The organism is Chryseobacterium tructae (assembly GCF_030409875.1).
GTDB lineage: Bacteria > Bacteroidota > Bacteroidia > Flavobacteriales > Weeksellaceae > Chryseobacterium > Chryseobacterium tructae.
On the sequence record NZ_JAUFQR010000001.1, the window covers coordinates 173,015 to 288,357 of the forward strand.

The following is a 115,343-nucleotide window of genomic DNA, read 5'->3' on the forward strand; positions in this document are numbered from 1 at the left end:
TAGAAATATCTCCTTCACCAGCAATAAAAGTAACTACTTTGATTTCTTCAGCCACTTCAGGAAGTTTTGTGAAGAATTCAGCCTGTGCATAGCTTTCTAGAATTTCTTTAGCAATTGCATTTCCGCTGTTGTATGCCTCTTTTAAACGGTTAGTGTCCGCTTCATAAAGGAAAACCTGAGTTTTAAGAACGTCTGCAGCTTGTTGAGCAATAGCAGCATCGTTACCTAAAGCTAAGTCTAATAATACTTCGATAGATTTACCTCCTTTCATGTGAGATAATAATTCGAAAGCGAAAGTCTGAGAAATTTCTTCTACTACGGATTCACCTAGAATGATTTCTTTTAAAAATTTAGCTTTTACACCTGCTGCACTTGTTGTTCCCGGTAGGGTGTTATAGATGAAAAATTTAAGAGAGTCCGTTCGATCTGCATTACCCAAATCTTTGATTTGTGCGATGATTTCGCTTAGTAATTCAGCACCATCAATTGGCTTTGGATGAAGCCCCTGGTCTTTTCTTTCTTCAATCTCTTTGATGTAATCCTTATAAATATTCATAATAGAAGGTCTTTCAATATTAAAGGTAGAGTATTTCGCTGCTTCTTTACTGGTCTGTATAAAATACAATTAATGACATTCTGAGATCTCGCATGTGATGCAACATTAACCAAAGAAGGTCAGCATAATCTACATTTTTTTAAAAGTTTTTTAAATTATTAAACAATTCAAAATGTTCCCCAAAATTACGAAATTTTACGATTTTATAAGAATGAAATTATTTAGATTCTTTATAAATATGAATTTGATAATTTCTATTTTTGGCCGTAATTTTGCAGACAAATGGTGAATATGAAAAATATCCTGAAAGTTTTGTGCGTTTTTATTTCGATTTCTGTTTTCTCACAGACTCAATTTGTGAAGAAGCCGACAACAAAAAACGTTACAAAAACTGCTGTGAAAAAAGAGAAAAATGTCGTAACCAGGCATAATTCCGATTTGATAGTTATCAATAAAGATCTTCCACTTCTTATTCCTAAAAAGAAGGGTGATAGCTTTGGGTACGTTAATCAAAATGGAAAATATATTATTCAGCCGGAATATCATATTGCCGTATTTTTTTATGAAGACTGTAATCTTTTGAATTCTCCTAATGAAAAAGTGAGAAAATTTGGATCAAAAGAGTATGCAACTGTAGAAAAGAATATGATTTCCTACCGTGTCAATCATTCAGGAAAAAGAGTATATCAGTTTAAAGATTCCGATCTTGGAAAATGTAAGTTTGGAGAATACAAACAACAGCTTTTCCAGGCATATGTTCTTAATGGTTTCTACGGAATTATTGAAAAATCAAAATTCGTTAATGCTGCAGATTACCGTCAGTATCAAATCTATCCGCAATATCAATATCTCTACATTATGGAGGGAGATGATGTTGCAGATCCGATGATTGTTGCTTCAAACAATGATAAATTCGGAGTTATTGACGTGAATAATAAGGTGATCATTCCTTTCGAATATTCAAATATTAAAAGAAATTTCAGCTGGAAACTGGGAAAAATGTTTGAAGTGACAAAAGATGGCAAAAACTATTATTACATCGATGCCAATAACAAAACATACTAGAATATAAGTGATGAATGATCATTTATAAACCATGATGTTCATGACTAATGAAGATTTTTATAACTCTACTTTTTTCATATAACAGATCCTCTTATCATTATACTTCTTATCATCTCGTAACCAAATACCTCGTATCCCAGAACCTGCAGATAATATCTCATATATTTTTGTAATTTTGCGGCTGAAATAAAGGGGTGCTTTAACAGGCTGAGATTATACCCACTGAACCTGGAACAGGTAATGCTGTTTAGGGACATCAACTCCATTGAGGGTTGAATTTGTATAATATCTTATCGATCCCCTTTTATTCATTAAATGTCAAAGATTTATAGAATGAAAGGATTATTTTTTTTAGGGCTTAGTGTAGGCTCTGTAGCCTTTATCCAGGCTCAAAACACGGATTCTCTGAAGATCAGAGAAATAGAAGCGGTTAGTTTTACCAAAAGACTTCCTGTTGCTAAGGAAATCATCAATGTTCAGAAAGATTTGGATGGGAAAAACCTGGGACAAGATCTCCCTATTCTTTTAAAAAATCAAACTTCAATTATTTCTACTTCGGATGCCGGAAACGGTGTGGGATATACAGGTTTTAGGATTCGTGGTGTTTCCGGAACAGCCATCAATGTGATGATGAACGGAGTTCCTTATAATGATTCTGAAAGTCAGGGTACCTTTTTTGTGAATGTTCCGGATTTAACGAGTTCCGCATCACAAATTGTTATTCAAAGAGGAGTAGGGACATCCAATAATGGAGTTTCTGCTTTTGGAGCAAGTATCAATGTGATTTCAAAAGATCCGGAAGAAAAGTTTTATTTTAAAACGGATGATAGCTATGGCTCTTTTAACACCTATAAATATTCAGCAGAGCTAGGTTCCGGAAAATTCTGGAAAAACCGTCTTTCTGTAATGGGAAGATACAGCAATATTCATTCAGATGGATATATAGACAGGGCTTCTTCTGATCTGCATTCTTACAATTTTACAGCCTTGTTTGAGGAAGGGAAAACCAAATTGCGTTTAATGGCTTTTGGGGGGAAAGAAAAGACGTATCAGGCATGGAACGGGATCAGCAGAGAAATGTGGGAAACCAATCCAAGATTCAACAATTCGGGTAAAATTGTGGATGCTAATGGTAATATTACTGGATTCTATGATAATGAAACAGATAACTACAGACAGAATCATTATCAGTTACTTTGGGAACAGAAATTCAATGACCGTTGGAACCTTGAGACAACTTTTCACTATACGAAAGGAAAGGGATATTACGAAAACTATAAGCAAGCAAGCTCTTTCTCTAAATATCAACTGCCTAATATTATTGAGAATGGGGTAACGATTACCAAATCAGATTTTATCAGAAAAAAATGGTTAAATAATGATTTCTACGGGGTTGTTTCTACCCTTTATGGGAAGTTTGAAAATCTGGATCTGAACTTTGGAGCAGTGGCCAATCAATACTATGGAAGACACTACGGAAACGTTACCGGAGTCTTTTATCCGCAGATTGATGAGAGTGAATATTATAGAAACCGTTCTGTAAAAAATGAAGTCTCTGGTTTTGCAAAAGCTTTATACAGATTGAATGATTTTGAATTCTTTGGAGACTTGCAACTTAGAAGTATCAACTATAATACTAAAGTCATCATGGCTGGCGACGATGATGGTGCTGATCTGGATAAAAACTGGCTGTTCTTTAATCCAAAAGCAGGGGTGAACTATAAAATAGACGGCGGAAAGGTATTCTTGTCTTATGCTCATGCTCATAGAGAACCCAACAGAGCAGATATCATGGCCAATAATGATGTAAAGCCTGAGAAGCTTCATGATTTTGAAGCTGGTTTGGAAAAACAGTTCGGATTTTTATCTTTAACCGCGAACGTTTATTACATGTATTATGTAAATCAATTGGTGTTGAATGGCCAATTGAATAGTGTTGGGGCATTTATTAGAACAAACTCAGGAAAAAGCTACAGACGTGGAGTAGAAATTGGAGCCTTGGCTAAACTTTCAAAACAATGGGAAGTTTCCGGTAACTTTACTTTAAGCCAGAACAGAAATCAGGATTTTAATATAGAAGTTGGGAAAGTGCCTGTAAGTCTTGGGAATACACAAATTTCATTTTCCCCGAATATGATTGCCAATTTGGGAGTGAAATTCAATCCAAATAAAAATTTCCAGTTTGCTTTAATGAACCAATATGTTGGAAAACAGTATCTGGATAATACGGAAGATAAAAATCTGGAGCTTAAAGATTATTTATTGACCGACTTTAATGCACAGTACCAGTTTAAAATAGGAAACAATGATATTGCATTAAAACTATTGGTGAACAATCTGTTTAACAAAAAATATGTGAATAATGGCTCCGTAACTGAAGAAGGCAGTCCACTTTATTTTGCTCAGGCAGGAACCAACTTTATGTTTGGTATCAGTTGGAAGATTCAATAGATTGAAAGAAAGTAATGACTGTAAATAAGGGGATTGCAAATTTATCCTTAAAGAGATCGTAGATCATGAATGGTGAACCTGTTTTAATATGAAATACTCAAAAGGCTGCTTCGGCAGTCTTTTTTTATATCCGTTAAATATCTTCAAAAAGTCATGAAAAAGTTATAAATTTGCTGCCAAATGAATATTTCAGCATACATTTTAGAATATTTAAAACAATTTGGAACTGTCACGGTTCCAGGCTTTGGGGTGTTTTCTCTGAAAAATTCTAAGGCGATTATCAATTCCGAAAACGGAAGTATACTGCCTCCTGCCAGTCAGATTGAATTTACAATTGACTATGAAGTACAGGCAGATGATCTTACTGCTTTTATTGCCAGAGAAAAACAAATGTCCAAAGAAGCTTCCAGAAGTGATCTGAAGATACAAACTGATTTTTGGAAGAAAAAGCTTCAGGCAGAACAGGTTCTTGACATTCAAAACTTGGGAACTATCTTTATTGAAGAAGGACACACTCATTTCAAAGGGAAAAGAGTGGAAGCGGGACGCCCGGATTTTTTCGGATTAGAAGAGATCAGGTTCTCAGATATTAATAACGGCGAGAAAGTAAACACCTCGGAAAACCGCGAAAAGGATTATAAATTCAAGAAAACCATTCTTTGGTTCTTCCTGTTGATTATTCCGATTCTGGGTATTGCCTACTTTGCATTTACCCAAAAGGAGCTTCTCTTTGGAAAGAAATCCTTTAATAAAGTGTCTGTACAGACCTCTACCCACAGAATTGTAAAAGATACGGTAAAGGTAATGGTACATGCTCCCGAAACTCCGGTTGCAGATTCCCTGAAGAAAGATTCATTGGTAAAACCTGTCGGAAAAGCTACAAAAACAGTTCCGGCTGCTCCAAAAAACACTAAGAATAAATGGCAAAAATAAAAACTGCGTCAGAATCCCTGACGATTATGACAAATATCGTTCTTCCGAACGAGACCAACTCTCTAAGAAATCTTTTTGGTGGTGAACTTTTAGCAAAAATGGATAGATGTGCTTCCATTTCTGCGGCTAGACACTGTGAAAGAAGAGTGGTAACTGCATCTGTGAATCACGTTTCGTTTAATCATCCAATTCCTGAAGGAGGAGTAGTTGTGTTGGAATCTAAAGTTTCCAGAGCATTCTCTACTTCTATGGAGGTGTATGTAGATGTTTGGTCTGATGATCCTATTAATCAGAAAAAAATCCATACCAATTCAGGTATTTATACTTTTGTTGCGGTAGATGAATTCAACCGCCCGATCCCAATTCCTGATATGGTGCCGGAAACAGAAGATGAAAAAGAAAGATATGCTGCTGCATTCCGTAGAAAAGAACTTTCATTGATTCTTTCCGGAAGAATGAAGCCTTTGGAATCTGTAGAACTTAAGAAATTATTCCAGGAACCTCAAGAAGAGCCTCAATCTTCTAAAAAGGATAAGAAATAAAACTTTGAAATGCTTTTAATACGGAATACCCAAATTAAAAGCATTTTGTTTTTTTATCCCTTGTAGTAAATCTATAAGCACCTTTATTTGAAATGATAATGGTGTTATTTGTGAAATAAATTAGTGTCATTTGTGTTTAAATTATGAAAATTCTCCTTTTAGATAAAAATCACCCGCTTATTACAGAACAGCTTTTAGCTAAAAACTTCATCTTAGAAGAAGATTTTACTTCCACTTACGATGAGGTTTGTGATAAAATCAAAAATTATGATGGAATCATCATCAGAAGCCGTATTCCTTTAGATAAAAACTTCCTTGAGCAGGCGCAGAATTTAAAGTTTATTGCAAGAGTAGGTGCCGGGATGGAAAATATTGATATTCCTGTGGCTGAAAAACTAGGTATTCAATTAATCAACTCTCCGGAAGGAAACAGAGATTCTGTAGCGGAGCATGTTGTTGGAATGTTATTGGTGTTAATGAACAGGCTTTTCATTGCTTCCCAGGAAGTGAAGAACGGGATCTGGAAGCGTGAAGAAAACAGAGGGGATGAATTATTGGGGAAAACCGTAGGATTAATAGGATACGGAAATATGGGAAAAGCTACGGCTAAAAGACTTTCAGGTTTTGGTTGTAAAGTGATCTTCCACGATATTCTTCCTGGACTTTCCGATGATTTTGCCACTCAGGTTACACTGGATGAGTTGAAGCAGTCTGCAGAAGTATTGAGTTTACATATTCCTCTGACTTCAGACACTCATTATCTTATTGATGAAACGTTTATTTCTGAGATGAAAAATGACTTCTATTTCGTCAATACTGCAAGAGGGAAAAATGTAAAAACTAAAAGTTTAGTAGAAGCCTTGAAGTCGGGCAAAGTAAAAGGAGCGTGTTTAGATGTATTGGAATACGAAAAGTCCTCTTTTGAACATCTTGAAACAGAAAATGAAGATCTAAAGTATCTGTTGGAATCCGAAAAAGCAATGGTAACGCCACACATTGCAGGCTGGACGCACCAGAGCAAAGAGAAATTAGCTCAGTTTATTGTAGATAAGATTGTTGCTTCACATTGTTGTTAAGTAATACATAAACGACATCAATAAGGCTGATAAAGTAAAAGATATCATAAGAACTTTCTCAGCCTTATCTGTTTTTACCCGTTTTATGGTTTTCCTTTTTGTTCTTTCCCTCTTTTATGTTAAATTATTCATAATATACCCTTCATATTTATTATTTACTTTCGACTTTTATTAAATTGCCGCTCATTTTTGAATCTTATGAAGATGCGTAATTTAGTACTTGCTACGGCTGTTGTTTTATCCTTATTTTCTTGTAAAAATAAATCTGAAACCAAAGAGGCTTCAGCAGAAAATACGACCAACCTTCCGAACTATGGGAATGTGGATTTAGGAAATGTCTTTACAAAAGCAGATGGACAGCTTTCCAATAAGGAATCGCTGACAGGCTATATAGACCAATATTATAAAAAAGTGTGGGAAGGCGGAGATCTTAGCGGCGGAATTTTAGTTGCTAAAGGTGATGAGATCCTATATGAAAATTACAGGGGTTTTGGTAGAGAAGGCAACCAGATGCCCATCGATAAAAATACACCATTACACGTAGCATCGGTTTCAAAAACATTAACGGCAATGGCCATGATGAAGTTAATAGAAGCTGGGAAAATAAAATTTACTGATCACCTTACCCAATTCTTTCCTGGATTTCCTTATCCCAATGTAACCGTTCAGACTTTATTGGATCAAAGAAGTGGGCTACCCAAATACGAATACTTTATTACTCAAATAAAACCAGCACCAGCAGAACTCTCCAAACAGTTTATTACTAATGAAGATGTATTGAATATGCTTATCAAATACAAACCGGATCTGGCGAGAGATACTGATACCGGGTTTATGTATTGCAATACAAACTTTGCCTTATTAGCTTTACTGGTCGAAAAAGTAACCAAAACTCCTTTTCCGCAGGCGATGAAAGAAATGATTTTCACACCGTTGAAAATGAACAATACTTACATTTTCCAGGAAAAAGATATTCCAACAGCTTCACAGTCTTTCTACTATGGTGCTAATAAATTATATCCTTTAGATCGTTTGGATCTTATATACGGAGATAAAAATGTATACACTACCCCAAGAGATTTATATAATTTTTCAAAAGCTATGTTCTCAAAAGACTTCTTGAAACCGGAACTGATGCAAATGGTATTCACTCCTTATAGCAATGAAAAAGCAGGGATGAATAATTATGGTCTTGGTTTTAGAATGAAAATATTTGATAACGGTGAAAAGCTGACCTATCATAACGGTTGGTGGCACGGAACGAACTCTGTATTTGCTCACCTTTTAAAATCTAAAGTTACTATTGTTGCTATTGGAAACAAATATTCAGGTAAAGTGTATACAGCACTTGCATTGTCAGGATTATTTGAAAACTTTCCCTTACAGCAGGAGAAACTTCAAACTGTAATGAACGACAGCAAAGATAGTTTGAATAGCGGACACGAAGTTTTTGGAGAATAATGTTTACTTTTGCTTAAACATTTTCATGAGAAGATTTCTTTTATTATTTGTTATCTGCTTTCTTGTGCATTCTTGTGCAAGGGTAGGATCTCCTGTTGGAGGCCCTAAAGATACGCTGGCTCCAAAATTTTTAAGTTCAAATATTGATACAACAAGGATTAATGTAAAAAGAGATATCCACGAACTTCGCCTGGATTTTGACGAGTATGTTACCTTGAAGGATATCAACAAGAATCTTATCATTTCTCCGCCGATTAAAAATATCAAGCGAATTCTTCCATCGAATATTGCCAATAAATTTGTCCTTATTCAATGGACTGATACTCTTCAGGCGAATACTACTTATAATTTCAACTTTGGAAATTCCATTGTAGACAATAATGAGTCTAATGTCCTTCGATATTTTAATTTTGCTTTCTCTACAGGGGATAAACTGGATGATTTGTATATCAGTGGTGAGGTGAAAGATGCGATGCAGATTAAGAAGAAATCAGGCAGTAATGAAAATAAATTAGTGGTTGGGTTGTACCAGGTAAAAGATACCATGAACTACAAACAAAAGCCATATTATATCACCAAAGTAGATGACGACGGATATTACGAGTTAAATTACCTTTCACCAGGAAAATATAAAATCATCGCTTTCGAAGATGAAAATGGAAATTCGGTATATGATCCGGGAAAAGAAAAAATTGGATTCAAGAAAGAGTCGATTGATTTTGATAAATCTATTTCAGGATTGAATTTAAGCGTTTATCCATCGAAGAAAGCATTGAAGTATTCAGAGATGAAAGAGGCTCCCGGAGGAGTTCTTATGACCTTTGAAGGACATCCGAATGAAGTGAAAGTTACCTCACTCAATGACAAACTTAAAGATATCAAAGTAACACATACCCCCAAATCGGATTCCGTTAGAATTTGGTTTGATGCCGTGAAGAATAATGTAGGGCAGGAAACTAATGAAAAGTTGGTATTCAGTCATAATATTGGCCCTAAAAAAGATAGTATTTATTCAGTTTCTTTGTTTTATAAGTACAATAAGAAAAATGCAATGGATGTTTTCAGTGATAATGGCGGTGGTTCATTAGCTCCAAAATCTGATTTTAAAATCTCATCCAATTTCTTCATTGATAAAATTGATCCTTCAAAATGGAAACTGGCTGTTAAAGGAGATTCCTTGACTAGTTTGCCGTTTACTGCTAAAGTTTCAGAAACGAATCCTTATCAGATACAGGTGCAATCAGACTTTGTTAATGGAAAAGAATACCAGCTTACCATTCCTAAAGAAACGGTTTCCTCTTTCTATGCAAAAAATACTCAATCCAAACGATTTGATTTTACAGTTGATAAAGTAGAGCAGTTCGGAAGCTTGGAATTCACACTTTCCAATGCTCCTTCTTCTAATTATTGGATCCAGTTGTTGGATTCTTCAGATAAAGTAGTATATCAAAAGTATACCAAGGGAGACAGGGTGAAATTTGATATTTTAAAACCCGCAGAATATGTAGTCAGGATATTGGTAGATAACAATAATGATAAGTACTGGGATGAGGCCGATTTTTCTACTGAGACCTTTTCAGAAGATGCTTATGTTTTCTATAAAAAGGCATTGGTAAGAGCATTGTGGGAAACAAGGGAAGAATGGGATCTTAAAGATACCAGAACACTTGATAATCCTAAAGGAACACCAGCTCCAACAGTGCCAGTTCCTCCTCCTGCTCCTGAGCAAAAAGAAAAAACGGTGATAGAGGATGCCAAGAAAGAAGTGAAATCCGGTAATGCAGTTTTAACTCCGGTAAAATAAATGTATGAAGACAGCAAAGAAAGTAATCTTTTGGACTCTGGTAGCTTTTGCTCTTATTCAGTTTTTTCCAATTGATACAGTAAACCAACCAGTTGATTCTAAAGTGAATTTTGTTCAAATGAAGCAGGCTCCGGAAAAAGTAAGTACACTTCTTAAGAATGCTTGTTATGACTGTCATTCTAACGAAACAGTATATCCTAAGTATGCTTATATAGCACCTATTTCATGGTCTGTAAAAAGCCACGTAAATGACGGGCGTCAACATCTTAATTTTTCTATTTGGGGAACTTATAATAAAGAATTGAAAGAGAATATGCTCGATAGGTCTATGGAAGCTCTTAAGCATAAGACAATGCCCCTGCCGGGTTATGTTGTTTATCATAAGGAAGCTAACCTATCAGAAGCCGAAAGAACCTTACTTATTCAGTATTTTGACGAAATGCTGAAATCAAAGACATATTAATTAATAATATATTTCCCACACACTTCACCCATGATACAGCTATCGTTTAATTCTGTAGCAGTTGGTAAAGTCTGTGGGAAAATTGTTTTTAGCCCATAAAAAACTCCCGCAGATTTCACAAAATAAAGCAGTTGGTAAAGCCAATGATCTGCTGTATCTGTAAAATCTGCGAGAGTATATATTGCAAAAATTATTTCTTCAGATAACCCTCAAAAAATATCTTCTGAGAATCAAATGCGATCTCATTAAGCTTAAGTTCCTGTAAAGGAATCCATACCGCTTCTGAGATCTCTGAAAGCTCAAGATTTACCTCGAATTTCTCTGAAACATTATACTCATAAAAAAGGTCAATTGTATTGTAATCAATTTCTTTATACTGATAGATGTTTGGAAGACTGGTAAGGTATTTCAGGTTAGAAATATCAATATCAAGCTGAAGTTCTTCAAAAAGTTCTCTTTTACAGGTTTCTTCTGCACTTTCTTTAGGGTCAACAAAACCTCCTGCCAAATCCAGTTTTCCTTTTTTAGGATCTCTGTTTCTTCGGGTAAGATAAATTTCGTCGCCACATCTGATGACTACCGCTACAGCGCCAGCTACATTGTTGTACAGGGTAAAACCACATTCGGGACAGCTCCATTTTTTTTCACCATCCCAATATAAAGTCTTTTTGCCACAGCTTGGGCAATATTTCAATACTTTCATCCTCTATAATTATTTTTCAAAGGTCAGCTAGACCCTAGTTTCACTGAGCAATATTAATATTTCTCGGGTGATAATTTAAGATAACATCTCTCAACTCTTCTGTTTTCAGATGGGTGTAGATCTCTGTAGTAGTAATGCTGGAATGTCCCAACATTTCCTGAATATAACGAAGATCTGCTCCATTCTGCAATAAATGGGTCGCAAAAGAGTGTCTGAAGGTGTGTGGAGAAATCTTTTTATTAACTCCTGCTTTGTCCGTAAGTTCTTTAATAATAAGAAATACGATAACTCTTGACATGGATGTTCCACGGCTGTTTAAAAACAGCGTATCTTCATATTTCTTATTGATTTTTCCTTTAGAACGTACTTCTTTGATGTAGCTTTCCAGTAATTCAGCAGTGTAATCTGCTAAAGGGACGAAACGGGTTTTATTTCCCTTTCCGTGTACTTTAATGTATTGCTCCTTGAAGTTAATATTGGAGATTTTCAAATCAATCAGTTCAGAAACACGGAGTCCACAACCGTAAAGTACCTCAATGATACACTGGTTTCTTTTTCCGAGATCTGTATTGACCTCAATGGCAGCAATAATTTTATTGATATCCGGCAGGCTTAAGGTGTCCGGCAGGTATAGTCCCAATTTTGGGCCTTCAAGTAACGCTGCTGGATTGTCTTCACGATATTCATCTTCCAATAGAAATTTAAAGAAGGCTTTAATGGAAGATATCCATCTAGCCTGTGATCTCTCACTGAATTTCTGTTTGGAAAGATTGAAATGTATTCCTGCAGGTTTTCGTAGCCGATAGAATCTGGACCGACGTTTGCCAGATCTTCTTCTGCGTAATCTTTTAGTTTTTTAATGTCTCGAACATAGGCGTCGAGCGTATTGTCTGAAAAATTTCTTTCGAAACGAAGAAATATTTCAAAATCTTTGATCTTTTCATCCCAAGTCATTTGTGCTTATTTTTTTAGTTCACAGTCCGATATTTGTTCTATTTCAATGTTATGGCCTCGCAGAAACGATATTCCATCGTCGTCCGAATACTCATTAATATACACCAGTCTTGTAATACCTGCTTGCAGGATGAGCTTACTACATTCCTTGCAGGGTGACAATGTTAAATATAACGTTGCTCCTTTTGCAGATTGTGTAGATGCCGCCAACTTCAAAATAGCGTTGGCCTCTGCATGCAATACATACCAGTGCGTCTTTCCCTCTCCATCTTCACAGCAGTTTTCGAATCCCATGGGAGTTCCGTTGTAACCATCTGAAATAATCATCCTATCTTTTACGATAAGAGCCCCTACCTGTTTTCTCTTACAGTAGGAGAGTTGTGCCCATTCCTGGGCCATTTTTAGATAAGCTTTGTCAAACTTATTCATACCGCAGCATTAGTTTTTTCGAAATAATTTGGATTAAAATCTTCTGAAAGATTAGAAGTTCGGCTTTCTTTTCTCAAGGAAAGCAGCCACTCCTTCTTTCTTATCTGCCATTTCAAAAAGCTCCCCGAAATATTTGATCTCAGTTTCAAAACCTTTATCTGTGTCAGATAGATTGACGGCGTTAATAGCCTTAGATATTGCCATTGGTGAATTATAGGCAATCGTATTCGCTAATTCTTTCGTTTTGGTTAATAATTCTTCAATAGGGTATACTTCATTCACCAGTCCGATCTCTTTTGCTTTTTGAGCAGGGATCATTTTGGCAGAGAAGATCATTTCGTTGGCAATACCTTTTCCGACAAGCTTAGGAAGCCTTTGAGTTCCTCCGTATCCTGGAATTAATCCCAGTGTTACTTCAGGAAGCCCGAGTCTGGCGTTTTCCGATGCATATCTGATATGGCATGCCATAGCAAGCTCTAAACCTCCTCCTAGTGCAAAACCGTTTACGGCTGCAATAACAGGCTTAGATAGATTTTCAATTTTGTTGAACAATGTATTTTGTCCGTTTCTTGCAAGTTCTTCAGCTTTTTCCTGTCCAAACTCGCTGAATTCCTTGATGTCAGCTCCAGCTACAAAGGACTTTTCTCCGCTACCTGTAAGGATAATTACCCTGCAGGAGGTGTCAGAATTAAGCTCATCCAATGCAGTACTGATCTCCTGAATCGTTTTTGCATTTAATGCATTTAAACTTTCAGGTCTGTTTATTGTAATGATAGATAATTTATCTTCCTTTTTTAATAATATATTTTCGTAACTCATTTTTCCACTTTGAAATATCATCCTCTGCAAATTATGAATTTTTTACAAAAAAAAAGGAAAAAAATATTATTTTTTTTTCCTTTTTTTTAATTTATTGTTCAATATGATTATTTGGAGTGATTCATCATATTTGCATCAATATTGATATTTAGTTGTGAAGCCACTTTCATGCCAAGCTCAATGTTGGCGCGGAAAAAGTGACATAATTGTCTATTGATAATTTCCTCTCTTTTAGGGCCTGTAATTCCCTGCATGCTTCCTACAATATTTTGGATCAGATTATTTCTATCCTCAGAATTCATCGCTTTTGAATATAAAAGGCCAGGTTGGGTATAGTGATCACTGTCATTATCATTTCTATTATAGTTAGCTACATGAGCGCTATCTAATTCATACTCAAAGTTTTTATAGGACGAATCTGGCTTGATATCATCAAAGCTGTTCGGGTGATAGTTCGGCTTGTCCTGATATTCACTGGAGTCTGCCATATAGCCATCTCTCTGATAGTTATTGACTGCAAAAGGGCATCTGTTTACTTCCAGTTGGTGAGCATTCACACCTACTCTGTATCTGTGAGCATCCGGATAAGAGAATAATCTTCCCTGAAGCATTTTGTCCGGTGAGAAGCTGATTCCATTAATCAGGCTGCTAGGTGAGAATGTAGACTGTTCTACGTGTGCAAAATAGTTAACAGGAACTTCGTTAAGCTCCATTTCTCCTACTTCAATCAATGGGAAATCATCATGAAACCATACTTTAGTAACATCAAAAGGATTCCATCTGAAATCTTTTGCCTGTTCTTCAGTCATCACCTGAATATACATTGTCCACTTCGGAAAGTCTCCATTTTCAATAGCATTACAAAGATCTTCCTGTGCAAAGTCAGGATTTTGTCCTGCCATTTTTACAGCTTCTTCATCCGTGAAGTTTTTTACTCCTTGTTTTGTTTTGAAGTGAAATTTCACCCATATTCTTTCATTTTTGTCATTGATCATAGAGAAAGTATGAGATCCAAAGCCATGCATATGCCTGTAGCCATAAGGAGTTCCTCTGTCTGACATTAATATAAGAACCTGATGAAGTGATTCCGGGTTTAAGCTCCAAAAATCCCACATCATGGTGGCGCTTTTCAAATTCGTTCTTGGAAGCCTTTTTTGAGTATGAATAAAATCTGGGAATTTTTTAGCATCTTTAATAAAGAATACCGGAGTATTATTTCCTACCAGATCCCAGTTTCCATCTTCAGTATAAAATTTGAGGGCAAATCCTCTAGGATCTCTTGCGGTATCTGCACTTCCTTTTTCTCCGCCTACCGTAGAAAAGCGGGCAAACATTCTGCAGGAGTTTCCTACTTTTGAAAATAATGTAGCCTTAGTGTACTGGCTGATGTCATGCGTTACGGTAAACGTTCCGTATGCTCCACTCCCTTTGGCGTGTACAATTCTTTCAGGAATCCTTTCCCTAACGAAATGCGCAAGATTTCCTGAAGGACAAAGTCTTGCAGCAATACCGGGCCTCTTGGTCCTACCGTCTGGGAATCCTGATGCTCAAAATAAGGTGCTCCGTTGCTTAACGTTAATTTTTTAGAATCCATATATTGATGATTTGAATAATTATTCTCGTGTTTTTCTAAAACGAACTGTAAAGGTACTAATTATCAAATTTACTTGAATTTTTAATTGCTAATAACAAAAACGTTATATCTTTGTAATAGATAATATTAATCAAATGAACATTCAACAATTGGAGTATCTTATCGCGGTTGATAAGTATAAACATTTTGGAAAAGCGGCTCAGGCGTGCTTCATTACCCAGCCTACCTTAAGTGCCATGATACAGAAATTTGAGGATGAATTGGATGTAAAGGTTTTCGACAGAACTACACACCCGATTCGTACTACAGATGTAGGACTTCAGATCATCGATCAGGCAAAGGTGATTATAGAATCTGTCAATGAGCTGAAAAACAAAGCCAACCTGTTGAATAACATTTTAGGAGGAACCATTAATCTGGGAATTATTCCAACCGTTTCTTCATTTATTTTGCCTACGGAGATCTTCAAATTCCTTGAAGCCAACCCGAAGATCCAAATGAATGTAAAGGAGATGACTACGGATAATATTATTAAAGCGTTGAAAGCAGGAGAATTGGATGCCGGAATTATCTCTACTCCTTATGATACTGCTGATGAGTTTTACCAGGATTTCTTATTCAATGAAGAATTAATGATCTACAGTTCCAATACTGAAGCAAACAAAAAGAATTCTTATATTATCCCTGAAGAACTGAATGTAGAAAAAGTATGGCTACTTGAAGAAGGAAACTGTCTTAGAAATCAGTTCGAAAATATTTGTCATCTGAAAGAAAATACGCTGAAACCTAAGAACTTAGATTTTTTAGCTTCCAATATTCAGACTTTGGTACACATGGTAGACAAAGTAGGAGGGATCAGTATTCTTCCGGAATTAGCATTGAGTCAGCTTTCTGATGAACAGAAAAAGAATGTATTTAGATTCAAGAAGCCATTCCCTTACAGAGAGATCAGTATTATTTACTATAAGCCAACCTTTAAGCAAAAGATTATTGATGAATTGTCACATTCTATCAAAAATTCGTTGGAGCTTAAGTTGAATTACCACGAAAGTCCGAAAGAATTTGTAAGCATTAAGCCTCAGTAATCAAGAGGCTTTACAATGATATAAATCATTAATTTAAAGAAAATTATAATTAATAAACAAAAATTTTGAGTATTACGAAAATAGTGCTTAAATTTGCTGACGTTTATTAACGAGGAAAAATTTGACCTGATTGCAACCTCTATAAAAATATGCTAAAACAGTATTCTTTTTTCTGGGCAATTGTTATTCTTATTTTTCTTCAACACAATTTTTTTAATCTAAAAAACAAAGAATAATATGTCTTATTTATTTACATCTGAATCAGTTTCAGAAGGACATCCGGATAAAATTGCCGACCAAATCTCCGATGCATTAATCGATCATTTCTTAGCATACGATAAAAGTTCAAAAGTAGCATGTGAAACACTTGTAACTACAGGACAGGTAGTATTGGCAGGAGAGGTAAAATCTGATGCTTACCTTGATGTACAGACCATTGCCAGAGAAGTAATCAATGGAATTGGGTATACAAAAGGTGAATACATGTTTAATGGTGATTCTTGTGGAGTAATTTCTGCAATTCATGAGCAGTCTCCAGATATCAATCAGGGTGTTGACAGAGCTGTAAATGATGAGTCATTCGAAGCTAAAGCAAACGCTCAGGGAGCTGGTGACCAGGGAATGATGTTCGGATATGCTACTAACGAGACGGCTAACTATATGCCACTTGCTTTAGATTAGCACACACTATCCTTAAAGAACTTTCTGCGATCAGAAGAGAGAATAAAGAGATTGCTTATCTACGTCCTGATGCAAAAAGTCAGGTGACGATTGAGTATTCTGATGATCATAAGCCAATTAGAATTGATTCTATTGTGGTATCTACTCAGCACGATGACTTCGGAACAGAAGAAGAAATGTTGAATAAGATCCGTGAAGATATCAAGAGTATTCTTGTTCCTAGAGTTGTTGCTCAACAGACTGAGGAAATCAAAGCTTTATTCAACGATCAGATCAAATATCATATCAATCCTACAGGTAAATTTGTAATCGGTGGTCCTCACGGAGATACAGGTCTTACAGGTAGAAAGATTATTGTAGATACTTACGGAGGAAAAGGAGCTCACGGTGGTGGAGCCTTTTCTGGAAAAGATCCATCTAAAGTAGACAGAAGTGCTGCATATGCAACAAGACACATTGCTAAAAACCTTGTAGCAGCAGGTGTTGCTGACGAAGTTTTGGTACAGGTATCTTATGCAATTGGTGTTGCTGAACCTTGTGGTTTATATATCAATACTTACGGAACTGCCAAAGTTGATCTTCACGATGGTGATATCGCTAAAGAAGTTCTAAAATCTTTGATTTGAGACCATATGCTATTGAGCAGAATTTAAAATTAAGAAACCCTATCTATCAGGAAACAGCTTCTTACGGTCACATGGGGAAAGAGCACTACATAGCTGATAAAACTTTCAACAAAGGGCATAAAAATGAGCTTACATTAGAAGGTCTTGAATTCTTTACTTGGGAAAAATTAGACAAAGTAGATGAGATTAAAGCCGCTTTCGGAATTTAATTTTTTCTTTAAACTAAAATATTATGAGCTGCTTTACCTTCTGGTAAGGCAGTTTTTTTTAATTTTACACCTTAATAAATTGAGAAATGATGAATTTTCGAACTGTAATTACCATTCTATCCCTATTTTTACTAAGTACATTGGTAAAAGCACAATATACCATGCATAAAATGATCAGTGTGGGATATACTTACCAGAATCAAAGTTTTGGGGAAGTAGGAGGGAAATTGCTTTTTCTTAAAAATGATGATGTAATTTATAGATTGGGAGGTTCTGCCATGATGGGAGTAGCAGATTCAAAATTTGCTATTATGCCGAAGCTGCAGGCCGATGTTTTACTTAATTTTGAAAAGAACGTAGATTTTTATCACTCTTATTACTTTTTAGTGGGAGCAGAAGGAACGAACAAATATATTGCTCCAAAAATAGGAGTTACCTTATTTGGGATGCTTGACCTTACCGGAGGGTATGCTTTTCCTATTGGAGATACCCGATTAAACGGAAAAGAAATGAAAGGTCTAAATATTAATTTTACATTAAATATCCCTACTGTATTCATTCATGACATGTTTAAATGATTTTTTTTAAATTTTTATGATGAAAATTTAATAATTGCTTAACAGTTATTAAAAAATTATTATATTTACGCCATAATATAATTGTACCACCTATCGAAGAGACTCTACTCTGAAGAACTGTTTTGTATATACAGCGCGAACTAGATAATTTATCTGGGCGATGGCTGGGCTGCAAATATTATATTGAGAAGAGTTATGAAATCAAAATCGGATAGTTTACTAATTTCGCTTTACCAGAAAGGTGACGAGGGTGCATTATCAACCCTTATTCATCGTCATCAGAGAGAACTGTTTACATTCATTTTTTACAAAATAAATGATGAAGACTTAGCCAACGATATTTTTCAGGATACATTCATGAAAATTATTGTGATGCTAAAAGAAGGACGTTACAACGAAGAGGGTAAATTTATCCTTTGGGCCAAAAGAATTTCCCACAACCTTATTATCGATCATTTCAGATCAAAATCCAAGAATATTAAAGTTTCAGAAACTACTTTTGAAACCGATGAGTATTCTATTTTTGACCTGATCCGGGAGCCCTCTGAGAATATTGAAGACCAGCTGGTAACCAATCAGATTCAGGAAGACCTGCTGAGAATGCTACAATTTCTTCCATTGAATCAACAGGAAGTGATTAAATTAAGATTTTTCGACGGATTAAGTTTTAAGGAAATCGCCGATCATACTGATATGAGTATTAATACCACATTAGGGAGAGTAAGATATGCACTGATAAACCTGAGAAAAATCATGGATGAAAATAACATAATATTAACCAGATAGATAATATTTTGTAAAATCTCACGTTTTTAAGGAAAACATACTTCGCTTATGAAAAAAAATGACTCCTTAAAAGTGAAAACTTTGAAACCTAAAAAACAAACCATCGATTTTCTGCTCAATTTTTCTAAAAGCATTGAAATTGTGAAAAGCAAGAGCAAGAATTATCCTGTTACCAAAAATTAAAATTATTAACTTTGTGCTGTATGAAAATGCAGCACGTTTTTTTTGACCTGGACAATACGCTCTGGGATCATCGCAGAAATGCCTACCTAACGATCAAAGATCTTTTCGAAAAGCAGGAGATTACTTCTAAGTATACTATAGACTTTGAAGCGTTTCATGCTGTTTACCATGATATCAACGAAGATTTATGGGAGAAGATAAGAGATGGGCTTATAGGCAAAGAGTATTTGAGAGAACACCGTTTTTATGACACCTTCATGCATTTTGGAGTAGACAATAGAGAACTTTCCCTTTATTTTGAAGAGAACTTTCTTGATAATATTGTAAGTCATAATGAACTGGTGGAAGGGGCTGAAGATGTTCTTGAATATCTTAAGTCGAAGAATTATAAACTTCATATTATTTCCAATGGTTTTCAGGAAGTAACGGAAAGAAAATGTACCCTATCCGGAATTGCACCGTATTTTGAAACGATTACGAGTGCGGATGCAGTAGGGGTAAGAAAACCAAATCCTAAGATTTTTGAATATTCCCTAGGACTTTCTGAAGCTAAGAAAGAAGAAAGTATTATGATTGGTGATGATTGGATCGCTGATGCTTTGGGAGGAAGAGATTTCGGAATGGAGGCCATCTTCTTTGATGTGTATAAAGAAGATAAAAAGAAGCCGGATTAAAGGCGATTACCCATCTTCAACAGATCAAGGAATACTTATAAAGTTTAAGACTTTTCATCTGATATGAAAGCCATTAAGTTCATCTTAATGGCTTTCTTGTTTTTAATAGCAGAGTCTGATGCCAAAATTGAAAATTAGTACGGAATCTAAACAGTCTTTTGTTGAATGAAATAAGCTATTTTCTAAAACACAAAGAAAGGTAATTCGGATGTGTTATTGTTAAGGGAGTTAAGAAGAAAAGCGACAAAGTTGCTGAAGAAGCTCATGGATATGCATCTGCTTAGAAAGAATCAATAAAATTGATTCCACTCTTTGCTCTCTTATAATATTCATTCTAAAAAATGGAGTTTTGCGTTTCAAAAGAATCGATTCATGTTATATTTAAATGCTATTCATTCTTGACTTTATCCATAGACTATTTGAGCTCTTAGGTTGACAATCATTATATAGAAATCTTACTTAATATTCTTAACAGCTTAATTTTGTCTTAATGGTTTTTATTTTGCCTGAATTATTTCCTTTTTAATTTTCTTATTTCAGTTTTTCCCAATTCTTTCCTAATTTGATTCCCAACTTTGCTTCATAATAATAACAGAAAAACTTAGTGTTATGAAAAATGTAAAGAAAATCACAGGAGTATTTGTTTTAATCTTCTTATTGATCGGTGGTTTGATCTCTGCACAGGACAGGGTTATTAGTTCCAACCAACTCCCTAAGACTGCTAAAACTTTTCTTATAGGGTATTTTAAAGGAATTCCGATATCATCTGCTATCGAAGACAGAGAGATCTATGGAGTTGATGAATATAAGGTATATCTGAACAATGGAATGAAAATGGAATTTGATAGTAAAGGAAATTGGAAAGAAGTAGATGGGAATCATCAGAAGATTCCTTATGGTTTTATTCCTGCATCAATTAAAAATTATAGCAGCAGAAATTTCCCAAATACATATATCGTTAAGATAGAAAGAAAAAGATGGTCTTACAAAGCAGAGCTTTCCAACGGGCTGGAACTTGAATTCGACAGGAATGGAAATTTTAAAAAAATTGATGACTAGACTTATTTAAGATTAACAATAAAATTTTATGATTATGGTAAACTGGAGTTTAATAAACAGTAATGGAAGAAAAAGGTCTTCCGCTAAGATTAGAAAGAGTATTGTGTCTTTTATGACCAAGCACCATCCGTGCAGTGTGATTCAGTCTATTGAAAAAAAATATAACGCTTACAAGATTCAACTGATGAATGGCTTGTGCCTCGTCTTTGATGCGGATGGTTACCACGTAAAAACGAATTAATTTTTAAAGAAGGGAAGCTGGAAGTGGAAGAGAGAAGTTGTCTATAACACCATTGAAATTATCTGTTGATCTAAAACAGGCAGTTGTATAAGGTAGAAAGAAACTTCAAGTCTCTCTCTTCCGGCTTCCCACCTTATAATTTCTTATATTTGATTAAGTTACCCAAGCAGAAGAGCCTATGAAGATTTTAATAGTTGAAGATGAACCGGATTTAAGGGACACTGTGCAGAAATTTCTGGAAGCAGAGCATTTTATTGTAGAGTATGCCGATAATTTTAGCTCCGGATTGGAAAAAATTATTTCCTATGAATATGACTGTATTTTATTGGATATTATGCTTCCTGATGGTAATGGAATAGATCTTTTGCGCGAAATTAAAAAAATGCACAAAAAAGATCCGGTGATTATCCTTTCTGCTAAAGATTCTGTAGATGATAAGGTGACAGGATTGGAAATAGGAGCTGATGATTATCTTGCAAAACCTTTTCATCTGGCTGAATTAATGGCGAGAATCCGATCGGTGATAAGAAGAAAGAATCAGGATGGAGAGAATATCATCAGATATAAAAACATAAGCATTGATCCGGAAAGTAGAAATGTTAAGGTAGGAAATGAAGAACTGGTGCTTAACCGTAAGGAATATGATCTTCTGTATTACTTTGTCATTCATCCGGAAAAAACGCTGCAGAAAACGACTCTTGCAGAAGCCATCTGGGGAGATTATATTGATCAGGCAGACAGTCTTGATTTTATTTATTCACAAATTAAAAATCTTCGTAAAAAACTGAAAGCACTCAATGCAGAAGCCGATTTTCAGGCTGTATACGGTATAGGATATAAATTCGTCTGATGAAAGTATCTTTAAAATATTACACCATACAATATCTTATTATGATCCTGCTGGTAATTATTGCCGTTTGGGCAGGATTATTCTATGCTTATATTCTGGATGAGGTACATGATAATGTAGATGATGGGCTTAAGGATAGAAAGATACAGATCATCAAGGCAGTATATCTTAATCCGCAGTTGCTCAAAAATAACGATTTTGGATTTAATGAGTTTAAAGTCATGCCGATTACTGCTGCAGAATATAAAAACAAAAGCAGGCTCTATAATAAGATGTATTATATGGAGTATGATGATAAAGATCAGCCTTATCGAGTATTGGAAGCTGATTTTATTGATCAGTATAAAAGCCATCAGAGGCTCGTTATCAGAACTTCCACAGTGGAAGAAGATGAGCTGATCTATGACCTTACAACGGCCTTAATCGTTCTTTATATTCTGTTGGTTATAAGTATTGTGGTAGTTAATGGCTATCTGTTGAATAAAGCAATGCGGCCGTTCTACATGATTCTGGATAAATTGAAGAAATATCAGTTTGGAATTCCTTTCTCTCAGGAAGATCAAAATTATTCCATTAAAGAATTTGAGGAATTGAATGTTGAAATCAATGAAATGATCGATCGTAATGAGCTTGTTTTCTATCAACAGAAACAGTTTATTGAGAATGCTTCTCATGAGCTTCAAACGCCGCTTGCAATTGTTATTAATAAAATAGATCTGCTTATTCAGAATGAGAATCTTGATAAAAAGAATCTAACCTTTCTTACGGAAGTTAAAAATGATCTGAGAAGAATGGTGGGATTGAATAAATCTCTGTTAATGCTTTCCAAGATTGAGAATAGTCAGTTTAATGCCATATCAGAAGTTGATTTTAATACTTTGATTAATAGTCTTGTACAGAATTATGAAGACTTTATTACTTTTAAAAATGTAGAGGTTAATATTATTGAAAAAGGAATTTTTAAAGCTGATTTCAATCAGGATCTTGCAGATATTCTTTTATCTAATCTTCTTAAAAATGCTGTTAAATACAATAACGAAGAAGGAACTTTAAACATTTTTATTGAGAACAACAGAATTGTCTTTCAAAACAGCGGATTGCAGGAGTCGCTGGATAAATCCAGGATTTTTAACCGTTTTTATAAACAAAGTTCAGATCATACTTCTACAGGTTTAGGATTATCTATTATTAAAACGATCATCAAACAATATCCAGGTTGGGATATTACCTATGAATTTGAAGATAATATGCATTACTTTATTCTTATGAAAAATAAAAAGTAAATCAAATAAAAAGCCCTTCAACTGAAGGGCTTCTGCATATTTTAAAAATCAGGATTAAAATCCTAAACTTGTTCTTACTCTTTTAAGAGTTGCCATTGCAACAGGTCTTGTTTTTTCTGCTCCCTGCTGAAGTTTTGCCTCCAACTCATCAAGATTATTCATATAATAATTGAACGTTTCTCTTTCCTTCTCAAAACGAACTAAAATAAGATCTAAAAGCTCTTTTTTAGCATGTCCATATCCGAAGTTACCTGCAAGATATTTTGCTCTTAATTCCTCAGTCTGTTCAGGAGTTGCGATCAGTTCATAAATTTGGAACGTTTTATCTGTTGCAGGATCTTTAGCCTCTTCTAAAGACTTAGAATCGGATTCAATACTCATCACCTGTTTTTTCAATTCTTTCTCAGGTAAGAAGATATTGATAATATTTCCCATAGATTTGGACATTTTACGGCCATCAGTTCCGGGAACATATTTCGTGTCTTCCTGAAGTTCAGATTGTGGCAATACGAAAACTTCACCCATCTGATTGTTGAATCTTGAAGCGACATCTCTTGCAATTTCCAAATGCTGAAGCTGATCTTTTCCTACAGGAACAATCTCTGCATCGTATAATAAAATATCAGCAGCCATTAAAATAGGGTAGGTAAACAAACCAGCATTCACATCCTGAAGACGGTCAGCTTTATCCTTAAATGAATGGGCTAATGTTAATCTTTGATAAGGAAAAAAACATGATAAATGCCAAGATAGTTCACAGGTTTCAGCGATATCACTTTGTCTGTAGAAAAATGTTTTTTCGGTATCTAATCCACAAGCAAGCCAAGCCGCAGCAATCTCGTAGGTATTCTGTCTTAAAATTTGCGCATCTTTAATCTGGGTAAGCGTATGAAGATTCGCAATAAATAAAAATGATTCGTTTCCTTCCTGCTTAGAAAGTTCGATCGCAGGAATAATAGCCCCTAATAAATTTCCAAGATGGGGTGTTCCGGTGGCTTGAATGCCGGTAAGAATTCTTGACATTTGTTTAAAATTTATATTTAAAAATTAATGAATTGCAAATTTACGCAAAATTACTTTCTAATTGTGTTATAGTATTCGATTCCTACTCTTTTCTTTAATGAAGAATTCTACATCAATAAACCTATTTCTTTAATTCAATTTTATACATAAAAGTAAGAACTTTGAAATGCCACAGGGTTAAAGTTTGTTCTGCTGATATTATATCATTTTCGGAACCAATAATGAGACGATCACGGAAAGAACGTATAAATTGCGACCAATATTCGCCTTTAGAATCTTTAAGTAAAAAATAAAAACCAGCATCCCCAAAATTTTTTCCTGAAGAATCTAAAATCAGTTCCCCATTTTTTCCTACGCTAGGAATCATCAACACGGTTGCATTCCCATTGGGCAAAGGAAATACAGCCTTTACGCAAGTTTTTCCTGACGGCAAATTACTGATACCATACACTCCGGAATAGATCACTTGCCCGGTAGATTCATTAGAACGAAACCAAAACGTATATTTTATTTCATTGGTCTTGGGGTCGGTGAGGTTGATGATTTCACTTTTTAGAGATTCTGAACCGTCGATGTTTTTGGTAGGAATATTCAGTTGGTTAATTCTATTACTGAATAATTTATTAACTAAAATTCCAAAAAACTTGAAAAATGGATTCCATTTTATAGAAAAATTTAAGGTATGATTTGAGGTGTTTTCATAGAAGTCAATCACATTTTTGGATAAATTTGAGAATTCAGTTTCAGATAAGTTAAGCTTTAGCATTGAAGGAATAATACCTTTTACTTTTGAATCTTTTTCTACAATTAAATTTTCTTTTTCTGCAAATTGATGGATAAAATCCTCACTCATTGCATTCAAGCTTCCAAAAGGTCCCATCAACCAGAGAGAATTTTCAGGCTTAATTTTTCTTCCACGCAGAATTACCCATTGTTGAGTAAACCAATCCTGGAACTTCTGTATCGGATAAGCCAATCTCATTTTAGTTGTTTTTTAGATGGGGAATAATATTGCGTTGCCCATTCCATTCCCCAAATTCTGAAATAGGTTTAAAGCGCAACGTTGTAAATTCGAAATGAAAATCTTTTCGATCTCTTTCTTTCATGGCGTTGGCGTGCCTTTCTGGTTGGGGAACTTTGCTATGTCCATGAACCATATCAGTCATTTCTTTTTGATTTTTCCAAATTGAAAAAGTGGAAACGGTATTAGGAAATTTGATGGAGGCCAAAGACAAAGTCGTTGCCGGATGGTCTCGAACCAATTTTTCAACCGGCCTTCCCCAATGAATGAATCTGGGGATTTGCAAAAATTTCATTCTGGCAATGGTGACTGCAACGACTGGCGAATTCGGATTTTCAAATTCTATGGTTTCATCAGGAATTTCAAACTTGTTGAATTTCCCCCATTTTCTCATAAAAATTAATCTTGTGTGCCAACCTTCAGATAAAATTTTGCCTAAACTGTCTTTAGCTAAAAAGGTTTCGATATCACTTTCATTTTCCCATTGTGCAAATACAGCAATTTGTCTTATCAACATTCGGGAGGGTGAAAAAATAGGAGAGCCTAACGTCATCGCCGTCATAATTTCTGTGTGAATTAACCCAGAAATATTTCTTGACTTCGGTGAAGAAAAAAGAATTCTGAGTGCAGAAAGGGAATCTGTTTTTACTAAATGATACGTGAAGACACTCATTTTTTATGATTGTATTTGTTTTTAATACTAAGGAATCAAAATCTTTTCTCCTCCAAACTTTGGTTGTACACCAAGGATAAGGTCCCAATATACTTTAGCCTTTGCCAGATACTCTCTCAAATTCGTCTTTAAACCTGCATATTTATTCACATCTTCTGCATTATACCCAAAAGCCTGTATTCCGTTTTTCTGAGCCAGAAAGACGGCTCTTTCGTTGTGGAATTTCTGAGAGATAATAGTAAGTTTGGTTTGTCCAAAAATATCCTTAGCTCTTACCACAGAATCCAAGGTACGAAATCCTGCGTGATCCAGAATAATTTTATCCTGTGGAATTCCCTGCTGAACCAATGCAGCCTGCATATCTTCCGGTTCATTATAGTCTTTGCTGCTGTTGTCACCACTCACAATGATGTATTGAATCTTTCCGCTTTTAAAAAGATCTGTAGCTGCTTTAATCCTATTATAGAAATAAGCATTGGGCATCCCGTTGCTTAAGGTTTTTCCGGTACCCAGCAATAAAGCTGTTTTTGCTTCCGGTACATCAGCGATATTGTAAGATACAAAAGCTGCACTTTCCTCTTTAATGCTGTAATTTGCCCAGGCTATAAAAATAATTCCTGCGACTAAAAGAAGCAGGAAAAATTTAAAAATATTTTTGATTGTTTTTCTCATTCGAAATACATCTGTTAGAATTCCAGTCCGTTCGGGAATGCTTTTTTTCTAAAGATTAATAAGAAAGCAGCACCTACAGTAATGGCTGAATCGGCAACATTGAAAATATATTTAAAGAATTCAATATGTTTTCCGCCAATGATAGGCCAGCTGTCCGGAACATACCAGTCTACTACCGGGAAGTGAAGCATATCTACTACACATCCTTTCATAAAGGTAGAGTAACCTTGTCCAAAAGGAACAAATTTTGAAATGCCACCATAACCAATCCATCGGTCGGTACTGGCATCATAAACCGTTCCGCTATCGAAGATCATTCCGTAGAACATCCCATCAATAAGGTTTCCGATGGCTCCTGCAAAAATGATGGCCATAGGAATTAAAAGATAGTTGGAGGCTCCTTCTTTGATCCATTTTTTAAACATATAAACCATTCCTCCAATCAGGAAAACTCTTAGAATAACAAGGAAATATTTCCCGAGAATCCCTCCAAAATGAAATCCGTAAGCCATTCCTGGATTTTCAACAAAAGTTTTATTAAAGAAACCTTCTACAACGGGAATGCTCTCATTGAGTTCAAAATGGGTTTTAATATAAATTTTTGAAGCCTGGTCTATCAATAATACCAAAAAGGTAATAGCTAAGATCTTTTTCATTACTCTCCTTTAGGTTTTGAAGGTTTCGAAGCAGGTCTTACATTTTTATTATCGCTTGCTTTCTTAACCACTTTTTGTCCGTTATATGAACTTTTCACATGAGCTTTCTCAAATTTAATGTTCATTTCTTTTAAAACACCTTTCAGTGCGCTAAGCTCCATTGCATTTTTAGGATGTACTATGATTGATTCCATTTCTTAGTATTTAAATTTTTACATTTTGGACAACTCATCCAGTCTTTTCCGGTCTTTCGCGGAAAGATCATTGATTCCGTTTTTGCCCATCTTACTCAATAGTCTGTCTATTTCTTTCTCCCTGTCACGTTTGTCGGAATTAAACTGGTCATCAATAGTGTAGTTGGTGTGTTTTCTAGGGAAAAACCTGTTTCTGATCCACTCCCTGTTGAAAAAAGCCAATACTGCAGCCACAATGATTACCAATATTAATATTTCGCTCATGGGTATACATTAAAAATTAGGTTTATAAAGTACCCGGAGATACCATATAAACCCAATATTATTTTACAAACCTTACGGCTATTTTTGCATGTTTTTCGCTTCGATGCTTAGTGTAGCATGAGGAACGGCTAAAAGTCTTTCCTTAGGAATTAGTTTTCCTGTTACTCTACAAACACCGTAAGTCTTGTTTTCGATTCTGATTAAGGCATTCTTAAGATCACGAACGAATTTTTCCTGTCTTCCTGCAAGAATAGAGTTCTGCTCTTTGCTCAAAGTTTCTGCACCTTCTTCAAATGCTTTGAAAGTAGGTGAAGTATCATCCGTCCCATTATTCTGGTCATTGATGAAACTTTCTCTGATTAGCTGAAGATCTTTTTCTGCTTTTTCTATTTTCTCTTTTATGATCGCTCTAAATTCCTGTAAATCAGCATCGCTGTATCTAACTCTTTCGTCTGACATATTCTTTCTCTTTTTAATAAAATTATGAAATGGAATTTGAAATACAATAACTACATGTTAATTTTTTTCGACATTTATCTTAAAATTAACTTCATCTATTTCGATTTCGTTAAAATTTGAAAGTGAAGATACAATTTCTATTTTATTTGACAAGACTTCAGAAGAAATATATTCTTCATTTTTCTTAATATCTTCAATGAATGGTGAGTTTTCTTCAATGGAGATATTAATTCTGTCTGTAAGCTCGAAATCTTTCTCTTTTCGCAGGTTCTGAATTCTGTTGATGAATTCTCTTGCGATTCCTTCAGATTTTAATTCATCGGTTAACGTCAAATCTAGTGCCACAGTAGTTTTACCGTCGGAAGTTACCGTCCATCCAGGGATGTCTTTCGTTGAGATTTCCACATCATCAAGTGTGATCTCATAGCCCTGAACATCTAGTTTTCCTTCTTTTTCCAGAGCAGCAATCTGTTCTGTGGTAAGATTGCTAATCTCAGCACCAACTACCTTCATGTCTTTCCTAATTTAGGACCTAGCGCTTTGAAGTTGGGTTTTATCTGTTTTACAATTAAGTGTGATGCTTCTTCAGCATTGATTAACTGTAGTTCTTTTACGTTTACTTCCTGTTTGATCAGATCTGCAACAGCAAGAATTTGCTCTTCTGTTTTAGCATCCAATACAGGAACCAATACTTTTTGTAATGGCTGACGAACTTTTACATTCTCCTTCTTTCTTAAAGAGAATACCATACTCGTAATGTTCTGAGCTAGGTGTGTTTTCTCAACCAGATCCTGATCGATTAAACTTTCATCAGCAACAGGGAAGTCTGTTAAGTGTACAGATTCACAGTTTTCTTTACCTGTTACTTTATTCAGATCCTGATATAACTGATCCATAAAGAATGGAGCAATAGGAGCTGATAATTTAGCAACGACTTCAAGACAAGTATATAAAGTCTGGTAAGCAGAGATCTTATCATCAGAATAATCTCCTTTCCAGAAACGTCTTCTGCATAATCTTACATACCAGTTACTCAAGTTATCATTTACAAATGTACTGATGGCTCTTGCTACTCTTGTTGGTTCGTAATCTTCATAAAAAGCTTTTACGTCTTTGATCAATAAGTTCAGCTCAGAAAGGATCCATCTGTCGATTTCAGGACGGTTTTCCACTTCTTTTTCTGAATAATTGAATCCATCAACATTCGCATATAAAGAGAAGAATGAATAGGTGTTGTACAGAGTTCCAAAGAATTTTCTTCTTACCTCGTCAATTCCTTCAATATCAAACTTCAGGTTTTCCCAAGGGTTTGCATTAGAAATCATATACCAACGGGTAGCATCCGGTCCGTACACAGAAAGTGTTTCAAACGGATCTACTGCATTTCCTAAACGTTTTGACATTTTTTGTCCGTTTTTATCCAAAACAAGACCGTTACTCATTACATTTTTATAAGCAACAGAGTCAAAAACAGCAGTTCCAATCGCGTGAAGCGTATAGAACCATCCACGAGTCTGGTCAACACCTTCTGCGATGAAGTCAGCAGGGAATGCCTTGTTGTTGTCAATCATTTCCTTATTCTCGAAAGGATAGTGCAGCTGTGCATAAGGCATAGAACCTGAATCAAACCAAACATCGATCAAGTCGCTTTCGCGCTTCATTGCTTTCCCTGAATCGGAAACCAATACTACTTTATCCACTACATTTTTGTGAAGATCAACCAATTCATAGTTGGATTCGGACATATTGCCTATTTCAAAACCTTTGAATGGGTTTTCAGTCATTACTCCTGCAGCAATCGATTTTTCGATTTCATTGTAAAGTTCTTCTACAGAACCGATGATCTTTTCTTCTTTCAGGTCATCTGTTCTCCAGATTGGCAATGGAATACCCCAATATCTTGAACGGGATAAGTTCCAGTCGTTTACATTTTCCAACCAGTTGGCAAAACGTCCTTCTCCGGTAGCTTTTGGTTTCCAGTTGATTTCTTTGTTCAGATTAACCAATCTGTCTTTTACAGCAGTCATCTTTACAAACCATGAATCCAACGGATAGTATAATACCGGCTTGTCAGTTCTCCAGCAGTGTGGATAGGAGTGAACATATTTCTCTACTTTGAAGGCTTTGTTCTCTGTTTTCAACAAGATCGCAAGCTCTACATCCCAAGACTTCTCAGGTGCAGTTCCCTCATCGTAATATTCATTTTTGATATATTTTCCTGAGAATACTTCAGGGACATTTTCTCCCTGAAGGAATTTACCTTGCAGATCTACCAATGGAATAAGATTGTCATTTTCATCCTTTATCAACATCGGTGGAATCTCGGGCTGAGCCATTTTAGCAACTCTCGCATCATCAGCACCAAAAGTAGGAGCTGTGTGTACGATACCTGTACCATCCTCTGTCGTTACGAAATCTCCTAAGATCACTCTAAAAGCATTTTCAGGGTTATCGTTTGGCGTAAACCAAGGAACTAATTGCTCATATCTTGTATCAACAAGTTTTTCTCCAGTAAATTCTTTTAAAATTCTGAACGGAATTACCTTCGTTTCCTGCGTATAGTTGGCAAAATCCTCATCTGTACCTTCAGCATATTTTTTACCGAATACTTTAGGTAAAAGAACGCTGGCTAATACAACCGTTACCGGCTCAAATGTATATTGGTTAAATGTTTTAACAACAACATACTCAATGTCTCTACCAACTGTCAATGCTGTGTTGGAAGGCAACGTCCAAGGAGTTGTCGTCCATGCAAGGATATGTACATCTCCATCAACATCGTTGAATAAAGCAGATGAATCTTTTTTTACTTTAAATTGAGCGACAACCGTTGTATCTGACACATCACGATACGTTCCAGGCTGGTTCAATTCGTGAGAAGAAAGCCCTGTTCCTGCTTTTGGAGAGTAAGGTTGGATCGTATATCCTTTATACAACAAGCTTTTGTCGTATAATTGTTTCAACAACCACCAAACAGTTTCCATATATTTTGACTTGTACGTAATGTACGGATCATCAAGGTCTACCCAATATCCGATTTTCTCTGTAAGGTTATTCCATACATCGGTATAACGCATTACAGCTTCACGACAAGCTTTATTATAATCTTCAATAGAGATTTTTTTGCCAATATCTTCCTTTGTAATTCCTAATTCTTTTTCTACACCTAGTTCCACAGGAAGACCATGCGTATCCCAGCCTGCTTTACGGAAAACCTGTTTCCCGTTTTGAGTCTGGTAACGGCAGAAAATATCCTTCAATGCTCTTGCCATTACGTGGTGAATTCCAGGCATACCATTTGCTGAAGGCGGACCTTCATAAAAAACAAACTCAGGATTTCCCTGACGAATCTCAACACTCTTATTGAAAGTTTTATTTTGTTTCCAAAACTCCGCTACATTCTCTGCTACGTCAATAAGGTTGAGGTTTTTGTATTCTTTAAATTGGCTCATTGTAAATATCTCAATTCGTTGATTAATTAAGTCTGCAAATTTACTAAAATTTGTCGGTTTATAATATATGTTTTATGTAGGTAATTTCTATTAAAAACTTCAATCTCAGAAATATAAATAAAAAGTGGAATGAAAAGTGAATAAAGAAGGGTGGAAGAGTGGATTTAATTCATGGTTTTGATGTGAATTTATGAAAAAAAATAAGCCACCCGGAGGTGGCTGTGAATTATTCAAAGTCGCTAAGGCTTGGTATATCCGGCCATCTTCCTGCTTCGTATTCTTGAACATAGTAGTCAATGGATCTATTTGTTCCAAACACTATAATTTTACCAGTTTTACTTTCTACTAAGAATGGAGAGCAGCCTATTAGCTTGGCTTTTTCAATTTTATCTTCTACAAATTTTTTTGAATTAAAATAAAATATCATGCCATATTCTTTTTGAATTGAGCGTTCCTCTGCAATAGTAAGTTCTATTTCCCATTTTTGACTTAATTTTTTTATATAGTCTTTTGCGGTTTCTATTACTTTTTGCTCCGTCAACATGTAGGTTTTTATTTTAATACAAGATTGGGTTTGATATTAATTCTGGTTAGGATCCCAAACTCCATGAATGCTAGGTTTCCATGTGCCATCTTCATATCCATTTAAATAATACTCTACATCGTCTGATGTTCCAAACTGAATGACTATACCGGTGTCATTTCTTACAAGAAATGGGCCATTGCCTGCTAAGCGATGTTTTGTAGAGTCCTTCGCAACATAATCATAAACATTGCCATAGCTTTTGTTAATGAATTCGTGAGGAATTTCAAGTTCAATATTTATTCTTTGCCCTATTTGCTTTATATACTTATTGGCTATTTCTAGCATTTTGTTGTCTGTTAACATATTATTTTATTTTACTTTTAAATATTCTACAAAATCTGCCTTCTCAAATGTTTGCATAAGTCCTTTTTGTCCATTAAGAAGCATTAGTCTCTCATTTTTTTTAATAACATTGAAAACGTGGCCATGTTTAAATCCTTTTTTATAAATATACATTATACCGATTTCACCTTCGGCCATATCAATACTCCTAATATCTTCAATTTTAACAGGTGAAGAAAAACTATTCTCAAATATTTGTTCTAAAACTTCAACATCTTGTCCATCGGAATGTAATGCTTGTGATATATTACCTGTTTCTAAATATTCTATTACTTTTTGAACAACATTAACACAATTGGAATCAGAAACCATAACCACTTTATTGTTAAGTATATAGTGGTTAAAATATGGTAATACATCATATATGTAATCAATTGCGTTTTCAGCATTGATTTCAGTTTCTTCAAGGACTTTTAATCCTGCTTTAAACTCCTCAACAGTAAGACTAATGCGAGGTGTGAGATTCTCTGCCATCCCCGCAAGTCTGCTAAACTCTTCTTCAAGTTTACCTACCTTGCCTCCTGCTTTTCTATAGATATAATCTAAAAAAATATCAGTCCTTGCGGGTGACTTTCCTTGGAAAAGTAATTTTCCTTTATGAAGTACACCTATTTCTTTCGCAGCGTTCTCCACAAAAAGGACTCTCAGCTTCTCAAAATCAGAAGAATGCGTGATAGTCTTTTCAACACTGGCTTTTGAAAGAACTTTTAATCCATTTTTGGAATAATTCCTTAAAGGAAACGAATATAATGTATTTTCAATTAATTTCTCTAAACTTCTCTGCTGTGATGGAAATCGGGAATGGTATAGTATTTCTACGGTTGCATCTAAGGCTTTTTGTGCTTTTGGAAGCATACTTACCATGGCACTTGCTGTACCCTGAACCATATAAATATCATCCCATAACTCTAAAAGTTTCCTTCCCTGGGTGGTCATTGTAAGCTCATCTCTCAATTGGGCTTCGATGTAAAAATCTGAAAGAGCCAATCCAATATCTGCATAGGCTGCATATAAAGGTAATCCCGATACTCCCGATTCTATAGTTGCAAGACTGGCGGATATAACGATGAGATCTGCAACCACACGAAGGCACCTTAATGCATCTTCAACGGCTTTCTTTTGGGCAATGTGATAAAGAAATAACGCGGGAACTTCAGTATCCGTTTCAATGGTTTGAATTTTACCGGAAGGGGTTTTTGCCCTTTCATAGACTTTGAGATGCAGCATATCCAGTGGTCTGAATTCTCCATTTTCAATTTCATTTTCAGCTTCAATCTTCTTGGTTTTTAGATTCCAGACTTTTACATTGTTGATCAGCGTGACATTGTTGTCCCGATCTCCTTCCATAAAATATCCTGTAAGCTCACAATGCCTTTCTATGGTATCAGAATCTCTGCTTACTCCCAATGCGAAAAGAGAACCCCGTTGCTGGGGCTGATGAGCATCATCCATTGCATGTTGTGCCTGCATGAATGCCGTTACGTAAATGACAAAGAGCTCTTTGTTTTCAAACATTTGCCCATGAGCAACCTGGTTGGTATCGGAAATAATACCTTTTCCCATGTAAACACTTTCACCATCTAAAGAATGATAAATGTGAAGAATGAGCTTGGGATCATTTTTAATCTTTTTATAAACAAACTCTCCGGAAATTGCTGTAAGAATACGAATGGCATATCGGCTTTTGTCTCTGAAAGGTTCTGCTGCCAAAGCTGCAGCTTTACCTATGGAGTCTACATCACGAAGCAATTGAGAATCATAATTGAGAAACTGTATAAAATGATCCCATAATAACTGATCTGAAAGTTTTTTTGCTTTTCCTTTATAATCTACACCGGTTAAAGCAAAATTGGGGAGCTGGTTATAGAAAAACATCAGATCATCAATGGAGGTAAGTCCTTTTCCTGCTTCTTCAAAACGTGAAATGAGAGCCACCTGTGCAACCTCTCTATGATATGGAAAAAGATAGGTGATGGCATCCATATAATCTTCAACATCACTAAGTCTGATTTGTATCGCATCAGGTGATTTAGATAAGTAACTTATGGTAGCTTCTACTTCATTTACATCGGTTTGGGTAGCTTCTCTATTATAGTCGCGATAAGGGATATTGATTGTGCAGGCTATTTTTCTTTCCGAAATTCCTATTTCAGTATGATGGGTATATTTTTTAGGATCAATATAGCCAGGGCTTACATTTACCCATACCTTATTATCCATGCGCTCTAAAAAAGAATTCTGAAATTGTTTTTCATCTATTTTAGGCTCTTGAATGATTAATTTCTCAATCATTTTAGTCTTCACTCTTACATTGTCAATTCTCGCAGGAGGAATTTCCTTCAGGTTTACCTTTTCTACTTCTTGAGAATAGTCTATAAAGTTTTTTCTTGCATCAAATAGATAGGAGTTGAAATCTGTTGAAGAAGCAAGTAATCTGAAAAGTTTTCCCTCATCTACCCAAAGATTTGTAAAAAAAGGTTCTATGGAGTTGGTGGCTATTTTTTCGCCTTTCATATCTGCCCATATTTTCCTACTTATGGCATCAAAGTCGTCCATTTTCTTTAAAGGGTCTTTAAAATTCATCTTTAATTTTTTTCATTAATACTACTTTTATGTTTTGGTTCTTGCTTGGCAGAGAAAAGGGGTTTATCTAAACTTCCCCTTTGATCTATAATGCAAATATCATTGTGGGAAGCGACAAAACTTGGCGTGTAATAAATAAATGATGGCTTGATGAATGGAAAAGGATTAAGAAATGGGTTGGGAAAATCTACACGATTTGTGGGTGAAAATAAAATCTGTAAAAGCAAAATAGCATGATCATTGCTTGAAATCCCGTATATTTAAGTAGAACTAAACCCAAATGCTGTATGAAAGTATTCTCTAAACTGATGGTTATTGTTTTTTTCATCAATATCTTCATCGCCCAAGCCCAAAATAACTATCCCCAAAACTATTTCAGAAATCCCCTGAATATTCCTATGCAACTTGCAGCCAATTTTGGAGCAGTAAGAACCAATCATTTTCACATGGGATTGGATCTGAGGACGAACAGTCAGGAAAATTTATCGGTTGTAGCAGCAGCAGACGGTTATGTAAGCAGAATAAAAGTAGAACGTTATGGCTTTGGAAATGCAGTATATATTACTCATCCAAATGGTTTTACAACAGTATATGCTCATTTGAATAAGTATTTTGATAAGCTTGATGAATATGTAAAAGAGAAGCAATACAAAGATGAAAAATGGGAACAAGATATTGCTTTCCAACCGGGACAGTTTCCTGTAGCCAAAGGTCAGCTCATTGCATTGAGTGGAAATACAGGCGGTTCGGCAGGTCCTCACTTGCATTTTGAGATAAGAGATACCAAGACAGAAGAATGTCTTAATCCTTTGTTGTTTGGATTTAATATTCCGGATTCTGTGGCTCCTATCATCAGTGGATTGTATTGGTATGATCGCAGATTCAGTACCTATGAGCCCGGAGCGAATGGAATTGCAGTTAAAAAAGCAGGAAATACTTATACGGCCGACGTTGTGAAAGTCAATTCTCCCAAGATAAGTTTGGGAATTAAAGCGGTAGATAAGGCCAATCAAGGATTTAATTTAGGGATTTATAAAGCCGAATTATTGATGGATGGAAAGCTGATCTACGGATTTAGCATTGATAAAGTGAGTTATGATGATACCCGTTATCTGAATGGTTGTATAGATTACACCAAATTTATAAGAGATAAAGTGGGTATTCAGCATCTGTCTACGCTACCGGGAATGAAGTTATCTGATTACAGCAGTCCTAATCTTTCCGGCGTTATTAATCTACAAGATGAGGAAGTCCACACTATTGAAATTATTTTAAAAGATGTAAAAGGAAATACCAGCCGATTAACTACAAAAGTGCAGCTTGCTAAAACAGATAATGGCGTTTCTCCTTCTGCAAAAACTGTTTTGCCTAATCAGGGAAAAGTAATGACAACCGATAATGCAGAAATCATTTTTAGTAAAAATGCGATGTATGATGCTGTGAATTTTAATATGTATGAAAAAAATAGCGGAGACGGAAATGCTGTATCCAATACCATTGTTTTACAGAATCCATACATACCGGTGCAGGATTATTATACTTTAAAGATAAAGCCGAACAGAAAACTCTCCAAAGAAGAGAAGGATAGAGTAGTTGTTTTATTTAATTATGGAAGTGATAAAGATGCCATAAAAGCAAAATGGAATGGTGATCAGGCAGAAGCACAGTTCAACAGATTAGGAAGTGCAGAACTTATATTAGATAATAGCCTGCCGTCTGTTTCTCCAGGTTGGAAGGAAGGAGCTGTTGTAGGCGGTAATACTTTACGTTTGAAAGGCAGTACGAAAATTGGTGATATTGTTTCATTTCGTGCAGAATTGGATGGGACATGGCTGCGATTTGCTCGTATAAAAAATGATTTTGTCTATACTTTTGACGAGAAATGTCCAAAAGGTTCCGGTTCTCATACTTTGAAAGTGGCCACAGTCAATTCTGCGGGAAATACCAATACACAGACGTTTACCTTTCAGAGATAAATAAGTGTAGAGGTATAATCTTTTGCTATTTTACTGTTTCAATCCTTTAATTTTAAATAAATTTGTCCTTTAAAAATTATAATCATTGGAATTTCATCCGTTCATCGAAAAATCGAATACACAGGAAATAAAGGCTTTTCAGGAAGAAAAACTTCATCAGCTTCTGGTTTATCTTGAAGGAAATTCACCTTTTTATCAAAGACTTTTTAAAGAGAAAAATATCAAGGTAGAAGAAATCCGGACATTGGAAGATTTGCAGAAGATTCCTACTACAACAAAGAATGATCTGCAGCAGCACAATCATGATTTTTTCTGTATTACATCGGATAAGATTGTAGATTACAGCACGACTTCCGGAACATTAGGAGATCCGGTAACTTTTGGGTTGTCTGATAATGATCTTGAAAGATTGGCCTATAATGAAGCGATATCCTTTGCTTGTGCCGGAATTCAGAAAGGAGATGTGGTACAGATGATTACTACGATTGATAAACGTTTATGGCAGGTCTTGCTTATTTTTTAGGACTAAGAAAGATGGGAGCCAGTGTGGTCAGAATGGGGCCGGGAATTCCTGAACTGCAATGGGACTCTATTTTCAGATATAAACCGAAATACCTGATTACTGTTCCGTCATTTTTATTGAAAATGATCGATTATGCTGAAAAACGCGGTTTGGATTATAAAAATTCAAGTGTTTATGGTGCGGTATGTATTGGTGAAAGTATCAAAAATCAGGACTTTACAGATAATATTCTTTCCCAGAAGATCAAAGAGAAATGGAATATAAAACTTTTTTCTACCTATGCTTCTACAGAAATGAGTACCGCTTTTACAGAGTGTGAGTTTCAGGTAGGAGGTCATCACCACCCTGAATTGATTATTACAGAGATTCTGGATGATGAAGGAAATATTGTAAAAGAAGGTGAAAGTGGCGAGCTTACCATTACTACATTGGGAGTAGAAGCCATTCCTTTGTTGAGGTTTAAAACCGGAGATATTGTAAAAGCGCATTACGAGCCTTGTCAATGCGGCAGGAATACAATGCGGCTAGGCCCTGTGATCGGACGAAAACAACAGATGATCAAATATAAAGGAACAACACTGTATCCACCTGCGATGAACGATATTCTGAACGATTTTAATAATATTCTGTGTTATCAGATTGTTATTCAGTCTAATGAAATAGGCTTAGATGAAATTATTATCAAGCTGAGTACTGAACAGGAAAATGAGAACTTTGTGAACGAAGTAAGGGATCATTTCCGTGCGAAGTTGAGGGTAAGCCCGAAGATTGAAATCATTGATTTTGATGTTTTATCTAAAACTGTTTTTAATCCAAATAGCAGAAAACCAATTACATTCATTGATTTAAGATAAATCTGGTCATTTTAGAATGAACGATATAAAAAAAGACTGCAATGAGCAGTCTTTTGTTTTTATGATTGTTGTTGCTTTTCCAGTTTGATGAGGTTGGCGAGATTCTTAATTACCGTATCGTGTTTTTTCACAAAAGGATTATCCTTGTTCCATACATATCCGGCCAATACAGCGCAAATCTTTTTCTTTACATCCGGGTTTTCCGGTTGATGGAAGAATAGCTCCTGAAGATTTCCGGTATACCATTCCTTTACATAAGTGGTAAAAACATCTACACCATATAAGATATAATCTGTGTATTCTGTTTGCCAGTCAATTTTCTCACCATTCAGTTGTCGTAATGCCAGTTTAGCTGCTAGCATTCCTGATTCTGTAGCAAAGGCCATTCCTGAAGAAAATACAGGATCAAGGAACTCAGATGCATTTCCGGTGAGAGCAAAACCATCCCCGAATAATTTTTTTACAGAACATGAATAATCTTTCAGATGTCTTGGCTCAAAAAGAAAATCTAGATCCCCAAAACGTTTCATATAATAATCAGAAAGAGAAATTGCTTTTCTTAAAGCTTCAGCAGTATCTCTATTTTCAGATAGTTTTTCAATATATTCGGTAGGTCCTACAATTCCTAAACTTGTATTTCCGTTAGAAAAAGGAATGACCCAAAGCCAAACCTCAGTTTCAATGATATCAAAGGAAATTAAAGTTCCTTCCTCACCTTCCTCTCTGTTTAGATCTTTTACATGAGAGAAAATAGCTGAATGAGGAGATAATTTAGAAGGCTTTTCAAGGTCAAGTAAACGAGGTAAAACTCTTCCATAACCACTTGAGTCAATAACGAACTTTGCATGGATCTCCTTGGTTTCTCCATCTTTGGTTTTTACTGTTGTGATAGAATCTGTTCCCTCGAATTTGATATCAATAACTTCAGTTTCAAATTCAAGATCTACTCCTTTATTAATTACCTCCTGAGCAAGTGTATTATCAAAGTCTGCTCTTGGAACCTGCCAGGTCCAATCCCAGCCTTCTCCAAATTTATTACTAAAATCAAAGATACAAACCTCATCACCACGAAGAAAACGTGCTCCCAACTTCTTCTCAAAGCCCATTTTATCCAATGCAGGAAAAAGTCCGGCTTCATCAAAGTGATCCATTACTCTTGGAATTAAGCTTTCACCAACGACCAGTCTTGGGAATTTTGTCTTTTCAACAACTTTTACGCTGACATTATTCTTCTTTAAGTATGAAGAAGATACGCATCCGGAAGGTCCAGCTCCGATTACAAGAACGTCAACAAATTCTTTGCTCATCTTTGATTTTTTATTTTAATAATAACTTTTATCTTTGCCGCAAAATTAGTGACAAATAATTAATATTTTACAAAATTATCAACTATTACTTTTAATTGATGAAAATAAATAACTTTTTAGAACTGAAAGACTTTCAAAAAATTATCATTGAGAATGAAAAAATAGAACTGGATGAATCACTTTTATCAAGAGTGAATACAAGTTTTCAGTTTTTAAAGGAATTTTCAAAAAATAAAGTAATATATGGGGTGAATACCGGTTTTGGTCCGATGGCTCAATTTAAGATCAGTGATGAGGATAAGCATCAGCTTCAGTATAATCTGATAAGAAGTCACTCTTCCGGTATCGGAAATCCTTTACCTGCCCAGGAAGTAAAAGCTTGTATGCTGGCAAGAATGAATACCCTATCATTAGGGAATTCAGGCGTGCATGAATCGGTTATTTATCTTCTTCAGGAGCTTATCAACAGAGATATTACTCCATTGATCTTTGAACATGGAGGAGTAGGAGCGAGTGGAGACCTGGTTCAGCTGGCTCACCTTGCTTTAGTACTGATCGGAGAAGGGGAAGTATTCTATAAAGGAGAAAGAAAATCTACCAAAGAAGTTTTTGAAATTGAAGAATTAAAACCAATACAAGTAGAGATCCGTGAAGGACTTGCCTTAATGAACGGAACTTCGGTAATGTCAGGTATTGGTATTGTAAATGCTTATAAAGCGAATCAACTCACAGATATTTCCATTAAGCTTTCCTGTGCCATCAATGAAATTGTTCAGGCTTATGATGATCATTTATCAGAAGCATTAAACGGAACAAAAAGACATTATGGGCAGCAGAAAGTAGCAGAAAGAATGCGTGCTCATCTTGCAGATAGTAAGCTGATCAGAAAGAGAGCCGATCATTTGTATACCCACTTTGAAGAACAGGAAAAAGTATTCAAAGAAAAAGTACAGGAATATTATTCTTTAAGATGTGTTCCTCAGATTTTAGGCCCGGTATTGGATACTTTGGAATACACGGAGAAAGTTCTTGAAAATGAGATCAATTCTGCTAATGATAACCCAATCATCAATGTTGAGGATCAACATGTTTACCATGGTGGAAATTTTCACGGGGATTATATTTCTTTGGAAATGGACAAGTTGAAAATTGTGGTAACGAAGCTTACTATGCTTGCAGAAAGACAGTTGAACTATCTTTTAAATGCTAAAATCAACGAAATTTTGCCTCCTTTTGTAAATTTAGGTAAATTAGGTTTCAATTTCGGGATGCAAGGTGTACAATTTACGGCAACTTCTACTACAGCAGAAAGCCAGATGTTGTCGAATCCGATGTATGTTCATAGTATTCCGAATAATAATGATAATCAAGACATCGTTAGTATGGGAACCAACGCTGCTGTGATCTGCAGAAAAGTAATTGAAAATGCTTTTGAAGTATTGGCAATTGAAGCCATTACAATCATTCAGGCTATTGAATATCTTGGTTTCCAGAATGAGGTTTCATCATCTACAAAAGAATTGTATGATGATATCAGAAAGATAATTCCTGCATTCTCAGATGATATGGTGATGTATCCGTATTTGGAGGAAGTAAAGAAATATTTAAAAGCAATGTAATTATTAGCGATCATAAATTGTCTTTACTAAAAACAAGGTAACTTAAAAAAACTAAAACAAAATAAACACTAACGCATGAAATGTGCAATTGTAACAGGAGGCTCCAGAGGAATCGGGAGGGCTATCTGTATAAAACTGGCCGAAGAGAAGAACTATCACATATTGATTAACTATACTTCCAACGAAACTGCAGCAAAGGAAACTTTGGCTAAAGTAGAAGAATTGGGAGCTACAGGAGAAATTCTGAAGTTTGATGTAGGAAATTCTGAAGAAGTAAATCATGTATTGACAGCATGGCAGGAAAATAATACCAATGCCATCGTAGAAGTGATCGTTAATAATGCCGGAATTACAAGAGATGGTCTGTTTATGTGGATGCAAAAAGAAGATTGGAATAGCGTAATCAATACCAGTCTAGATGGTTTTTTTAACGTAACCAATTTCTTTATCCAAAAGCTGCTTCGCAACAAATATGGAAGAATCATCAATATGGTTTCGGTATCCGGAGTAAAAGGAACAGCTGGACAAACGAACTATTCAGCAGCTAAAGGAGCTTTGGTGGGAGCTACAAAAGCTCTTGCTCAGGAAGTTGCTAAAAGAAATGTTACCGTAAATGCAGTGGCTCCAGGGTTTATTAAGACAGATATGACTCAGGAGTTCAATGAGGACGAGTTAAAAGCAATGATTCCTGCTAATAGATTTGGAGAAGCAGAAGAAGTTGCAGATCTCGTGGCATTTTTAGCCTCTAGAAAATCTTCATACATTACAGGAGAAGTGATTAATATTAACGGCGGAATTTACTCATAAAATAATCTAACAATATACCAATGTGCCAGGTGTACCAATGCTGATTGAATCTCAATGAAAATATTGTTACATTGCTAGACTGATACATTGTTAAATTCAATATATACAAATGGAAAATAGGGTTGTAATTACCGGAATGGGAATTTATTCCTGCATCGGGACGTCTTTAGAAGAGGTCAGGGAATCCCTATATCAAGGAAAATCCGGTATTGTCTTAGATCAGGATAGAAAAGAATTTGGTTTCAGGTCAGGTCTTACGGGAGTCGTTCCAAAACCTGATTTAAAGAATCTTCTGAACAGACGTCAGCGTGTCAGCATGGGAGAAGAAAGCGAATATGCTTATCTCGCTACCCTTGATGCCCTGAAGCAGGCCGATCTTGATGAAACCTTTTTAGATACCCATGAAGTGGGGATCTTATACGGAAATGACAGTGTTTCTCAGGCAGTCGTAGAATCCATCGATATTGCAAGAGAAAAGAAAGATACTACATTGATGGGATCGGGTGCGATCTTTAAATCAATGAACTCAACAGTAACCATGAACCTTTCGACTATTTTTAAATTGAAAGGCATTAATCTTACCATCAGTGCAGCCTGTGCAAGCGGGTCACATTCTTTGGGACTCGCTTATATGATGATTAAGAATGGTTTTCAGGATATGATCATCTGTGGAGGAGCTCAGGAAACCAATAAGTATTCTATGGCAAGTTTTGATGGATTAGGAGTGTTCTCTGCAAGAGAAGATGAACCTACAAAAGCTTCAAGACCTTTTGATGCAGAAAGAGATGGTTTAATTCCAAGTGGAGGAGCTGCTTCTTTAATTGTTGAAAGTTTAGAGTCTGCCCAAAGAAGAGGCGCTCCTATTATTGCTGAAATCATAGGATATGGTTTCTCATCAAACGGGGGGCATATTTCCACTCCGAATGTGGATGGTCCAGCTTTGGCAATGGACAGAGCCTTGAAACAATCAGGATTGAAAGCTTCAGATATTGATTATATTAATGCTCATGCTACTTCTACACCTCTTGGAGATGCCAATGAAGCTAAAGCAATCTATGAGATCTTTGGAGGCGAAGTTCCGGTAAGTTCTACAAAATCCATGACCGGACACGAATGTTGGATGGCTGGTGCAAGTGAAGTTATTTACTCAATTCTGATGATGCAGAACGATTTTGTTGCTCCCAATATCAACTTGGAAAATCCTGATAATGAAGCGCAAAGGATAAATTTAGTCTCTAAAACAAAAAATCAAAAAATTGATGTATTTTTGTCGAATTCTTTTGGGTTCGGGGGAACCAATTCTGCACTAATAGTTAAAAAATTTGATTAAAAACATGGAAAGGGAAAAAATTGTTGCTATTGTTAATGATTTTCTGGTTAACGAATTTGAAGTTGACGGAGATGAGATCAGTAATGATGCCAACCTTAAAAATACACTGGGCTTAGACAGCCTTGATTATATTGATATGGTCGTAGTGATCGAATCCAATTTCGGAGTGAAATTAGGAGAAGCAGATTTCAAAAAAATGGTAACATTTGATGATTTCTATACAACGATTGAACATAAGATCGCGGAGAAAAACGCGTAGTTATAAGTAATTTATATTCCTTACAATATACCAATGTAATAATAGAAAAGAGGGAACTCAAAGATATTGTTACATTGGTATCTTTTATATTGGTAAATTGTATTTATGGACAACAAGTGGAAAGGTAAATCTAAAGGGACAGTTCTGGGGTACAGAATATTCGTCTGGTGCATTAGAAATATCGGAATCAGAAGTTCATATTTTGTATTGTACTTTGTGGCCGCTTATTATGTCTTATTCCAGAAAAAAAGCAACCAATACATTCTCTATTATTTCCAGAAAAGACTGAATTACAGGTATTGGAAATCCAAACGCTCTATTTTTAAAAGCTATTTCACCTTTGGACAGGTTCTGATCGACAAAACAGCGATCTCAGCTGGATTGAGAGAGAAGTATACCTATGAATTTGACGGTATTGAAAACCTTAGAGACCTTTTGGCAGCTAAAAAAGGTGGGGTTCTTATCAGTGCTCATATGGGTAATTTTGAAGTGGCTGAACATTTCTTTGCGGATATTGATTTTGATTGCCAGATCAACCTGGTAACTACAGATCAGGAAGTCACTGTTATTAAAGAATATCTGGAGAGTGTGTCTGTGAAAAAGAGCAATATCAAATTCATTTATGTCAAAGAAGATATGTCGCACATCTTTGAGATCAATCAGGCTTTATCCAATAATGAATTGATCTGTTTTACAGGAGATCGCTATTTTGAGGGTTCAAAATTTCTGGAAGCAGATTTACTCGGAAAAAGTGCCAAATTTCCGGCAGGGCCATTTCTCATCGCATCCCGATTGGGAGTACCTGTGGTATATGTTTATGTAATGAAAGAAAGCAATCTTCATTATCACCTGTATGCAAGAGTTGCCCAGAATATCAAAAACAGAGATTCTCAGGGACTTTTACAGTCTTATGTTCAGAATCTTGAAACCATGATCAGGAAATATCCCTTTCAATGGTTTAATTATTTTGACTTTTGGGATGATATAGATTAATTTTTCTATTTTTATCCCCTAAAAAACTAATAAAAACTCAAAACCGTTAAGAAATATCGAGGAACTGAAATTCAAAAATGATATTGTCTAAATAGGATTTTCCTGTAGGATGATCACAAAATAATAACTGAAATTCTTAATTTCCCAGTCTCTTAATTTAAAAAGCATCCCCTCTTTTGAAAAAAGAATATGACATACTTGTAATCGGCAGTGGATTGGGAGGTCTTGTTTCGGCTCTTATTATGGCGAAAGAAGGCTTGAAAGTTTGCGTGTTGGAAAAAAACAATCAGTATGGCGGCAATCTACAGACTTTTTCAAGGGATAAACTCATTTTTGACACGGGAGTTCATTATTTGGGTGGGCTTTCAAAAGGGCAGAATCTGAATCGTTTTTTTTCCTATCTGGAGATTATGGATGATCTTGAACTTCAGAAAATGGATGAGGATGGTTATGATAGAATTTCTTTTGGAGATGATGCGGTTAAATATCCCCACGCTCAGGGCTATCAGAACTTTGTAGAACAGCTCTCTGTTTATTTTCCCGAAGAAAAAGAAAACCTTGAAAACTACTGTGAGGAGATTCAGTATATCTGCAGCCAGTTTCCAAGATATAATGTCATAGGGAAAGATAATTACAATGAAGAGATTCTGCATTTAAATACCAAAAGATTCATAGAATCCGTAACGCAAAATAAAACTCTTCAGGCTGTTTTATTAGGCTCTAATTTCCTGTATGCCGGAGATTCGGAGAATGTTCCATTTTATGTGCATGCATTAACCGTGAATTCCTACATCCAAAGTGCCTATAAATGTGTAAAAGGAGGCAGCCAGATTTCTAAATTGCTGATCCGTAAACTTCGCCAATATGGAGCTGAGGTTCATAAACATTCGGAAGTTTCAGAATTTATTTTTAATGAAAATAATACATTGGCTTCCGTAAAAACAAAGTCAGGGAAAGAATATGCTGCGAAACAGTTTATATCTAATATTGAGATTCGATCTACCATTAAACTGATTGGGGAAGAGAAGATTAAAAAATCTTTTCTGAACAGAGTTTTAAGCTGGCAGCCAGTTTCATCGTGTTTTAGTATTTATATTGTTTTAAAGCCTCATTGTTTACCGAATTTCAATTATAATATTTATCATTATTCCTCAGAAGATAGGGTTTGGAATGCATTCCGTTACAATAAACAAACGTGGCCGGAGACCTATATGCTTTCATCTATACCTTCTAAGCAACATCCTGAATTTGCAGAAAGTCTTACTGCTATTTCTTATATGGATTTCGATGAGGTGAAACAATGGGAAAATACAATCAATACTGTAGCAGATGAACATGAGAGGGGAGAGCCATATGAAAAGTTCAAGCTGGAAAAAACTGAAAAAATGATTGATGCTCTTGAAAAGAGAATTCCTAATCTTAGGCATGCCATTAAGCAGATATATACCTCTTCGCCCCTATCGTATCGTGACTATATAGGCAGTTTTGAAGGAAATATGTACGGATATATGAAAAACTCAGAGAACCCTCTTAAAACAATGGTATCTCCCCGGACAAAAATTGATAATCTGTTTCTGACAGGCCAGTCTGTGAATATGCACGGAATCCTGGGAGTTACAATAGGCGCATTCAATACCTGTGCTGAAATGTTAGGGAAAGAAACTATTGACAGCCGCTTGGAGCGTATGACCTAATATAACGAACCGTGAAAAAAACTGATCTCCAATACCTGTCGTATAAAAGGCTCCTCATATGCATCCTTTTTTCCTTGCTCCTCAACTCTTGTGGGGTATCAAAATCTGTTCATCATCTTCCGGATGTAAAACAATATACTCTCGATATTCCAAAGGTCAACAGAATTAATGACAGTACATTTAGCTATAAACAGAATTATCTCACTAAAAATAAACAGCAGCTCTGGGAGCTTTATATTAAAGGGAATCCTTTACAGCTTGGGTATAACAACGGTGCATTAACTCAGGGTTTGATGCAAAAGCAGGAGGGAATTTTTTTCTCTAAAGTAGAAGGCTTTGTTCCTTCAAAATTTAAGCAGAAACTTTTAAATACATTCTTAAAGTGGTATAACCGTAAAATGTATCTGAATGTAAGAGAAGATTATCAGGCCGAATTGTATGGTCTGTCACAATATTCATCTGATCAGTACGATTTTATTGCGCCAAGATATCTGAGAAATCTATATTTACATGGAGCTCATGACATTGGACATGCTATGCAGGATCTGGCGATGGTAGGTTGCACTTCTCTGGCGGTCTGGAACGAAAATACAGAAGACGGAGATCTGCTGATCGGAAGAAATTTTGATTTCTATGTAGGTGATGAATTTGCCCAAAATAAGCTGGTTGAATTCGTAGAACCGGAAGAAGGAATTCCTTATATGTCTGTGAGCTGGCCGGGTATGATTGGAGTAGTTTCCGGAATGAATAAAGAAGGAATAACCGTAACAATCAATGCCGGGAAATCAAGGATTCCTATGACTGCAAAAACACCAATTTCTTTGGTTACAAGAGAAGTTCTGCAATATGCTAAAAACATTGAAGAGGCTATTGTTATTGCCCAAAAAAGGAATGTTTTTGTCTCAGAATCTATCTTGGTAGGAAGTGCTCATGATAAAAATGCCGTCATTATAGAAGTTTCACCTAAAAACTTCGGTGTATACAGGGTTCAGAATACAAGCAAGGTGCTTTGTACCAATCATTTTCAGTCTGAAGCATATAAAGATGATGTAAAGAATCAGAAACAGATTGAAGAAAGTCATTCTGTTTACCGTTATGAAAAACTTCAGGAACTTTTAGAAAAAGATAAAAAACTCAATCCAGAGAAAATAGCTGCTATTTTGAGAAATCGGTCTGGGTTGAATGATAAAGATATAGGTTATGGAAACGAGAAAGCATTAAATCAGCTTTTAGCCCATCATGCTGTTATATTTTCACCCCAAAAACAATTGGTGTGGGTATCTTCTAACCCTTATCAACTGGGCGAATTTGTATGTTATGATCTTAATGAAATATTTTCTGAGAAAGGATTACAGCCCAATAACTTCTCAAAATCATTACTGAATATTGCCAAAGATCCTTTTGTCAATTCAGAGGAATTTAAAAACTATGAAGAATACAGACATTTAAGTTTCAAAATCAATGATGCCATTCGCTATAAAGAAGAGCTTACTGATGCTTTTTTAGCCCATTATCAATCTCTAAATTCTAATTTCTGGAAAGGGTATTTTTTGGTGGGAAAATATTATTATCGCCAAAAAGAATATTTGAAAGCAAAAGCTGAGTTTGAGCAGGCTCTTACTAAAGAAATAACGACCATTCCGGATCAGAGATTGGTTGAGAAATATCTTCATAGAATCAATAAAAAGCTCAATAAATAATCGGGATATTGTTTAAACAACTGCTTGATTTTCGTTATCTTAAAGCTTGTCTTCTAAAAATGGAAGTGTAAAAAAAACAGATTTATTATTTATTTTAACGAAAAAAATAAACATTCTGTACTTCTTTAAATCTTTTATCTATCAATTATTTAAATGTATTACTGTTTTCTTGTGTTTTTTTATATGAATGTATAAGTTCGTCATAATAAAAAACATAGAATATGATAAAAACCAAACTATCTATTAAATTTCTGCTTCTATCTTCTCTTCTTAGTACAGGAATTATATCTGCTCAACATCAGGAGCAGGTTATAAAAGAGTATATGAGCTCTTCTAAAGGACAGTTTCAAAGGATGGATTCTGATCTGAAATCTTTTAAAATTGTCAATATTGATCATTCAGAAAGTTTAAAAGGAGATGTTGTAGGGATACAGCAAACAATTAATGGAATCCCGATATTTGGAAGCTCTGCCAATGTTCTGATGAGAGATGATAAAGTATTAAGTTTTGCCGATACTTTTATAAAAACGTTTCCAAGTTCTATTAAAGGTAAAGAAGGAGCCAATAAAGAGACTCTTATTGCTATTGCTACTAAAAAACTCAATGGAAATGCTGCTTCAAAAAGTATGGATGGAAAAGATGAGCCTATTAAAGCTACTACTGTTTATTTTGTGAAAAATGGGAGCTTAATATTAGGATATGAATTTACTATTGAAGAAAAAGACTCCAACAATAGTTGGATGGTGATTATCAGCGCTGAAGATGGCTCAGTTTTGTACAAAGAAAATCTGACGCTTTCCTGTAATTTCCATTCAGAGGCTTATGAGCATTCCTCTACTGAGATTAGAATGCCTGTTTTATTCCCTCAGCTGCAACAAAAAACGAAACAGAATGTAAACTTCGTTTTGGCTCCGGACAATGCCTCCTATAATATATTTCCTCTTCCTGTTGAAGCTCCTTCATTTGGGAATAGATCATTGATTACGAATCCTTGGGATCTGATAGCTTCCCCTGAGGGATGGCATTCTGACGGGACCAATCATTATACCAATACCAGAGGAAATAATGTTTATGCATATACAGACGAAAACGCAACTAATATCCCTCAATTTTCTCCGGACGGAGGGGTAACAAGAGCTTTTGATTTCCCATTGGATATAACCCTGCCACCACAAAATTATACGTCTGCATCTGTGACCAATTTATTTTATTTGAATAATAAGATTCACGATGTATTTTATAAGTTTGGATTTACTGAGTCTGCTAAAAACTTTCAAACTAACAATTTTGGAAAAGGAGGTTCCGATAGTGATGCGGTCTTAGCTGAGGCCAGAGATGGTAAGGGCTATAATAATGCTAATTTTGCAACACCCAATGATGGTTTTGCACCAAGAATGCAGATGTATTTGTATGAACCTAAAAATATGCAGAATCTTTTTTATAACTCACCTGCGTCATTGGTATCACGAACTCCTACTACCAGAACAGCCATATTTGGCCCCGCATTGACATCAACAGGAGTTACTGCTGATATTGCCACTACTACACCTATTGATGGCTGTACTGCCATTACTGAAGACCTTACAGGGAAAATAGCTTTGATACAGCGAGGTGGGGCTAATAATTGTGGTTTTGTCCTAAAAGTTAAAAATGCCCAGTTAAAAGGAGCTGTAGGAGCGATTATCTATAATGCACCAACATCTGTAATTCTTACTGGCCAAATGGGAGGAACAGATACTACGATTACAATTCCATCGGTTAACATAGAAAATCCTGAAGGGGTTGTTATCATCAATCAACTTGCATCTGCAACGGTTAACGCAACATTGAAGTATGATAAACTCAATTATATCTATAAGGACGGAAGTCTGGACAACGGTATTGTTACCCATGAATATGGACATGGAATTTCCAATCGTCTTACCGGAACAAGTGTCAGTTGTTTAAATTATACAAATGATAATGAACAAATGGGCGAGGGATGGTCGGATTTCTTTGCTTTAATGTTAACTAACAGACCTGGTGATAATGCTTCTGTACCGAGAGGGATGGGAACTTTTGCTGGTGGAGATCCTACAGATGCTGTTGGAATAAGACCTAAGAGATATTCTCCGGACTTTGCCATCAATGATTATACGTATGGGAAAACCAACGGAATGAAATATAATGATACTGAAACTAATGGAACTCAGATTACCCGGGTTAATTCTCATAGTATGGGATTTGTATGGGCTACTATGCTTTGGGATCTTCATTGGAATTATGTTGAAAAATATGGGTATAGCAGTAACGTTTTGGATAATCCTGACAGTGGCAGTGCAAGGGTATTGCAGCTTGTTGTAGATGCTTTGAAATTGCAGCCATGCCTACCTACTTTTATAACAGGAAGAAAAGCAATATTAGATGCTGAACTAGCAAAAACAAACGGAGCGGATAAATGTATGATCTGGAAAACATTTGCAAAACGAGGATTGGGAGTCAATGCAGCCTCTGGTGGTTTGAAAGGAAGATGGGTTGGATTTGATCAGGCAGCCCCGGATTTAAGTGATCAGGTAGAAGACTTTACAATTCCTGCTGAATGTGCAACATTAGCTGTACATGAAGTTTCAGAAAATTCAAAAGGGATTTCTATCTATCCGAATCCTGTAAAAAATGAGTTCACTATAAAGACTCCTTCAGGAATGAATCTATCAGGAATTACAACCGTTTCCATTTATGATTTTACCGGAAAACTTATTTCTCAGGAAAATATCAATCTTAATAGACAAACAACGGTTAATGCAAGTAATCTGATTAACGGAGCTTATATTGTAAAGATTAAAAACAATTCTTCAATCGATTACACTCAGAAAATTATTGTTTCGAAATAGAAATGATCAGCTTATTGACTGTAAGGCTCCGAAATACATTTCGGGGCTTTTTTAATTTTATTTGCTTTTGTATTAAATAATTGCTTTGTTTTGGCGGTTTTTGTTTTAAATATTTAATTTTTTTATAAAATTTTATAATTAAATATGTAACAAATTTATTTATTTCCCTACTAACTGAAAATTGGATATTAATATTTGTTAAAAGAAAACTTATGAAAAAAATTCGACTTAGTGTTAAGCTATTGTTGTTTTGTTCTCTTTTCAGTGCAGGGGTTGTCTCTGCCCAAAAGTATGAACAGACAATTAAAGAGTATGTAAATTCTACAGGATCATTTCAAAAAGCGAATCCGGAGTTAAAAAGCTTTAAAATCATCAATATAGACCCTTCAACAAGCTTAAGGGGAGATGTTGTGGGAATCCAGCAAACAGTTAATGGTATACCAGTTTTTGGTAGTTCTGCCAATGTTTTGATCAGAGATGGAAAGGTGTTGAGCTTTGCGGATACATTTATTAAAAAATATCCCACTTCAATTAAAGGGAAGGAAAGTGGCAGAAAAGAAGCTTTGATTACGCAGACTATAAAAAAATTGAACGGGTTATCGGTTACCAAAAATATAGATGGTCAGGAAGAGCCGATAAAACCTAACACAGTTTATTTTGCAAAAGAAGATCAATTAACTCTTGGGTATCAATTTTATGTTGAAGAGAAAGGGACAAGTAATGTGTGGAATACGATTGTGAGCACAGAAGATGGTTCCATTTTATATCAGGAAAATACAACGCTTTCTTGTGATTTTCATCCTGAAGCTTATGAACGACCTGCCGGAGAATTTTTAACAGGTCTTAATATTGAACCTTCTGCTCTTCCTAATAATTTAGAAGTAGCAAACTTACAAAAGAATACTCCTCTTATTCTATCTCCTGATAACGCTTCTTATAATGTATTTGCATTTCCTGTAGAAGCACCCTCATTTGGAAGCAGAACATTACTTACTAATCCTTGGGATCTGGCAGCTTCTCCTGAAGGCTGGCACTCAGATGGTACTACTAGCTATACAATAACAAGAGGAAATAATGCCTTTGCATATACGGATGAAGCTAATACTAATGTAGCACAATTCTCTCCTGATGGTGGGGCAAACAGAGTTTGATTTTCCTTTGGATATTACACAAATGCAGCAAACCTATACTTCGGCAGCGGTAACCAATTTATTTTATACAACCAATAAAATGCATGATGTATTTTATAAATTCGGATTTACAGAGTCGGCGAGAAACTATCAGAAAAATAATTTTGGAAACGGGGGAGCAGGTAATGACCCTGTTCTTGCTGAATCAAGAGACGGAAGCGGGCTTAATAATGCTAATTTTAATCCTGGTGCTGACGGAACAAGCGGTAGAATGCAAATGTTTCTTTTCGTGCCTAATAACGCAAGATATCTTTATTATAATTCGCCGTCAAACTATGTAACAAGAACCCCAGCTGCTGCTACGGCTAATTTTGGTCCGCAACTTATTGGAGGAACTCCTGTTACCGGAGATCTGGCACTTCCAACACCTGCTGATGCTTGTACTGCAGTTGCAGCTGGAAGTCTTACTGGAAAAATCGCGGTATTAAATGCGGCAGGGCCAACAGGATGTGGTTTTGCTGTTAAAACCAAAAACCTTCAGAATGCAGGAGCAGTAGGGGTTATACAATATCATCCAAATAGTGATACACCAATAGGGTTGGGAGGAGCAGATGCTACCATTACCATTCCTACCATTATGATAGGTAAAACAGAAGGTCTTTTCCTGGTTAATGAATTAACAAATGGGGTTGTTGGAAATGCTACATTAAAAACGGATGCTGTTTATAGAGATGCCAGTTTAGATAATGGAATTATAAGTCATGAATATGGACATGGAATTTCCAATCGTCTTACCGGAACTGGAAGTTCTTGTTTATCCTATTTTTCATCTAATGAGCAGATGGGAGAAGGGTGGTCTGATTTCTTTGCCTTAATGATGACTACGAGACCAGGAGATGATGCCTCTATTGCTAGAGGAATAGGTACCTTTACTTCAGGAGAAGAAACAAACGGACTAGGAATAAGACCTGCAAAATACTCGCCTGATTTTACAGTAAATAATTTCACCTATGGAAGAACAAATGGAATGAAAGTGAATGCAAGCATATCCGGAATTGCGATTACGGTTCCTGATGTTCATAGTATTGGTTTTATATGGGCTTCAATGCTTTGGGATCTTAACTGGAAATATGTAGAAAAATATGGGTATAGCAGCAATGTTTTAGATAATCCTAATAGTGGGAGTGCAAAAATTTTGCAATTGGTAATGGATGCCCTTAAATTACAGCCATGTAACCCAACATTTGCACAAGGTAGAGACGCTATTTTAGCAGCAGACCAGGCTACAACAAACGGGGAAAATAAATGTATGATCTGGAAAACATTTGCCAAAAGAGGACTTGGAGTAAACGCATCAGCCGGACAACTTAATGGTTTGGCAATTGGAGCCAATCAACCTTTACCTGAAATAAGTGATCAGGTAGAAGATTTTACAATTCCTGCTGAATGTGGATCATTGGCAGTGAGTGAAGCGGAAGAAAATTCTAAGGGAATTTCTATCTATCCGAACCCGGTGAAAAATGAGTTTACGATAAAAACGCCTTCAGGAATGAATCTATCTGGAATTACAACTGTTTCTATTTATGATTTTACAGGAAAGCTTATTTCTCAGGAAAACATCAATCTTAACAGACAAACAACAGTTAATGCAAGCAATCTGATTAATGGAACTTATATTGTAAAGATTAAAAACAATTCTTCAATCGATTATAGTCAGAAAATCATCGTTTCAAAATAGAAACTTTAAAAATGAATAAGTGTAAAGCCTCGGAAAAGTTCCGGGGTTTTACTTTTTATTTTCAACTCTAATTATTCTCCGGGTTCAGTTTATTCAGAAAAAGAAAAGTACTTATCCCGGCAATAGCTGATAATGTGGTGCTCAGAATAAAGCTTCCGATCACATATTGAAGCAGATTATTTTTAATCAAATCAAAATTAAGATCCTGACTAAGGAAATTACTGTCTCCATCCACAAATGGTGCTCCCAGAAATAATGATGCAGCAATGATAAAAGGAATGAAAGGAGGCAAACTGACATTGGAAGCTACAAAAGCAAGTACCTTATTCAGTTTAAAAAGAACCGATAAACTGATCACGAGTAGGGTCTGAAATCCCCAAAAAGGAGAAAGACCTATAAAGACCCCGAGTGCAATGGAAAACGCCTTGGTACGGTTAGTTCCGTCACTTTCCAGCACATCCTCTTTTATAAACCTTTTAAAGCTTTTTTTTTTGAAATTATTCACGAAGTTCCTCGGAATAATATAGAAAAGGGTAATGGTGACCAAAATCGTATTCAGAATGCTGATCCTGGTAAAGTCTTTGAATGGTCTGAAGTGAGAAACCCGTTCCGCCGGATCGTACAAAACCTTGATGGGAACGTTCTTTACAGGAATGTGTCTCCAGGCTGTTCTTACAATAATTTCAATTTCAAATTCAAACTTAGGCGTGAAATATTTCTTTGGAATTTTATGTAAAGGATAAAGTCTGTAGCCAGATTGAGTATCTTCCAGCTTGATTCCTGTTTCAAACCAAAACCAGAAATTGGAAAATCGGTTTCCAAAGCTGCTCTTTTTGGGAATTCCGTCCTGAGACATATTTCTGTTTCCGATCAAAAGAATATCTTCATCTTCCTGAAGAAGCGCTTCTACGAATACAGGAAGATCATCAGGATAATGCTGTCCGTCGGAATCTATGGTGATCGCATGATCATATCCCAGTTCTTTTGCTTTTCTGAAGCCTATTTTAAGCCCATTTCCCTTTCCTTTATTCTCTGGTAAGGAAATGATTGTAATCTGGGAATATTGGCGAAGAATTTGAGACGTGGAATCGGTGGAGCCATCATTAACCACAATAATACTTCCGGTGTATTCTAAAACACCGTCAATGACCCTTTTCAGCGTCTTTTCATTATTGTAGGTAGGTATTAAAACACAGATTTTCCTTTCAGAAATTGCATTTTGTACTTCAGCAAGGGACATGTTTTTATTTTAAAGTGGCTCTTTCCGCCTCGGTAATCGTTTTAGACTGCATGGCGAACCTTTTGATATAGTTTTTTAAAGCAGTATTCTGTTTGCTATAGTTGGTAAGAAGAAATGCCTTATCATCTTTTAAGCTTCCTCTGTACCCTACAATTTTAGGAATGTTCTCCTGCACACTTATCCTGATCAGACGAAGCTCTGCATTATTCGGATTGCTTTTAATAATACCTTCAAGATTGGTTGCCCCCGTTTTTACAAGAGCTTTTCGGTTTCCTTTAGATACTTTAGCTTCCATAATTTTGGCCGCTGCTTTATACCCTAAAGTGATCGGATCAGAACCTGATTGTTTTTCTGCGGTCTCAATAAAGGCTGAGGTGTTGGTATTGGATTCGCTGGCTTTGGCATAGCTGTTTCTCAGGGCTTCAAGATCAGACTGGAAGAAAAATAAAAATGCTGCTACGAAGGATAAAATAAGTTTCATGACATTAATTTTTTATAGCTTACAGACAATTTCAATGCAATAGTCTCGCCAAAAGAGGTTGTGTTTTTTACTTTAACATCCTCGCCATTTTCAGTAATATCCAGCTGAAGTTTCAGATCAGGAGTCTCAAAAGGGTTGATAATTGCCATAAACTTTACATTCGAAGCCGTTTTTAAAAATAATTTTGACCCTGTAAATTCTTCTGTCAGCTCTTTAATGATCTGCATCATACAAACTCCGGGAGTTACCGGATTTCCAGGGAAATGTCCTTTGAAAATATCGTGGTCTTTATTTAAATGGATGTAAGCAATAAAACCTCCGTTTTCTGCCTTTTCGTATGATGTTAACGTATAAAAGTCTGTAAGAATGGTCTGCATGATCTTAATTTTTAAGATTTAATGTATGATAAACTTCAATCTGAATCGATATTATTCGGTTTCCCTATTGGAAATCATTCGGTTTCGGTTATTTGAAATAGTTTTATATTGATCTTAAAATCTTTATGTTGTAAGTTTAAGCTGTCTGCGAAGATATGCTTTTTTGCATCAAAAGTAAAATCGATCTTCTCTTTGTTGTTTTTCGTATAAATGATCTGTTTCAGCAGATTATTTTCTTTGTTGAAGAATAAATAATAGCTTTTATTGTCAATCTTGGAGAGATAGATTTTAGCGTTTTCATTCTCAAAGCTTTCACTCACCGGATATTCTCTTTTTAGCAGCTGTTGAAAATCATTTTTCAGGAAATTAATGACAATTTTCTTATCCAGATCTGGAAGTACATAATTGAGTTTAAAATCATTGCCTGAAATTTCAAAATCAATCAATTTATTCCCGAAATCAGAAGTGAGTGCTACGCGGTGTGTTGTTTCACTTATCTTTTTGATGATCAGAATTCCGCTTACATGATTTTTATAAATATCCATCTGACATTTATAGACATAATCTTCAGCAGAGGAAAAATAAAGATTTTCAACTGTTTTTTCCTTTGTTGGTACAGGTTTCACATCCGTAAGCTGATAGGTCTTACAGGAAACAGCCAATACCAGGATCAGGCTATAGAGTAAATTCTGACGCAGGAATCGAAGCATTGATCTTTGTATTTTTGAAAACAATATTGGTAGTATCTCCGGAAGATTCAGTCATATTCACTTGGGAAACAGTAGATTGGGTTTTAGGGAAATAAAGTTCAATCTGCTTAATATATTTCAGGAGCTGGGAAGTCTTCGGAATAAATTTCGCTATATTATAATTTCCGTTTTTGAAGTAAGTTACTGTAAACTCCGGATCATTGAACATGGTTCCGTTGGAACTTCCTACAATCAGCTTATTGATCTTCTCAAAAGTTTTACTTTTAGCATCTACAGACGATTTTTTGCCTTGATCATTGATGTAGATCTTGTTACTTTTAAAAACAATACTGTATTGATAAGGTTTAGTGTACTTCCAGCTCAGCATATTGGGAGTCTGCAATGACATTTTTCCGTAGGTAACAATACTTTTATCCAGGAAATCCATTTTCTTGGTCTGGGTAAAATCACTTTGCAGGGTTTTGATTTCTTTGGTATCTGCAGAAACTTTTGTTACAAATGCTTTAGCTTCTGCTCCTGACATTGTTGTATTTTGAGCAAAAAAGAATCCGGATATCAATAGAAATGCTCCGAAAGCAATATTTTTAATCATTTTTTCTTTGAATTTGTAATGGAATCAACCGTAAAGGTTGAGTACTTTTTATCCGCCAAAAATACTAATAAATCTGCCAGCACACGATACGTTTTTTCTGAAGTATCGTGAAGGAGAATAATGCTTCCTTTTCTTAGGCCTTTAGTTATTCTTTGGTAGATTTTTTTCTCATCATCAATGATGGTATCCAGTGAACGGACATTCCAACCGATGCTTGTTTTATGAGTCCGTTGTATTGCTTTGGCAATATTTGGATTGGTAACTCCAAAAGGGGGTCTGTATAAATCTGTTTGTATATTCCCAACATTCTGCATGACTTCATCACAGTTTTCAATCTCTGCAATCATTTTTGAAGTTGATAAAAAGCCTGTTGAATTGGAATGGGATAAAGTGTGATTTCCGATCGTATGCCCTTCAGCAATAATCCTTTGAAAGGTTTCAGGATATTTTTCAATCTGCTTTCCAATACAGAAAAAGGTAGCTTTGATTTCATGTTCTTTCAGTAAGTCTAAAAACTTCGGGGTGAATTCAGTAGGCCCATCATCAAAAGTAAGCGCTACTTCCTTAATTTTTGTTCTTTTATGAGTAATACTATTGACGAAATATCCCAGTTCAATAGCAAATGATCCCCAGACTACTATCGCAGAAAAAGCAAAGAAACAAAACAGATACACCCAAAAGCTTCCATGGAACGCATAGATAAAAACATTACAGAAGAGATAAAATAGAATGAATGAATAATGTTTCATAATTGAGTGTTTTTGAATTCTTGAATGACTATTTCCTTCCTTTATAGCCATAAAATGAATCCGAAATCTAAAGGTACAGATTCTTCTTTCACCAAAATGATAATCACGGCAGTTTTATCTGTTTATCTTTAAACGTTTTATGCTCTTTCCAGTAATACCAAGCTATGATCATCGCCTCCCAGATGATTATAAAGAAGTATATTTTTTATTTCTTCTTTTTTTTCTGTATTAATCATCATGACTTCCGGGATTTGCTGCTCCTTGAGAATGTGACAAGCTATGAATGTGGAAAAGCCACTTGCCGTATTGAATTCTCCACTCAGATGTTTGTAATACAACAATGCTGAATCAGGAAACATATCCATAGTTTTTGTATAGTAGACATCAGAGTTTACATCACCGCTGAAACCTAAAACTAGGGCATCAATATGTTTTGTGGAAAGCTTATTCTTAGTTAAAAACTCTTGAATAAAATCTGAAGTCTCGTTCAATTCTAATCTGTTACTGATTTTAATGTCTGTAAGCTTTGCGTAGGTGGTTTCTGTTTTATCTTTTCCAACCACGAAAAAGCTGGCTCCTTCCCCCCAAATAACGCCGTTGGTAGTGGAATGCAGATAATTCGCAGGAAGATCTGATTCTTTTTTAATGGTATTATTCAGGCAATAGAGTTCCATCGTTCTGTCGGTCTGTTCATCAGTAGATCCCACCAGGACGTTGTCAGCTTCGCCATCTTTAATCTGAAGCTGAGCATCCAACAATGAAAACTCCAGCGATGAAGAAGTATTTACATAGGTAAAGTTGTAGGCGTGACATTGCAACCCCAGCGCAATTTGCCCTGCAACGGTGTTATGAGTAGACTGAATAAAAAATGTTGGAGTTAAAAACTCCTCATGGTTATCAATCACGTTTTTTAGAAACTTTTCAGAATCCTGAGAACATCCCATTCCGGTTCCTACAATAATGGCCTCCGGTTTTTCTATTCCAGCTTCTTTTAAAGCAAAATGTGAAGCTACAGAACTCATTTTTACCGTTTTAGACATCCTTCTGCTCATTGCTGGAGGGATGAATTCTTTGTAATTGGGTTCTATGGCTTTGATGATCCTCACCGAATATTCCGGCTGAAGATTATGAAGAATATTTTCGTTTAAAGTGTCCTGAACAGAGATACAGGATGCGCTGTTAATGTATACTGCACTCATGATTTTGAGAAGATTAAGGTTGAACAATTTCCACCAAACCCAAATGAATTGGAAAGAACATGATTGATATTTTTCTCCTTTAGTTCAGTAACCGGAGTCAGATCAAATTCTTCCATTTTCGTTTTGAAGTTCAGGTTTGGGAAAATAAGACTATGTTGCATCGCTAGAATTGAAAATACAGCTTCAATTCCGGCCGCAGCAGCCAATGTATGTCCTGTAAATGCTTTTGTAGAGCTGAATTCAGGAACACTATTTTCTCCAAAAATCCTGATCATGGCAATTCCTTCAGATAAATCATTATTAGGAGTTGCTGTTCCATGAACATTGATGTAATCGATATCTTCTTTTTTCAATCCTGAAATTTTCAGGGCTTGCTGCATCGCTAAAAAAGCTCCTTGCCCGTTTTCAGAAGACGCAGTTTGGTGGTGCGCATCATTGGCATTTCCGTATCCTGAAAGATAAGCCAGCACTTGTTTGTTTTCCTTTTTAACAACTTCATCAGATTCAAGCACTAAAAAAGCGGCTGCTTCTCCAAGGTTTAATCCTTTTCTGTCATTATCAAAAGGAGTGTTGTAAGAATCTGTAAGGATCATCAGGGTATTGAAACCGTTCAGGGTAAACTTTGAAAGAGAATCTGTTCCGCCAACGATCACACGATCCAATACTCCGTTTTTAATAAGTTTAGCACCCATCATGATGGCATTTGCTGCAGATGAACAAGCTGTACTGATGGTGGAAACCATACCTTTTAATCCCAAATGATCGGCAATAGCCAATGAGGAATTTCCGGCATCATGAGCATCAATATATTTTTGCTTTTCAGGAAAGTCTTCGTAAGAATAAAAATATTTTTCGGTAATATCCATTCCTCCAACGCTGGTAGAGGAGATCAGCCCGGTTTTGTAACCGTTGATATGTGATATTCCGGCACTTTTTACAGCTTCTTTAGCAGCGATCATCCCTAATAAGGATGTTCTTGTAACGTTATTATCTTCATTAAGCTGAAGTTGCTGCACAAGTTCCTCATTGGATAATTTTATTTCACCTGTTTTAATCGCTCCGGCATGACGGGTTTCAAACATTTGGATATCTGAGATACCGTGTTTTCCGGATTGTAATGAAATAAAATTTTCCTCCACATTGTTTCCGATAGAGGAAATGATGCCCATTCCTGTTATGGCAATTTTTTGACTCATGTTATTAAATAATGTAACAATGTATCAATGTAACAGTTTACCAATTCTTAATACATTGATACACCGTTAGACTATTTTATTAATTTATTTTGTTCTGTTATCTTCGATGAATTGAGCCATCGTATCGATAGATTGGAAAATTTCCTTTCCTTTTTTAGGATCGGCTAATTTTATTCCATAATCTTTATCCAGAAGAACGATGAGTTCCAAAGCATCAATAGAGTCTAGCCCTAATCCACCTCCAAATAACGGATCTGTATCTTTAATTTCCTCTACAGAAACGTCTTCAAGGTTAAGTACTTCGATAATTTTGTGCTTCAATTCAGTTTTTAAGTTTTCCATAATTTAATTAATTTACCAATGTATCCATGTACCAGTTTACCAATATTTAAAATTGTTACATTTCTACATTGTTATAATGTTGCATTTTTACAAGGTTAGCAAATATACAAAAGCTTTATAATTTTCCTGAAATAATTCAACCCAGCCACACAATACTTTATCAGCTTTTCCGGATTGGAGGATTTGTTCGGAATAATCATTTAAAAATTTTTCATCAAATTCATCCAAAACGAAAAATGCATTCTCAGTCTGCATTTTGTGTTTGATACTAATTTCACCTACACAAATGTTAGGTAAGGTGTATACAAAGACAGCAGGACTTGGAAAATAGTTTTCCTGGGAATTGATGCTTTCCTGATATTTGTAATCGGTATCCAGACTGGATGATTTGTTGGCAAAAACCAGCGCTGTTTTGCTGTGGTCTTCTTCTTTTAAAAGCATTTCGGCAGCGAGAAAAGCCAGCTTACTCAAGCTATCCATTTTATGAAATTTCGGATAACTGAGTTCTAAGTTTTTATAAGCTTCTTTGGCAAACTCCGGAAATGTATTGGTTTTGGTTTCAAAAATAAGGTTTCCATCAACGGTTATTTTTGAATGTTCTATGGTGCAGGTTTTTGTTTTCCTCATTAATGGTAGTTCCATTTTTTACAAATATAAAATAATTTGAAATGATAGCGAGTTGTTATGAGTGGCATTCAAACTTTCAACTATTTTTACCATTTTTATCTCTGAATAGTGAAAAAATAGTATATTCGGAATCTAAAAAAACAACAAATGTCTATGAGAAAAAAATCGATTCTCCGGTTGGCTCTGCTTGCAGTGCTGACTCTTACTCTAAATTCCTGCCGAACGGAAGATGAAGTGCTTCCCAAAGAGGAACAAACCCAATTCAGGGCTCCTATTGAAATGTTCTTGAAGTTTGAAGAAAAAGCTCAATCTGACCCGGAATTCAGAGCGCAGAACAGACAGGAAACCGGACAGGCTGCCCAAAAGAATGGCACTTACAATACTACTGTCAATATTCCTTTATCCCCGGTGAGCTATAAAACACCATTCAGAGAAACCATAGAAGCGTTTTTTAAAAACAATGGTGCTTTAGGGCAGGACTTTTATCGTGATTTTGGAAGACCTTTTTATAACGTATCTACCTATACCTATGGAAATAATTCTAAGGCGATTGCTTTTCCTATTCTACAGGGTGATCAGGTAACAGCATTTATTCATGGTATTGTCTCTCCCAACAGAGATTATGTGCAGTTTACTGTTGTACAGAATAATGATCCTGTAACACTGGGCGTATTAGCAAGGCTTCAGGATGCGGTAGATAATCTCTATCCCAAAAATCCTACGCCCATGGGGAAGTTTGCTAAAGAGCAATATATCCGGGTGAACGATATAGAGGAAATCACCATTATTAAGTTCAATGTCTTCTCCGGCGGCGGTGGTGGTTTTGGCTATCTATTTCCTGGACGAGACTGGTGGAAAGATGCCCAATGGAAAGAACCTGGAAACATGCATTTTGGTGGTGGCGGAAATGCAATGTCCGGAGATGGTTCTAAACACAAGTTTCCGGATTATCTGGATCCGAAGGATGATCCTTGTAAGAAAGCAAAGAAGCTTTTGGATGATATTGCTGTTCAGCTTAAAGTAAAGGATTTGAAAGAGCATGTAGAGAAAGGAGCGAAGGGAGAAAAAGGCTGGAAGTTTAATAAAGATGGAAGTGCACCTACAGAAACCACCGAAAATGGAGAGCATAGTGTAAATTTTGGAGATCCTTCTACCATAAATGGAGGTTATCATAATCATACAAAAACAGGAGTACATATATTTTCTTCAGATGATATTTCTACTTTAATAGAAATTGCAAGATACCAGAGTATAGGAAATACGGGTGATGCCTATATGGGAGTGGTAGCTCCTGGTGGCATACATTATGTAATGTATTTTGATGGAAGTCATGGGGATTTACCTATCCCGAATTCTTATTCTGAATTACAAAGAGATACATGGAATGTTAACCAAAAAATTCAATCCTTTAAATTATTGAAAGTAGAAAGTTTTATAAGTGTTGTTAATGGGAATAAAGAATTGAATAGTAGAGGCTTGGAGCAAATTTTTTTCTCAACATTAAAAAGTATGGGATTAGAAAATAAAATAAATCTTCAAAAAATAGACTACACTACTAATAATGTTTCAACAATTAAATTAAATTCAGATGGAAGTACAAGTTCAACTGTTTGTCCAAACCAAAAATAATATAGTATAGATTATGGAGTTAAAATTTTTTTTAAAAAAGCAAGTGTATATTTTTCTAGTTTTGTGCTTAGGTTTAATTAGTTGTAAGGCACAGCAGGTATTAACATTAAATACCTCTGATTACAGTTCACCAACAAACTCATATTTTAAAGACCTAGATAATGAATTGAGCCCATACATAGGTACTTGGAAATCAATTTTTCAAAATAAAACAATTATATTAAATATTACAAAAGAAGTAAAAAGACCTTATTCTGAGTGGGGAAAAAGTTTTTTTTCAGATGTTCTTATTGTAAAATATGAAATAAAAGATTCAAATGGGAATATTTTACAAACTACTTTAAATAATACATATCATCCTAATGCAGCCATTAAAAATCTAATATTAAGTTTAGGTACAAAAGCTGATGGACAAATTGATTTACTATATGCTGGTGGAAATTGTAGTGTAGGAATTGGAAATATTATTTTCAAGAAACTAAGTTCTACACAATTTTCCTGGGGATATTATCCTGGAACAACAACAAGAAATGACATTACTTGTCCTCCTGATAAAGACTACACAATCTATCTTCCGGAGACAGAGAATCTGATCTTTACAAAGCAGTAATGAGAAGTGGATGGTTTATATTGGTATTATTTACTGTGCTTTTTGTAAGGCACAGCAGGTATTACCTTTGAATAATTCTGCATCTAAATCTCCAACAAATTCATATTTTAAAGATCTAAATAATGAATTAGATTATTATACTGGAACTTGGGTGGGACATTTCAATAGTAAAACTATAAAGCTTGTTATTACTAAAGACATAAAAATTCCGTTTGAAATGTGGAAAAAGAATTTTTATACAGATCGATTATTTGTAAAATATGAAGTAAAGAGAGATAATGTAGTTTTAGAAAGTTCACTCAATAAAGATTTTACAAATGATGTTGGACTTTCTATTGAAGGTTCAAAAACTAAAGATAATGAAGGTGGAATTACTTTAGTTTTTGCTGGCGGAAATTGTAGTGTAGGAATAGGAACTATTGTATTAAAGAAAATAAGTTCTGCACAGTTTTCCTGGGGGTATTATCCTGGGACAACTACCAGAAATGATAAAGATTGCCCACCTACCCAGGATTATACAATCTATCTTCCAGAGACAGAGAATCTGATCTTTACAAAACAGTAATGAGAAGTAAATTGGTAATATTTGGTTTGTTGGTTGTGTTTTCTTGTAAGGCACAAGAAATACATCCATTAAATACTTCGGCACTAGATGTTCCAGCAGGTTCATATTTTAAAGATTCAAATAACGAATTAGATTCTTTTATAGGAAGATGGCAAGGCAATTTTCAAGAAAAAAATATTACGTTACAAATATTTAAGCAAGTAAAAGTTCCAATAGAAAGATTTGGAAAACCGTTTTATAGAGATCAAATTTTTGTAAAATATGAGGTGAAAAAAGGTAATACTGTATTGGAAAGCTCAATGAATAAAGACTTCACAAATAATATTGGACTTTCCATAAAAGGTTCGAAAATTCAAGATAATAGCATTACCCTGGTATTTTCAGGAGGTAATTGTAGCGTGGGAATAGGAATTATAGCCCTAAAGAAAATTAATACTACCCAATTTTCTTGGGGGTATTATCCTGGGACAACAACAACAAATGATAAAGATTGCCCTCCGAATAGAGATTATACAATCTATCTTCCAGAGACAGAGAATCTGATCTTTACAAAGCAGTAATGAGAAGTGGTATTATTTACTGTGTTTTCTTGTAAAGCACAGCAGGTATTATCTTTGAATATTTCTGCTTTTGGAGCAGTTGCAAATTCATATTTTAAAGATCTAAATAATGAAATATGAAACACTTATTATTTATTTTATCCTTTCTATCGACTTATTTTAATTCCCAAATTATAAAAGACACAGTTTTGGGTAAACCCAAATTTGTAAAAGAATATGTAGTCTTTCTAAATGAATCTAGTCCTTTTACTTTTATGACAAATGATAGTGAGTATGGGCATGCTGTAATCATGACTCCGGATAATTTAAGAAAAAGGATGCGGGATACATGGTTTGAAACAGATTTCTGCAGAGATATCAATAATGAAACTTATTATGATAAAAAACGAAATATTATAAACGAAATATGGTATTACAGATCAGGAAAAATTGTAGACGATTACAATTATACTTATGATAGATTAAATAGGTTAACGTCTCAAAGTAGTAAAGGGTACTCAGAAAGAACATATCTTTATTTTTACGATGGAAATAACAAAACCGCCAAATTTTCAGAATTGTATTATAAAGGAAAAGATGAGCCTATGGAAAAATATACAAATAATCTTGAAAGCTTTAAGCCTTTATATACTACGAAGTTTGATAGCATTACAAAAACGGACAGCATTTTTGCAATAACTAATGATATTTGGAAAAAAGTGGAAAAGGGATATACTATGGTTAAAGACTCTGTTTATCGTAAAAAATTAAGCCAGGTGAAGATTTATAATAATCAATATAAAGTAATTGAATCAAAGGCCTTTAATTATACAACTGATTTTGAAAATAAAGAAGTCTATTTATCAGAACATTTTAAATATGATTATGATGAATTGGGAAATCTAATAAAAAGAACGAATATTGAACATGGAAAGTACCATAATTATGGTAGAACTTACTATACTGTTTATACTTATACTAAAGATCAAAAGCTAGAAAAGGAAACCATATATCGTAATGATAAAGTGTGGTTTGAAACGAGATTTGAATATAATGGTAATTATATAACAAAACTTTACTATTTAGATAAATTCGGAGTGGAAGATAAAGAAGTAGAACCTGTAACAATCACCTTCAAATATACTTTTGATAAAGATAAAAACTGGATAAAGATCATCAAAAATGTGGACGGAAAAGATCTATATAAATGGATAAGAAAAATTGAATATTATTAAAATAAAAACCACCAAGTTCTGGTGGTTTTAGTATTTATCCGATAAATAGAATTAGCATTTTTCCAGCACAATCGCTGCATTACAACCCCCAAAACCCGAAGCTGTTTTCAGAATATACTTTACTGTTGCCGGTTGGTTTTCTGTAATAATATTCAACGGTTGGGAAACTCCCATTTCTTCAAAATTCTTAGAAGGAAGTAAAGTGTTTTGAAGGGCACTTTCCATAGAAATAATGCTTTCTAACAATCCGGAAGCCCCTAAGCAATGTCCATAGAATCCTTTCATGCTGTTGAGCGGAGCATTTTGCAGTTCCATTCTGCTGAAGGCAATGCTTTCCATTTCATCGTTGTATAATGTTGCTGTTCCGTGGGCAGAAATAAAATCGATCTGTTCTGCGGATACGTTGGCTTCTATCATGGCATTTCTGATGCTTCCATATAAACCGTCTCCGGTTCTGGATGGGCCTGAAATATGATTGGCATCGTTGATCGCAGAATCTCCTAATACTTTAAATCTATATTTTTCATTCTCAGAAGGCTCTGAGGTAATATAAATCGCTGCTGCAGCTTCGCCAATATTGATTCCGTTGCGATTTTTATCATAAGGTTTGCAAGGTTCTGATCCAATGGCTTGAAATGAGTTGAATCCTGAGATCACAAATTCTGTGATTTCATCCCCAGCGATCACGAAGGCATCTTTATATTTTCCGGCCTGAATCATATTCTTGGCCACAGCAATAGCCATAACCCCCGAAACGCAAGCATTAGAAACTATAATAGGGCTTGTTTTAAATTCAAAAAAGTCAGCAATCTTCTGAGCTAATTGTGATAGGTAAACACCTGTAGGCAGTTCGGTCTGATTTTTTAAAAGACTGATATTCCCTTTTGTTGTAGAGAGGATAAAAGCAGTTTCTTTTGTGATTTCATGCTTTTCTACCAAAGGTTGTATGCTTAAAAGCAGCATTTTTTCCAGCCTTGTGAATTCCTGATGAGTGTTTTGAGCGAAAACTCTGTCGAATTCTTCATTCAAAGCTTCAGAATTGATTCCGGATGCATAAAAAGCATCCTGGTTTTCTATAATTTTATGTAAAGCAACTCCTGATTTCCCAGCGAGAAGTGCATTCCAATTAGAATCCACATTGAAGCCAAGCGGAGTTACGCAGTTATAGTCTGTGATATAAATTTCCTTCCTCATGATAATCCCATTTTATCTTTCCAGGCTTGAAAAAACTCCGGATTGTATAAACACAAACTTCCGTTACTGTCCAGAAATACCTGTATGGTTTCTCCACTGCACACTAATTGATCTTCATTATTGAAAAGCTCGTATGTATAGATAAGCTTAGCGGAAACAGAATTGACGAAAGTGGTGACAATTCTGAATGTTTCTCCATATTTTAAAGGAAGAAAATGCTCGCAGGTGCTTTTTACAATAGGTGTTACATAGCCTGCCTTCTGAATATCAAGATAAGTAAGACCATGCTGACGGCCGAAAGCTTCTCTTCCGTCTTCAAAATAGACAATGTAATGACCATGCCAGACAATTCCTAAAGGATCTGTCTCATTGAATCGTACTCTTACTTCTTCAGTACAGGTTAATATATTTTCGTTAGACTGCATGTTTTTTCTTCCTGAGGTTTGTTTTTATGAATGTCAGAGATGACCTGACAATATTAGTAATAAAATCGATTAAATATTATGAAGCTTCCTTTCATAGAAAATAGAAATTGATACGGTAACGATATAAAATAAAAACAGGAATACCAGTTCTTTGGCAATACCACCGATTCCGCTGTTTCTTAAAATAATATCGTAATAAGCATTCAATCCCCAGTTCATAGGTGAAAATTTGGCTACCGTCTGCATGAATTCAGGCATTAAGAACACCGGAACCCAGATTCCTCCAATAGCCGCTAATACTACAACGGATGTTGCTCCAAAAGGTGCCGATTGTTCCTGGGTATCTGCAATGGTTCCCAATAATACTCCAAATCCAATGGCAGCAAGTCCTGCAAATAAGGTAACTGTAACAAGCTGGAACATTTTTCCGGATACATCAAACGCCGGAAGATCCATATACGGGAAAAGATAAATACCTACTGCGACCATCAATAAGAACTGAATAAGGCAGATAATAAGATAAGTAAATGTTTTTCCTAAGATATGAACGAAGTAGGGAGTAGGGCTTATTCTTGCCCTTACGCTTGTACCCTGGCTTTTTTCCTTTACAAGGTTGATGGATAAAGGAACTACGATGAAAAAGATCGCAAAGAGAGTCCATGCGGGAACATTGTGCTGAACGGAATTCGGCATAATGTCCATTTCTCCTTTCTTAGGAGTAATTTCCTTGAAACTGATGAGGTTTTTATTCTCGTTCAGATTCTCTGTTGTTCCCAGCTGATCCTGAAAGGCTTTGTAGATCTTTTTATTTTCGATCTCAAAAACCATTTTGTTTACAGAATTCATCACCGAATTTTTAAACCCTGCATTGGTGGCCGGATCAAAATACAAATGAATTTCTTTAGCCTTTGGAGCTTCTATTTTGGTTTTTGCAGAATCACCTTCCAATCCAAATGAACTTACAATCGCCTGAACTTTGGAATCAATATTGGAGTTTAAATCTTTCGTAAGATCTTTAGGAATGACAATAGCCATCTGGTAATCTCCAGAAAATACAGCATCCTGTGCTGATTTTTCATTATAATTGGTCAATAGCTGGAATGTTTTACTGTTTTCCAGTTCGCCTTTTATATTTTTGGAAACTTCTGATTGATCATTGTCAATAAAAATAATAGGGATTTTTGAGCCTTCAAGGTTTTTAAAGGTAGAATCCTGGATCAGGGTAATGGTTACAATCAACAGCAACGGCATTACGAAAATAATGACAATCCCTCCGATATCTCTTTTCAGCAGAAGAATTTCTTTAATAAAGCTTCTCCACAGTTTATACAACAACATCTCTTAATTCTTTTCCGGTTAATGAAATGAAAACATCTTCAAGGTTTTCTGCATGGGCAATCTGAGAGACAAGTTCTTCAGGAGTTCCCACCGCATGAATTCTTCCTCTATCAATAATAGCAATCTTGGTACAGAATTCTTCAGCCTCAGAAAGGTGATGCGAGGTATAGATGATGCATGTTCCGCTTTTATTGAGTTCTAAAAGGAAATCAATGATTACTTTTTTAGATTGTACATCTACGCCTACAGTAGGCTCATCCAAAAACAAGACTGTTGGGTTATGAAGAGTTCCGGCGATAAGGTTACAACGGCGTTTCATTCCTCCGGAGAACTGGCCTACCTGTTTATTGGCAAATTTTGAAAGTCCCATGATTTCCAGAGAATCATCAATAGCTTTGGTAAGTTGTTTATGCTTTAATCCGTATAAGCTTCCGAAGAACATCAGGTTTTCTTTGGCTGTAAGAGTAGGATACAGCGCATATTCCTGCGGAACAATTCCCATGATCTCTCTGATCTTGAAATTATCTTTTTGTGGAGACAGCCCATTGATAGTATACTGTCCAGAAGTCGGTTTTATTAAACCGGAAAGCATGGAAATCAAAGTTGTTTTTCCTGCTCCATTAGGGCCAAGAATTCCGTAGATTTCGTTTTTATCGATATTCAAAGAGATATCATTGACAGAAAACTCGTCGGAATTTTTGTATTTTTTATATAGATTTTTGATCTCAATCATGTTCTCTGCCATATCAGATTGCTTTTCTCAGTTTTTTATAGAAAGCTTCTTCTAAATCTGCAATATGAAGCATAGTTTTCGAAAGTTCGTTATAGATGTTGCTCTTAGAGTTTCTGTTTTTGTAAACTCTCGCAATATCCACAGCAAAGTCTCTCCAAAGATCCCCAATAGAGGTGATTTCTTTTGAAAGTTCTTTTAATTCGTCATTTTTAAGGATAACAGATGCTTCCTGAAGAAATGCTCCATAGATAAATCTGAAACCGCCACCGCCAGTTCCGATTTCTTCCTGCATTCTGATGAGCTGTCCCAGATAATGGTTCGTTACTTTTGTTCCTTTCTTTTCTGCCCATTTTGGGATACTTTTAGCTACCCATCTCATCGCCTTTACACCAATAAGCGGAACAGGAGCCAGCATATTTTTGCAGGTGTCCTTGATTCCTTTTTTTATGGCTTCTTCCAAATGAACATTTTCCGGGATATAGATGGGATAATACATGTGTCCTTTAGGAGGAAGTGCTCCTTTGGCGTATCTTACTTTCTCCAGTTCGGCTTCTGTAAGAGTCGTGGTATAATCCATTACCGGATCGCTGATCAGGAATTTTCCGTCTTCTTTACCATATACTACGAGGTTATGAGCATTGAAGTGGAATTTATATTCTTCCGGAAAGTAAGTAAGATTGAAAACACCTACCTGAAGTCCTGTAGGGATATTTTGTTCTAAGTTTCTTTCCAAGGCTTTTTGTGCCTCTTGTGGATTTGAAAACTTTTCTCTTTTGATTTTAATTCCTAATCTTTTTGCTGCCTTGCTGAAAATAGCACCCGGCATCGGACGATAGCTGAAGCCCGGCGCAAAGTTTACCTTTAAAAAGGGAAGGTAGACAAAAAATAATCCTGAACCGATTCCGAAGATCATAGGTTCACTTAGTTTAAGTCCTCTGTTAAGCAGTAGATTAGAAGCGACACCGTTCTCGCAATGTGCTGTCTGATGGTGTTCAAAGTTTAATTTCATTTGCAGTTTATATCTTTTTCAAGGGTAAATAAAATGGAGTGTATCCTTTTATTTCCCGTCGAAGTTTTTTAGTTCATTGACTGGAATTCCGAATGCATCAGCATATTTTTTCAGTGCAGTTTCGCTCAGTGTTTTAAATACATTAGGTTTAAAATGCCTTTTTACCCTCCATTGCCACATTCCTACATAAGAAGCAAGCACCCCTAAGTCCATTTTATTGAACTCCATAAAATAAACGATAGGACTTACGATATTATTGGCAACGTTTTGTTTGGCTTCTTCAATTCTCTCATAAATAAGTTCCATAGATTCGTCCAAAGCTGCTTTTTTTGCATCCCAGCCTGTACTGTTTGCGGTTGTATAATTATCATTTTCATCCGTTACATACAGTACTTCCGTCATGTTGGCGGATTTCAGATTACTTTCGTCTTGAGGTAGGTCTTGTTTTTTCATCTGAAGAATGTTTAATTTTTTTAGATTTCAGATGAGATAGGTTTCATCTGTTTTTGATTCTTTTAACCAAGTGGCTAAAATAGTGAAAATACATAATATGAAAATTTTATACCATATGATCGCAATATTGTTGTGAAATAAAGGCTGAATCTGAGTTTTTATGAATATTTAAAAGAAACTCTTCTTGTTATCTTTCTCCTTTTGAGTAGTGTTTAAATTGATTTTCGGCTGTGAGATTTTGACTCATATATCACAAAAGATCTTTATTTTCTTTAGTTCTTGAATAATGCTGTTTAACTAATGGGATGTAATGAAATCTTAAGAAGTACTGTTAATACTTATAATAGGGAACATTGTAACAAGTACCCCTTATGATAAGACTAATGGATTTGAAATTTGGATTGAAAAATAACTATTAAATAACAACTATGAAAAAGTTTTTTATTTCTGTTTCGGTTTTCTGTATGCTTAATGCTATGGCTCAGAAATTCGATACTCAAAAACTGACGGATGCTCAGGGTTATACTTATGAAACGGTAAAGAATGACCAGGCAGGAGTAAGGGTTTATACCCTGAAAAATGGATTAAAGGTTTATCTGGCCAGAAATGAAGATGCACCCAGAATCCAGACCTATATCCCGGTAAGAACAGGATCTAATAATGATCCAAGTGATAATACAGGACTTGCTCATTACTTGGAACATATGGTTTTCAAAGGAACTTCCCATTTAGGAACTCAGGATTGGGCGAAGGAAAAAGCTTTGCTACAACAAATTTCCGACCTTTATGAACAACATAAGGCAGAAAAAGATCCGGCAAAGAAAAAGGAACTTTACAAAAAAATCGATGAGGTTTCTCAAGAAGCATCAAAATTTGCGATTGCCAATGAATATGATAAAGCGATTTCTTCATTGGGAGCTACAGGAACCAATGCTCATACATGGCTGGATGAAACGGTTTACAAAAACAATATCCCATCCAATGAACTGGAAAAATGGTTGAAAGTTGAAAAAGAACGTTTCTCAGAATTGGTACTTCGTCTTTTCCATACTGAATTGGAAGCAGTATATGAAGAATACAACAGAGCACAGGATAACGACGGCCGTTTGGTAAATTATGCTTTGATGGAAGCTCTTTTCCCAAAACACCCGAACGGACAGCAAACTACTATTGGTACTTCTGAACACCTGAAGAGTCCATCAATGATAGCGATTCATAAGTATTTGATACCTATTATGTGCCTAATAACATGGCAGTAGTCTTGGTTGGAGATATTGATTATGACAAAACTATAAAATTAGTTGATCAGTATTTCGGAGCATTCAAGTACAAAGAACTTCCTATGAAGAAGATGGTTACAGAGGAACCTATGACCCAGATTGTTTCCCGAACAGTAAAAAGCCCATCTACTCCAAGAATGACGATGGCTTGGAGAACAGACTCTTATGGAAGCCAGGAAGCTAGATTAGCAGATGTTGTTGCAGAAATTTTGAGCAACAGAGGAGATGCCGGATTAATTGACCTTAATATCAATCAAAAGCAGAAAACGTTAGGAGCTGGAGCCTATGAATCACCATTCAAAATGTATGGAACATTCGCGTTAGTGGTAACTCCTAAGGATGGACAAAGTTTTGATGAGGCTAAAAAGCTATTGCTTGATCAGCTTGATCTTGTTAAAAAGGGACAGTTCCCAGACTGGATGCTGAAAGCTATCATCAATGATAAAAAGGTTCAGCGCATGAAAGGTTGGGAAACTGCTGACGGTTTGGCTACTGAACTTTATGATTCTTATATCAAAGGCAGAACCTGGCAGCAGGAACTGGACGAGATCAATCAATATGAAAAGATTACTAAGGCTGATGTAGTGAAGTTTGCGAATGACTTCTTTAAAAATAACTATGTAGTGGTTTACAAAGAGAAAGGAGTGAATGATAAGCTTGTTCGTGTAGAGAACCCGGGAATTACTCCTATTAAATTGAACAGAGAAGCTCAGTCTCCTTTCCTTAAAGACATTTAAATACTAAGGTTACTGAAATCAAACCTGAGTTTATCGATTATAAAACAGCGATTCAGACTTCAAAGGTAAAAGACAAGACGGTAAGCTTTGTAAAAAATAAATACAATGAGATTGCCCAGGTAAGCTATGTTTTCCCTTTCGGAACAGATCATGATAAGGAGCTTTCGTTAGCAGGAACTCTTTTCGAATACCTTGGAACGGATAAATATACTCCGGAACAATTGAAAGAAGAATTCTATAAGCTAGGAATTTCTTACAGTTTCAGAACTTCTAATGATCAAACGACTGTTACTTTATCAGGACTTGAAAGTAATATGAAGAAAGGAGTGGAGTTAATGAACCATTGGATGACCAACGTAAAAGCAGATAAAGCTATTTACAGCCAAACTGTAAAAACAATTCTTGAAGCGAGAGAAGTTGCTAAAAAGGATAAAGTGAGAATTATGGGAGCCCTTTCCAATTATGCAAAATATGGGAAAGAATCAAGAATGACGGATGTTATTTCTAAAGCTCGTCTTGAAAGCATTGATGCTGCAGAATTAATGAAAAAGGTGAAAACACTGAATCAATATCCTTATCAGGTATTGCTTTATGGGCAAGATCAGGCAGGTATGGAGAGCGCGATAAAACCTTATATCACGAATACAAGTCTACAGCCGGCAAAAGCTAAGGAATATACGGAACCTGCAACAACAGGGAAGGTATATTTCACAAATTATGACATGGTACAGATGGAAATGGCTAAAGTAGCGAAAGCAAGCCCTGTAAACCTAGACAACTTCGGAAAAGCGAATGTTTTCAATGAATATTTCGGAAGAGGATTATCTTCTATCGTTTTCCAGGAAATCAGAGAGAGCAAGTCTTTAGCTTACTCTGCGTATGTTTCTTACGCCAACGCTTCAGAGAAAGGGCATGCCAACTATATTACCAATTATATTGGAACACAGTCTAACAAACTTCCTTTAGCTGTAACTGCAATGAGCGAACTAATGGCTGAGCTGCCACAGATCCCAACACAGTTTGAAAATGCAAGAGGTTCTGCATTGAAACAAATTGCTTCTAACAGAATCAATAGAACTAATATCTTCTTCAGCCAGTTAGCCCTTAAAAAATTAGGTGTTGATTATGACCTGAGAAAAGATACCTATGCTGAGATTCAAGGATTGACATTGCCTCAGCTGACAGGATTTTATAATACAGAAGTGAAACCCGTACAATACAATACCGCAATTATCGGTAAGAAAGAAAATCTAAATATGGAGTCTATCAATAAGATGGGTGAGTTCCAGGAAGTATCTCTTGAAGAAATCTTCGGGTACTAATATTTTAGTTTTAATAATAGGTAAAGTGGAGCAGAAATGTTCCACTTTTTTGTTTAAATAAAGACATTTTCCTGATAGTGAGTGTTCCACGGGTTTTAGAATGTTTCACGTGAAATATATTGTTGGTTTTAATACAAATATCATAAATAACTCCACAATTGTTGAGGTTAGATAGGTGTTTTTTTAACGCAAGAGTTCGCAAAGGATTATCTATTGTGGATATTTTCGATCGCAAAGGCATTTCACTCAGCAAAGGAAGAAAGAAATATCTTTGATCAGTTTGTTGGGTTTTAATTCAATAGAGGTCCAGCTAAATAAAAGATAAATTTCATCTGGCTTTAACCAAAATCTATTTATTTCGGACACAATATCCTCTCCCTAAAAATAGTCAGGAATCTTAGCTGAGTGAAATGCCCTTGCGAACTTAAAAAAATAGAAATAATCACTTTCTTTGCGATCGTAGCGTTAAAACAATAAAGAAAAAACATCAATAATTGTAAAAACAAAAAAAGCTGCACAAAATGTACAGCTTTTATAGTCTTTTTCTTTCTTTTTACGATTTTACCTCCTGAATAAACAGGTTAATCTCTGCTCTGATCAACAATTCATCATTGTTAAAGGTTTCGCAGAAGATGTGGCAGATATTTTCAAACTGGGAAATCAGTGATGCTTTTGAAATGATCTTGTCATTTACTTTTGGAAGTCCAAAAATCTCAATCTTTTTGATATTGGTGATAAAGCCTATTACTTTGGTATTGGCTTCCGGATTTTCGAAGAAGCTTTGTCCAAGGATAGATGAGCAGGTTTGAGCAAGGTTTTCAATTAAGCCTGCTTCTACAAATTCATTGTTATGAACAAATATATTGTCTTCTTTTATTTCAAAGGAAGTCACTACTTTTTCCTTGGTCAACTCCAGGATATAGTCGGCCATAAGCATCGGCTCGCGATGCGGTAAAAAGTTGTGTATATTAATGATATTTTCTTCCCTGATTTCCATTAAAAGTTATTTTACAACAGTTTTCATTTGAGATTTTGCAATGACTTCATCATTTAATTTAGTAACAATATCTACAAGCGTTACTCCCATTACTTCATTAAGGATGGTAACCTCTGATGTCAGCTGGTCACCAATTTTAGGCAATCCTTCTGTTTCAAAGGATTTGATGGCTCCAATATATCCTGTTGGGGCATCTTTTCCAAGCAAATAATACTTGTATCCAGTGTGAAGGGCTACACTTTGTGCCTGATGTTCGATTAATCCCGATGCCTGAAAGAATCCATCCTGAATGAAAAGATTGTCTTCATTTATTTTAAATCCGGAAATAAGATGATTTTCAGAATATTCCGACAGTTCATGTACCATGACAAATGGTGCACGCTGCGGAATAAGACTTTCTACAAAATCTTTATCGGATGTGGGCAGTCTGTTTTCCATTAGCAAACTGTTAATAAAGAACAAGAATAGGCAAATCTTCCACTTTCAGGAACACAAAGAAGTATTTTTTCTCCTTTTTTCAATGTTCCGGAGTTCATCAGTTCTTCTAATGCAATGAAGATAGATCCGGCACCAATATTTCCTACTTCAGAAAGATTGTAGAACCATTTTTCAGCGGGGAAGTCCATGCCTTTTTTAGCAAATTCATCTTTCAATCCATCTTTGAAATACCCTGAAGAGATGTGGGCCAATACATGGTCAATTTTTTCAGGATCTAAATGATGTTTATCAAAAGAAGCTCTTAAACTTTCTGCCCCTTTGACAAGAATGTATTTATCAAGGATTTTAGTATCCTGTTTAATAGCAAAAATAGATTGCTTCAACCAATCGTCAGATGGGTAATCTGCCCATGATTTTAAGCTTCCGTCTTCCTGCTTGTCACATCCTGCATACATACATGCTTCGATCTCGTGAGCATAAGAATAGAAATCAATAAATTCTACCCTTAAAGAAATCCCATTCTCTCTAGGTTTATTTTCTAATAAGAAAGCACCAGCTCCGTCAGAAAGCATCCATCTTAGGAACTCTCTTTTGAAAGCAATAATAGGTCTTTCTTCTAGTAATTTTAAATTTTCAGCCTCATGATTGAATTTATCAGCTGTCATCCATGCAGACATCCTTTCAGAACCTGCACATACAGCACTTTCCTGTACACCTGCTCTCACAGAAAGAAATCCATAGTTAAGGGCATTCATCCCTGAGTTGCAAAGTCCGGTTGCAGTATTGATCTCAATAGATTTCCCAATGTTCAGTTCACCATGAACCATAGAAGCGTGAGAAGGCTGAATCTGATCTGGTGAAGTAGTTCCTACTGATAATAGCTTCATATCTTGCTTTTTGAAATTTTCATCAAAAAGTCCTTCAATAGCCTTCGCAGTAAGCTGTGCATTGGAATGGGTAGGGTTTCCTTCTTTATCTAAAGCGTAATATCTTGTTGTGATTTTATTATTTCTTAAAATAAGTGATCTGGCTTTAGAAGGTGCGTCATTGATAAGCCCAAGATATGTCTCCATTTCCTCATTAGATACCGGTTCATTGGGTAAATATTTTGAAGCTTTTGTTATAAATACGTCGTACATTCTATTTTAAATTAATTCCTTGTAAATATCTTTTTTGTTTTTGTCTTTTAAACCAAAATATAGGAGTTGTAAGTAGGTGTAATACCAAAACGACAGGTGAGATGATCCATATCGCTGCCATCAAATATACCTTAAAGAATTTTATCAGCAATGGGCGTTTCTCTTTTTTCTTTATAATCAGATTAGACCATACAGTGAAAATTTTATTCCCAACCTTTTCTACACGCACTAAAAACGGGCGAATTTCGATGGCACCATTTTTTACAAGATCCGGTTGTAAATTTTCCAGATCGTTGCTTTTAAAATGTCTTTCAATAATCTCGCCATATTTTACGGAACCTGTGATTTCTTCATCAGAAATTCCTGCTGCCGGAAGCATCCCGGATTTTTCTTTCTGGCCTGTGGTTAGCCAGCGAAGAATCGTCAGTACACTGGTATAATTGTCATGCCTATCTACCAATGCGATGTTTCCAACAAGTTTGGCTTTTAAATCTCTTAAGTATACTTTCAGTTTTTCCTGAGAGAGCATCCACATATTTCGGGTTCCGGAAATAGTGACTACAGGAGTGTCTTTAAGGATACGCTCTGCATAGCCACTCTTCAAAAATGAAATGATCGGAATAGAGGGGGTGAGATACCACACCTGATAGCCGAACAAAATAAGATCATACTTTTTGTTCAGTATTTCTTCTGAAGGGGGCACTATTTCTTTTGGAATTTGTAAATAAGATTCCGGAAAAGTGTTGAAAAAAACGTCACCAGGCCAAGGAAAAGGGAAATCTTCCTTTAGCTGAATATTATAATAAGTAATATCATATCCTTCCTTTTGAGCTTCAAAAGGTTTGGCAATATTTCTCACAATATCCTCCAACTGGCCGGTTTGAGAATAATATATGACAAGTATATTTTTTTTCATGGAATCTTTTTAGTGTTTACAAAAATATGTTTTTCATATTTATTATTTAGTTTTAAATACTTTTAATGAGTCGGAACTGAATTTTAATGTATAATTTTCACTTTCTATCGCAGTATTTGTGGTATTGATGAAAATGATAGTTTTAGGACGAATCTGAATTTCGCTGAGATCAAAATGATCATCGGAAATCAGGAGTACATCGATGTTTTTATTCACTTCAGACAGTTCTTTTATATAGTTTATTTTTCTTCTTTTTACCAGATAATTATGAGCTGCCTTTGCTCTTTTTTCATCATTCTTTATCCATGAAAAAATTCTTCTGCTGGCTTGATAAAGGGTAAGCAAAACATCTTTTTGTCCAAAATCATCAGCAATATGAAGGATATTGGCGTCAGCATCAATATGTTTATTCAGTTCAAAGTAAACCAACTTATTGGTGTTGAAATCTTTCTTTACTGCTGTTACCACTTCAGCATCTTTATATAAATAGCTTAAGAATAATTGTTTTTTAAAATAATTTTCATTCTCAATTTCTTCCCTTAGCTTGGCAAATTCTTCTCTGTAGTAAGCATTGATCTTTTTTGTTCTTTCAGAATAATTTTTGCCGAAGCTAAGATCATCTTTATTGATCCTATCACCTACTTTTACAATAATGCTGCCATCATAGATAATGAAATCTCCTTTCGGAAGTACTTCAGAGTTCCCGTGGATATATAAAGGAAGCACATCCAGTTCAAACTGCTCTGCAAGATAGAAGGCTCCTTTATGAAATCTTTTCACATCATTGGTATAAGAACGTTCCGCTTCAGGGAAAACAACAAGGGAATATCCTTGTGCAATTTTTTCTTTCAGCTGATCCATACCATTTTCAATACCTTGAGAAACCGGATAGAAGCCTAATGCTTTTACCAGTTTTCCGAAAACCGGAGAGTTATAAACCCAATCATTCACCAAATAAATGATTTTGTGGGTGGCCATTGCAATAGCTAGCGTATCCAGAAAAGAGGTATGATTAGCAATAATGACTGCCGGTTTACTGAAGTCCTCATTTGTATTTTTAATGACCTTTTTCTTTACAAATGGATTCGAATATAGAACAGAAGTTAAAAACTTAGCTAAAATAAGTTTGATAATATCCAATGTTTTACCCTTGGATTTCTTTACAAACAAACTTCCAATAGCTGAAAATACCATTCCTCCAAGCCCATAATATAAAAAGCTTATTACTGAAACTGCTAATAATCTGAATGTGATCGGAGAAAGTCCTTTTTTCGCCCTGTTGGTAATCAGCAGCCTGAACCAGAACGGATATAAAGTAGAGGTAATGATTATTACTGAGAACATTCCTATCAAAGCAACCAAAGCCAGTGAATGTAGAGCCGGATGCTTGGCAAAGATCAGAGATCCAATGGAGAGAATAGTGGTAAATACTGCCAGAATAATTGAAGTTCTATACGTTGGAAGTTCATTTTTTCCCGTAGTATGTTCCTTTTGCATAGCCTGAGTAAGGAAAATACTGAAGTCGTCACCCACTCCAAATACTAATGTACAAACTACTGTACTGAAAATATTAAGTTCCAATCCTAAAAAATAAAGGATTCCGGCTGTTACTACTCCTGTCAGAACAATCGGAAACATGGTCAAAACAGTCAGTTCAAAATTCCTGAAGAAAACAATGATCGTTAAAACGATAGCCAGAAGGGAGTAATTAATCAGGGTATTGAAATCTCTTTTTAATAAGCCTAGAAAATTTTCATTCATCTGCTGCCGGTCAATGGCAAGGGCATCATGTTTCTTTTCAATATCATTGATGAAGGCATCTCTTTTATTCTCGTCCACCTTTACTACATTGGAAACCGTATAAAATCCTTTTTCATTGCTCATGAATTCTGAAATCTGGAGCGCTTTCACTTTTTCATAGTCTCTGATTGTTAACGTGGAATAATTTTTATTGAGAATCTCATTAAATTGAGCAAAAGCCGAACTGTTGAATCCAAATTTGTTTCCGTTGCTGATAAGCTCAGAAACCGTTTGGTTCTTTTTAGTATCGTTCCAGAATGTCTTCCATTCCTTAATTTTGTTTTGCTGGTCTTTCTCGGATAGAACAATGCTTCCAATAGAATTGTAGCTAAGGATTTTACCTTCTTTCTTCTCTTGTTCAAGGAATGTATTCAGTTGAGAGTTTCTGGCAAGAGCTTGTTCTTCAGAGTTTCCATATGAAATGGTATAAATAGACTTTGAAGTAATGTCCGAAAGCTTCTGGAGTTTGCCTCACTGATTTTCATTTCTTTCGGAATATAGTTCAGATCCCCAATATCTTCATTAAAACCTACATGTCTGAAACCAAATAAACATGCCAAGATAATAATAGAACATCCAATAATCAAAGGTTTGTTTTTCTCGTATGGATAAGAACCAATTTTATCAATAAAGTTGGTGCTTTGCTTTTCTACGGAATGTTTAGGTTTATAAAGCTGAGGAACGATAATTAATGCAGTAATGGAAGATAAAATAACAGTAATCGCTGCAAAAAGTCCCAGGTCTTTTAATGCTTCAGAGCGTACAAATACCAGACATAAAAAGGAAACCGCAGTGGTCGCACTACTCAATACAATAGGTTGGGTGATTTCCTTGTAAAGTTCTTCAATATTGTTATTATGTTTGTAATGGGTAAGAATATGCAGGGCATAATCTATGGTAATTCCGATAAGAATGGCTCCTACACTTAATGAAATGGCTGAAATTTTATCCTTAATAAAATACAATATCAATAGAGCCAGCAACACGGAGAATACTGTTGGAAGAAATACAATGATCGGAGTAAAGAAGTTTCTGAAATAATAAATCAGAAGAATCAAAAGTACAGTCATTGAAATCACGACCGTGTTCTGGATGTCTTTTTTGATCTGCTTTGCGTTGGCAACAGCAATTACCGGAGAGCCAAAATAGCTGATTTCAGTTTTTCCTTTGAACTGTTTATTCAAATTGTCTTTTATCTGATCAAGCTGATCAACAAAGGTTTCATTGGCTTTTGTGTCATTACTTTTATTTTTAGGATCAATAAATAACAAAAGATTTTTTCCATCTTTGGTCACAATATAGCTGTCTTCAAGCTTAAAGTCTTTGCTGATGTTTAAAGCATTTAATTTTTTGATTCCTAAAAAAGTGAGTCCAAGAGGATCTTTTTTGATAAACTCTTTGGTCACAAGGCTTGTAGGAGAAGCTAAAGAGATATAATTATTCTCTACCTGTTGGGCAATACTATCTTTTTGAAGCTTTCCCTGGATCTCTTTATAATCATTTTCATTCAGAAATAAGGGGAGATTTTGACTGACAAAATCAAAAGTTTCAGAGATTTCATTATCATTTACTTTTCCCTGAACCGAACCGATATATTTTTGAAGGGGTTCTATTTTCTGTAAAAAAGTATCTGCCGTCTCAGAAAGCTGGAAGCTCTCTTCATTGGATTTATTTTCTATGATCACAATGATCTTGTCCGAAAAATTAAGCTGCTTAAGTACCTTTGCTGTAAGATCAGATTTCTCATTTTTGGGAATGATCTGATTAATATCTTCTTCAAAATTAATCTTTGAAGCAAAGAATAGACATAAGGCTGCGATTCCTAAAGCTGTAAAAACAGAAAGGATTTTGTTCCTGGAAATCAGATAGTATAAAAATATAAAAAAGCGATGCATTGCATTTGGATCAAGTCTGCAAATTTAAATTTTTAAGAATTACATCAAAATAGTTAGGGGATAAGTTTTGGCTGAAAATCAATAAAATATTCTAGGCAGAATGAAAAATTATTCTACTTTTGCAAATGTTCCCTTTTGATGACATGTATTTTAAACCACAATTATTATTAAAAAATAAGAATCTGTTTTTGATATGTTGACAAAAAATGATGAAAAAATAAATGGATTCCTATTTGTAGCAGTGCTCCCATTTTTGCTGTTTGCGATGTCTTATTATGGCTTTGAGTCTTCTTATGTAAGGCTGAAGACCATGGAGAAAGCTCCTGACTTTATGTTCTCTTCTGTATATGCTTACAGGGTGATCCCTAATTATCTGAGTGTACATGTTACTGAGGTGGTGACTTTTATTGTAAACAATTATGTTCCGTTTCTGAAAAATTTTCTCTTGAAACAAGGGACATTATTCTATCATAGTATCTTTCTGATCAACAGTTTCTTTTTTGTGCTGTCTTCAGTTATTTTACATTTGATTTTTAAACTAAAATCTTCAGGAATTCTTTTGCATCTTAATATCAGAAGAATGATTCATCTGTTGGCCATTTTTTTTATTGTTATTGTACAGTATGTTCCTACCAACTGTGACTCTATAGCCATTTTCTTTTATCTTTCGGGAGCATTACTTAGTTTGAAATACCTTCACAACCGAAAATCTACAGATTTTATTCTTTTATGTGTCGTGGTTTTTATTTCTACGTTGGCAAGAGAGACTTCATGCCTGAATATTTCGTTTTTTGCTGCAATTTGCATCGATTTTGAAAAACTGAAAAATAAAGATTTTACTTTCATCAAAGAGATTCTGCTTTTGGTGATTGCTTTTATTATACCTTATGCAGGACTTAGAATGATGATTCATCAGGATGTGTCTTTTGTTGAAGGAATTTATTTCCGGGATAACTTCACCAGTCCTTTTAATCTGAGTGGTCTTTTGTTTGGTACAATAAGCTTATATTTCAGCTACCTTTTATGTAATAATGAAGGAAAGATGCTGATCAGAAAATATGTATTCTTTTCCATCCCTTACCTGGTAATGATTACTATGGTGGGGCTTTTTTGGGAAGTCAGATTATTTATTCCTTTAATTCTTACAGGGTTTATATTTACTTCATATCAATTTAAAAACACCATATCTGTCTAATGAGTTTATTACACCCATATTATATCATTGCCATGATCTATATGCTTTTTTTTAGTGTACAGGAGGTTTTTGGTAATAAGGTAGAAAAGAAATGGTTTTGGTTTTTGGGAATATATCTCATGATTGTTGCGGGTCTTAGAGATGATGTGGGACCGGATTATGGAAGTTATTTGGGGCTTTATATTTATTCTGATACGAAAAGTTATTATAGTATCTTTATGAAGATGCTTCATATGGAAGGGCCTGAAATTCTGGATGTAGAGTGGCTATACACTCTGATCAATAAGATAATACTGAATATTTTTGATGCTCCCTTTTATATTCTGACATTTATTATTGCTATTTTGGCAATCACTTTCAAAGTAGAGTATACTGAGGATAATACTTTTTATCCCTTTACCTTTACTTTATTTATGTTTATTCCAGGCTTTTTCATTGGAGAAAGCGGACAGATCAGACAGAACTTAGGAACCTTTATTGTCTATTTTGCTCTGCGGTATATTAAAGAACGGAAGCTATGGCATTATTTATTTTTTATCTTTTTAGGTTCGGGGATTCATAGTGTATGTTATATGTTCCTGCCCATGTATTGGTTGGCTCGTGTACCGTTGAATAAGGTGATGATGCTGATTATGATTATTACTTCTGTATTTTTATCTCCTTTTGAAGTGTATAGAGGGCTCGGAGATTTTCTAGGGAATATGGCAGGAGATAATATGCTTGTTGAAGGTTTTAACGGGTATGTTGGAGAGAGTGTAGAAAGATTAAATGGTGGATTTGGTATTCCGGAAGGAATGATGGCGATCTTAACTTTCTTCCTGTTTGCTTTCGATACTAAAATGAAAGAACTGTATCCCTATTATGAATACCATAGAAATTATGCGGTGATAGGAATCTGCGCTTACTTTATCTTTAGAAATAATCCTATTTTCTCATCCAGACTTGCGGGAGCCTTTATTGGATTTTCTTATATCATCATTCCTAATGCCATGTATGTAGTCTCTAAAAGAGTAAAGGTAATGATTTATGCTTTTATCATATCGCTAGTAGTGTTCAATTTCGTTGTCTTCTCCATCTTTAATAATATTAAAGCAGGTCGATTTACAATTGATTTATATCATAATCATATTCTTCCATAGTAATAAAGTATAATAATAAACCAGATTCAAGGGCTATTAAAATTAAAATCAATTCTTAAAAATATATGATAAAAAAGCGGTATTAATACTGCTTTTTTTTATGCCTCTGTCATATCATCAATCCAGAACATTGTATTATCGGCTTCTGATAAGTCTTTGTTCATAAGCAAAATGCTAAATATTTTTTTTGAATTTTTTGGTGTATTTTTTGATTCTGTGTTAATTATTTTTCAATTATAAAATAATAATGTTAAACTATTTGTTTAATAATTGATTTATGTCATCATTAATGGTTTGTTATATAGCTTTTTTATATCAAAAGTATAGGGGTGTACTTGTGTTTATATAAAAAATCAGTGATATGAAAGAATCAGTATTGAAAAAAATGGGGGCAATCATTTGTCTGGTATTAGTATGTAACTGCTCTATCAAGGGTATGGAGCTGAAAGAACGAACGAGTCCAATAGAAAAATTTCAAGAAAAAGGTCAGGATACGATAAGTAAGCCCTCCGGGAAGACTAATAAAACAGCGAGAAAAGCTGATTTTGATGATTTGAGAGACTGGACAAAAGCACCAAACAGCTACCTTTTTGATCCAAGTCAGAATAATGAAGGTTTGTACGTTCCTGTGAAAAAAGCGTATGCAATGTGGCAACAGGATAAAATTATTGGATCTTCAGGAATTCCTGCGGGACAAGTTACAGCAGATGTTCTTTGGGAAGATAATCCAGGTCTGATAAAGTCAGCAACAGGATATCTTCTTGAAATAATAGGTTCCGGAGAAAATGCTAAAATAAAAGTTCCGATTAATAAATCCAAAGAGGGAAATGCTGTTGTGGCCTTAAGAGTCAATGGTGAAATTTTCTGGTCATGGCATATTTGGGTGACAGATAATCCGGGAAATGGTTCCACTTATAAAAGTTTTACAGGAGTATCAAGACAAAGAAGCAATGGAACAGTTGAATTGATTCCTGATCTTGAATGGGGATGGATGGATCGGAACCTGGGGGCAATCGGAAATTCTATCACAGCAACAGAGTGGAATAAAAATGGAGGTCTCCTATATCAATGGGGGAGAAAGGATCCTATACCGCCTTTAGCCTTAAAAGGAGACGATTTTTATGAAGTTTCAGGATCAATAGGGCGAGTGAGACACAGAGGTGCTAAAAACTTTACCGGAGCTGTCAAAATTGATGATCTTAGAAAATTTGTTTTGCTTTCCAATGCTGAGGTAAGTAACAATATTAAGCTTTCGATAAAAAATCCGTTAAGCCTTATTTATGTTAATAAAGATGATAATTCAGGGCCAGCTTATTATAATAACAATACAGCTTTGATGGTAAACTGGTTCGGAAAATCTGCAACGACTCCGGATTCTCAGCTTTCTGAATTAAATTTATGGTCAGACAATTCTCAGGGAAAGGTGAACGCAAATTATAATGATGATGGCAATGCAAAACCTTATCGGGATAAATCTTCTTATGATCCCTGCCCAAATGGATGGCGAATTCCTTCTATGTTGGTCGCCAACTTGGCCTCTCAAAACTATATAGATGATGTGAGATTAGACTTTTCACCATTTGGAGTAAGAACCAATATGGGAAAGAATACTTTTGAAGCCAATAAATATCACGTGATAAAGCCTACAGATACTAATACTCCGAACTACATGAAAGGTTTTAAATTATATGCCAATACCGGCTTTGATTTATCCAATGTGAATGGTTTTAATATGGGGCTTTTTCCGGGGACAGGACAATTAGGGCTCACCGTCCATCAGGGACAATATACAGATCAGCATCATGTCGGTTTATGGACAGCAACAATGGCTAAGCATTTTGATAATACTCCGGTGGTGGGAGCTCGTGCATTGTTTATGGTGCCGGATAAAGGACAGCCGGATGTTCCGGATGCTGCTTTTCCGAATGTGAAAGGAAGATATTGGTATATGCCGCTAGCGGCAGGTGAAACCTCGGGAGCGAATGCTTGTAGATGTCTAAAAGATCCCTTGTATGTGTTGGATGGGTATGACTTCCCCACAGAATATTTACCCGTAGTTGTTGAATTTAAAGAAGGAATCAATAATCCGAATACCTATCAGATTGTGAAAAATGCCACAATGACCACTCTTGATATTCCAGTAAACAAAGCATTTTCTGTTCAAAGTGAAATGTTAAATAATAAAGAGATTCTTTCAGTATCAAGTTTTAATAATTTGAAAGCGAATGTTCTTTGGAGTACAAACGCAGGATTAATCAGTAAAGTGACAATTCCTGGAGGATCACCAAATTCATTAGAAGGAATTTCAAATACTAAAATTCAGATTACAATCAATCCTAATCAAAGTGGAAATGCAGTGATTACCCTACATAATGGAAGTATTACAAGTCCGGTATATTGGAGCTGGCATATTTGGGTCACAGATACTCCGGTTGCTTCTATACCGCATACTACAGAATTACCTAATACAGCAGTTACCAATTACGTAAATTATGTTGATAAAGGAGCATCACCATTGCAAACGGAATTTATGGACAGAAACCTGGGGGCAACAGATGCTTTTCCGGTAGTTGCTAATCCATTAACACCTAGTGCGGCAGAGCTTGCAAGAATTAGAGCTTCAACGGGAATGCATTACCAATGGGGAAGAAAAGATCCTATCCCAACTTTTCAATATGCAGATAACCGGGCTTCTTTCAGTATCTTTTTAGGAACAGCAGGTGCGGATGGAACAGTGGCTTATTCTCCTTTATCTGTAGCTGCTTATAATAATCTGGCAGGAAATTATATTGTCCCGTTCAATACCTATACAAATTCTACCAACGCAAACGTGCTTCCGACAGATAAAATAGCAGATAAAATTTCAAAAGTCTTACTATACTCGGTGAGGAATCCTTTAGTTTATATGATTCCAAGTACTTTTGCTGCTTACAACAGTGCTGCACCGAATTTTACAAACGGAACAGATTGGTTGGCAGATGAACCCAATTTAGCTCCCGACAGATGGGGAAGAGGAACCAAAAAATCACCTTTTGATCCTTGTCCGGAGGGATGGCGAATTCCGGATCTTACAGGAGTTGCTATCACAGCAAATCAGGATTATGGCATCTCTCCCTGGTATAAAAAAGATAAAAATGTAGCAACCGCATTTAGTGTACTTACCGATTATTTAGGATCAAGAGTAAGGAATCCCAGTACAACTTCTACAATAGGATATACTTTTAATGATCAATCCTATAATGTAGGAAATTATCCCAATTCGGGATCCAGAGGCTTCAGAAGTGTCACTACCAATCAGAGTGCAGCAGGAAGTTATAATGTGATTAATTTCCAATATCCGGGAATTTGGACGGGTGCTTTGTTGTCAAATTATATAGGAAGACCCATTAATATTCTTTGGGATGCCGCTTCTAGTGCCAACCGTATGCTTGCGTTTCATGATAACAACGATCCTTATTTCGGGATGAATTGCAGATGTGTAAAAATAAAATTAGATGCCAATGGAAATGAGTTAGGACCCATTCCTAAAGACCAGGTTACAGCTTTGCCTGCTACAATGAATCAGATTCCCAAAGATTTAATTACGGTCAACGCAAGATTTGTGAAAGCAAAAAAATAAAATTTGCAAAATCAGATCATAAAAAAATGCCGGTTCACCATTGAGCCGGCTTTATTGTTTGTTTTTACAGCTTAAAAATGGAATTTACTTCCAGACAATAGATTGATCTTATTAAAAAAAGGAAATATATGCCTTTGGATAAGTGTAAATTCATAATTTTAGCACTTGTAAAAATTGGGAAAAGAGGAAGTTTATTCTTTCCTTTTTACAGATTTTAAAAATACACTATGAGGTTAGAAAAATTTGTGCAACATTTTAACAGTAAGATCTTTATTTATTTTTTGATCGCTATTACAGCAATTTACACCCTTGCTTTTACCCTTGCTTTTAATCTTAAAGATGATGGATATATCCTTGCAGATTGGTTGATCAACTATGAAGACGGAGGTTTCAAAAGAAGAGGGTTATCCGGGAGTTTCTTTTTTATTCTTCAGGATATAACGGGGTTCAGTCTTAATTATATTGTTTACTTCTTTCAATTTATAATTATTTCGCTGTTTTTTTGGTTGTACACAAAACTTATAAGATATAAGGTGACAGACTTGCTTTATCTCTCACTTTTATTGTCGTCTATTGGGTTTGTAGGGCTTTTGAATACAGTGACTTATGTAGGAAAAAAAGAATTTATCGTATTTCTTTTGTTTACTTATTTTGTTTACCTTTTAGATCATGATAAATTATCAAAATATAAAGAATATGCTTTCTGTTTATTACTTTTTATAACTACACTTTTGCATGAGGTTACTCTCTTTTATGTTCCTTACTTTGCGATTGCATTATATGTCAAAAATGGCAAGCTGGAAATCAAAAGATATATTAAGTTTTTCCTTGCGGTAATTATCCCTGCCGGAGCCATTGTTTTATTTGGTAAAAATGTAAATGAAGGAATGTCACTGGAAATACTCAATAGAAGAGGAGTACATCCTACTTACGGTATTTTCTATTGGAATATTGATGAAAGACAGTATATTAAGGAACATCTTAGTGAATATCTGCTTTACTTTATCAGCTTAGGGATAAGCGTACTTCATATTTGTTATTATTTAAAATATCTAAATGGACGAAAGATTTTATATATTTTATTAATCGGAGCCTTTTTCTTTTCATTTCCACTGTTTTATCTGGCTATAGACTGGGGAAGATGGATGTATATTCATATGATGTTGATGATTATCCTTTTTGCTATGATGTTGAAAAAAGGAGACTCTATATATGCCTGTGAACCCATAATTATTGATCGGAAATTTTATATAACAATGGCTATAATACTACTGTCTCTGCTATATAGAGTTGAAATGTCCGGAAAGGGTTTCACCTTCGAGGGAATATTATATAGACTGTTTGTTGCTCCACTGGAATTGTTAAATAAAATGTGATTTCAAAAAGTATATAATAAAAAAGCTTTACTTTTGCAAAAAATTTTTTTTAGAATGTCGAAAAATTTAGTAATCGTAGAGTCCCCGGCAAAGGCAAAAACTATCCAGAAATATTTAGGTAAGGATTTTGATGTGAAATCCAGTTTCGGTCATATCCGAGATTTGCCTAAAAAAGGCATGGGAATAGATCTTGCCACCTTTAGTCCGGATTACGAAGTTTCAGCAGACAAGAAGAAATTGGTGACAGAATTAAAGGCTGCAGTAAAGAAAGCCGAAATGGTTTGGCTGGCTTCCGATGAAGACCGCGAGGGAGAAGCTATTGCATGGCACTTAGCAGATGAATTGAAACTGAAACCCGAAAACAGAAAAAGAATTGTTTTCCACGAGATTACTAAAAATGCCATTCTAAAAGCAATTGAAAATCCAAGGGATATCGATCAGAATTTAGTGAATGCCCAGCAGGCAAGAAGAGTGCTGGACAGAATTGTAGGTTTTGAAATGTCTCCGGTTTTATGGAAAAAAGTAAAACCAGGATTGTCTGCAGGAAGAGTACAATCGGTCGCTGTAAGATTAATTGTTGAAAGAGAAAAAGAGATCCGTGAATTTGTACCTAAAGCAAGTTTCAAACTTGACGGAATTTTCTTAAACAATGCAGCACAGGAAATTGCAGCTAAACTTAAAAAAGACTTCGAGAAAGAAGCTGACGCTGAAAAATTCCTTGAGCAGGCAAAAACTACAGAATTTAAAGTTCTGAATGTTGAAACAAAGCCGGGAACACGTTCTGCATCCGCTCCTTTTACCACTTCCACATTACAGCAGGAAGCTTCATCAAGATTAGGTTACAATGTAACCAATACCATGCGTCTGGCTCAGAGATTATATGAAGAAGGATTCATTACTTATATGAGAACTGACTCCGTAAACCTTTCTCAGGAAGCTATTGAAGGCGCTAAAAAACAGATTACCTCAGAATATGGAGCAGAATATTCTTCTCCAAGAAACTATACTACAAAATCAGCTTCTGCACAGGAAGCTCACGAAGCCATTCGTCCTACGGATTTCGGTGTAAAGAGCATTGGAGATGCGCAGTTGAATAAGCTATACCAATTGATCTATAGAAGAACATTAGCTTCTCAGATGGCGAATGCTAAAATTGAGAAAACGGTTATCGAGATCGGTAATGCTTCACTTCCCCACCATTTTGAGGCACAAGGAGAAGTAATCATCTTTGATGGTTTCCTAAAAGCTTATGGTATCGTGAAAACTGAAGAAGAAGATGATGAAAACAATGAAAAACTATTACCAAAAGTAAAAGTTGGTGAAGTATTGAATTATAAATCCATTACGGCAACAGAAAAATTCACAAGACCAAGTGCAAGATATACTGAAGCCGGATTGGTTAGAAAGCTTGAAGAATTAGGAATTGGTAGACCATCTACTTATGCTCCAACGATCCAGACCATCCAAAACAGAGAATATGTGGATAAAAGAGAAATCGAACCACATACCCGCGAAGTCATCAAAATGTCTTTAGTAAATGACAAGATTAAAAAAGTAGTTTTAGATGAAAAGTTTGGTGGAGATAAAAATAAATTTATTCCTACAGACATAGGAGAGGTTGTAAATGACTTCTTAACGGATAACTTTAGAGAGATCCTTGATTACGGTTTCACAGCAAGAGTAGAAGAAAGCTTTGACGAAATTGCAAGCGGAGACCAGAAATGGAAGGAAATGATGACCAATTTCTACTCAAATTCCACCCAAGAATTGAAGATGTAGAAGAAAATGCAGACCGTGCAACAGGAGACAGACTTCTAGGAGTTGATCCAAAGACAGGTAAAAATGTTCATGCGAGAATCGGAAGATTTGGAGCAATGATCCAGATTGGCGAAACGGATGATGAAGAAAAGCCAATCTTTGCTTCATTAATGACAGGGCAAAATATTGCAACCATTACCTTTGAAGAAGCATTGGAGCTGTTTAAGTTGCCTTTCGAACTAAATGACTTTGAAGGACACGCCGTTTCTGTTGGAGTAGGAAGATTTGGACCTTATGTGAAATGGGGAGAAACTTTTATTAGTATTCCAAAAGGAGAAGATCCACTTTCTGTAAATCAAAACCGAGCTGAAGAGATCATTAATGAGAAGAAAAAAGCAGACGCTCCGATTGCAACTTATAAAGGAGAGCCTGTAACCAAAGGATCAGGAAGATTCGGGCCGTTTATCAAGTATAAAGATATTTTTGTGAATGTTCCGAAGAAGTATAACTTCGATAATCTTTCTCAAAGTGATATCAATGAGCTGATTGATGCAAAACTGGAAAAAGAAGCCAACAGATATATTCAGCAATGGGAAAAAGAGAAAATTTCCCTTGAAAATGGAAGATGGGGGCCTTTCATCAAGTTTGGAAAAGCCATGTTCAAAATTCCAAAGAAAAATGATGATACCAAATATGATGCAGAAGAATTGAAAGAAATTTCTCTGGATGAGGTAAAAAAATGGATCACAGATCAAGATAAAAATGCTTTTGCAGAGAAGAAAAAGCCTGCTGCAAAAAAGGCAACAACTACAAAGAAGACTACAGCGGCAAAAAAGCCAGCTGCTAAGAAGAAATAATAACAAAAACCGGTCATTTTATGGCCGGTTTTTTTATGAGAAATTTTCTGAAAAGATACTTAACTCTATTGTTTAGAATTTTCTGGACATATTGATCATGCAACTACTTTAGTTCCTTAGCAGTCATTATTCTTTCATTAATAATATTTCCCCAAAGCTTAAAATCAGAAACTGTAAAAGAAGTATTTGTTGATGATGTTCCAGAATTTTTTCTGAAATAAAAATCATAAGATCCACCAACGATACCTTTATCCGGTATATAGAGAAACCGATCTATTCCACGGGATTCATTATATCCATCATGCTCCCACCAGCCATCAAATGTCCAGAATTGATAAGCTTTATTTCCTTTTATGATATATTCTTTAGATAGATAATTTCTGAAGCTATATCGTTCATCCAGTGACCTGATTTTATTATTGCCCGTTATATCCATTATAAAATCTTGTTTAGGGAACTGAGTTTTAAAGCTTGTTTCCATTTCTTTTATCGTGACTTTCCTTTCTGTTGTATTAATTGTTCCATAAGAAGACAGAAGGGGAAATTTCAAATCCTCAATGCTAAACAATTCTGTCAAACTCATTTTTGAAGTATAATAAGCATCTTTTTCTTTTTTTACCAATTGATATTCCAGTGTTTTCTTTTCAGGAGTATTATTTACTTTCCAATCTGTTGCTATGTTGATCATTTGATCGTTAGATACAATTTTATCCTTAATGTTTTGAATGTCTATACGTTGCCAATTATTGCCTCTCTCATCCATTCCCGGAAGAACCTTTTCAGAAAGATCCGGAAGAACAGTAATGAGCAGAATTGTATTTTTAGAAACAAATACATTATAAACATTGATGTCTTTTTTGATATCATATAGTTCATGAGTATCCAATGTATATTCATGAACAGGGAATCTCAATTTTACATCATCTAAAAGAATATACTTCTGAGAGAAAAATAAATTGAAGCTAAAGAGTACGATGAATAAAAAGGGTTTTGTTGTCATTTACTAATACTATTCTCTATTGCTTGGTGAAAATTAAATCCTTCGTTTCCGGTAAATAAATTTTGATATCCGTCCCTGGTGGGCATTTAGTATCATCAATAATCATATCATTTGGGCGATACTCCCATGAGATTTGAGTGGTGCTATTTTTTTTCAACTTTACACTTCCCCATCCTACACCACAATTGGTGCCTCCATAATATAACAAAAGACTATTTCCATTATCTTCTGCCCAGCGACTATAGAGGGTATGTCTTAATTGATTTGCTTGAAAGTTCATATTTTGGGTATTTTGGAGAACTATTCCAGAAGAGTTTTTTACAACATATTTTATTGATAATATATCTTTATAATATTTATTGTCATTTTCATTGAAAAATTTTTGGGTCTCTTTTGTTATGAAAAGAGTAATTGAGTTCCCATTATAACTTCCCTGCCAGTTTCCTATAAAAGAATCTAGTTCATTATTAGTATCCTTTAAATATGAGTTTTGAGGTATCTCTGTATAGTCTGTTTTTAAAGGATAAACTTGTTGTGCTTTGCAAGAAAACACAACAAATATTCCTAATATTTTAATTAATCTACTCACTATTATTGCTTGGTGAAAATTAAATCCTTTGTTTCGGGTAAATAAATATTAATATCCGTTCCTGGTGGGCATTTGGTATCATCAATAATCATATCATTTGGGCGATACTCCCATGAGATTTGAGTGGTGCTATTTTTTTTCAACTTTACACTTCCCCATCCTACACCACAATTGGTGCCTCCATAATATAACAAAAGACTATTTCCATTATCTTCTGCCCATTGGCTATAGAGGGTATGTCTTAATTGATTTGCTTGAAAGTTCATATTTTGGGTATTTTGGAGAACTATTCCAGAAGAGTTTTTTACAACATATTTTATTGATAATATATCTTTATAATATTTATTGTCATTTTCATTGAAAAATTTTTGGGTCTCTTTTGTTATGAAAAGAGTAATTGAGTTCCCATTATAGCTTCCCTGCCAGTTTCCTACAAAAGAATCTAATTCATTATTAATATCCTTTAGATATGAGTTTTGAGGTATCTCTGTATAGTCTGTTTTTAAAGGATAAACTTGTTGTGCTTTGCAAGAAAACACAACAAATATTCCTAAAAATATTATTAAACTCTTCACTATTGCTTAGTAAAAATTAAGTCCTTTGTTTCCGGTAAATATATTTTTGTATCCAAAGTTGGAGGACATTTACTTGCAGTTGTTACAATATCATCCGGACGATATTCCCAAGAGACTTGTGTAGGGCTAATTTTCTTTAAGAAAATATCTCCCCATCCAACACTACAATTTGTTCCGCTGTAGATTAAATGTACAACATTTCTATCAGATCTTATCTTAGTACTATATAGTGAAATATTATATACATTATTATTTTGAGTGTCTTGTAGAATGGTACCTGTAGGTTTTTTCACAATGTATTTTACTATTAATGCATCTACATAATAACTTTTTTGGCCAGTGTTCTCTAATTTGTTTTCTTGTTTGGTAATAAATAAGGTGATTTCATTACCATTAAAGTTAGCTTTGTAGACTCCTATATAGGGATTTAACTCGTTATTAGTATCTTTTATGTAAGCACCATTAGGAATACTTGAAAAAGCAGTATTTAAAGGAAGTGTTTGTTGCGCATGGCAAAAATACGCAACAAATATTCCTAATATTTTAAATAGACATTTCACTATTGTTTAGTAAAAATTAAATCCTTCGTCTCTGGTAAATAAATTGTTGTATCAGGATTTCCGGGACATTTTCCAGGCATTATAATTCTATCTTCTGGACGATATTCCCAAGATAATTGAGTTGGGCTAATTTTTTTTAATATTATTCTTCCCCAACCAATACGACAATTTGTTCCTGCATAAACAAAAACCACTTTATTCTCTGTGGGATCAATATCAATACTATGTAAATCACCAATAGTAAGGTTGTTATTTTGAGTGCTTTGCAAAATATTCCCCATAGAGTTTTTCACAGTGTATTTAATTACTAAAGCATCTGTATAATAAGTTTTTTTAGCACTCTTTTCTATTTTATTTTCTTGTTTAGTAATAAATAAAGTAATTTCATTACCATTAAAATTAGCTTTATAAATTCCGATATATGGATTTAGCTCATTATTAGTGTCTTTTATATATGCACCATTAGGGATATCTAGAAAAGAAGTACTAAGGGGTAAAGTTTGAGCTTTGCAAGACATTAAGTTTATAATTAATGTCATTACTAGTATTATTTTTGACTGTATTATATTCATATTATTTTTCATTTTTAAAACTAATTAATTAGGGCATGGTGTGGCAGTAGGTATACCATTACCATCTAAGGTTACATTATTAACTGTTCCATTAGCTTCTACTCGTTGTAAATTTACTTTCCCATCTAATCCCATATTTTTTAAAGACTCGAAGAATAATTTTTCCAATCCTCTTTCATTAAGATCTCCAGAATTTTTGATATAAGTTGTTCCGTTTTTATATTTACTTGTCAAAGTACTTTCAAGTTTTTGGTAATCATCTTCAAACTGTTTCATTTGTGCAGGTGTATAAACGTAGCCTCCCAATTCTGACGCTGTTCCTGTATACTTTATTACATAATGTATATATTGAGTATTATTAGGGCAAGTACTGCACCATTCTGCTGCAATCATACCAAGGTACGCATTTCCCACACCATCCTGCACACTTTGTGCTGCTGCAAACCCAAATAATGCATCCACAATATCCGGTGGTGAAACATATGAATTCCGGTTGCGGTATGGTTATGATAGCCGCCATATGAATCGGTTACATCATTAAATACAACTTTATGATTGCCATTAACATCGGCAGGAGCTAAACTACCATCTTTTTTCTCTTTAAAGCCTATCTCTCCGGTGTTCACATCACTAAGTGTTTTTAATGCCTGTGCTTTTATATCGTTTATCCCTTGTTGAACATAAGGTTTGTTAAACATTTTTTTTGCTTTCTCACAAGGATCATCCTCAGGATCCAGATAATCCGGAAACTTATGTTTAGAACCATCACCAGACATTGCGTTTCCGCCACCACCAAAATGCATATTGCCAGGTTCTTTCCATTGGGCATCTTTCCACCAGTCTCGTCCAGGAAATAGATAGCCAAAACCGCCACCGCCGCCGGAGAAGACATTGAACTTAATAATGGTGATTTCCTCTATATCGTTCACCCGGATATATTGCTCTTTAGCAAACTTCCCCATGGGCGTAGGATTTTTGGGATAGAGATTATCTACCGCATCCTGAAGCCTTGCTAATACGCCCAGTGTTACAGGATCATTATTCTGTACAACAGTAAACTGCACATAATCTCTGTTGGGAGAGACAATACCATGAATAAAGGCTGTTACCTGATCACCCTGTAGAATAGGAAAAGCAATCGCCTTGGAATTATTTCCATAGGTATAGGTAGATACATTATAAAAAGGTCTTCCAAAATCACGATAAAAGTCCTGTCCTAAAGCAGCATTATTTTTAAAAAACGCTTCTATGGTTTCTCTGAATGGTGTTTTATAGCTCACCGGAGATAAAGGAATATTGACAGTAGTATTGTAAGTGCCATTCTTTTGGGCAACCTGTCCGGTTTCCTGTCTATTCTGCGCTCTGAATTCCGGGTCGGATTGAGTTTTTTCTTCAAACTTCAAGAACATTTCAATAGGAGCCCTGAATTGGGTTTGTTCCTCTTTGGGAAGCACTTCATCTTCTGTTCGGCAGGAATTTAGAGTAAGAGTCAGCACTGCAAGCAGAGTCAACCTGAGAATCGATTTTTTTCTCATGGACATTTGTTGTTTTTGTAGATTCCGAATATACTATTTTTTTTCACTTTTAAGTGAGAGTAATAAAATATTATCTGAATTTTAATTCTGTGAAACAATTATTGTTTTAAGAAAAGAAACAGATTAGTATAAAAAAATAAAAAGTACATCAACGAAGAAGAAGTAATATTAATCATATAATACAAAGCCGTTAACAAATAGCGTTAGCGGCTTTTTTTATGAATAAAAGTCTCTGTAAGATTTTCCGTTGCGGCGTTTTTTTGTATGTTTGTTATATCAAGCAATTATTAAACTATTACACTTTCAAGTTAAAATATGGATTTTGAAGACTTTATTATTTCACCAAGAAATTTTAAAACAGAAAGCTGGCAGATTGGAAACCGAATTACAAAAGATATAAAAGAAGACAGTATTGTTCTTTTATTTGTATCAGACTATAGAGGAGCGGGTGGTGATGCAGAGGTGCAGGATTTTACAGCAGTCAGAAAAGAATTTTACAAACTTTCACAATTGGATTTTGAGATTCCGATTGTGGATCTTGGCGATTTGGTTTCAGGAAAATCTGTGCAGGACACCCATTATATTTTACAGGAGGTTTTATCAGCTTGTCATTATAAAAGAGCACTTCCGGTAATTGTTGGTGGATCTAATGATTTTGCTTTTTCGCTGTTTTCAGCATTGAATTTCCATCAGAAAAGTATTAATTATACCCAAATCAGTAATATTATTTCCCTTAAACAAGGAGAAGAAATTAACGAATATACGTTTTTGGGGAAAATCTTCGGAGCGAAGAATTTTTCCATTAAAAATTATCATCATTTAGCCTATCAGAAGCACCTGAATGAAATGGATTCTGTACGTTTGATCAAAGAAGTGGAATTTGACATCATCCGTTTAGCTGAAATGATGAATTCCACTGAAAAAACAGAACCTTTCTTCAGAAAAGCTGACTTAGTGACGGTAAATTGTGATGCTATAGAAAGTTTCAGTGAACCATTCTCTATGAATCCGCAGGTAAATGGACTTAATAGGAGAGAGATTTGTGCCTACATGAAAGAAATCGGGCTAAGTGAAAACCTGAAAACAATAGGAATCTTTAATTATAATATCTATTCGGAAAATCAACTGAACCATCAGCTATTGGCACAAATGCTATGGTATCTGATCGAGGGGATTAATATTCAGCAGTCTCATCCCAAAGAAAGACAGTATGAATTGTTTTATGTTTTGATTGATGACAGAGAATTCGCATTTAAGCGTGATACTTTCAGTAATTTGTGGTATTTTGGTGACGATGAAAATATAGAAAACTGTGTTCCCTGCTCAAGAAAAGACTTTGATGATGCTAAAAAGGGCTGGTTGAATGCAAGACTGACGAAATTTTAATGTATGACAAACGCTCCCTCAAGAATTTCCATCATTGTTCCCGTTTATAATGTCGAAAAGTATTTGGTAAAATGCCTCGACTCCCTGGTGAATCAGACTCATCAGGATATTGAGATTTTGGTGGTGGATGATGGAAGTAAAGATAATTCCGGGGAGATCATTAAAAATTACGCAGCAAATTATCCTGATAAAATAAAACCTTTTACAAAGGAAAATGGAGGATTAAGTGATGCAAGGAACTTTGGTTTAGATAGATCAACAGGAGATTATATCGGATTTGTAGACAGTGACGATTATGTTACAAAAATCATGTTTGAAGAAATGCTCCTGTTGGCTGAAAAATATAGGGCTGAAATAGTGATCTGTAATATTCAGAAAGTGGACGAAAATGGGCAAGTAACTCAAAAACTAACACAGATTCCTAATATGCCGGAAAAAATAAAACTGGAAGATGACTTCTCCGTTTTTTCGGATATCAGTTATTTTGCTTGCAACAAATTGTTTAAAAAAGAACTTTTTGATCAGAAAAGATTTAAGAAAGGGGTTCATTTTGAAGATATTCAGCTTATTCCACAGTTGTTGCTGGAATCTGAAACGATCGCTCAAACGCAGAATTTTCACTATCAGTACCTTGAACGTATAGATTCTATTACAAAAACTCATACGGAAAAAGGACTTGATATATTAAAAGCAGTACAGGATGTAGAAAGTGTATTTAGCCAATCCAGATATGCTCATAAAGAAAAAGAATTGAAAAACTTTCAAATTTTTGAAGGAGTGTATTCTTTTCTTGCTTATCTGGCTTTTGTAAAAGATGAAAAAATGTTTTACAACATGGCTGATAAACTGTCTGTTTTCATAAAAGAAAGGCAAATAAAAATTCAAGATATATTGAACTATAGTCGTTTTGGTACAAATTATCTTTTATCTTTGCCGGTGAAAAAAAAGATTTTTTATCTGTTATTTTTTGCCGGACAGAAAAAATTGATAAGAAAATTGATATAAACACAAATGTAAGTACTATTGTTTCGGACGGTAGAACATGATGAAGGAATATTACCATCATTAGTTTAATTGGAGAGATAATGTGTACTGGATAAGAAAAGAATGAAAAACTTTGAATTGTTCTTAAGCGGATCGGGAATACCTATTTTCTACGTAAAAATAGGACTAGGCTTCGTATTTTCCTTTTTAATTACTTTTTTCTCCATACCTACCATTGTAAAAATATCCAGAAGGAAGAACCTTATGGATGAGCCCGGTATCAGAAGTTCACATCTTAGAAAAATTCCGAATCTTGGAGGAATTGCAATCTTTTATTCTATTGGAATATGTGCTTCTATTTTTGCTTATGAGCTGTTTGATCTGTATAAATTCCTATTTGCTTCACTCATTATCCTTTTGTATATAGGAGTAATGGATGATATTGTGGTCATGAGGGCCTATAAAAAGTTGGTGGCTCAAATCCTAGTATCTTCATTAATAGTTATTGGTTCAGATATCAGAATCAGAAGTTTATTTGGGATATTAGGAGTGTATGAATTAGGGTACTTTGTGAGTGTGATATTCAGTATTGTTACTTTTATTATTCTTATCAATGCTTTTAACCTAATTGACGGAATAGATGGTTTAGCTGGTGGATATTCCGTGATCTGTAGCGCTTTATTTGGGATAAGTTATTATAGATTAGGGGAATATAATTACCCCTTAGTTGTTTTGTCTGTAGTTATTATAGGAACCGTTTTGGCATTTTTGTACTATAATTTATCAAATTATAGAACCAATAAAGTCTTCATGGGAGATACAGGATCCATGCTTTTAGGATTTCTGCTAGCCTTTACTTCTATTTGCTTTATCGATATCTTTATTGACAAAAAGCTTGCTGATGTGCCCAAATACCATTTACAATCGGCTCCGGTAGTAGCAGTGGCAATTTTAATCCTCCCTATTGTAGACACACTGAACGTAATATTTGTAAGACTTTACAATAAAAAATCACCTTTTGATGCAGATAAAAATCATATTCATCACAAACTTCTAAAATTAAACCTTACCCATAGAAGATCTACATTTTATATTATTGTATATTATTTAATGATTGTAACGGTAGCCTATTATCTGAGACATATGAATGTGAATTTCTTACTGTTGGTCATTGTTTTATTGGGCTTTATGGGGGCATATTTGCCGGATTTGATATATCGATTAAGAAATAACAAAAATTAACAATTAAATATTACTTTTGTAAACAATATTCAAACATGATGAAGAACTTTAAGTATTTATTTTTAATATTATTATCTTTTTTACTTACCTCGTGCATCACCACAAAGGATGTAAGATATTTACAGCCGAGTGAAAGCTTAGTAATTAATGAAGAAGGTCTTGTTCCCTACAATATCCCTATCTACAGGATTACCAAAAATGATATGCTTAACCTTAATATCGTGACTACGCCTAAAGGAGATGCAGCCCAGTTTTACTCTGCATACAATACTTCAGGCGGAACAGGTGGTGGAGCAATGAGCACTGTGGCAACTGCAGGTGGTACAGGCTCTACTATGGGAGGAAATGTCAATTTTTATTTTAATGGGTTGAAAGTAGATAACAACGGAGATATTAATGTCTTCGGAATAGGATACATTAAAGCCGAAGGAAGAACGGTTGATGATATAGCAAAAGAAATTCAGACTAAAGTAAACGAAAATTTCCAGGAAGGGAAATCAGAAGTGAGATTAAATACGGATGGGATTACCTATTACATACTTGGAGATGTTGAAACAACAGGGATGTCTGGAGAAAAAGTAGCCCATAAAAATACCCTTACCATTACTGAGGCGTTAGCCATTAACGGTGGATTGAATAGAACAATTGATAAAAAAGAAGTGGTTATCCACAGAAAACTTCCGGAAGGGATCAAGATTGCTAAAATAGACCTTACTCGTGAAGACTTGATGAACTCGCCTTACTATTATATACAGAATGGAGACGAAATTTATCTTAATACCAGAAGAAAAAGCTTGAATGGATTCGGTAAAGATCCTATTCAGACACTACTTACTGGTGTGACAGCGATTACAACAGCATTAACTCTATATACAATCCTACAAAGACTTTAATCCCATGATTCCAGGAAAAGATACCGCAGTAGGAAAAAGCGAAGCTCCAAAAGAGAAGTATGGGACTTTTGCATTATTTGATCTCGAACACTTTTTAAGAAGATTACTTAAAAACTGGTATTGGTTTGCTTTTATGTTCCTTATTGGCTATGCCATCTCTTGGGTGTATAGTAAATATTATGCACAGAATGTATATGCTTCAGACTTGTCTTTGAGTATTTCCAATAGTACTTCGAGCTATTTTAGCCCAAACCAATCCATTAACTTTATTTGGGGACAGGGTGGAAACCAGGATGGAGTGTATTTAAAGAAAATGCTTTACTCAAGATCTCATAACGAATATCTGGTTAAAGAATTAAGCCTTTATGTGAATTATTCTACCAAAGGATTTGTAAAGTCCACTTACCTGGATAAGGACGACTCTCCGGTTTTCCTTGAAATTGATAAAAAACACCTCCAGCAGGTTAATTATCCAATTACATTATTGCCTAAAGGTAATGGTTCTTATGAAGTCGTGTTACCAGAAGAAGGACAGTCTTCCAATTTATATAGTTATGAAATGGAAGGCTTTTACAATATCAAGCCTTACAATAGACCTGCCAATAAAATTGTTAGAGTTAATGAATGGTATAACTCTCCCAATTTAAGATTTAAACTGGTTCAGAATCCGGTTACCCCTAATATTAAACTGGATAATATTATTATTAATTTAGTAACTATAAATCAAGGTGTTAATGATATTGTATCTACCATAGGTGTTGGTTTTGATAAAGAAATCAATACAATTATGATTATTACTAAAAAAGGATATAATCTTAACAGTACAGTAAACTTCCTGAATAAATCGGTAACCGAGCTTCAGAAAAAAAGACTTGAAGATAAAAACATTGTTAATAAAAATACAACCGCTTATCTGCAGGGAAGTCTTGATGGAATACGTAAAAGACTTGATTCAGCTGCTGCTGTCCTGAACTATTTAAAAACATCAGAAAAACTTTACAATATTAAAGATAGAGATGAAAAATCTCTTGAAACAATAAAAGACCTTGAAGCCAAAAAAGCAGACTTTGTAAGTAAAATTACCTCTCTGAATAATATTAAAAATACACTTCAGTCTCAGAATTTTGATAAAATGATCGCTACAAATGCCGCTGGTTTTGAAGATGGATATTTCTCTGCTTCTGTAAGTGAACTTAAAGCTTTGTATGCAAAAAGATCAGAATTGGCTCAAATTTACAAGCCCACTTCCGAGCCAATGAAGGAAGTAAACAGGTTAATTAATGAAGCGAAGACAGGTTCTTTTAATAGTTTAAAAAACTACTACACCAAATATTATGATGAGATCAATAAAATTGATCGTCAGGTTGCAGATGCTAACACTGATTTAACATCTTATCCTGAAAAAGAAAGAAAATACCTAGATGCAGAAAGAGGCTATAGTATGATCGAAGCGACATACAATAGCTTGCTGACCAGACAAAATGAATCTCGTTTAAATGTAGCAACCAATCAGTCCGATGTAAGTGTAATTGACCCTGCTAAGAATATTGGCCAAGGACCTGTAAGCCCTAATATAAAAATGGCAAAAGCCGGAATAATTGGTGGAATGTTATTACTTCCAATACTATTTATCCTGATTGGCGAATTGCTTGATAATAAGATCAGAAACATTAAGGAGCTATTAGGAGTAACGAAGATTCCTCTTCTTGGAGTAATCGGAAACAACAGCAGTGAAAATATGCTTACTGTTCTGGAACAGCCTAAGTCTTCTGTTTCAGAAGCATTTAGAGGGATTAGAGCCAATATGAGATTCCTGATGAATAATGATGAACAGGGAAAAGGCAAAGTAATATTGGTGACCTCTTCAGTAGGTGGAGAAGGAAAAACTTACGTTTCTATTAACTTGGCATCCGTATTAGGATTAAGTGATAAGAAAACGATCCTTTTAGGTATGGATCTTAGAAAACCAAAAATCTTTGGGGATTTTAATATTGATAATAAATATGGTATTTCAAACTACCTTACCGGAGAAGTGAATATAGACCAGATTATTAATAAAACGAAAATTCCTAATCTGGATGTAGCGACTTCGGGTCCCATTCCTCCGAATCCTTCAGAATTGCTGATGAGCCGAAGAAATGTTAAGTTTATAGAAGAACTGAAAGAAAAATATGATTTCATTATTATAGATTCTCCGCCGGTAGGTCTGGTAGCAGATTCTTATGAACTAATGAAATATTCCGATGCGAATATATATGTGGTTCGTCACGAATACACAGAGAAGTACATGATGAAGATGGTTACTGAGAAATATCAAAATAATGAAATTGAACATTTAGGACTTATTTATAATGACTATAATACGAAGCAGGGATACGGGTACGGATATGGTTATGGCTACGGATATGGTTATGGATATTTTGATGAAGATAAAAATTACAAAGAACCGTTATTGATTAGAATACGGAACAAAGTGCAGATAATGTTTAATAAAAAATAGAGCCTTAAACCCTCATTCGATGGGGGTTTTTTTATACTTTGAGGATTTTCATTCTATGAAAAAAAGAATATTTTTGCCACTTTGCCGTTTACTTTATAACAAATTATGTTTTTTTGTTTATTTTTAACTAAACATTAAGATTATCATTAATATAAAAATGTTTTATATTTGCAAAAATTAAATTTTAAAATAACCATAAATCCATATTCTTTTATGAATAAAAAATTATTGTTTAGCTTCCTCGCCTTCCTTGGAGTGGTGAGTGTTAAAGCACAAAGAAACGAATTGGGGGTTCGTCTAGGCATGAGTAGCCTAGTGGGTGATGTAGGGAGCACAAGTTATATTTTACAAAAGCCGTTGGATTTAAATAGAATGTCGGATTGGGGGATCCCGTTTTATGGAGGAATTTTATATAGATTTAATTTTAACCCGCATCAAACTGTTAGATTGGATTTAGGGTATAATCAGATCCAGTTTAGCGATAAAGCTGCGAAAGAAGAATATAGAAGAAATAGAAATGCATACGGGAAAAATAACGTATACGAAGCAAGTTTAATATTTGAATATAACTTTTTCCCAGTAAATAATGAACAGATAAGTATGGTAAGTCCATATATTTTCGGAGGTATTGGAGCTTTAATGTTTGATGCTCCTAAAGCGAATCTATCACATGATTTCAGAAGAGATCCGGATGGAGTAGCCCTTGCCCCGATCAATGAAATGGACTTTAAAACAACCACTGAATACTCATTAGGAAAAAAAGTTACCATGCATATCCCTTTTGGTGTAGGTTTGAAGTATAAATTTAACCATACTTGGGCTATATTTGCAGAAGCAACCTTTAGATACACTTTGACAGATCAGCTTGATCATAGTAAAATCCTTCCTGAGGATATAAAAAGTTCCTTTAATGCCGATATCTTGGATCCGGCTACAGGAGGCTCTTTATTGCAATCTGGAAATTATTTTGCTGCTGCCAAAGAACGAGAAGGAGAGTTTATTAAAAAGAGAAATATTGGAGATGAAAGATCCAAAGACTGGATGAATACTTTCAGTTTAGGATTAACGTTTTCGTTTGGAAGACCTCCATGTTATTGTGATTAATTAATATGTCGTTGATTAAAGATAAAATAAATTCTGAGAATTTACCAAAACACGTAGCCATCATTATGGATGGTAATGGGAGATGGGCTAAATCTCGTGGCGAAGAAAGAACCTTCGGTCACAAAAATGCCATTGATGCTGTAAGAAATGCTATTAATGCATGTAATGAGATCAATATCCCTTATTTAACACTTTACACATTTTCTTCAGAAAACTGGAGCCGTCCTACTGAAGAAGTAAATACCCTCATGAACTTACTGGTGGAAACCCTGCTATTAGAAGCAGAGGAAATCTTCAGCAAAGGCTTGAGAATGCATGTAATAGGGAATCTCGATAAGCTGCCTACTTTAGTAAAAGAACAGCTAGAGCGTGTGGTAGAACTTACAAAAGAAAACACAAAAGGAAACCTTGTACTGGCTATTAGCTATGGCTCACAAAGCGAAATACTGAATGCCGTAAAAAATATCAGTTCAGATGTAAAAGAAGGAAAAGTAGACGTAGAGAATATCGATGAAAAATTATTCGAAAACTATCTCTATACCAAAGATTTTCCTCCTGTAGATCTGCTGATAAGAACAAGCGGCGAGATAAGAATAAGTAACTTCCTTCTTTGGCAGATTGCTTATGCTGAATTACAGTTTTTAAATGTTCTATGGCCGGATTTCACCAAAGATATTTTCTTCCAATGTATTGTTGATTATCAAAACAAAGAAAGAAGATACGGGTTAACCGGAGAGCAGATACAAGGCCAATAAATTTTAAAGAAAAGAAAGACTCGATAAAATGAAGTTTAGACTATTACCCATCATTATGTTTGCTGCTTCTGCACATTTTTATGGACAAGTAACTCCACAAGACAGCACGAAAGTAAACAATGCTGTACATGCAGACAATGAGGTAGGTACCTATACACTTAAAGACATTGTTGTAGATGGAGTAAAAAAGTATACACCAGCTCAGATCCTTAGATTTACAGGCTTATCCAAAGGAGAAAGCGTGGATATTCCAGGACAGAAAATCAGTAATGCCGTTAAAAAGCTTTGGGATACCCAATCTTTTTCTGAAGTGGAAGTATATGTTCAAAGCATTGAAGGACAGACTGTAGTTCTTAAATTCTATCTTCAAGATCTGAAGGAACTTGGAGAAGTGAAATTCAAGGGCAAAGGAATTGGGAAATCAAAAAGTGAAAAACTAGCTAAAGATAACAATCTGAAGCCAGGCACAAAGATTACTCAAAACTTGGTGTCAAGTCTTAAGGCAAACATCCCGAAAGACTATATTAAAAAAGGTTTTGCCGACGCAAAAATCAGTATCGAGGATAGAGTAAATGCCGGAGATCCGTCTTTGGTAGACTGGACGATCAATGTAGATAAGGGAAAAAGAATTAAAATCGACCATATCGAATTTGAAGGCAATCAAAGTGTATCCGATAACAAGCTTAGAAAAAAAGCTTTCAAAGAAACAAAACAAAAACGTTTCGGTATCGGAGGAATCTTGAAATCTTCAAAATTCATTGAAGATAAATATCAGGAGGATAAACAAAACCTGATCAGTTATTATAACTCCTTAGGATATAGAGATGCGAAAGTAGTTTCGGACTCCGTATGGAGAAACAAAAAAAATAACTACGAGATCAATGTAAAATTGAATGAAGGTAAAAAGTATTATATCGGTGATATTACGTTCACAGGTAATACTGTTTATTCTACAGAATATTTACAAAGATTATTAGGATATAAAAAAGGAGATATCTACGATGCAGTAGGTTTCAATAAAAAAGTAGGTGAAGACGGAGGTAAGGAAGATGATTCCGATATCAAATCCGTTTACATGAATAACGGATACCTTTTCTCCAATGTTACACCGGTTGAAAAATCAGTGAACGGTGATGCCGTAAACTTAGAGATCAGAGTAAATGAAGGAGAACAGGCAACTTGGAATAAAGTAACATGGCAAGGGAATGTAACAACCCATGACCACGTAATTCTTAGAGCGTTAAGAACAAAACCGGGAGAATTATTCAAAAAGACCGAGATCAAAAGAACATATTTCGATTTGGCAGGGATGTCATTCTTCGATCCACAACAGATCGGACAAGATATTCAGCCTAATCAGGCAGACAATACCGTTGATATTAATTGGAAACTTGTAGAAAAAGGATCTTCCCAGGTTCAGTTACAAGCAGGGTATGGAGGTAATAGCTTCATTGGTACTCTAGGATTGACATTTAATAACTTCTCATTGAGAAACTTCCTTAAGTTCAAAGACTTTAAACCAGTACCACAAGGAGATGGTCAAACATTCTCTATTCAGGTACAGGCGGGACAGTATTTCCAGAACTATGGAGTATCATTTGTTGAGCCTTGGTTATTCGGAACAAAACCAACAGCGCTTTCTGTAAGTTTGAATAACTCAAGAGTGAAATATAGTGATCAGTTTGGAGGCTCACAGAAACTTAATATATTCTCGGCATCAGTAGGTCTGAACAGACTTCTGAACTGGCCAGATGATTATTTCTCTCTGTATACAGGATTACAGTTCCAGAAATATGACTTTAATAACTATCCATTCCAATTTGGAGATGTTACAGAAAACTATGGAACAGCTAATAACTTTAGTATTAACCTAGGATTAAGCAGAAACTCTGCCGGTATAGATCCAATTTTCCCGACATCAGGTTCTAATATTGAACTTTCGGCAAAATTGACACCACCATATTCATTGTTTAGCAAAAAGAATTACGATGAAATGAAGCCTATTGATAAGTATAAGTGGATGGAATTCTATAAGATCAAGTTTAAGGCAGACATTTATAACGAAATTGTTGGTAAGCTTGTATTAAGATCTTCTGCTGAAATGGGATTCATGGATGGTTATAATAAAAACCTTGGAGCTCCGCCATTTGAAAGATTCTATGTAGGAGGGACTGGATTATTTGGAGGTAGATATGATGGTAGAGAACTAATTCCTTTAAGAGGATATGATACGCAAAGTAACTCCGGAGGTGCAGCTGCAGATATCACGCCACAAGGAGGGGGAACAATCTACAACAGATTTACGCTGGAATTAAGATATCCAATCTCATTAAACCAAACAGCTAAAATTTATGCATTGACTTTTGCTGAAGGAGGTAACGTTTGGAACTCATGGGGTAATTATAACCCATTCCAATTGAAAAGATCAGTAGGGGTTGGTGTAAGAGTGTATATGGGAGCATTCGGATTGATCGGATTCGACTTTGCTTATGGATTTGATAAGACTTTAGATGGAAACAAGTCAGGATGGCAAACCCATTTCTTAATGAACCAATCATTATAATTATACATATGAAGAACTTTAAAATAACCATCACTTTTGTATTGCTCTTACTTTTTGGGTTGGGAAATGCCCAGAAAATAGGAGTGGTAGATACTAATGAAATTTTAAATAAATTACCGCAGTATAAAGAAGCTGAAGCGAGATTAAATTCTCAAATTGATACCTGGCAATCTGAACTTCAAAACATGCAGTCAGAGTATGAAAGAAAAAAAGCAGCTTTTGAAAGTGAAAAAGTGTTATTGATAGGAGACCAGCTGAAGCTTAGAGAAAAAGAAGTTGTAGATCTTGATAAAAATGTCAAAACAACTACAAGCTTACGTTTCGGAGCCAATGGTGAAATAACAAAATTGAGAACAAATCTCGTTTTACCATTCCAGGATCAGATCTGGGGAGCTATCAAAACAATGTCCGAAAAAAATGGGTTGGGCATAGTTCTTGATAAAAGCAATAACATTAGTGTTATTTTTCTTCAGGGAAAATATGACTATACAGAAAAAGTATTAGCTATTTTACTGAAAGGAACAGATAAAAAAGAGAAAACAACAAGTAAAAGTAAAAAGTAAGTTTTTAAATTAACTTTTACGTAAATTTGAAATCTAAAAACAAATTAAATTATTTATTTACCAATTATGAAAAAATTAAGTGTATTATTTGCAGCAGTGATGATGATTGTTTCTGTAGGTACGGTAAAAGCTCAAAAAATGGCTACTTTAGATGTATTGGGAGTTCTTAATGCAATGCCTGAAAAGAAAAAAGCAGATGCTGACCTTAAAACATTCTACGATACTAAGCAGGCAGAGATCAAAAAGAAATATGATGCTGGGCAAGCTAAACTAAAGCAGTATAGTGAAGAAGCTCCTAAGAAAACTGCAGACGAAAACAAAGCTAGAGAAGCTGAATTACAGAAAGTTCAGGAAGAAATAGCTCAAATGCAGGATAAAGCTCAAAAAGATCTTCAGGCTAAGCAAGAAGTAGCATTCGGACCAATTGAGAAAAAATTGAACGATGCTGTAGAAAAAGTATCTAAAGCTAACGGATATGAGTATGTAATGGATGCAAATTCACCTGCATTCTTATACAAAGCTGGTGCTGATGCTACCGCAGCTGTAAAGAAAGAATTAGGAATTCAATAATTTCAGCAAATTAACAAAGATTTATAAGACAAACCGCCTCCAAAAGAGGCGGTTTGTTTATTTTTGCGGAATGGAAAAAGAAGTATCAACTATAGTTAAAGTAAGGTTTAGTGACTGTGATCCTATCGGCCACTTGAATAATGTAAAATACCTGGAATATATGTTCAATGCAAGAGAAGATCATGTAGAGACATTTTACGGATTTACTTATGAAGAATATACCAAACAAACGGGGTGTACTTGGATCGCTATTCAGAATGAAATAGCTTACCTGAAAGAAGTAAGATACAATACTCAAGTCGTCATCAGTAGTAAAACGATCGATATACAAGATAGAACTGCCAAAGTGGAGATCCTGATGAAAAGCTTAGATGAGAAAACAATTCATGCTGTGCTTTGGGTAACTGTGATTTATTTCAATGTAAAAACAAGAAAATCCGAAGTTCATCCGGAAGAAATAAAAGAAACCTTCCACAAGTTTTATGTAGATCTGATACAAAAAGATTTCCAGTCAAGAGTTAAATTTTTAAGATCCCAAAATGCAAAAAACTCTTAATACATTTCTATTGAGAATTTTTTGATAGTTTAAAAATAAAAAAATATGAAAAAAATAGCAGTAATAGGCAGCAATGGACAGCTAGGAAACTGTATTAGAAAAATAGCTCCCGATTTTGAAAATCAGTATGAATTTCTTTTTACAGACTCCTCAACTCTGGATGTAACCAATCAAGAACAGGTTAATGATTTCTTTTACGATAACAAACCAGATTATTGTATTAATGCTTCTGCATATACCGCGGTAGATTTAGCCGAAAAAGAAAAAGAAAAAGCGTTTGCTGTAAATGCAGAAGGAGTCGCTCACCTTGCCCAAGCTTGTTTAGATTTTAAGGCCACTTTGATTCACGTTTCTACAGACTATGTTTTTGACGGCGATACCAATCTGGCTTATTCAGAAGATGATTTTACAAATCCGATAGGAGTGTACGGAGAATCAAAGAGAAAAGGAGAAGAATTAGCATTGGAACTTAATCCTAAGACTATTATCCTAAGAACCTCATGGTTATATTCTGAGTTTAACAAGAACTTTGTGAAAACAATGTTGAATTTATTCTCTCAGAAAACCGAGTTAGGAATTGTGGCAGATCAGTTTGGACAGCCTACAAATGCAAATGATCTTGCTGCTGCAATCATGGAAATTATTGAAACCCCTAATAAAATTTACGGTGTTTTCCACTTTTCAAACTATCCTGAAACTACCTGGTTTGATTTTGCAAAGAAAATCGCTGAGTTTTCAAAATCGCCAATACAATTGAACGCTTTAACAACTGAGCAGTATCCAACTCCAGCCAAAAGGCCTGTAAGAAGCACCATGTCTCTGGATAAAATAGAAGAGATTTATAAGATAGAACCGAAACACTGGGAACACAGTCTTGAAGAATGCGTTGAGATCCTTACACAACAATAATAATATGAGAAATATAGCCATTATCTTTTCTGTATTATGTATTCAACTCTGGAATGCACAGAATGTTTATCTGAGTAAAGTGGAGAAGACCAATGATAATGCAGATAAATTTCTTTATAAAAAAGATGAAGCAGAAACAGAGGCCATCTATTTAGGAGAAGCCGAAGTTCAGGGATTTTCAAAAGATGATGCCATGCTGTTTTCATTAGTATATAAAAAAGCAAAAGAGATTGGAGCCAATACTTTTGTCATAAAACCTTTTGAAAATATAGACGGATCACCTCAGAACTTTAATCCTTCCAATTATAAGATAGCATTATATTATACTCCAAAAGAAAAAGTAAAAGTGAATAATGGGATGATGTATATATTTGCTTCTTCAGAAAAAGATCAGAAGATCAATATTAATAGTAAAGACTATATTGTATCACCAAGGTCCTTTTTTAAAATAAAAATTATTCCGGGAGAAGTATATACCATTTCTACGAAGAAATTTTTAGGTTCAACAGTGAAAGTTCAACCGAAAACCAATGATGATAATCTTTATTTTCAGGTTTCATCTTTAAAAGTAAAACCAGATAACTCTGGAACAGGTGGTTTGAACCTTAAATCTGGAGATATTATTGGTTTAGAAAAGTCTTATGCGGAATTTTTAAGTGCAATTTATAAAGAAAATAAGCAATAACACTTCATTATAGGAATAGCGAATACCCGGTTTTAATAACAACCGGGTATTTTTATATATTTCGGTGAGAATTTTTCTCTCAAGGTATCAGGGGGTTAGAAGTAAAATGTTACACAGATATGAATTTTATGTTAAATAAGTTTGTTTTGCGTGGTAATAAGTTGTTATCTTTGCCCCACTGAAAAACGAAAGAGATTCAGTAAGCGCAGAAGGGCTTTTAGATAAGCAAAAACAATATGATACTTGATAAGATATAAGCGGAAAAAGCTTTATAAGTTTTAGCAAATAAAACTTGTGAGATAAAATAAAGTTAGTATCTTTGCAGTCCCAATTAAGGGAGCGCAGGAGTATAGAGATTGAGGTTAAGGGAGGAATTAAGGTTACTTAAAAAACTTTAAAATTTTCTTTCGAAACATTTGGTCATTACGAAATAAAGTTTTACTTTTGCACTCGCAAATACGGAGCGACACTGACAGAAAGATTGCTTCGTTACAAAGCGAAAGAAGAAAAGATCATTGACATACAATATAACAACCAAGTAAGGAAAAACTAAAGCGTTAAAAAACTTTGAGTGAGTCAGACAAACATACAATGGAGAGTTTGATCCTGGCTCAGGATGAACGCTAGCGGGAGGCCTAACACATGCAAGCCGAGCGGTATTTGTTCTTCGGAACAGAGAGAGCGGCGTACGGGTGCGGAACACGTGTGCAACCTGCCTTTATCTGGGGGGGATAGCCTTTCGAAAGGAAGATTAATACCCCATAATATATTGAATGGCATCATTCGATATTGAAAAACTCCGGTGGATAGAGATGGGCACGCGCAAGATTAGATAGTTGGTGAGGTAACGGCTCACCAAGTCTGCGATCTTTAGGGGGGCCTGAGAGGGTGATCCCCCCCACACTGGTACTGAGACACGGACCAGACTCCTACGGGAGGCAGCAGTGAGGAATATTGGACAATGGGTGAGAGCCTGATCCAGCCATCCCGCGTGAAGGACGACGGCCCTATGGGTTGTAAAACTTCTTTTTGTATAGGGATAAAACCTACTCTCGTGAGAGTAGCTGAAGGTACTATACGAATAAGCACCGGCTAACTCCGTGCCAGCAGCCGCGGTAATACGGAGGGTGCAAGCGTTATCCGGATTTATTGGGTTTAAAGGGTCCGTAGGCGGATCTGTAAGTCAGTGGTGAAATCTCACAGCTTAACTGTGAAACTGCCATTGATACTGCAGGTCTTGAGTGTTATTGAAGTAGCTGGAATAAGTAGTGTAGCGGTGAAATGCATAGATATTACTTAGAACACCAATTGCGAAGGCAGGTTACTAAGCAACAACTGACGCTGATGGACGAAAAGCGTGGGGGAGCGAACAGGATTAGATACCCTGGTAGTCCACGCCGTAAAACGATGCTAACTCGTTTTTGGGGCTTCGGCTTCAGAGACTAAGCGAAAGTGATAAGTTAGCCACCTGGGGAGTACGAACGCAAGTTTGAAACTCAAAGGAATTGACGGGGGCCCGCACAAGCGGTGGATTATGTGGTTTAATTCGATGATACGCGAGGAACCTTACCAAGGCTTAAATGGGAAATGACAGGTTTAGAAATAGACTTTTCTTCGGACATTTTTCAAGGTGCTGCATGGTTGTCGTCAGCTCGTGCCGTGAGGTGTTAGGTTAAGTCCTGCAACGAGCGCAACCCCTGTCACTAGTTGCCATCATTAAGTTGGGGACTCTAGTGAGACTGCCTACGCAAGTAGAGAGGAAGGTGGGGATGACGTCAAATCATCACGGCCCTTACGCCTTGGGCCACACACGTAATACAATGGCCAGTACAGAGGGCAGCTACACAGCGATGTGATGCAAATCTCGAAAGCTGGTCTCAGTTCGGATTGGAGTCTGCAACTCGACTCTATGAAGCTGGAATCGCTAGTAATCGCGCATCAGCCATGGCGCGGTGAATACGTTCCCGGGCCTTGTACACACCGCCCGTCAAGCCATGGAAGTCTGGGGTACCTGAAGTCGGTGACCGTAATAGGAGCTGCCTAGGGTAAAACAGGTAACTAGGGCTAAGTCGTAACAAGGTAGCCGTACCGGAAGGTGCGGCTGGAACATCTCATTTTAGAGCGTCTTTTAGACGATAAACAAAATTAGTATCGAGAGATACAAGTACTTATTCAAAGTAAAGCTTTAGTTTTTTGTTTGGTTGATTTATATTAAAAATACAAAACCCACTAGAAATTAGTAAAGGGATTGAGAGAGACAAAGAAGATAAAAAGCAGAGAGAGAAAGACGAAGAAATTAGTCTATTATCTATCAGTCTATCATCTTTACGTCTAATAGACAGTCTCGTAGCTCAGCTGGTTAGAGCGCTACACTGATAATGTAGAGGTCGGCAGTTCGAGCCTGCCCGAGACTACTAATTAAAGGGATTTAAAGATTGAAGAATTTAAAGATTTTAAAAAAATTAGCAGCGTTTAATTTTTTTAAATGATAAAAATCATTAAATATTTAAATCTTGACCTAGAGGGGGAATTAGCTCAGCTGGCTAGAGCGCCTGCCTTGCACGCAGGAGGTCAAGGGTTCGACTCCCTTATTCTCCACATATAGATGGTTTAATATTAAATAAGCAGATAGAGCCAAAAACAATATTTGCGAATTAGATCAGAAATAGCATAACGATCATTGACATTAACGGTAAAGACATCACAAAGAGATAACCGAGCACTTTCGAGTGCGAAGTTTACAAAAATATTGATAATTTAAATTATCTAGAAAAATACTGAACTAATAATAATATTAGGAAAGAAATCGTTAAGGGCGTATGGCGGATGCCTAGGCTTTCAGAGGCGACGAAGGACGTGGTAAGCTGCGAAAAGCTGCGGGGATTGGCACACACGAATTGATCCGCAGATGTCCGAATGGGGCAACCCGGCATGTTGAAGACATGTCACTCCGCAAGGAGAGCAAACCCGGAGAACTGAAACATCTAAGTACCCGGAGGAAAAGAAATCGAAGAGATTCCGTAAGTAGTGGCGAGCGAAAGCGGATTAGCCCAAAAGTCTTTATATATTTAGAAGAACGTTCTGGAAAGAACGGCCATAGACGGTGATAGCCCGGTATTCGAAAGGTATATTAAGATGATAAATGAGTATGGCGGGACACGTGAAATCCTGTCTGAATATGGGGGGGGACCATCCTCCAAGGCTAAATACTCCTGAAAGACCGATAGTGAACAAGTACTGTGAAGGAAAGGTGAAAAAGCACTTCGAATAGAAGGGTGAAATAGAACCTGAAAACCGTACGCCTACAAGCGGTCGGAGCAGCATTAAGCTGTGACGGCGTGCCTTTTTGCATAATGAGCCTACGAGTTAATTTTTACTAGCGAGGTTAAGGTATTAAGTACCGGAGCCGGAGCGAAAGCGAGTCTGAATAGGGCGTATAGTTAGTAGGATTAGACGCGAAACCTTGTGATCTACCCATGGGCAGGTTGAAGCTCTGGTAACACAGAGTGGAGGACCGAACCGGTTGACGTTGAAAAAGTCTTCGGATGACCTGTGGGTAGGGGTGAAAAGGCCAATCAAACTGGGAGATAGCTCGTACTCTCCGAAATGCATTTAGGTGCAGCGTCGTATATAAGTTTATTAGAGGTAGAGCTACTGATTGGATGCGGGGGTTTCATCGCCTACCAATTCCTGACAAACTCCGAATGCTAATAAATGTTCTACGGCAGTGAGGGCATGGGTGCTAAGGTCCATGTCCGAGAGGGAAAGAACCCAGACCAACAGCTAAGGTCCCAAAATATATGTTAAGTTGAAGCAACGCGGTTGGACTGCATTGACAGCTAGGATGTTGGCTTGGAAGCAGCCATTCATTTAAAGAGTGCGTAACAGCTCACTAGTCGAGCGGTCCGGCATGGATAATAATCGGGCATAAAACATATTACCGAAGCTATGGATTTGTATTTTTAGATACATCTGGTAGGAGAGCATTCTATTTGCGCCGAAGCAGTACTGTGAGGTATTGTGGAGCGGATAGAAAAAGAAAAATGTAGGCATAAGTAACGATAAAGGGGGGGCGAGAAACCCCCCTCACCGAAAGACTAAGGTTTTCCTCAGCCATGCTAATCAGCTGAGGGTTAGTCGGGACCTAACGCGAACCCGAAAGGGGTAGTGGATGGACAATGGGTTAATATTCCCATACTTGCTCACACTAAAAAAAAGGGGACGGAGTGCCGTACTTACTGGAGACTGACGGAATAGTCAA

92 protein-coding genes, 2 tRNA genes, 2 rRNA genes and 9 pseudogenes (2 of these 105 running past the window's edge) are annotated in these 115,343 nt (G+C 35.4%); 57 read left to right on the forward strand and 48 right to left on the reverse strand.

Annotation, left to right across the window (positions count from 1 at the left end; translation table 11 throughout):
* A pseudogene (locus tag QWZ06_RS00810) lies at positions 1–556 on the reverse strand (bifunctional aconitate hydratase 2/2-methylisocitrate dehydratase); it reaches 2,227 nt to the left of the window's first position.
* 291 nt (positions 557–847) lie between these two features.
* Here QWZ06_RS00810 and QWZ06_RS00815 point away from each other — a divergent pair.
* The 8 genes from QWZ06_RS00815 (at position 848) to QWZ06_RS00850 (ending at position 10,351) form a co-directional block, all read left to right on the forward strand.
* Positions 848–1,621 carry a WG repeat-containing protein gene (locus QWZ06_RS00815; protein ID WP_290295250.1) on the forward strand — a complete coding sequence of 258 codons (774 nt, stop codon included), beginning with the start codon at positions 848–850 and terminating at the stop codon, positions 1,619–1,621.
* A 333-nt stretch (positions 1,622–1,954) separates the two neighbouring features.
* Entirely contained in the window at positions 1,955–4,072 is a 2,118-nt protein-coding gene (locus QWZ06_RS00820; RefSeq protein WP_290295251.1) for a TonB-dependent receptor, read from the forward strand.
* Positions 4,073–4,252: 180 nt separating this feature from the next.
* A complete protein-coding gene (locus QWZ06_RS00825; protein ID WP_290295252.1) occupies positions 4,253–5,005 on the forward strand; it encodes an HU domain-containing protein in 753 nt (250 codons plus the stop codon).
* Positions 4,993–5,547: an acyl-CoA thioesterase gene (locus QWZ06_RS00830; RefSeq protein ID WP_290295253.1), complete on the forward strand. Its 555-nt coding sequence runs from the start codon at positions 4,993–4,995 to the stop codon at positions 5,545–5,547. Before QWZ06_RS00825 ends, QWZ06_RS00830 begins: the two co-directional genes overlap by 13 nt.
* 143 nt (positions 5,548–5,690) lie before the next feature.
* The gene (locus tag QWZ06_RS00835) at positions 5,691–6,623 is read left to right on the forward strand and encodes a 2-hydroxyacid dehydrogenase (protein ID WP_290295255.1); all 933 of its coding nucleotides are present in this window, start codon (positions 5,691–5,693) and stop codon (positions 6,621–6,623) included.
* 198 nt (positions 6,624–6,821) lie between these two features.
* Positions 6,822–8,084, forward strand: a complete 1,263-nt coding sequence (locus QWZ06_RS00840) for a serine hydrolase domain-containing protein (RefSeq protein ID WP_290295256.1) — start codon at positions 6,822–6,824, stop codon at positions 8,082–8,084.
* 25 nt (positions 8,085–8,109) lie between these two features.
* On the forward strand, positions 8,110–9,888 hold the full coding sequence (locus QWZ06_RS00845) for an Ig-like domain-containing domain (RefSeq protein ID WP_290295257.1): 1,779 nt from the start codon (positions 8,110–8,112) through the stop codon (positions 9,886–9,888).
* Between the two features lie 4 nt (positions 9,889–9,892).
* Entirely contained in the window at positions 9,893–10,351 is a 459-nt protein-coding gene (locus QWZ06_RS00850) for a heme-binding domain-containing protein (RefSeq protein ID WP_290295258.1), read from the forward strand.
* 190 nt (positions 10,352–10,541) lie between these two features.
* Here the strand turns inward: QWZ06_RS00850 and QWZ06_RS00855 are convergent, their stop codons facing one another.
* The 5 genes and pseudogenes from QWZ06_RS00855 to QWZ06_RS00875 form a co-directional block, all read right to left on the reverse strand.
* Positions 10,542–11,054, reverse strand: a complete 513-nt coding sequence (locus QWZ06_RS00855; RefSeq protein WP_290295259.1) for an NUDIX domain-containing protein — start codon at positions 11,052–11,054, stop codon at positions 10,542–10,544.
* 40 nt (positions 11,055–11,094) lie between these two features.
* Positions 11,095–12,008, reverse strand: a pseudogene (gene xerD / locus QWZ06_RS00860) (site-specific tyrosine recombinase XerD).
* A 6-nt stretch (positions 12,009–12,014) separates the two neighbouring features.
* On the reverse strand, positions 12,015–12,437 hold the full coding sequence (locus QWZ06_RS00865) for a deoxycytidylate deaminase (protein WP_115969903.1): 423 nt from the start codon (positions 12,435–12,437) through the stop codon (positions 12,015–12,017).
* A gap of 51 nt (positions 12,438–12,488) precedes the next feature.
* On the reverse strand, positions 12,489–13,256 hold the full coding sequence (locus tag QWZ06_RS00870; RefSeq protein WP_290295260.1) for an enoyl-CoA hydratase/isomerase family protein: 768 nt from the start codon (positions 13,254–13,256) through the stop codon (positions 12,489–12,491).
* A gap of 107 nt (positions 13,257–13,363) precedes the next feature.
* A pseudogene (locus tag QWZ06_RS00875) lies at positions 13,364–14,850 on the reverse strand (catalase).
* Positions 14,851–14,984: 134 nt separating this feature from the next.
* Here QWZ06_RS00875 and QWZ06_RS00880 point away from each other — a divergent pair.
* The 9 genes and pseudogenes from QWZ06_RS00880 (at position 14,985) to QWZ06_RS00920 (ending at position 23,105) form a co-directional block, all read left to right on the forward strand.
* The gene (locus QWZ06_RS00880) at positions 14,985–15,935 is read left to right on the forward strand and encodes a LysR substrate-binding domain-containing protein (protein ID WP_290295261.1); all 951 of its coding nucleotides are present in this window, start codon (positions 14,985–14,987) and stop codon (positions 15,933–15,935) included.
* A gap of 237 nt (positions 15,936–16,172) precedes the next feature.
* Positions 16,173–17,451: pseudogene (metK, locus tag QWZ06_RS00885) on the forward strand (methionine adenosyltransferase).
* 86 nt (positions 17,452–17,537) lie between these two features.
* Positions 17,538–18,029 carry a hypothetical protein gene (locus QWZ06_RS00890; protein WP_290295263.1) on the forward strand — a complete coding sequence of 164 codons (492 nt, stop codon included), beginning with the start codon at positions 17,538–17,540 and terminating at the stop codon, positions 18,027–18,029.
* 195 nt (positions 18,030–18,224) lie between these two features.
* Positions 18,225–18,815: an RNA polymerase sigma factor gene (locus tag QWZ06_RS00895; protein WP_209918640.1), complete on the forward strand. Its 591-nt coding sequence runs from the start codon at positions 18,225–18,227 to the stop codon at positions 18,813–18,815.
* 48 nt (positions 18,816–18,863) lie between these two features.
* Positions 18,864–18,998, forward strand: coding sequence for a hypothetical protein (locus QWZ06_RS00900; RefSeq protein ID WP_290295265.1), 135 nt, complete (start codon positions 18,864–18,866; stop codon positions 18,996–18,998).
* Between the two features lie 20 nt (positions 18,999–19,018).
* Positions 19,019–19,713 (forward strand): annotated as a pseudogene (locus QWZ06_RS00905) (YjjG family noncanonical pyrimidine nucleotidase).
* A 568-nt stretch (positions 19,714–20,281) separates the two neighbouring features.
* The gene (locus tag QWZ06_RS00910; RefSeq protein WP_290295266.1) at positions 20,282–20,731 is read left to right on the forward strand and encodes a PepSY-like domain-containing protein; all 450 of its coding nucleotides are present in this window, start codon (positions 20,282–20,284) and stop codon (positions 20,729–20,731) included.
* A gap of 419 nt (positions 20,732–21,150) precedes the next feature.
* Positions 21,151–21,822, forward strand: a complete 672-nt coding sequence (locus QWZ06_RS00915) for a response regulator transcription factor (RefSeq protein ID WP_290295268.1) — start codon at positions 21,151–21,153, stop codon at positions 21,820–21,822.
* Positions 21,822–23,105 (forward strand): sensor histidine kinase, encoded by a 1,284-nt coding sequence (locus QWZ06_RS00920; protein WP_290295269.1) that lies wholly within the window; start codon positions 21,822–21,824, stop codon positions 23,103–23,105. The genes QWZ06_RS00915 and QWZ06_RS00920 overlap by 1 nt, the downstream gene beginning before the upstream one ends.
* A 54-nt stretch (positions 23,106–23,159) precedes the next feature.
* Here QWZ06_RS00920 and trpS read toward each other — a convergent pair whose 3' ends face one another.
* From trpS to QWZ06_RS00980, 12 genes and pseudogenes are all read right to left on the reverse strand, one after another.
* A complete protein-coding gene (gene trpS, locus QWZ06_RS00925; protein WP_290295270.1) occupies positions 23,160–24,128 on the reverse strand; it encodes a tryptophan--tRNA ligase in 969 nt (322 codons plus the stop codon).
* 121 nt (positions 24,129–24,249) lie between these two features.
* Positions 24,250–25,110 (reverse strand): hypothetical protein, encoded by an 861-nt coding sequence (locus QWZ06_RS00930; protein WP_290295272.1) that lies wholly within the window; start codon positions 25,108–25,110, stop codon positions 24,250–24,252.
* Position 25,111: 1 nt separating this feature from the next.
* Positions 25,112–25,822, reverse strand: coding sequence for a hypothetical protein (locus QWZ06_RS00935; protein WP_290295273.1), 711 nt, complete (start codon positions 25,820–25,822; stop codon positions 25,112–25,114).
* Positions 25,823–25,849: 27 nt separating this feature from the next.
* On the reverse strand, positions 25,850–26,494 hold the full coding sequence (locus tag QWZ06_RS00940; protein WP_290295275.1) for a SanA/YdcF family protein: 645 nt from the start codon (positions 26,492–26,494) through the stop codon (positions 25,850–25,852).
* Between the two features lie 14 nt (positions 26,495–26,508).
* On the reverse strand, positions 26,509–27,150 hold the full coding sequence (locus QWZ06_RS00945; protein ID WP_290295276.1) for a lipoprotein signal peptidase: 642 nt from the start codon (positions 27,148–27,150) through the stop codon (positions 26,509–26,511).
* A complete protein-coding gene (locus tag QWZ06_RS00950) occupies positions 27,150–27,344 on the reverse strand; it encodes a DUF2683 family protein (protein ID WP_068939251.1) in 195 nt (64 codons plus the stop codon). The genes QWZ06_RS00945 and QWZ06_RS00950 overlap by 1 nt, the downstream gene beginning before the upstream one ends.
* Positions 27,345–27,362: 18 nt before the next feature.
* The gene (locus QWZ06_RS00955; RefSeq protein ID WP_290295279.1) at positions 27,363–27,608 is read right to left on the reverse strand and encodes a DUF6576 domain-containing protein; all 246 of its coding nucleotides are present in this window, start codon (positions 27,606–27,608) and stop codon (positions 27,363–27,365) included.
* Positions 27,609–27,686: 78 nt separating this feature from the next.
* Entirely contained in the window at positions 27,687–28,067 is a 381-nt protein-coding gene (locus tag QWZ06_RS00960; RefSeq protein ID WP_045501318.1) for a TraR/DksA family transcriptional regulator, read from the reverse strand.
* Between the two features lie 57 nt (positions 28,068–28,124).
* Positions 28,125–31,519, reverse strand: a pseudogene (ileS, locus tag QWZ06_RS00965) (isoleucine--tRNA ligase).
* Between the two features lie 226 nt (positions 31,520–31,745).
* Positions 31,746–32,063, reverse strand: a complete 318-nt coding sequence (locus tag QWZ06_RS00970; protein WP_290295280.1) for a hypothetical protein — start codon at positions 32,061–32,063, stop codon at positions 31,746–31,748.
* 36 nt (positions 32,064–32,099) lie between these two features.
* Entirely contained in the window at positions 32,100–32,408 is a 309-nt protein-coding gene (locus QWZ06_RS00975; protein ID WP_290295282.1) for a hypothetical protein, read from the reverse strand.
* Between the two features lie 6 nt (positions 32,409–32,414).
* Positions 32,415–35,030, reverse strand: a complete 2,616-nt coding sequence (locus QWZ06_RS00980; RefSeq protein WP_290295283.1) for a hypothetical protein — start codon at positions 35,028–35,030, stop codon at positions 32,415–32,417.
* 287 nt (positions 35,031–35,317) lie between these two features.
* Between QWZ06_RS00980 and QWZ06_RS00985 the strand changes: the two genes are divergently transcribed.
* Both QWZ06_RS00985 and flxY read left to right on the forward strand, forming a co-directional pair.
* Positions 35,318–37,006 carry a M23 family metallopeptidase gene (locus QWZ06_RS00985; RefSeq protein WP_290295284.1) on the forward strand — a complete coding sequence of 563 codons (1,689 nt, stop codon included), beginning with the start codon at positions 35,318–35,320 and terminating at the stop codon, positions 37,004–37,006.
* Positions 37,007–37,091: 85 nt separating this feature from the next.
* Positions 37,092–38,383: pseudogene (flxY, locus tag QWZ06_RS00990) on the forward strand (flexirubin biosynthesis putative acyl-CoA ligase FlxY).
* A 59-nt stretch (positions 38,384–38,442) separates the two neighbouring features.
* On the opposite strand, the gene QWZ06_RS00995 reads toward flxY, so the two are convergent.
* Complete coding sequence (locus tag QWZ06_RS00995) at positions 38,443–39,690, reverse strand: NAD(P)/FAD-dependent oxidoreductase (protein WP_290295286.1); 1,248 nt, start codon at positions 39,688–39,690, stop codon at positions 38,443–38,445.
* 98 nt (positions 39,691–39,788) lie between these two features.
* On the opposite strand from QWZ06_RS00995, the gene flxA reads away from it, so the two are divergent.
* The 10 genes from flxA (at position 39,789) to QWZ06_RS01045 (ending at position 53,830) form a co-directional block, all read left to right on the forward strand.
* A complete protein-coding gene (flxA, locus tag QWZ06_RS01000) occupies positions 39,789–41,309 on the forward strand; it encodes a flexirubin biosynthesis tyrosine ammonia-lyase FlxA (protein ID WP_290295287.1) in 1,521 nt (506 codons plus the stop codon).
* Between the two features lie 75 nt (positions 41,310–41,384).
* Entirely contained in the window at positions 41,385–42,116 is a 732-nt protein-coding gene (gene flxB, locus QWZ06_RS01005) for a flexirubin biosynthesis SDR family reductase FlxB (protein WP_290295288.1), read from the forward strand.
* A gap of 109 nt (positions 42,117–42,225) precedes the next feature.
* Positions 42,226–43,446, forward strand: a complete 1,221-nt coding sequence (locus tag QWZ06_RS01010) for a beta-ketoacyl-[acyl-carrier-protein] synthase family protein (protein WP_290295289.1) — start codon at positions 42,226–42,228, stop codon at positions 43,444–43,446.
* 4 nt (positions 43,447–43,450) lie between these two features.
* Positions 43,451–43,705, forward strand: a complete 255-nt coding sequence (locus tag QWZ06_RS01015; protein ID WP_034692469.1) for an acyl carrier protein — start codon at positions 43,451–43,453, stop codon at positions 43,703–43,705.
* 105 nt (positions 43,706–43,810) lie between these two features.
* Positions 43,811–44,698 carry a lysophospholipid acyltransferase family protein gene (locus tag QWZ06_RS01020; RefSeq protein WP_290295292.1) on the forward strand — a complete coding sequence of 296 codons (888 nt, stop codon included), beginning with the start codon at positions 43,811–43,813 and terminating at the stop codon, positions 44,696–44,698.
* 176 nt (positions 44,699–44,874) lie between these two features.
* Positions 44,875–46,392, forward strand: coding sequence for a phytoene desaturase family protein (locus QWZ06_RS01025; protein WP_290295294.1), 1,518 nt, complete (start codon positions 44,875–44,877; stop codon positions 46,390–46,392).
* 11 nt (positions 46,393–46,403) lie between these two features.
* Positions 46,404–48,092 carry a C45 family autoproteolytic acyltransferase/hydrolase gene (locus QWZ06_RS01030; protein ID WP_290295295.1) on the forward strand — a complete coding sequence of 563 codons (1,689 nt, stop codon included), beginning with the start codon at positions 46,404–46,406 and terminating at the stop codon, positions 48,090–48,092.
* Between the two features lie 221 nt (positions 48,093–48,313).
* Positions 48,314–50,962 carry a T9SS-dependent M36 family metallopeptidase gene (locus QWZ06_RS01035; RefSeq protein ID WP_290295297.1) on the forward strand — a complete coding sequence of 883 codons (2,649 nt, stop codon included), beginning with the start codon at positions 48,314–48,316 and terminating at the stop codon, positions 50,960–50,962.
* Positions 50,963–51,174: 212 nt separating this feature from the next.
* Positions 51,175–52,113 carry a M36 family metallopeptidase gene (locus QWZ06_RS01040; protein ID WP_290295299.1) on the forward strand — a complete coding sequence of 313 codons (939 nt, stop codon included), beginning with the start codon at positions 51,175–51,177 and terminating at the stop codon, positions 52,111–52,113.
* Positions 52,091–53,830 (forward strand): M36 family metallopeptidase, encoded by a 1,740-nt coding sequence (locus tag QWZ06_RS01045; protein ID WP_290295300.1) that lies wholly within the window; start codon positions 52,091–52,093, stop codon positions 53,828–53,830. The genes QWZ06_RS01040 and QWZ06_RS01045 overlap by 23 nt, the downstream gene beginning before the upstream one ends.
* 67 nt (positions 53,831–53,897) lie before the next feature.
* Here QWZ06_RS01045 and QWZ06_RS01050 read toward each other — a convergent pair whose 3' ends face one another.
* From QWZ06_RS01050 to QWZ06_RS01095, 10 genes are all read right to left on the reverse strand, one after another.
* A complete protein-coding gene (locus tag QWZ06_RS01050; RefSeq protein ID WP_290295301.1) occupies positions 53,898–55,070 on the reverse strand; it encodes a DUF2062 domain-containing protein in 1,173 nt (390 codons plus the stop codon).
* A 4-nt stretch (positions 55,071–55,074) separates the two neighbouring features.
* Complete coding sequence (locus QWZ06_RS01055) at positions 55,075–55,551, reverse strand: hypothetical protein (protein WP_290295303.1); 477 nt, start codon at positions 55,549–55,551, stop codon at positions 55,075–55,077.
* On the reverse strand, positions 55,548–55,928 hold the full coding sequence (locus tag QWZ06_RS01060; RefSeq protein ID WP_290295304.1) for an ApeI family dehydratase: 381 nt from the start codon (positions 55,926–55,928) through the stop codon (positions 55,548–55,550). The genes QWZ06_RS01055 and QWZ06_RS01060 overlap by 4 nt, the downstream gene beginning before the upstream one ends.
* A gap of 74 nt (positions 55,929–56,002) precedes the next feature.
* Positions 56,003–56,638, reverse strand: a complete 636-nt coding sequence (gene lolB2 / locus QWZ06_RS01065) for a flexirubin biosynthesis protein LolB2 (protein WP_290295306.1) — start codon at positions 56,636–56,638, stop codon at positions 56,003–56,005.
* The gene (gene lolA2 / locus QWZ06_RS01070; RefSeq protein ID WP_290295307.1) at positions 56,604–57,230 is read right to left on the reverse strand and encodes a flexirubin biosynthesis/transport protein LolA2; all 627 of its coding nucleotides are present in this window, start codon (positions 57,228–57,230) and stop codon (positions 56,604–56,606) included. The genes lolB2 and lolA2 overlap by 35 nt, the downstream gene beginning before the upstream one ends.
* On the reverse strand, positions 57,227–57,979 hold the full coding sequence (locus QWZ06_RS01075; protein ID WP_290295310.1) for a polysaccharide deacetylase family protein: 753 nt from the start codon (positions 57,977–57,979) through the stop codon (positions 57,227–57,229). Before QWZ06_RS01075 ends, lolA2 begins: the two co-directional genes overlap by 4 nt.
* A gap of 137 nt (positions 57,980–58,116) precedes the next feature.
* On the reverse strand, positions 58,117–59,178 hold the full coding sequence (locus tag QWZ06_RS01080) for a beta-ketoacyl synthase N-terminal-like domain-containing protein (protein ID WP_290295311.1): 1,062 nt from the start codon (positions 59,176–59,178) through the stop codon (positions 58,117–58,119).
* Entirely contained in the window at positions 59,175–60,374 is a 1,200-nt protein-coding gene (locus tag QWZ06_RS01085) for a beta-ketoacyl-[acyl-carrier-protein] synthase family protein (RefSeq protein WP_290295312.1), read from the reverse strand. The genes QWZ06_RS01080 and QWZ06_RS01085 overlap by 4 nt, the downstream gene beginning before the upstream one ends.
* Before the next feature lie 84 nt (positions 60,375–60,458).
* Positions 60,459–60,716: a phosphopantetheine-binding protein gene (locus tag QWZ06_RS01090; RefSeq protein WP_034727005.1), complete on the reverse strand. Its 258-nt coding sequence runs from the start codon at positions 60,714–60,716 to the stop codon at positions 60,459–60,461.
* 87 nt (positions 60,717–60,803) lie between these two features.
* Complete coding sequence (locus tag QWZ06_RS01095) at positions 60,804–61,358, reverse strand: beta-ketoacyl-[acyl-carrier-protein] synthase family protein (RefSeq protein WP_290295319.1); 555 nt, start codon at positions 61,356–61,358, stop codon at positions 60,804–60,806.
* Positions 61,359–61,496: 138 nt separating this feature from the next.
* Here QWZ06_RS01095 and QWZ06_RS01100 point away from each other — a divergent pair, with 138 nt between their 5' ends.
* The 5 genes from QWZ06_RS01100 (at position 61,497) to QWZ06_RS01120 (ending at position 65,921) form a co-directional block, all read left to right on the forward strand.
* Positions 61,497–62,972 carry a hypothetical protein gene (locus QWZ06_RS01100; protein WP_290295322.1) on the forward strand — a complete coding sequence of 492 codons (1,476 nt, stop codon included), beginning with the start codon at positions 61,497–61,499 and terminating at the stop codon, positions 62,970–62,972.
* A gap of 13 nt (positions 62,973–62,985) precedes the next feature.
* On the forward strand, positions 62,986–63,582 hold the full coding sequence (locus QWZ06_RS01105) for a DUF6705 family protein (RefSeq protein ID WP_353959921.1): 597 nt from the start codon (positions 62,986–62,988) through the stop codon (positions 63,580–63,582).
* A 10-nt stretch (positions 63,583–63,592) separates the two neighbouring features.
* Complete coding sequence (locus QWZ06_RS01110) at positions 63,593–64,147, forward strand: DUF6705 family protein (RefSeq protein WP_290295327.1); 555 nt, start codon at positions 63,593–63,595, stop codon at positions 64,145–64,147.
* Entirely contained in the window at positions 64,147–64,707 is a 561-nt protein-coding gene (locus QWZ06_RS01115; RefSeq protein ID WP_290295329.1) for a DUF6705 family protein, read from the forward strand. The genes QWZ06_RS01110 and QWZ06_RS01115 overlap by 1 nt, the downstream gene beginning before the upstream one ends.
* Positions 64,708–64,823: 116 nt before the next feature.
* Positions 64,824–65,921 (forward strand): hypothetical protein, encoded by a 1,098-nt coding sequence (locus QWZ06_RS01120; RefSeq protein ID WP_290295331.1) that lies wholly within the window; start codon positions 64,824–64,826, stop codon positions 65,919–65,921.
* Positions 65,922–65,972: 51 nt separating this feature from the next.
* Here the strand turns inward: QWZ06_RS01120 and QWZ06_RS01125 are convergent, their stop codons facing one another.
* From QWZ06_RS01125 to DarG, 6 genes are all read right to left on the reverse strand, one after another.
* Positions 65,973–67,115, reverse strand: coding sequence for a beta-ketoacyl synthase N-terminal-like domain-containing protein (locus QWZ06_RS01125; protein WP_290295333.1), 1,143 nt, complete (start codon positions 67,113–67,115; stop codon positions 65,973–65,975).
* Positions 67,112–67,540 carry an acyl-CoA thioesterase gene (locus tag QWZ06_RS01130; RefSeq protein WP_290295334.1) on the reverse strand — a complete coding sequence of 143 codons (429 nt, stop codon included), beginning with the start codon at positions 67,538–67,540 and terminating at the stop codon, positions 67,112–67,114. Before QWZ06_RS01130 ends, QWZ06_RS01125 begins: the two co-directional genes overlap by 4 nt.
* Before the next feature lie 69 nt (positions 67,541–67,609).
* Positions 67,610–68,878, reverse strand: a complete 1,269-nt coding sequence (locus QWZ06_RS01135) for an ABC transporter permease (RefSeq protein ID WP_290295335.1) — start codon at positions 68,876–68,878, stop codon at positions 67,610–67,612.
* Positions 68,865–69,623, reverse strand: a complete 759-nt coding sequence (locus QWZ06_RS01140) for an ABC transporter ATP-binding protein (protein ID WP_290295336.1) — start codon at positions 69,621–69,623, stop codon at positions 68,865–68,867. The genes QWZ06_RS01135 and QWZ06_RS01140 overlap by 14 nt, the downstream gene beginning before the upstream one ends.
* 1 nt (position 69,624) lies before the next feature.
* The gene (gene darH / locus QWZ06_RS01145) at positions 69,625–70,620 is read right to left on the reverse strand and encodes a BtrH-related acyltransferase DarH (protein WP_290295337.1); all 996 of its coding nucleotides are present in this window, start codon (positions 70,618–70,620) and stop codon (positions 69,625–69,627) included.
* Between the two features lie 48 nt (positions 70,621–70,668).
* Positions 70,669–71,073: a flexirubin biosynthesis protein DarG gene (DarG, locus tag QWZ06_RS01150; RefSeq protein ID WP_290295338.1), complete on the reverse strand. Its 405-nt coding sequence runs from the start codon at positions 71,071–71,073 to the stop codon at positions 70,669–70,671.
* A 428-nt stretch (positions 71,074–71,501) separates the two neighbouring features.
* Here DarG and QWZ06_RS28095 point away from each other — a divergent pair.
* Positions 71,502–74,412: pseudogene (locus tag QWZ06_RS28095) on the forward strand (insulinase family protein).
* Positions 74,413–74,965: 553 nt separating this feature from the next.
* Here QWZ06_RS28095 and QWZ06_RS01160 read toward each other — a convergent pair.
* The 6 genes from QWZ06_RS01160 to QWZ06_RS01185 form a co-directional block, all read right to left on the reverse strand.
* The gene (locus QWZ06_RS01160; protein WP_290295339.1) at positions 74,966–75,409 is read right to left on the reverse strand and encodes a hotdog family protein; all 444 of its coding nucleotides are present in this window, start codon (positions 75,407–75,409) and stop codon (positions 74,966–74,968) included.
* 6 nt (positions 75,410–75,415) lie between these two features.
* Entirely contained in the window at positions 75,416–75,847 is a 432-nt protein-coding gene (locus QWZ06_RS01165; protein ID WP_290295340.1) for a hotdog family protein, read from the reverse strand.
* Positions 75,847–76,986, reverse strand: coding sequence for a dialkylresorcinol biosynthesis protein DarB (darB, locus tag QWZ06_RS01170; RefSeq protein ID WP_290295341.1), 1,140 nt, complete (start codon positions 76,984–76,986; stop codon positions 75,847–75,849). Before darB ends, QWZ06_RS01165 begins: the two co-directional genes overlap by 1 nt.
* A gap of 1 nt (position 76,987) precedes the next feature.
* Positions 76,988–77,902, reverse strand: coding sequence for a dialkylrecorsinol condensing enzyme DarA (locus QWZ06_RS01175; protein ID WP_290295342.1), 915 nt, complete (start codon positions 77,900–77,902; stop codon positions 76,988–76,990).
* A 42-nt stretch (positions 77,903–77,944) separates the two neighbouring features.
* Positions 77,945–79,813 carry a 1-acyl-sn-glycerol-3-phosphate acyltransferase gene (locus tag QWZ06_RS01180; RefSeq protein ID WP_290295343.1) on the reverse strand — a complete coding sequence of 623 codons (1,869 nt, stop codon included), beginning with the start codon at positions 79,811–79,813 and terminating at the stop codon, positions 77,945–77,947.
* A 260-nt stretch (positions 79,814–80,073) separates the two neighbouring features.
* Positions 80,074–81,597, reverse strand: coding sequence for an MMPL family transporter (locus tag QWZ06_RS01185; protein ID WP_290295344.1), 1,524 nt, complete (start codon positions 81,595–81,597; stop codon positions 80,074–80,076).
* A 193-nt stretch (positions 81,598–81,790) separates the two neighbouring features.
* Here QWZ06_RS01185 and QWZ06_RS01190 point away from each other — a divergent pair, with 193 nt between their 5' ends.
* The 5 genes and pseudogenes from QWZ06_RS01190 to topA all read left to right on the forward strand — a co-directional run bounded on the left by QWZ06_RS01190 (position 81,791) and on the right by topA (position 91,541).
* On the forward strand, positions 81,791–82,792 hold the full coding sequence (locus tag QWZ06_RS01190; RefSeq protein ID WP_290295345.1) for a hypothetical protein: 1,002 nt from the start codon (positions 81,791–81,793) through the stop codon (positions 82,790–82,792).
* Positions 82,792–83,931, forward strand: coding sequence for an EpsG family protein (locus tag QWZ06_RS01195; RefSeq protein WP_290295346.1), 1,140 nt, complete (start codon positions 82,792–82,794; stop codon positions 83,929–83,931). The genes QWZ06_RS01190 and QWZ06_RS01195 overlap by 1 nt, the downstream gene beginning before the upstream one ends.
* Before the next feature lie 361 nt (positions 83,932–84,292).
* Positions 84,293–87,550 (forward strand): hypothetical protein, encoded by a 3,258-nt coding sequence (locus QWZ06_RS01200; protein ID WP_290295347.1) that lies wholly within the window; start codon positions 84,293–84,295, stop codon positions 87,548–87,550.
* 227 nt (positions 87,551–87,777) lie between these two features.
* On the forward strand, positions 87,778–88,926 hold the full coding sequence (locus tag QWZ06_RS01205; RefSeq protein WP_290295348.1) for a hypothetical protein: 1,149 nt from the start codon (positions 87,778–87,780) through the stop codon (positions 88,924–88,926).
* Between the two features lie 54 nt (positions 88,927–88,980).
* Positions 88,981–91,541: pseudogene (gene topA / locus QWZ06_RS01210) on the forward strand (type I DNA topoisomerase).
* A gap of 103 nt (positions 91,542–91,644) precedes the next feature.
* On the opposite strand, the gene QWZ06_RS01215 reads toward topA, so the two are convergent.
* The 7 genes from QWZ06_RS01215 to QWZ06_RS01245 are packed head-to-tail and all read right to left on the reverse strand — an operon-like array spanning position 91,645 to position 96,372.
* The gene (locus tag QWZ06_RS01215) at positions 91,645–92,541 is read right to left on the reverse strand and encodes a hypothetical protein (RefSeq protein ID WP_290295349.1); all 897 of its coding nucleotides are present in this window, start codon (positions 92,539–92,541) and stop codon (positions 91,645–91,647) included.
* Between the two features lie 16 nt (positions 92,542–92,557).
* Positions 92,558–93,130, reverse strand: a complete 573-nt coding sequence (locus tag QWZ06_RS01220; RefSeq protein WP_290295350.1) for a DUF6705 family protein — start codon at positions 93,128–93,130, stop codon at positions 92,558–92,560.
* Between the two features lie 2 nt (positions 93,131–93,132).
* Positions 93,133–93,705 carry a DUF6705 family protein gene (locus tag QWZ06_RS01225; protein ID WP_353959925.1) on the reverse strand — a complete coding sequence of 191 codons (573 nt, stop codon included), beginning with the start codon at positions 93,703–93,705 and terminating at the stop codon, positions 93,133–93,135.
* Positions 93,705–94,265, reverse strand: coding sequence for a hypothetical protein (locus QWZ06_RS01230; protein ID WP_290295352.1), 561 nt, complete (start codon positions 94,263–94,265; stop codon positions 93,705–93,707). The genes QWZ06_RS01225 and QWZ06_RS01230 overlap by 1 nt, the downstream gene beginning before the upstream one ends.
* Positions 94,265–94,849, reverse strand: a complete 585-nt coding sequence (locus QWZ06_RS01235; RefSeq protein ID WP_290295353.1) for a DUF6705 family protein — start codon at positions 94,847–94,849, stop codon at positions 94,265–94,267. The genes QWZ06_RS01230 and QWZ06_RS01235 overlap by 1 nt, the downstream gene beginning before the upstream one ends.
* 12 nt (positions 94,850–94,861) lie before the next feature.
* Positions 94,862–95,299, reverse strand: a complete 438-nt coding sequence (locus QWZ06_RS01240) for a hypothetical protein (RefSeq protein WP_290295354.1) — start codon at positions 95,297–95,299, stop codon at positions 94,862–94,864.
* The gene (locus QWZ06_RS01245) at positions 95,227–96,372 is read right to left on the reverse strand and encodes a hypothetical protein (RefSeq protein WP_290295355.1); all 1,146 of its coding nucleotides are present in this window, start codon (positions 96,370–96,372) and stop codon (positions 95,227–95,229) included. Before QWZ06_RS01245 ends, QWZ06_RS01240 begins: the two co-directional genes overlap by 73 nt.
* Before the next feature lie 315 nt (positions 96,373–96,687).
* Here QWZ06_RS01245 and QWZ06_RS01250 point away from each other — a divergent pair, with 315 nt between their 5' ends.
* The 17 genes from QWZ06_RS01250 to QWZ06_RS01330 all read left to right on the forward strand — a co-directional run.
* Positions 96,688–97,758, forward strand: a complete 1,071-nt coding sequence (locus QWZ06_RS01250) for a formimidoylglutamase (protein WP_290295356.1) — start codon at positions 96,688–96,690, stop codon at positions 97,756–97,758.
* A 3-nt stretch (positions 97,759–97,761) separates the two neighbouring features.
* Positions 97,762–98,763 carry a glycosyltransferase family 2 protein gene (locus QWZ06_RS01255; RefSeq protein ID WP_290295357.1) on the forward strand — a complete coding sequence of 334 codons (1,002 nt, stop codon included), beginning with the start codon at positions 97,762–97,764 and terminating at the stop codon, positions 98,761–98,763.
* A gap of 102 nt (positions 98,764–98,865) precedes the next feature.
* The gene (locus tag QWZ06_RS01260) at positions 98,866–99,984 is read left to right on the forward strand and encodes a glycosyltransferase family 4 protein (protein ID WP_290295358.1); all 1,119 of its coding nucleotides are present in this window, start codon (positions 98,866–98,868) and stop codon (positions 99,982–99,984) included.
* A gap of 35 nt (positions 99,985–100,019) precedes the next feature.
* Complete coding sequence (locus QWZ06_RS01265; RefSeq protein ID WP_290295359.1) at positions 100,020–100,877, forward strand: polysaccharide biosynthesis/export family protein; 858 nt, start codon at positions 100,020–100,022, stop codon at positions 100,875–100,877.
* A 4-nt stretch (positions 100,878–100,881) separates the two neighbouring features.
* Complete coding sequence (locus tag QWZ06_RS01270) at positions 100,882–103,377, forward strand: exopolysaccharide transport family protein (protein ID WP_290295360.1); 2,496 nt, start codon at positions 100,882–100,884, stop codon at positions 103,375–103,377.
* A gap of 213 nt (positions 103,378–103,590) precedes the next feature.
* On the forward strand, positions 103,591–104,481 hold the full coding sequence (gene porG / locus QWZ06_RS01275; protein ID WP_290295361.1) for a type IX secretion system protein PorG: 891 nt from the start codon (positions 103,591–103,593) through the stop codon (positions 104,479–104,481).
* 5 nt (positions 104,482–104,486) lie between these two features.
* The gene (uppS, locus tag QWZ06_RS01280) at positions 104,487–105,236 is read left to right on the forward strand and encodes an undecaprenyl pyrophosphate synthase (protein WP_290295362.1); all 750 of its coding nucleotides are present in this window, start codon (positions 104,487–104,489) and stop codon (positions 105,234–105,236) included.
* Positions 105,237–105,264: 28 nt separating this feature from the next.
* The gene (gene bamA / locus QWZ06_RS01285) at positions 105,265–107,799 is read left to right on the forward strand and encodes an outer membrane protein assembly factor BamA (RefSeq protein WP_290295363.1); all 2,535 of its coding nucleotides are present in this window, start codon (positions 105,265–105,267) and stop codon (positions 107,797–107,799) included.
* 8 nt (positions 107,800–107,807) lie between these two features.
* Positions 107,808–108,362: an OmpH/Skp family outer membrane protein gene (locus tag QWZ06_RS01290; protein WP_290295364.1), complete on the forward strand. Its 555-nt coding sequence runs from the start codon at positions 107,808–107,810 to the stop codon at positions 108,360–108,362.
* Positions 108,363–108,428: 66 nt separating this feature from the next.
* A complete protein-coding gene (locus QWZ06_RS01295; RefSeq protein WP_290295365.1) occupies positions 108,429–108,932 on the forward strand; it encodes an OmpH/Skp family outer membrane protein in 504 nt (167 codons plus the stop codon).
* Positions 108,933–109,002: 70 nt separating this feature from the next.
* The gene (locus QWZ06_RS01300; protein WP_290295366.1) at positions 109,003–109,488 is read left to right on the forward strand and encodes an acyl-CoA thioesterase; all 486 of its coding nucleotides are present in this window, start codon (positions 109,003–109,005) and stop codon (positions 109,486–109,488) included.
* A gap of 45 nt (positions 109,489–109,533) precedes the next feature.
* Positions 109,534–110,397: a dTDP-4-dehydrorhamnose reductase gene (gene rfbD / locus QWZ06_RS01305; RefSeq protein ID WP_290295367.1), complete on the forward strand. Its 864-nt coding sequence runs from the start codon at positions 109,534–109,536 to the stop codon at positions 110,395–110,397.
* A gap of 4 nt (positions 110,398–110,401) precedes the next feature.
* On the forward strand, positions 110,402–111,082 hold the full coding sequence (locus QWZ06_RS01310; protein WP_290295368.1) for a hypothetical protein: 681 nt from the start codon (positions 110,402–110,404) through the stop codon (positions 111,080–111,082).
* Positions 111,083–111,670: 588 nt separating this feature from the next.
* A 16S ribosomal RNA gene (locus QWZ06_RS01315) occupies positions 111,671–113,199 on the forward strand.
* 223 nt (positions 113,200–113,422) lie between these two features.
* Positions 113,423–113,496, forward strand: a tRNA-Ile gene (locus QWZ06_RS01320).
* Positions 113,497–113,606: 110 nt separating this feature from the next.
* A tRNA-Ala gene (locus QWZ06_RS01325) sits at positions 113,607–113,680 on the forward strand.
* 201 nt (positions 113,681–113,881) lie between these two features.
* Positions 113,882–115,343 (forward strand): 23S ribosomal RNA (locus QWZ06_RS01330); it runs 1,326 nt beyond the window's last position.
* The 16S and 23S rRNA genes sit together here with 2 tRNA genes alongside, the layout of an rRNA operon.

Excerpts from the sequence above, each read along its gene's own strand:
- QWZ06_RS00815 (WP_290295250.1), top strand. The coding sequence starts at position 848 with ATGAAAAATATCCTGAAAGTTTTGTGCGTTTTTATTTCGATTTCTGTT.
- QWZ06_RS00820 (WP_290295251.1), top strand. The coding sequence starts at position 1,955 with ATGAAAGGATTATTTTTTTTAGGGCTTAGTGTAGGCTCTGTAGCCTTT.
- QWZ06_RS00825 (WP_290295252.1), top strand. The coding sequence starts at position 4,253 with ATGAATATTTCAGCATACATTTTAGAATATTTAAAACAATTTGGAACT.
- QWZ06_RS00830 (WP_290295253.1), top strand. The coding sequence starts at position 4,993 with ATGGCAAAAATAAAAACTGCGTCAGAATCCCTGACGATTATGACAAAT.
- QWZ06_RS00835 (WP_290295255.1), top strand. The coding sequence starts at position 5,691 with ATGAAAATTCTCCTTTTAGATAAAAATCACCCGCTTATTACAGAACAG.
- QWZ06_RS00840 (WP_290295256.1), top strand. The coding sequence starts at position 6,822 with ATGAAGATGCGTAATTTAGTACTTGCTACGGCTGTTGTTTTATCCTTA.
- QWZ06_RS00845 (WP_290295257.1), top strand. The coding sequence starts at position 8,110 with ATGAGAAGATTTCTTTTATTATTTGTTATCTGCTTTCTTGTGCATTCT.
- QWZ06_RS00850 (WP_290295258.1), top strand. The coding sequence starts at position 9,893 with ATGAAGACAGCAAAGAAAGTAATCTTTTGGACTCTGGTAGCTTTTGCT.
- QWZ06_RS00855 (WP_290295259.1), bottom strand. The coding sequence starts at position 11,054 with ATGAAAGTATTGAAATATTGCCCAAGCTGTGGCAAAAAGACTTTATAT.
- QWZ06_RS00865 (WP_115969903.1), bottom strand. The coding sequence starts at position 12,437 with ATGAATAAGTTTGACAAAGCTTATCTAAAAATGGCCCAGGAATGGGCA.
- QWZ06_RS00870 (WP_290295260.1), bottom strand. The coding sequence starts at position 13,256 with ATGAGTTACGAAAATATATTATTAAAAAAGGAAGATAAATTATCTATC.
- QWZ06_RS00880 (WP_290295261.1), top strand. The coding sequence starts at position 14,985 with ATGAACATTCAACAATTGGAGTATCTTATCGCGGTTGATAAGTATAAA.
- QWZ06_RS00890 (WP_290295263.1), top strand. The coding sequence starts at position 17,538 with ATGATGAATTTTCGAACTGTAATTACCATTCTATCCCTATTTTTACTA.
- QWZ06_RS00895 (WP_209918640.1), top strand. The coding sequence starts at position 18,225 with ATGAAATCAAAATCGGATAGTTTACTAATTTCGCTTTACCAGAAAGGT.
- QWZ06_RS00900 (WP_290295265.1), top strand. The coding sequence starts at position 18,864 with ATGAAAAAAAATGACTCCTTAAAAGTGAAAACTTTGAAACCTAAAAAA.
- QWZ06_RS00910 (WP_290295266.1), top strand. The coding sequence starts at position 20,282 with ATGAAAAATGTAAAGAAAATCACAGGAGTATTTGTTTTAATCTTCTTA.
- QWZ06_RS00915 (WP_290295268.1), top strand. The coding sequence starts at position 21,151 with ATGAAGATTTTAATAGTTGAAGATGAACCGGATTTAAGGGACACTGTG.
- QWZ06_RS00920 (WP_290295269.1), top strand. The coding sequence starts at position 21,822 with ATGAAAGTATCTTTAAAATATTACACCATACAATATCTTATTATGATC.
- trpS (WP_290295270.1), bottom strand. The coding sequence starts at position 24,128 with ATGTCAAGAATTCTTACCGGCATTCAAGCCACCGGAACACCCCATCTT.
- QWZ06_RS00930 (WP_290295272.1), bottom strand. The coding sequence starts at position 25,110 with ATGAGATTGGCTTATCCGATACAGAAGTTCCAGGATTGGTTTACTCAA.
- QWZ06_RS00935 (WP_290295273.1), bottom strand. The coding sequence starts at position 25,822 with ATGAGTGTCTTCACGTATCATTTAGTAAAAACAGATTCCCTTTCTGCA.
- QWZ06_RS00940 (WP_290295275.1), bottom strand. The coding sequence starts at position 26,494 with ATGAGAAAAACAATCAAAAATATTTTTAAATTTTTCCTGCTTCTTTTA.
- QWZ06_RS00945 (WP_290295276.1), bottom strand. The coding sequence starts at position 27,150 with ATGAAAAAGATCTTAGCTATTACCTTTTTGGTATTATTGATAGACCAG.
- QWZ06_RS00950 (WP_068939251.1), bottom strand. The coding sequence starts at position 27,344 with ATGGAATCAATCATAGTACATCCTAAAAATGCAATGGAGCTTAGCGCA.
- QWZ06_RS00955 (WP_290295279.1), bottom strand. The coding sequence starts at position 27,608 with ATGAGCGAAATATTAATATTGGTAATCATTGTGGCTGCAGTATTGGCT.
- QWZ06_RS00960 (WP_045501318.1), bottom strand. The coding sequence starts at position 28,067 with ATGTCAGACGAAAGAGTTAGATACAGCGATGCTGATTTACAGGAATTT.
- QWZ06_RS00970 (WP_290295280.1), bottom strand. The coding sequence starts at position 32,063 with ATGTTGACGGAGCAAAAAGTAATAGAAACCGCAAAAGACTATATAAAA.
- QWZ06_RS00975 (WP_290295282.1), bottom strand. The coding sequence starts at position 32,408 with ATGTTAACAGACAACAAAATGCTAGAAATAGCCAATAAGTATATAAAG.
- QWZ06_RS00980 (WP_290295283.1), bottom strand. The coding sequence starts at position 35,030 with ATGAATTTTAAAGACCCTTTAAAGAAAATGGACGACTTTGATGCCATA.
- QWZ06_RS00985 (WP_290295284.1), top strand. The coding sequence starts at position 35,318 with ATGAAAGTATTCTCTAAACTGATGGTTATTGTTTTTTTCATCAATATC.
- QWZ06_RS00995 (WP_290295286.1), bottom strand. The coding sequence starts at position 39,690 with ATGAGCAAAGAATTTGTTGACGTTCTTGTAATCGGAGCTGGACCTTCC.
- flxA (WP_290295287.1), top strand. The coding sequence starts at position 39,789 with ATGAAAATAAATAACTTTTTAGAACTGAAAGACTTTCAAAAAATTATC.
- flxB (WP_290295288.1), top strand. The coding sequence starts at position 41,385 with ATGAAATGTGCAATTGTAACAGGAGGCTCCAGAGGAATCGGGAGGGCT.
- QWZ06_RS01010 (WP_290295289.1), top strand. The coding sequence starts at position 42,226 with ATGGAAAATAGGGTTGTAATTACCGGAATGGGAATTTATTCCTGCATC.
- QWZ06_RS01015 (WP_034692469.1), top strand. The coding sequence starts at position 43,451 with ATGGAAAGGGAAAAAATTGTTGCTATTGTTAATGATTTTCTGGTTAAC.
- QWZ06_RS01020 (WP_290295292.1), top strand. The coding sequence starts at position 43,811 with ATGGACAACAAGTGGAAAGGTAAATCTAAAGGGACAGTTCTGGGGTAC.
- QWZ06_RS01035 (WP_290295297.1), top strand. The coding sequence starts at position 48,314 with ATGATAAAAACCAAACTATCTATTAAATTTCTGCTTCTATCTTCTCTT.
- QWZ06_RS01040 (WP_290295299.1), top strand. The coding sequence starts at position 51,175 with ATGAAAAAAATTCGACTTAGTGTTAAGCTATTGTTGTTTTGTTCTCTT.
- QWZ06_RS01045 (WP_290295300.1), top strand. The coding sequence starts at position 52,091 with ATGGTGGGGCAAACAGAGTTTGATTTTCCTTTGGATATTACACAAATG.
- QWZ06_RS01050 (WP_290295301.1), bottom strand. The coding sequence starts at position 55,070 with ATGTCCCTTGCTGAAGTACAAAATGCAATTTCTGAAAGGAAAATCTGT.
- QWZ06_RS01055 (WP_290295303.1), bottom strand. The coding sequence starts at position 55,551 with ATGAAACTTATTTTATCCTTCGTAGCAGCATTTTTATTTTTCTTCCAG.
- QWZ06_RS01060 (WP_290295304.1), bottom strand. The coding sequence starts at position 55,928 with ATGCAGACCATTCTTACAGACTTTTATACGTTAACATCATACGAAAAG.
- lolB2 (WP_290295306.1), bottom strand. The coding sequence starts at position 56,638 with ATGCTTCGATTCCTGCGTCAGAATTTACTCTATAGCCTGATCCTGGTA.
- lolA2 (WP_290295307.1), bottom strand. The coding sequence starts at position 57,230 with ATGATTAAAAATATTGCTTTCGGAGCATTTCTATTGATATCCGGATTC.
- QWZ06_RS01075 (WP_290295310.1), bottom strand. The coding sequence starts at position 57,979 with ATGAAACATTATTCATTCATTCTATTTTATCTCTTCTGTAATGTTTTT.
- QWZ06_RS01080 (WP_290295311.1), bottom strand. The coding sequence starts at position 59,178 with ATGAGTGCAGTATACATTAACAGCGCATCCTGTATCTCTGTTCAGGAC.
- QWZ06_RS01085 (WP_290295312.1), bottom strand. The coding sequence starts at position 60,374 with ATGAGTCAAAAAATTGCCATAACAGGAATGGGCATCATTTCCTCTATC.
- QWZ06_RS01090 (WP_034727005.1), bottom strand. The coding sequence starts at position 60,716 with ATGGAAAACTTAAAAACTGAATTGAAGCACAAAATTATCGAAGTACTT.
- QWZ06_RS01095 (WP_290295319.1), bottom strand. The coding sequence starts at position 61,358 with ATGGAACTACCATTAATGAGGAAAACAAAAACCTGCACCATAGAACAT.
- QWZ06_RS01100 (WP_290295322.1), top strand. The coding sequence starts at position 61,497 with ATGAGAAAAAAATCGATTCTCCGGTTGGCTCTGCTTGCAGTGCTGACT.
- QWZ06_RS01105 (WP_353959921.1), top strand. The coding sequence starts at position 62,986 with ATGGAGTTAAAATTTTTTTTAAAAAAGCAAGTGTATATTTTTCTAGTT.
- QWZ06_RS01110 (WP_290295327.1), top strand. The coding sequence starts at position 63,593 with ATGGTTTATATTGGTATTATTTACTGTGCTTTTTGTAAGGCACAGCAG.
- QWZ06_RS01115 (WP_290295329.1), top strand. The coding sequence starts at position 64,147 with ATGAGAAGTAAATTGGTAATATTTGGTTTGTTGGTTGTGTTTTCTTGT.
- QWZ06_RS01120 (WP_290295331.1), top strand. The coding sequence starts at position 64,824 with ATGAAACACTTATTATTTATTTTATCCTTTCTATCGACTTATTTTAAT.
- QWZ06_RS01125 (WP_290295333.1), bottom strand. The coding sequence starts at position 67,115 with ATGAGGAAGGAAATTTATATCACAGACTATAACTGCGTAACTCCGCTT.
- QWZ06_RS01130 (WP_290295334.1), bottom strand. The coding sequence starts at position 67,540 with ATGCAGTCTAACGAAAATATATTAACCTGTACTGAAGAAGTAAGAGTA.
- QWZ06_RS01135 (WP_290295335.1), bottom strand. The coding sequence starts at position 68,878 with ATGTTGTTGTATAAACTGTGGAGAAGCTTTATTAAAGAAATTCTTCTG.
- QWZ06_RS01140 (WP_290295336.1), bottom strand. The coding sequence starts at position 69,623 with ATGGCAGAGAACATGATTGAGATCAAAAATCTATATAAAAAATACAAA.
- darH (WP_290295337.1), bottom strand. The coding sequence starts at position 70,620 with ATGAAATTAAACTTTGAACACCATCAGACAGCACATTGCGAGAACGGT.
- DarG (WP_290295338.1), bottom strand. The coding sequence starts at position 71,073 with ATGAAAAAACAAGACCTACCTCAAGACGAAAGTAATCTGAAATCCGCC.
- QWZ06_RS01160 (WP_290295339.1), bottom strand. The coding sequence starts at position 75,409 with ATGGAAATCAGGGAAGAAAATATCATTAATATACACAACTTTTTACCG.
- QWZ06_RS01165 (WP_290295340.1), bottom strand. The coding sequence starts at position 75,847 with ATGGAAAACAGACTGCCCACATCCGATAAAGATTTTGTAGAAAGTCTT.
- darB (WP_290295341.1), bottom strand. The coding sequence starts at position 76,986 with ATGTACGACGTATTTATAACAAAAGCTTCAAAATATTTACCCAATGAA.
- QWZ06_RS01175 (WP_290295342.1), bottom strand. The coding sequence starts at position 77,902 with ATGAAAAAAAATATACTTGTCATATATTATTCTCAAACCGGCCAGTTG.
- QWZ06_RS01185 (WP_290295344.1), bottom strand. The coding sequence starts at position 81,597 with ATGCATCGCTTTTTTATATTTTTATACTATCTGATTTCCAGGAACAAA.
- QWZ06_RS01190 (WP_290295345.1), top strand. The coding sequence starts at position 81,791 with ATGTTGACAAAAAATGATGAAAAAATAAATGGATTCCTATTTGTAGCA.
- QWZ06_RS01195 (WP_290295346.1), top strand. The coding sequence starts at position 82,792 with ATGAGTTTATTACACCCATATTATATCATTGCCATGATCTATATGCTT.
- QWZ06_RS01200 (WP_290295347.1), top strand. The coding sequence starts at position 84,293 with ATGAAAGAATCAGTATTGAAAAAAATGGGGGCAATCATTTGTCTGGTA.
- QWZ06_RS01205 (WP_290295348.1), top strand. The coding sequence starts at position 87,778 with ATGAGGTTAGAAAAATTTGTGCAACATTTTAACAGTAAGATCTTTATT.
- QWZ06_RS01215 (WP_290295349.1), bottom strand. The coding sequence starts at position 92,541 with ATGACAACAAAACCCTTTTTATTCATCGTACTCTTTAGCTTCAATTTA.
- QWZ06_RS01235 (WP_290295353.1), bottom strand. The coding sequence starts at position 94,849 with ATGAAAAATAATATGAATATAATACAGTCAAAAATAATACTAGTAATG.
- QWZ06_RS01245 (WP_290295355.1), bottom strand. The coding sequence starts at position 96,372 with ATGAGAAAAAAATCGATTCTCAGGTTGACTCTGCTTGCAGTGCTGACT.
- QWZ06_RS01250 (WP_290295356.1), top strand. The coding sequence starts at position 96,688 with ATGGATTTTGAAGACTTTATTATTTCACCAAGAAATTTTAAAACAGAA.
- QWZ06_RS01255 (WP_290295357.1), top strand. The coding sequence starts at position 97,762 with ATGACAAACGCTCCCTCAAGAATTTCCATCATTGTTCCCGTTTATAAT.
- QWZ06_RS01260 (WP_290295358.1), top strand. The coding sequence starts at position 98,866 with ATGAAAAACTTTGAATTGTTCTTAAGCGGATCGGGAATACCTATTTTC.
- QWZ06_RS01265 (WP_290295359.1), top strand. The coding sequence starts at position 100,020 with ATGATGAAGAACTTTAAGTATTTATTTTTAATATTATTATCTTTTTTA.
- QWZ06_RS01270 (WP_290295360.1), top strand. The coding sequence starts at position 100,882 with ATGATTCCAGGAAAAGATACCGCAGTAGGAAAAAGCGAAGCTCCAAAA.
- porG (WP_290295361.1), top strand. The coding sequence starts at position 103,591 with ATGAATAAAAAATTATTGTTTAGCTTCCTCGCCTTCCTTGGAGTGGTG.
- uppS (WP_290295362.1), top strand. The coding sequence starts at position 104,487 with ATGTCGTTGATTAAAGATAAAATAAATTCTGAGAATTTACCAAAACAC.
- bamA (WP_290295363.1), top strand. The coding sequence starts at position 105,265 with ATGAAGTTTAGACTATTACCCATCATTATGTTTGCTGCTTCTGCACAT.
- QWZ06_RS01290 (WP_290295364.1), top strand. The coding sequence starts at position 107,808 with ATGAAGAACTTTAAAATAACCATCACTTTTGTATTGCTCTTACTTTTT.
- QWZ06_RS01295 (WP_290295365.1), top strand. The coding sequence starts at position 108,429 with ATGAAAAAATTAAGTGTATTATTTGCAGCAGTGATGATGATTGTTTCT.
- QWZ06_RS01300 (WP_290295366.1), top strand. The coding sequence starts at position 109,003 with ATGGAAAAAGAAGTATCAACTATAGTTAAAGTAAGGTTTAGTGACTGT.
- rfbD (WP_290295367.1), top strand. The coding sequence starts at position 109,534 with ATGAAAAAAATAGCAGTAATAGGCAGCAATGGACAGCTAGGAAACTGT.
- QWZ06_RS01310 (WP_290295368.1), top strand. The coding sequence starts at position 110,402 with ATGAGAAATATAGCCATTATCTTTTCTGTATTATGTATTCAACTCTGG.